The sequence below is a fragment of the Litoreibacter ponti genome (assembly GCF_003054285.1).
Lineage (GTDB): Bacteria > Pseudomonadota > Alphaproteobacteria > Rhodobacterales > Rhodobacteraceae > Litoreibacter > Litoreibacter ponti.
Genome location: NZ_QBKS01000001.1, coordinates 612430 through 724896, shown reverse-complemented (window position 1 = coordinate 724896; position 112467 = coordinate 612430). Strand labels below are relative to the sequence as shown.

110 protein-coding genes, 2 tRNA genes and 2 riboswitches (2 of these 114 cut by a window edge) are annotated in these 112467 nt (G+C 62.7%); of the genes, 70 read left to right on the top strand and 42 right to left on the bottom strand.

Annotated features, from left to right (window positions below):
* Positions 1-853, top strand: partial view of an ABC transporter ATP-binding protein gene (locus C8N43_RS03710; RefSeq protein ID WP_107844315.1) — the 3' portion only. 245 nt of this gene lie to the left of the window's left edge; the window shows 853 of its 1098 coding nt (coding positions 246-1098); its start codon lies beyond the left edge, outside the window; the stop codon is at positions 851-853.
* Between the two features lie 4 nt (positions 854-857).
* Here the strand turns inward: C8N43_RS03710 and C8N43_RS03705 are convergent, their stop codons facing one another.
* Both C8N43_RS03705 and C8N43_RS03700 read right to left on the bottom strand, forming a co-directional pair.
* Positions 858-1661 carry a M90 family metallopeptidase gene (locus C8N43_RS03705; protein WP_107844314.1) on the bottom strand — a complete coding sequence of 268 codons (804 nt, stop codon included), beginning with the start codon at positions 1659-1661 and terminating at the stop codon, positions 858-860.
* A 93-nt stretch (positions 1662-1754) separates the two neighbouring features.
* Complete coding sequence (locus C8N43_RS03700) at positions 1755-3059, bottom strand: multicopper oxidase family protein (protein ID WP_245912896.1); 1305 nt, start codon at positions 3057-3059, stop codon at positions 1755-1757.
* Between the two features lie 172 nt (positions 3060-3231).
* Here C8N43_RS03700 and edd point away from each other — a divergent pair, with 172 nt between their 5' ends.
* Both edd and C8N43_RS03690 read left to right on the top strand, forming a co-directional pair.
* On the top strand, positions 3232-5037 hold the full coding sequence (edd, locus tag C8N43_RS03695; RefSeq protein ID WP_107846226.1) for a phosphogluconate dehydratase: 1806 nt from the start codon (positions 3232-3234) through the stop codon (positions 5035-5037).
* A gap of 77 nt (positions 5038-5114) precedes the next feature.
* On the top strand, positions 5115-5756 hold the full coding sequence (locus C8N43_RS03690) for a bifunctional 4-hydroxy-2-oxoglutarate aldolase/2-dehydro-3-deoxy-phosphogluconate aldolase (protein ID WP_107844313.1): 642 nt from the start codon (positions 5115-5117) through the stop codon (positions 5754-5756).
* 37 nt (positions 5757-5793) lie between these two features.
* Here the strand turns inward: C8N43_RS03690 and C8N43_RS03685 are convergent, their stop codons facing one another.
* The 3 genes from C8N43_RS03685 to C8N43_RS03675 form a co-directional block, all read right to left on the bottom strand.
* A complete protein-coding gene (locus tag C8N43_RS03685) occupies positions 5794-7356 on the bottom strand; it encodes a trimethylamine methyltransferase family protein (RefSeq protein WP_107844312.1) in 1563 nt (520 codons plus the stop codon).
* Positions 7357-7782: 426 nt separating this feature from the next.
* On the bottom strand, positions 7783-8973 hold the full coding sequence (locus tag C8N43_RS03680; protein ID WP_158269900.1) for a TPM domain-containing protein: 1191 nt from the start codon (positions 8971-8973) through the stop codon (positions 7783-7785).
* A gap of 95 nt (positions 8974-9068) precedes the next feature.
* Positions 9069-10241 (bottom strand): pyridoxal phosphate-dependent aminotransferase, encoded by a 1173-nt coding sequence (locus C8N43_RS03675; RefSeq protein WP_107844310.1) that lies wholly within the window; start codon positions 10239-10241, stop codon positions 9069-9071.
* Positions 10242-10436: 195 nt separating this feature from the next.
* Here C8N43_RS03675 and cysS point away from each other — a divergent pair, with 195 nt between their 5' ends.
* The 3 genes from cysS (at position 10437) to C8N43_RS03660 (ending at position 14215) form a co-directional block, all read left to right on the top strand.
* Positions 10437-11783, top strand: coding sequence for a cysteine--tRNA ligase (cysS, locus tag C8N43_RS03670; RefSeq protein WP_107844309.1), 1347 nt, complete (start codon positions 10437-10439; stop codon positions 11781-11783).
* Between the two features lie 106 nt (positions 11784-11889).
* Positions 11890-13503, top strand: coding sequence for a citramalate synthase (gene cimA, locus C8N43_RS03665; RefSeq protein ID WP_107844308.1), 1614 nt, complete (start codon positions 11890-11892; stop codon positions 13501-13503).
* Positions 13493-14215, top strand: coding sequence for a squalene/phytoene synthase family protein (locus tag C8N43_RS03660; RefSeq protein ID WP_107844307.1), 723 nt, complete (start codon positions 13493-13495; stop codon positions 14213-14215). Before cimA ends, C8N43_RS03660 begins: the two co-directional genes overlap by 11 nt.
* On the opposite strand, the gene C8N43_RS03655 is transcribed toward C8N43_RS03660, so the two are convergent.
* The 3 genes from C8N43_RS03655 to cobA are packed head-to-tail and all read right to left on the bottom strand — an operon-like array spanning position 14212 to position 17603.
* Positions 14212-15444, bottom strand: coding sequence for an MFS transporter (locus tag C8N43_RS03655; protein ID WP_107844306.1), 1233 nt, complete (start codon positions 15442-15444; stop codon positions 14212-14214). The two genes, C8N43_RS03660 and C8N43_RS03655, sit on opposite strands and share 4 nt — an antisense overlap.
* A 9-nt stretch (positions 15445-15453) precedes the next feature.
* Positions 15454-16755, bottom strand: a complete 1302-nt coding sequence (locus C8N43_RS03650; RefSeq protein WP_107844305.1) for a cobyrinic acid a,c-diamide synthase CobB — start codon at positions 16753-16755, stop codon at positions 15454-15456.
* On the bottom strand, positions 16752-17603 hold the full coding sequence (gene cobA / locus C8N43_RS03645) for a uroporphyrinogen-III C-methyltransferase (RefSeq protein WP_107844304.1): 852 nt from the start codon (positions 17601-17603) through the stop codon (positions 16752-16754). The genes C8N43_RS03650 and cobA overlap by 4 nt, the downstream gene beginning before the upstream one ends.
* 97 nt (positions 17604-17700) lie before the next feature.
* Between cobA and C8N43_RS03640 the strand changes: the two genes are divergently transcribed.
* The 5 genes from C8N43_RS03640 to C8N43_RS03620 all read left to right on the top strand — a co-directional run bounded on the left by C8N43_RS03640 (position 17701) and on the right by C8N43_RS03620 (position 21517).
* Entirely contained in the window at positions 17701-18744 is a 1044-nt protein-coding gene (locus C8N43_RS03640) for a cobalt-precorrin-5B (C(1))-methyltransferase (RefSeq protein ID WP_107846225.1), read from the top strand.
* Positions 18741-19478 carry a cobalt-precorrin-6A reductase gene (locus tag C8N43_RS03635; protein WP_107844303.1) on the top strand — a complete coding sequence of 246 codons (738 nt, stop codon included), beginning with the start codon at positions 18741-18743 and terminating at the stop codon, positions 19476-19478. The genes C8N43_RS03640 and C8N43_RS03635 overlap by 4 nt, the downstream gene beginning before the upstream one ends.
* Positions 19459-20082: a DNA-3-methyladenine glycosylase family protein gene (locus C8N43_RS03630; RefSeq protein WP_107844302.1), complete on the top strand. Its 624-nt coding sequence runs from the start codon at positions 19459-19461 to the stop codon at positions 20080-20082. The genes C8N43_RS03635 and C8N43_RS03630 overlap by 20 nt, the downstream gene beginning before the upstream one ends.
* Positions 20079-20750, top strand: coding sequence for an alpha/beta hydrolase (locus C8N43_RS03625; RefSeq protein ID WP_107844301.1), 672 nt, complete (start codon positions 20079-20081; stop codon positions 20748-20750). The genes C8N43_RS03630 and C8N43_RS03625 overlap by 4 nt, the downstream gene beginning before the upstream one ends.
* A 182-nt stretch (positions 20751-20932) precedes the next feature.
* Complete coding sequence (locus C8N43_RS03620; RefSeq protein ID WP_107844300.1) at positions 20933-21517, top strand: HNH endonuclease; 585 nt, start codon at positions 20933-20935, stop codon at positions 21515-21517.
* Positions 21518-21690: 173 nt separating this feature from the next.
* Here C8N43_RS03620 and C8N43_RS03615 read toward each other — a convergent pair whose 3' ends face one another.
* Positions 21691-22641 (bottom strand): radical SAM protein, encoded by a 951-nt coding sequence (locus tag C8N43_RS03615; RefSeq protein ID WP_107844299.1) that lies wholly within the window; start codon positions 22639-22641, stop codon positions 21691-21693.
* A gap of 206 nt (positions 22642-22847) precedes the next feature.
* On the opposite strand from C8N43_RS03615, the gene zwf reads away from it, so the two are divergent.
* The 3 genes from zwf to pgi are packed head-to-tail and all read left to right on the top strand — an operon-like array spanning position 22848 to position 26551.
* Positions 22848-24302, top strand: a complete 1455-nt coding sequence (gene zwf, locus C8N43_RS03610; protein WP_107844298.1) for a glucose-6-phosphate dehydrogenase — start codon at positions 22848-22850, stop codon at positions 24300-24302.
* Positions 24299-24946: a 6-phosphogluconolactonase gene (gene pgl, locus C8N43_RS03605; protein WP_107844297.1), complete on the top strand. Its 648-nt coding sequence runs from the start codon at positions 24299-24301 to the stop codon at positions 24944-24946. The genes zwf and pgl overlap by 4 nt, the downstream gene beginning before the upstream one ends.
* A 15-nt stretch (positions 24947-24961) precedes the next feature.
* Positions 24962-26551: a glucose-6-phosphate isomerase gene (gene pgi / locus C8N43_RS03600; protein ID WP_107844296.1), complete on the top strand. Its 1590-nt coding sequence runs from the start codon at positions 24962-24964 to the stop codon at positions 26549-26551.
* Positions 26552-26756: 205 nt separating this feature from the next.
* On the opposite strand, the gene C8N43_RS03595 is transcribed toward pgi, so the two are convergent.
* The 3 genes from C8N43_RS03595 to C8N43_RS03585 all read right to left on the bottom strand — a co-directional run bounded on the left by C8N43_RS03595 (position 26757) and on the right by C8N43_RS03585 (position 29385).
* Positions 26757-27230, bottom strand: coding sequence for an acyl-CoA thioesterase (locus tag C8N43_RS03595; RefSeq protein ID WP_107844295.1), 474 nt, complete (start codon positions 27228-27230; stop codon positions 26757-26759).
* A gap of 6 nt (positions 27231-27236) precedes the next feature.
* Positions 27237-27310 (bottom strand) — tRNA-Gly (locus C8N43_RS03590).
* A 50-nt stretch (positions 27311-27360) separates the two neighbouring features.
* A complete protein-coding gene (locus tag C8N43_RS03585) occupies positions 27361-29385 on the bottom strand; it encodes an ASKHA domain-containing protein (protein ID WP_107844294.1) in 2025 nt (674 codons plus the stop codon).
* Positions 29386-29608: 223 nt separating this feature from the next.
* Here C8N43_RS03585 and C8N43_RS03580 point away from each other — a divergent pair, with 223 nt between their 5' ends.
* Complete coding sequence (locus C8N43_RS03580; protein WP_146174152.1) at positions 29609-30055, top strand: hypothetical protein; 447 nt, start codon at positions 29609-29611, stop codon at positions 30053-30055.
* 6 nt (positions 30056-30061) lie between these two features.
* On the opposite strand, the gene C8N43_RS03575 is transcribed toward C8N43_RS03580, so the two are convergent.
* Positions 30062-30820 carry a helix-turn-helix domain-containing protein gene (locus C8N43_RS03575; protein ID WP_158269899.1) on the bottom strand — a complete coding sequence of 253 codons (759 nt, stop codon included), beginning with the start codon at positions 30818-30820 and terminating at the stop codon, positions 30062-30064.
* 109 nt (positions 30821-30929) lie between these two features.
* Between C8N43_RS03575 and C8N43_RS19415 the strand changes: the two genes are divergently transcribed.
* On the top strand, positions 30930-31349 hold the full coding sequence (locus C8N43_RS19415) for a hypothetical protein (RefSeq protein WP_146174151.1): 420 nt from the start codon (positions 30930-30932) through the stop codon (positions 31347-31349).
* Here C8N43_RS19415 and C8N43_RS03565 read toward each other — a convergent pair.
* From C8N43_RS03565 to C8N43_RS03555, 3 genes are read right to left on the bottom strand one after another with little or no spacing between them, the layout of a single operon-like run.
* Complete coding sequence (locus tag C8N43_RS03565; RefSeq protein WP_107844290.1) at positions 31346-32416, bottom strand: methyltetrahydrofolate cobalamin methyltransferase; 1071 nt, start codon at positions 32414-32416, stop codon at positions 31346-31348. The genes C8N43_RS19415 and C8N43_RS03565 overlap by 4 nt on opposite strands.
* Positions 32417-32431: 15 nt before the next feature.
* Positions 32432-33355 carry a methylenetetrahydrofolate reductase gene (locus C8N43_RS03560; protein ID WP_107846224.1) on the bottom strand — a complete coding sequence of 308 codons (924 nt, stop codon included), beginning with the start codon at positions 33353-33355 and terminating at the stop codon, positions 32432-32434.
* A 29-nt stretch (positions 33356-33384) separates the two neighbouring features.
* The gene (locus C8N43_RS03555) at positions 33385-33684 is read right to left on the bottom strand and encodes a virulence factor (protein WP_107844289.1); all 300 of its coding nucleotides are present in this window, start codon (positions 33682-33684) and stop codon (positions 33385-33387) included.
* A 206-nt stretch (positions 33685-33890) separates the two neighbouring features.
* Between C8N43_RS03555 and C8N43_RS03550 the strand changes: the two genes are divergently transcribed.
* Both C8N43_RS03550 and C8N43_RS03545 read left to right on the top strand, forming a co-directional pair.
* On the top strand, positions 33891-35033 hold the full coding sequence (locus tag C8N43_RS03550) for a Ppx/GppA phosphatase family protein (protein ID WP_107844288.1): 1143 nt from the start codon (positions 33891-33893) through the stop codon (positions 35031-35033).
* 72 nt (positions 35034-35105) lie between these two features.
* Positions 35106-35852, top strand: coding sequence for an RlmE family RNA methyltransferase (locus tag C8N43_RS03545; protein WP_107844287.1), 747 nt, complete (start codon positions 35106-35108; stop codon positions 35850-35852).
* Here C8N43_RS03545 and C8N43_RS03540 read toward each other — a convergent pair.
* Positions 35836-36297, bottom strand: coding sequence for a YaiI/YqxD family protein (locus C8N43_RS03540; protein WP_107846223.1), 462 nt, complete (start codon positions 36295-36297; stop codon positions 35836-35838). The two genes, C8N43_RS03545 and C8N43_RS03540, sit on opposite strands and share 17 nt — an antisense overlap.
* 112 nt (positions 36298-36409) lie before the next feature.
* Between C8N43_RS03540 and guaB the strand changes: the two genes are divergently transcribed.
* The 3 genes from guaB (at position 36410) to C8N43_RS03525 (ending at position 41414) form a co-directional block, all read left to right on the top strand.
* Complete coding sequence (gene guaB, locus C8N43_RS03535; protein WP_107844286.1) at positions 36410-37858, top strand: IMP dehydrogenase; 1449 nt, start codon at positions 36410-36412, stop codon at positions 37856-37858.
* Complete coding sequence (locus C8N43_RS03530; RefSeq protein WP_107844285.1) at positions 37859-39031, top strand: RsmB/NOP family class I SAM-dependent RNA methyltransferase; 1173 nt, start codon at positions 37859-37861, stop codon at positions 39029-39031.
* Between the two features lie 265 nt (positions 39032-39296).
* A complete protein-coding gene (locus tag C8N43_RS03525; RefSeq protein WP_245912894.1) occupies positions 39297-41414 on the top strand; it encodes a hybrid sensor histidine kinase/response regulator in 2118 nt (705 codons plus the stop codon).
* A 4-nt stretch (positions 41415-41418) separates the two neighbouring features.
* On the opposite strand, the gene C8N43_RS03520 is transcribed toward C8N43_RS03525, so the two are convergent.
* On the bottom strand, positions 41419-42033 hold the full coding sequence (locus C8N43_RS03520; protein WP_107844283.1) for a sulfotransferase family 2 domain-containing protein: 615 nt from the start codon (positions 42031-42033) through the stop codon (positions 41419-41421).
* 180 nt (positions 42034-42213) lie between these two features.
* On the opposite strand from C8N43_RS03520, the gene recA reads away from it, so the two are divergent.
* The 3 genes from recA to C8N43_RS03505 all read left to right on the top strand — a co-directional run bounded on the left by recA (position 42214) and on the right by C8N43_RS03505 (position 46434).
* A complete protein-coding gene (gene recA, locus C8N43_RS03515) occupies positions 42214-43314 on the top strand; it encodes a recombinase RecA (RefSeq protein ID WP_281257871.1) in 1101 nt (366 codons plus the stop codon).
* Between the two features lie 177 nt (positions 43315-43491).
* Entirely contained in the window at positions 43492-46140 is a 2649-nt protein-coding gene (gene alaS / locus C8N43_RS03510) for an alanine--tRNA ligase (RefSeq protein WP_107844281.1), read from the top strand.
* 3 nt (positions 46141-46143) lie between these two features.
* A complete protein-coding gene (locus C8N43_RS03505) occupies positions 46144-46434 on the top strand; it encodes a DUF1330 domain-containing protein (RefSeq protein WP_107844280.1) in 291 nt (96 codons plus the stop codon).
* Here C8N43_RS03505 and C8N43_RS03500 read toward each other — a convergent pair.
* Positions 46431-48839, bottom strand: a complete 2409-nt coding sequence (locus tag C8N43_RS03500) for a GcvT family protein (protein ID WP_107844279.1) — start codon at positions 48837-48839, stop codon at positions 46431-46433. The genes C8N43_RS03505 and C8N43_RS03500 overlap by 4 nt on opposite strands.
* 113 nt (positions 48840-48952) lie before the next feature.
* On the opposite strand from C8N43_RS03500, the gene C8N43_RS03495 reads away from it, so the two are divergent.
* The 3 genes from C8N43_RS03495 (at position 48953) to C8N43_RS19695 (ending at position 53020) form a co-directional block, all read left to right on the top strand.
* Positions 48953-50272, top strand: coding sequence for a DUF2254 domain-containing protein (locus C8N43_RS03495; RefSeq protein ID WP_107844278.1), 1320 nt, complete (start codon positions 48953-48955; stop codon positions 50270-50272).
* An 84-nt stretch (positions 50273-50356) separates the two neighbouring features.
* The gene (locus tag C8N43_RS03490) at positions 50357-52768 is read left to right on the top strand and encodes a GcvT family protein (protein ID WP_107844277.1); all 2412 of its coding nucleotides are present in this window, start codon (positions 50357-50359) and stop codon (positions 52766-52768) included.
* Positions 52769-52861: 93 nt separating this feature from the next.
* Entirely contained in the window at positions 52862-53020 is a 159-nt protein-coding gene (locus tag C8N43_RS19695; RefSeq protein ID WP_170114404.1) for a hypothetical protein, read from the top strand.
* 20 nt (positions 53021-53040) lie between these two features.
* Here C8N43_RS19695 and C8N43_RS03485 read toward each other — a convergent pair whose 3' ends face one another.
* The 6 genes from C8N43_RS03485 to C8N43_RS03460 all read right to left on the bottom strand — a co-directional run bounded on the left by C8N43_RS03485 (position 53041) and on the right by C8N43_RS03460 (position 58593).
* Positions 53041-54339, bottom strand: coding sequence for a branched-chain amino acid ABC transporter permease (locus C8N43_RS03485; RefSeq protein WP_107844276.1), 1299 nt, complete (start codon positions 54337-54339; stop codon positions 53041-53043).
* The gene (locus C8N43_RS03480; protein WP_107844275.1) at positions 54336-55346 is read right to left on the bottom strand and encodes a branched-chain amino acid ABC transporter permease; all 1011 of its coding nucleotides are present in this window, start codon (positions 55344-55346) and stop codon (positions 54336-54338) included. The genes C8N43_RS03485 and C8N43_RS03480 overlap by 4 nt, the downstream gene beginning before the upstream one ends.
* Positions 55346-55690: a hypothetical protein gene (locus C8N43_RS03475; protein ID WP_107844274.1), complete on the bottom strand. Its 345-nt coding sequence runs from the start codon at positions 55688-55690 to the stop codon at positions 55346-55348. Before C8N43_RS03475 ends, C8N43_RS03480 begins: the two co-directional genes overlap by 1 nt.
* A gap of 18 nt (positions 55691-55708) precedes the next feature.
* The gene (locus C8N43_RS03470; protein ID WP_107844273.1) at positions 55709-56545 is read right to left on the bottom strand and encodes an ABC transporter ATP-binding protein; all 837 of its coding nucleotides are present in this window, start codon (positions 56543-56545) and stop codon (positions 55709-55711) included.
* Positions 56542-57324, bottom strand: a complete 783-nt coding sequence (locus tag C8N43_RS03465; protein WP_107844272.1) for an ABC transporter ATP-binding protein — start codon at positions 57322-57324, stop codon at positions 56542-56544. The genes C8N43_RS03470 and C8N43_RS03465 overlap by 4 nt, the downstream gene beginning before the upstream one ends.
* A gap of 72 nt (positions 57325-57396) precedes the next feature.
* Positions 57397-58593 carry an ABC transporter substrate-binding protein gene (locus tag C8N43_RS03460; protein WP_107844271.1) on the bottom strand — a complete coding sequence of 399 codons (1197 nt, stop codon included), beginning with the start codon at positions 58591-58593 and terminating at the stop codon, positions 57397-57399.
* A gap of 188 nt (positions 58594-58781) precedes the next feature.
* Here C8N43_RS03460 and C8N43_RS03455 point away from each other — a divergent pair, with 188 nt between their 5' ends.
* A complete protein-coding gene (locus C8N43_RS03455) occupies positions 58782-59873 on the top strand; it encodes a PQQ-dependent sugar dehydrogenase (protein ID WP_245912893.1) in 1092 nt (363 codons plus the stop codon).
* Between the two features lie 92 nt (positions 59874-59965).
* Here C8N43_RS03455 and C8N43_RS03450 read toward each other — a convergent pair whose 3' ends face one another.
* The 3 genes from C8N43_RS03450 to C8N43_RS03440 are packed head-to-tail and all read right to left on the bottom strand — an operon-like array spanning position 59966 to position 63061.
* On the bottom strand, positions 59966-61363 hold the full coding sequence (locus tag C8N43_RS03450) for a TRAP transporter large permease (RefSeq protein WP_107844269.1): 1398 nt from the start codon (positions 61361-61363) through the stop codon (positions 59966-59968).
* Entirely contained in the window at positions 61363-61992 is a 630-nt protein-coding gene (locus tag C8N43_RS03445) for a TRAP transporter small permease subunit (protein ID WP_107844268.1), read from the bottom strand. Before C8N43_RS03445 ends, C8N43_RS03450 begins: the two co-directional genes overlap by 1 nt.
* A gap of 55 nt (positions 61993-62047) precedes the next feature.
* The gene (locus tag C8N43_RS03440; protein WP_107844267.1) at positions 62048-63061 is read right to left on the bottom strand and encodes a C4-dicarboxylate TRAP transporter substrate-binding protein; all 1014 of its coding nucleotides are present in this window, start codon (positions 63059-63061) and stop codon (positions 62048-62050) included.
* Positions 63062-63328: 267 nt separating this feature from the next.
* Between C8N43_RS03440 and C8N43_RS03435 the strand changes: the two genes are divergently transcribed.
* The 4 genes from C8N43_RS03435 (at position 63329) to C8N43_RS03420 (ending at position 68057) form a co-directional block, all read left to right on the top strand.
* Complete coding sequence (locus tag C8N43_RS03435) at positions 63329-64090, top strand: HpcH/HpaI aldolase family protein (RefSeq protein ID WP_107846222.1); 762 nt, start codon at positions 63329-63331, stop codon at positions 64088-64090.
* Between the two features lie 77 nt (positions 64091-64167).
* Positions 64168-64255: riboswitch (glycine riboswitch) on the top strand.
* Positions 64256-64363: riboswitch (glycine riboswitch) on the top strand.
* A gap of 33 nt (positions 64364-64396) precedes the next feature.
* Positions 64397-65680 carry a D-amino acid dehydrogenase gene (locus C8N43_RS03430; RefSeq protein ID WP_107844266.1) on the top strand — a complete coding sequence of 428 codons (1284 nt, stop codon included), beginning with the start codon at positions 64397-64399 and terminating at the stop codon, positions 65678-65680.
* A gap of 65 nt (positions 65681-65745) precedes the next feature.
* On the top strand, positions 65746-66501 hold the full coding sequence (gene gloB / locus C8N43_RS03425) for a hydroxyacylglutathione hydrolase (protein WP_107844265.1): 756 nt from the start codon (positions 65746-65748) through the stop codon (positions 66499-66501).
* An 11-nt stretch (positions 66502-66512) separates the two neighbouring features.
* Positions 66513-68057 carry an acetolactate synthase large subunit gene (locus C8N43_RS03420; RefSeq protein ID WP_107844264.1) on the top strand — a complete coding sequence of 515 codons (1545 nt, stop codon included), beginning with the start codon at positions 66513-66515 and terminating at the stop codon, positions 68055-68057.
* On the opposite strand, the gene C8N43_RS03415 is transcribed toward C8N43_RS03420, so the two are convergent.
* Positions 68058-68378 (bottom strand): hypothetical protein, encoded by a 321-nt coding sequence (locus C8N43_RS03415; RefSeq protein ID WP_107844263.1) that lies wholly within the window; start codon positions 68376-68378, stop codon positions 68058-68060.
* A 145-nt stretch (positions 68379-68523) separates the two neighbouring features.
* Positions 68524-68613 (bottom strand) — tRNA-Ser (locus C8N43_RS03410).
* Between the two features lie 158 nt (positions 68614-68771).
* On the opposite strand from C8N43_RS03410, the gene C8N43_RS03405 reads away from it, so the two are divergent.
* Positions 68772-69593: a DUF2059 domain-containing protein gene (locus C8N43_RS03405; protein ID WP_107844262.1), complete on the top strand. Its 822-nt coding sequence runs from the start codon at positions 68772-68774 to the stop codon at positions 69591-69593.
* Positions 69594-69597: 4 nt separating this feature from the next.
* On the opposite strand, the gene C8N43_RS03400 is transcribed toward C8N43_RS03405, so the two are convergent.
* Positions 69598-69927, bottom strand: a complete 330-nt coding sequence (locus C8N43_RS03400; RefSeq protein WP_146174150.1) for a hypothetical protein — start codon at positions 69925-69927, stop codon at positions 69598-69600.
* Between the two features lie 203 nt (positions 69928-70130).
* Between C8N43_RS03400 and C8N43_RS03395 the strand changes: the two genes are divergently transcribed.
* The 19 genes from C8N43_RS03395 (at position 70131) to C8N43_RS03305 (ending at position 87651) form a co-directional block, all read left to right on the top strand.
* A complete protein-coding gene (locus tag C8N43_RS03395) occupies positions 70131-70835 on the top strand; it encodes a 50S ribosomal protein L21 (RefSeq protein ID WP_107844260.1) in 705 nt (234 codons plus the stop codon).
* A 12-nt stretch (positions 70836-70847) separates the two neighbouring features.
* Complete coding sequence (gene rpmA / locus C8N43_RS03390; RefSeq protein WP_107844259.1) at positions 70848-71117, top strand: 50S ribosomal protein L27; 270 nt, start codon at positions 70848-70850, stop codon at positions 71115-71117.
* Between the two features lie 122 nt (positions 71118-71239).
* Complete coding sequence (locus tag C8N43_RS03385; RefSeq protein ID WP_107844258.1) at positions 71240-71797, top strand: GNAT family N-acetyltransferase; 558 nt, start codon at positions 71240-71242, stop codon at positions 71795-71797.
* Positions 71794-72396, top strand: a complete 603-nt coding sequence (locus tag C8N43_RS03380) for a LysE family translocator (protein ID WP_107844257.1) — start codon at positions 71794-71796, stop codon at positions 72394-72396. The genes C8N43_RS03385 and C8N43_RS03380 overlap by 4 nt, the downstream gene beginning before the upstream one ends.
* The gene (locus C8N43_RS03375) at positions 72393-72929 is read left to right on the top strand and encodes a GNAT family N-acetyltransferase (protein ID WP_107844256.1); all 537 of its coding nucleotides are present in this window, start codon (positions 72393-72395) and stop codon (positions 72927-72929) included. Before C8N43_RS03380 ends, C8N43_RS03375 begins: the two co-directional genes overlap by 4 nt.
* A complete protein-coding gene (locus C8N43_RS03370; protein ID WP_107844255.1) occupies positions 72902-73930 on the top strand; it encodes a GNAT family N-acetyltransferase in 1029 nt (342 codons plus the stop codon). The genes C8N43_RS03375 and C8N43_RS03370 overlap by 28 nt, the downstream gene beginning before the upstream one ends.
* On the top strand, positions 73927-74964 hold the full coding sequence (gene obgE / locus C8N43_RS03365) for a GTPase ObgE (RefSeq protein WP_107844254.1): 1038 nt from the start codon (positions 73927-73929) through the stop codon (positions 74962-74964). Before C8N43_RS03370 ends, obgE begins: the two co-directional genes overlap by 4 nt.
* Positions 74961-76070, top strand: coding sequence for a glutamate 5-kinase (proB, locus tag C8N43_RS03360; protein WP_107844253.1), 1110 nt, complete (start codon positions 74961-74963; stop codon positions 76068-76070). Before obgE ends, proB begins: the two co-directional genes overlap by 4 nt.
* 68 nt (positions 76071-76138) lie before the next feature.
* Positions 76139-76783: a VPLPA-CTERM sorting domain-containing protein gene (locus tag C8N43_RS03355; RefSeq protein ID WP_107844252.1), complete on the top strand. Its 645-nt coding sequence runs from the start codon at positions 76139-76141 to the stop codon at positions 76781-76783.
* A 53-nt stretch (positions 76784-76836) separates the two neighbouring features.
* Positions 76837-78102, top strand: a complete 1266-nt coding sequence (locus C8N43_RS03350; RefSeq protein WP_107846221.1) for a glutamate-5-semialdehyde dehydrogenase — start codon at positions 76837-76839, stop codon at positions 78100-78102.
* A gap of 72 nt (positions 78103-78174) precedes the next feature.
* Positions 78175-79350 (top strand): trans-sulfuration enzyme family protein, encoded by a 1176-nt coding sequence (locus C8N43_RS03345; RefSeq protein ID WP_107844251.1) that lies wholly within the window; start codon positions 78175-78177, stop codon positions 79348-79350.
* Between the two features lie 82 nt (positions 79351-79432).
* On the top strand, positions 79433-80455 hold the full coding sequence (locus tag C8N43_RS03340) for an ATP-binding protein (RefSeq protein ID WP_107844250.1): 1023 nt from the start codon (positions 79433-79435) through the stop codon (positions 80453-80455).
* 144 nt (positions 80456-80599) lie between these two features.
* On the top strand, positions 80600-81583 hold the full coding sequence (locus C8N43_RS03335) for a PstS family phosphate ABC transporter substrate-binding protein (protein ID WP_107844249.1): 984 nt from the start codon (positions 80600-80602) through the stop codon (positions 81581-81583).
* A gap of 128 nt (positions 81584-81711) precedes the next feature.
* Positions 81712-83088 (top strand): phosphate ABC transporter permease subunit PstC, encoded by a 1377-nt coding sequence (pstC, locus tag C8N43_RS03330; RefSeq protein ID WP_107844248.1) that lies wholly within the window; start codon positions 81712-81714, stop codon positions 83086-83088.
* Between the two features lie 12 nt (positions 83089-83100).
* On the top strand, positions 83101-84879 hold the full coding sequence (gene pstA / locus C8N43_RS03325; RefSeq protein ID WP_211308555.1) for a phosphate ABC transporter permease PstA: 1779 nt from the start codon (positions 83101-83103) through the stop codon (positions 84877-84879).
* A 44-nt stretch (positions 84880-84923) separates the two neighbouring features.
* Complete coding sequence (gene pstB / locus C8N43_RS03320) at positions 84924-85688, top strand: phosphate ABC transporter ATP-binding protein PstB (protein ID WP_281257870.1); 765 nt, start codon at positions 84924-84926, stop codon at positions 85686-85688.
* A 12-nt stretch (positions 85689-85700) separates the two neighbouring features.
* Entirely contained in the window at positions 85701-86411 is a 711-nt protein-coding gene (phoU, locus tag C8N43_RS03315; RefSeq protein ID WP_107844247.1) for a phosphate signaling complex protein PhoU, read from the top strand.
* A gap of 7 nt (positions 86412-86418) precedes the next feature.
* Positions 86419-87105: a phosphate regulon transcriptional regulator PhoB gene (phoB, locus tag C8N43_RS03310; RefSeq protein WP_107844246.1), complete on the top strand. Its 687-nt coding sequence runs from the start codon at positions 86419-86421 to the stop codon at positions 87103-87105.
* Positions 87106-87126: 21 nt separating this feature from the next.
* Complete coding sequence (locus C8N43_RS03305) at positions 87127-87651, top strand: ester cyclase (protein WP_107844245.1); 525 nt, start codon at positions 87127-87129, stop codon at positions 87649-87651.
* Between the two features lie 178 nt (positions 87652-87829).
* Here C8N43_RS03305 and C8N43_RS03300 read toward each other — a convergent pair whose 3' ends face one another.
* The 6 genes from C8N43_RS03300 to C8N43_RS03275 form a co-directional block, all read right to left on the bottom strand.
* Positions 87830-88663 carry a class I SAM-dependent methyltransferase gene (locus C8N43_RS03300; protein ID WP_107844244.1) on the bottom strand — a complete coding sequence of 278 codons (834 nt, stop codon included), beginning with the start codon at positions 88661-88663 and terminating at the stop codon, positions 87830-87832.
* 38 nt (positions 88664-88701) lie between these two features.
* On the bottom strand, positions 88702-88974 hold the full coding sequence (locus C8N43_RS03295) for a hypothetical protein (RefSeq protein ID WP_107844243.1): 273 nt from the start codon (positions 88972-88974) through the stop codon (positions 88702-88704).
* Positions 88971-89204, bottom strand: coding sequence for a hypothetical protein (locus C8N43_RS03290; protein WP_107844242.1), 234 nt, complete (start codon positions 89202-89204; stop codon positions 88971-88973). Before C8N43_RS03290 ends, C8N43_RS03295 begins: the two co-directional genes overlap by 4 nt.
* A gap of 46 nt (positions 89205-89250) precedes the next feature.
* Positions 89251-90372 carry an alanine racemase gene (locus tag C8N43_RS03285; RefSeq protein ID WP_107844241.1) on the bottom strand — a complete coding sequence of 374 codons (1122 nt, stop codon included), beginning with the start codon at positions 90370-90372 and terminating at the stop codon, positions 89251-89253.
* On the bottom strand, positions 90369-91565 hold the full coding sequence (locus C8N43_RS03280) for an N-acetyltransferase DgcN family protein (RefSeq protein WP_211308553.1): 1197 nt from the start codon (positions 91563-91565) through the stop codon (positions 90369-90371). The genes C8N43_RS03285 and C8N43_RS03280 overlap by 4 nt, the downstream gene beginning before the upstream one ends.
* An 85-nt stretch (positions 91566-91650) precedes the next feature.
* Positions 91651-92475 carry a hypothetical protein gene (locus C8N43_RS03275; protein ID WP_107844240.1) on the bottom strand — a complete coding sequence of 275 codons (825 nt, stop codon included), beginning with the start codon at positions 92473-92475 and terminating at the stop codon, positions 91651-91653.
* A 36-nt stretch (positions 92476-92511) separates the two neighbouring features.
* Between C8N43_RS03275 and C8N43_RS19875 the strand changes: the two genes are divergently transcribed.
* From C8N43_RS19875 to C8N43_RS03265, 3 genes are all read left to right on the top strand, one after another.
* The gene (locus C8N43_RS19875; RefSeq protein WP_281257869.1) at positions 92512-92646 is read left to right on the top strand and encodes a hypothetical protein; all 135 of its coding nucleotides are present in this window, start codon (positions 92512-92514) and stop codon (positions 92644-92646) included.
* Between the two features lie 268 nt (positions 92647-92914).
* Complete coding sequence (gene aroQ / locus C8N43_RS03270; protein WP_107844239.1) at positions 92915-93358, top strand: type II 3-dehydroquinate dehydratase; 444 nt, start codon at positions 92915-92917, stop codon at positions 93356-93358.
* Positions 93355-94110 carry a LuxR family transcriptional regulator gene (locus C8N43_RS03265; RefSeq protein WP_107844238.1) on the top strand — a complete coding sequence of 252 codons (756 nt, stop codon included), beginning with the start codon at positions 93355-93357 and terminating at the stop codon, positions 94108-94110. The genes aroQ and C8N43_RS03265 overlap by 4 nt, the downstream gene beginning before the upstream one ends.
* Here C8N43_RS03265 and C8N43_RS03260 read toward each other — a convergent pair.
* Complete coding sequence (locus C8N43_RS03260) at positions 94107-95003, bottom strand: LysR family transcriptional regulator (protein WP_107844237.1); 897 nt, start codon at positions 95001-95003, stop codon at positions 94107-94109. The genes C8N43_RS03265 and C8N43_RS03260 overlap by 4 nt on opposite strands.
* A 107-nt stretch (positions 95004-95110) precedes the next feature.
* On the opposite strand from C8N43_RS03260, the gene C8N43_RS03255 reads away from it, so the two are divergent.
* Entirely contained in the window at positions 95111-95878 is a 768-nt protein-coding gene (locus C8N43_RS03255) for an SDR family oxidoreductase (protein ID WP_107844236.1), read from the top strand.
* Positions 95879-96187: 309 nt separating this feature from the next.
* On the opposite strand, the gene tsf is transcribed toward C8N43_RS03255, so the two are convergent.
* Both tsf and rpsB read right to left on the bottom strand, forming a co-directional pair.
* Positions 96188-97063, bottom strand: a complete 876-nt coding sequence (tsf, locus tag C8N43_RS03250) for a translation elongation factor Ts (protein WP_107844235.1) — start codon at positions 97061-97063, stop codon at positions 96188-96190.
* Between the two features lie 79 nt (positions 97064-97142).
* The gene (gene rpsB / locus C8N43_RS03245; RefSeq protein WP_107844234.1) at positions 97143-97934 is read right to left on the bottom strand and encodes a 30S ribosomal protein S2; all 792 of its coding nucleotides are present in this window, start codon (positions 97932-97934) and stop codon (positions 97143-97145) included.
* Between the two features lie 284 nt (positions 97935-98218).
* Here rpsB and C8N43_RS03240 point away from each other — a divergent pair, with 284 nt between their 5' ends.
* The 5 genes from C8N43_RS03240 (at position 98219) to C8N43_RS03220 (ending at position 101986) form a co-directional block, all read left to right on the top strand.
* Positions 98219-98665, top strand: a complete 447-nt coding sequence (locus tag C8N43_RS03240; RefSeq protein WP_146174149.1) for a hypothetical protein — start codon at positions 98219-98221, stop codon at positions 98663-98665.
* 116 nt (positions 98666-98781) lie between these two features.
* A complete protein-coding gene (locus C8N43_RS03235) occupies positions 98782-99375 on the top strand; it encodes a hypothetical protein (RefSeq protein WP_107844232.1) in 594 nt (197 codons plus the stop codon).
* 39 nt (positions 99376-99414) lie between these two features.
* Positions 99415-100293, top strand: a complete 879-nt coding sequence (locus C8N43_RS03230) for a PfkB family carbohydrate kinase (RefSeq protein WP_107844231.1) — start codon at positions 99415-99417, stop codon at positions 100291-100293.
* Complete coding sequence (locus tag C8N43_RS03225) at positions 100290-101195, top strand: pseudouridine-5'-phosphate glycosidase (protein WP_107844230.1); 906 nt, start codon at positions 100290-100292, stop codon at positions 101193-101195. The genes C8N43_RS03230 and C8N43_RS03225 overlap by 4 nt, the downstream gene beginning before the upstream one ends.
* An 86-nt stretch (positions 101196-101281) precedes the next feature.
* Positions 101282-101986, top strand: coding sequence for a DUF502 domain-containing protein (locus C8N43_RS03220; RefSeq protein WP_425437028.1), 705 nt, complete (start codon positions 101282-101284; stop codon positions 101984-101986).
* Between the two features lie 33 nt (positions 101987-102019).
* Here C8N43_RS03220 and C8N43_RS03215 read toward each other — a convergent pair whose 3' ends face one another.
* Entirely contained in the window at positions 102020-103834 is a 1815-nt protein-coding gene (locus C8N43_RS03215; protein ID WP_107844229.1) for an extracellular solute-binding protein, read from the bottom strand.
* A 312-nt stretch (positions 103835-104146) separates the two neighbouring features.
* On the opposite strand from C8N43_RS03215, the gene C8N43_RS03210 reads away from it, so the two are divergent.
* From C8N43_RS03210 to C8N43_RS03190, 5 genes are all read left to right on the top strand, one after another.
* The gene (locus tag C8N43_RS03210) at positions 104147-105418 is read left to right on the top strand and encodes a GGDEF domain-containing protein (protein ID WP_107844228.1); all 1272 of its coding nucleotides are present in this window, start codon (positions 104147-104149) and stop codon (positions 105416-105418) included.
* Between the two features lie 182 nt (positions 105419-105600).
* Positions 105601-106383, top strand: coding sequence for a 3-hydroxybutyrate dehydrogenase (locus C8N43_RS03205; protein WP_107844227.1), 783 nt, complete (start codon positions 105601-105603; stop codon positions 106381-106383).
* Positions 106384-106420: 37 nt separating this feature from the next.
* On the top strand, positions 106421-107455 hold the full coding sequence (locus tag C8N43_RS03200; RefSeq protein ID WP_107844226.1) for a patatin-like phospholipase family protein: 1035 nt from the start codon (positions 106421-106423) through the stop codon (positions 107453-107455).
* A gap of 65 nt (positions 107456-107520) precedes the next feature.
* Positions 107521-107865 (top strand): CsbD family protein, encoded by a 345-nt coding sequence (locus C8N43_RS03195; RefSeq protein ID WP_107844225.1) that lies wholly within the window; start codon positions 107521-107523, stop codon positions 107863-107865.
* Positions 107866-108007: 142 nt separating this feature from the next.
* Positions 108008-108658, top strand: coding sequence for an aquaporin (locus tag C8N43_RS03190; RefSeq protein ID WP_107844224.1), 651 nt, complete (start codon positions 108008-108010; stop codon positions 108656-108658).
* Here C8N43_RS03190 and C8N43_RS03185 read toward each other — a convergent pair.
* Positions 108655-109278 carry a helix-turn-helix domain-containing protein gene (locus C8N43_RS03185; protein WP_107844223.1) on the bottom strand — a complete coding sequence of 208 codons (624 nt, stop codon included), beginning with the start codon at positions 109276-109278 and terminating at the stop codon, positions 108655-108657. The two genes, C8N43_RS03190 and C8N43_RS03185, sit on opposite strands and share 4 nt — an antisense overlap.
* Positions 109279-109333: 55 nt before the next feature.
* Here C8N43_RS03185 and C8N43_RS03180 point away from each other — a divergent pair, with 55 nt between their 5' ends.
* The 4 genes in view from C8N43_RS03180 to C8N43_RS03165 are tightly spaced (at most 10 nt apart) and all read left to right on the top strand, a layout consistent with a single transcriptional unit that may run on beyond the window.
* Positions 109334-110806: a class I adenylate-forming enzyme family protein gene (locus C8N43_RS03180; protein ID WP_107844222.1), complete on the top strand. Its 1473-nt coding sequence runs from the start codon at positions 109334-109336 to the stop codon at positions 110804-110806.
* A complete protein-coding gene (locus C8N43_RS03175; RefSeq protein WP_107844221.1) occupies positions 110803-111447 on the top strand; it encodes a DsbA family oxidoreductase in 645 nt (214 codons plus the stop codon). Before C8N43_RS03180 ends, C8N43_RS03175 begins: the two co-directional genes overlap by 4 nt.
* 10 nt (positions 111448-111457) lie before the next feature.
* Positions 111458-111940 carry a metal-dependent hydrolase gene (locus C8N43_RS03170; RefSeq protein WP_107844220.1) on the top strand — a complete coding sequence of 161 codons (483 nt, stop codon included), beginning with the start codon at positions 111458-111460 and terminating at the stop codon, positions 111938-111940.
* A protein-coding gene (locus C8N43_RS03165; RefSeq protein WP_107844219.1) for a multidrug effflux MFS transporter crosses the window boundary here: on the top strand, positions 111937-112467 show its beginning. Its footprint extends 657 nt past the window's final position; only the first 531 of its 1188 coding nucleotides appear in the window; it begins with the start codon at positions 111937-111939; the stop codon falls past the right edge of the window. The genes C8N43_RS03170 and C8N43_RS03165 overlap by 4 nt, the downstream gene beginning before the upstream one ends.

The following is a 112467-nucleotide window of genomic DNA, read 5'->3' as shown; positions in this document are numbered from 1 at the left end:
CCAAAGCTACGCGCTCTACCCGCATATGACCGTGCGGGACAACATGGCCTTCGCGCTGAAGCTCGCCAAGAAGAGCCAGTCCGAGATCGATGAGGCCGTCGCCCGCGCCGCCAAGGTCCTGCAGCTCGATCAATATCTCGACCGCCTGCCCAAGGCGCTGTCGGGCGGTCAGCGCCAGCGGGTGGCCATCGGCCGCTCGATTGTGCGCGACCCGAAGGTGTATCTTTTCGACGAGCCGCTCTCGAACCTTGACGCGTCCCTGCGGGTCGCCACCCGGATCGAAATCGCGCAGCTCAAGGAGAGCATGCCGAACTCCACGATGATCTACGTGACCCACGATCAGGTCGAGGCGATGACGCTCGCCTCGCGCATCGTGGTGCTCGCCAACAAGGGCATCGCGCAGGTCGGCTCCCCGCTGGAGCTGTACGAGAAGCCGGAAAACGAGTTCGTGGCCCAGTTCATCGGCTCCCCAGCCATGAACTTGCTTGCGGGCGAGGTGACGGGCACGGGTCCTGTCACCTCCGTCGCGCTGCCGGAGGGCAAAGGCACGATCACCGCCAACATCCCCACGACTGACGCGGATGTGGGCCTGAAGGTCAATGTCGGCATCCGCCCCGAGGACATGGTCGCCACCGATGGCGAGAACTATGCCTATGCGGGCACGGTCGAGATCCTCGAGGCGCTTGGCGAGGTCACCCAGCTTTACTTCAAGAAGAGCGCCCCGGAAAACGATCCCGTCATCGCCAAACTCGCCGGTATCCACACCGACGTGCGCGGCAAGACGATGCATATGACCGCCGATCCGGCCAAGGTGCATCTCTTCGCCGACGGCAAGTCGCTGCTCTATCGCTAAAGGCTCACCAGCCGGCCGGATCAAGGTTCAAAAGCTGGGAGACCTGCCCGTACACTTCGGGCAGTTCTTCTTTCAGCCGCGCGGGTTTTTCGAAGAACACTTCGATCGTCACGGCGAAGAATTCGGCGTAATTCTCTGCGCCGTAAGGGTCCAGAACGGATCCGCGGTCCAGCATAACCCCTTGGCGGTGTTCCTCATAGGCGCGGGAGAACACGGACGCCCATTTTAGCATCTGCCGCGAGCTGCCCAGCACCGGAATACCGTTTGCCTTGCCTGACAGGGCATCAAGCTGATGGGCAAATTCGTGCAGCACCACGTTGTGCCCATCCACATCATCGATCGCGCCTTGCTCCGCGTGTGACCAGGACAAAACCACCGGGCCACTGGCCCAGCTTTCGCCCAGCCGAACCTGCTCCTCATGCACGACCAGGCCATCCTCGCTCTCGTCGCGCGCCTTGAACGCCGAGGGATAAATAAGGATCGTGCGCAGGCTGCTATACCAAGCCTCTGTGTTGACGATCAGCAAACAGGCCTGCGCCGCGATGGATAGGCGCATATCATCGGTCACTTCCAGCCCGTCGCAACCAATCATACGCGTCTGATGCAAAAACAGCCGCATCTTGCCCTCAAGCGGACCGTTGAGCGCCGCAGGCAGGCGCGCAATGATCGGCACAAGTTCTGCCACCCGCGCGCGCTCCGCAGGGGACAGGCGGCTTTCCAGCAAAGCCTTGCGACGCCTCCGACGCCGCCATTCCCAGCCAAAGGCCACCGCTGCGATCAGCGCCAACAGGCTTAGAAAGGGGATCATGGGGCAGGGGCTCCTGGTTCACATTGCGTGAGTGCGCCTATCGGAGACGAGGCCGCGAAAAGCGAGCTTCGCGCTCGATCCTTTGCACGCGTTCTACACAACCTCGACCCAGGTCTTCATGCCGGCCGCCTGATGGCCCAGCATGTGGCAATGCAGCAGCCATTTGCCGGGATTGTCGAAGACGCAGACGATGTCGCGGCGCTGTTCGCGCATGACCAGGCTTGTGTCGCGCAGCGGGCCGAGGCTGCCGTCGTCCAGCACCTCGTGGAAATGATGCCCGTGCAGGTGGATGCCGTGCGGGAAGGCGGTCTCGTTCACAAGGCTCAGCCGCACGGTTTCGCCGCGTTTGAAGCTGCGCCATGGGGCGTCCGGAAGATTGGAGATGCCGTTGAGCGCCCAGATGTCATCGCCCGCGTGGCGCCCACCCATGGCACCCCCTTGCAGGGTCAGGGTGGCGGTCTGGTTTGGCTCGGCGGCGGGGCGCGGCACATCTGCGGCGGGCAGGGCGGGGATTGGCTCGGTGATCGGCGTCGGGTTGTCGCCGTCGGCCTTGATCTCGCCCATCGGGTAGGGCTCGCCGCGGGTCGGGAAGGTGAAGGCAATCGTGTCGGTCACATGCGCAAGGATATCCACCCGCTGCGCCGGGGCGATCATCAGCCGCCCGATCTGTGCAGGCGTGGCCAACCCCATACCGTCCAGCGCGACGATCTTGCCCTCGATCCCCGACAGCTCCAGCGGGAAAATGCGCGCGGTGGCCGTGTTTATCAGCCGCAGACGCACCCGGTCCCCGCGCCGCACCTGATCGACCGAGGCGATGATGCGCGCGAAGCTGCCAAGCCGGCCTGCGTGGGAGAAATCATGGCGGGAGCCGAAATCCTCGATCATCTCTCCCGTCCGCTCAATCCGCCAATCGTCCACGATCACCGTGATGTCGTGATCGACCGCGGGCGGGTTGGCTTCTTCGATGATCAGCGGGCCGTAAAGCCCCCGCGCGACCTGCTCCCACGAGCGGTTGTGGGAATGGTACCAGTAGGTGCCGGCATCGGGAAGGCTGAAGCGATAGTCGAAGCTCTCGCCGTCCTCCACCATCGTCTGCGTCAGATATGGCACCCCGTCCATGGCGTTGTCGATACGGATACCGTGCCAATGCACCGCCGAGCCGTCGCCGATGGCGTTCTCAAAGCGCAGGTCCAGCGTGTCGCCTTGCCGATACCGCAGCTCTGGCCCCGGGGTCGAGCCATTGTAGCCCAGCATCTCGGTCACGCCGTCGCCCTCTGGCAGGATCTGTGCTGTGACTGGCGCGGCCCTCAGGATCGCGGGGCTCGCGGCAAGACCGGCGCGCGGCAGCCACAGCGCGGCGGCGGAACTTGCAAGGAAGGATCGGCGGCTCAGAGACATGGGATGCGGGCTCCTGTATTTACCCGCCTAAGGTAGATCGTGCGCGCGCGTGTTTCCAAGGTTCAAATCACCGCAGGATGCGTCGGCCGCGCGCTGCGACACTTTCTACCGCTTTTCGGCTGGATTGTTAGCGCTAACGAAGATATGTCGTGCCACAAGAATGGAGGACCTCATGCCGCTCAACCCAAAGATCGAAGACGTCACCCAACGCATCATTTCCCGCTCCGCTGACGCCCGCGGAACCTACCTGTCCCGCATGCGCCAGGCCGCCGAGGAAGGCCCGCGTCGCGCGCATCTGAGCTGCGGCAATCAGGCCCATGCCTATGCCGCGATGGCGGACGACAAGGGCGCGCTTATTGCCGAGAAAGCTCCGAATATCGGCATCGTCACCGCCTATAACGACATGCTGTCGGCCCACCAGCCCTTCGCCACCTACCCGGACCTGATCAAGCAGGTCGCGCGCAAAAACGGCGGCACGGCGCAGGTTGCAGGGGGCGTGCCCGCCATGTGCGACGGGGTCACCCAGGGCCAGGTCGGGATGGAGCTGTCGCTATTCTCACGCGATGTGATCGCGCTCTCCGCAGGCGTCGCGCTGAGCCACAACACATTCGACAGCGCGGTCTACCTCGGCGTCTGCGACAAGATTGTGCCCGGCCTGATCATCGCCGCCGCGACCTTCGGCTATATCCCCGGCATCTTCCTGCCCGCAGGCCCGATGCAATCCGGCCTGCCCAATGACGAGAAAGCCAAGGTCCGCCAGCAATTCGCCGCGGGCGAGGTCGGCCGCGATAAGCTGATGGAGGCCGAGATGGCCTCTTACCACTCCGCGGGCACCTGCACTTTCTACGGCACGGCGAATTCCAACCAGATGCTGATGGAGTTCATGGGGCTGCACCTGCCCGGTGCCAGCTTCGTCAATCCCGGCACCGAGATGCGCGATGCGCTGACCGCCTATGGCACGAAGCGCGCGCTCGAAATTACCGCGCTTGGCAATGACTACACGCCGGTTTCGGACATTCTGGACGAGAAAACCTTTGTGAACGGTCTGGTCGGTCTGATGGCCACCGGCGGTTCGACCAATCTGGTCATTCATATCATCGCCATGGCCCGGGCTGCGGGGGTGATCCTCGATCTGCAGGACCTTGCCGATATCTCCGACGCGACGCCGCTGATGGCGCGAGTCTATCCCAACGGTCTGGCGGACGTGAACCATTTCCACGCGGCGGGCGGACTGACTTATATGATCGGCGAGCTGCTCGACGCGGGGCTTTTGCATCCCGATACGCGCACAGTGATGGGCGACGGCCTCGGCCTTTATGCCAAGGACCCCAAGCTGAAAGGCGGCGAGGTCACGTGGGAAGACGCCCCGCGCGAGACCCAAAACGACCGCATCCTGCGCCCCGCCTCCGATCCGTTCGCCAAGGAGGGTGGCCTGAAGCAGCTGCAGGGCAATCTGGGGCGCGGCGTGATCAAGGTGTCCGCCGTGGCGCCCGAGCGCCACGTGATCGAGGCCCCGGCGCGAGTGTTCGAAAATCAGGATCAGGTCAAGGCGGCCTGCAAATCCGGTGAAATCACGTCCGATACGATCATCGTGGTGCGGTTTCAGGGACCCAAGGCCAACGGGATGCCGGAGCTTCACGGCCTGACCCCGCCGCTCGCCAATCTGCAGGACAAGGGTCTCAAGGTCGCGCTGGTCACCGATGGCCGCATGTCCGGCGCATCGGGCAAGGTGCCCGCCGCGATCCATGTCAGCCCCGAAGCGGTCGATGGCGGCCTGATAGGCAAGCTGCGCGACGGCGATCTGGTGCGGCTCGACGCGGTGCAGGGCACGCTCGAGGTGCTGACACCCGATGTCTCTGCCCGCGCCCCAGCCACGCCTGACCTAAGCGACAATGGCCACGGGATCGGGCGCGAGCTGTTCTCGATCTTCCGTCAGACCGCAGGCACCGCCGATACCGGGGCGGGAGTAGTGGTCTAGCTTGCCCCGCAGGCTTCATTGCTTCAAAAATATTCCCGCCGGAGGCAGTTCCGGCCAGACAGGAAGGACGACCCAACATGACCCCGCACGCCTCTAGCCAGAAGGCCATTGAGATTTGCCAATTGGCGCCCATCGTGCCCGTACTGGTCGTCGATGATGTGGCCGATGCCCAGCCCTTGGCCGAAGCTCTGGTCGCAGGCGGCTTGCCGGCGTTGGAGGTTACACTGCGCACGCCCGCCGCATTGGAGGTCATCGCCGAGATGGCAAAAGTCGAGGGCGGCGTCGTGGGGGCGGGGACGCTTTTGACGCCGCAGGACGTGCACAATGCGGTCGATGCAGGCGCGGTGTTCGGCGTTTCGCCCGGCGCGACCGACAAGCTGCTCGATGCCTGTCTCGAGGCAGGTCTGCCGCTGCTGCCCGGCGCCGCGACCGCGTCCGAGGCGATGGCGCTGCTGGAGCGCGGCTATTCCATGCTGAAATTCTTCCCGGCCGAGGCCTCCGGCGGTGCGGCGGCGCTGAAAGCCATCGGCGCGCCGATCCCGCAGGTGAAATTCTGCCCCACGGGCGGTGTCAGCGCGTCCAATGCGATGGATTATCTGAGCCTGCCGAACGTGGTCTGCGCGGGCGGATCGTGGGTCGCACCGAAGGCGAAGATGCAGGCGGGCGACTGGGAGGGCATCACCGCCTTGGCCCGGGACGCAGCCGCGCTCGGCGCCTAAGCGCGCCGCGCGCGGGGAAGGCCCTTCGGCGCTCCGCTCAGACCGACAGATGGATGTTGAACCGCGCGCGTAGCGCCTGGTCGAGTTCCGGGTTGAACGCTGCAGGTGACGGCTCCGCCAGGATGGCCTCTTTACGCGCAGTCGCCTGCGCGATCAGGTCAGGCTTTTCCTTCTCGACCCACTCCTTGGGCGACATGCGGCAGCCGAAGGCGGGGTAGACATAGTCGCTTTCCATCCGGCTGAGCGTCTGGTCCGCGCCGAGGTAATGACCGACGCCGCCCGTGCCATCCGCGCCCAGACAGGTCTCGCGCATCACGTCGAGCGCGAGTGTTTCATCACTTACCTCGATCCCGCGCACGCAGCGCAGGGCCTGGCCGATCAGATCATCGCCGAGGATCAGGCTTTCATGGCAAAAGCCCAGCAGCGAGGCGTGCATGCCCGCGGCCTCATAAACCATGTTCAGCCCCGACAGCCCGGTCATCACATTGGAGCACATCTGCTCCCATCCCGCCTGCATGTCCGGCAGCTTCGCATCAGACGCCCCTCCGGCCGCCCCGCCCGGAATGCCGTAGAACTGGTGCATCTGGGCGCAGCCCGCCGAGAGCAGCGCCTGTTCCCCCGATCCCACGGACATGGCCCCGGTGCGCAGATCCAGGCCGAAGGGCCAGGTGCCGAAGACCGCCGGGTGGCCCGGCGCCATCGCATTGACATAGACGATCCCCGCAAGGCATTCCGCCACCGCCTGCAAGATGGCGCCTGCCAGCGGCTGCGGCGCGGTCGCACCCGCCATGCCTGCCGAAAGAAGCAGTACAGGCATACCGCCCTTGATGCATTCCTCCATGACGCGGCAGGCCTCTGTGGCGAATTTCATTGGCGGGACCACGAAGCAGTTCGAGTTCGACAAGAACGGCCTTGCGCGCCAAGCCTCCTCGCTGCCCGCGATCATGTGCAGCATCTCCAACGCGCCCGCAACGTAGTCGGGGTCGGTGAACGAGACGCCCACATGCTTGGTCGTGCCTGCGCAGCAGGCGTAGACCGTGTTCAGGTCCATCTCGTAATTGTCCGCGATATCGCGGCACACCATCGGGCGCTGCAGGAAATGGATGTTGTCGAGCCGGTCGGCGATGCGGGCCGCGTCATGCAGATCCTGCACGGTGCTGTCACGGTATTCGCGCCCGGCCACGTCAACCAGATGCACGGCGGCACCGGCGGTGCCGTAATGCACCCGGGTGCCGCCAAGCTCCAGATCATGCAGCCCGTCGCGGCTGGCCAGCGAGAACCCTTTATTGGCCACCGCCAGCATGTCCTCGACCAGCGCGCGCGGGAAGCGCAGTCGGCCATCGTCGCCAAGGATTGCCCCCGCGCCGGTCAGCAGGGCGACGCCGGTCTCGGGCGCGTCTGCGAGGCCGATGGTTTCCAGCGCCGTCAGGGCGGCCTCGTGGATGCGGGCGATGTCGGCATCGCTGAGCGGCTTGAATGTGCCGCCGGACAGGCCGGGCCCAATGGCGCGTTTGTCGGCGGCAAGCGGGGCTGCGCGCTGCGCGCGTCGCGCCACACGTCCGCCGGAGCGGCGGCTCGGAGAAGGGGTTTGATCGTTCATGGCATGTGGCTTTCGCTGAAGAAGGGCAGGCGTGGATCAGATCAGCCTGTTCGGTCTTCCGCGGGCCGCACGTCCGCGGCGCGCCCCGATGGTGCGCCCGATCAACGTGGTTTTCCAGTTGCAGCTTTGCATGGCTGCCCTCCCTGCGCCCATGTTCGGGGGCGGCGCGGGCACGGGTCTGTCTCGTTTGCGCCATCGAGGTCTGTTTGCGTCACGCAGCTGTGACGCGGTGCAGCATGGACCCGCGCAGTATAGGTGCGGATTTCGGCGTGATGCAGCGCAGATGCGGCGTTGCGGCGAACACGGCTGTTCGAGGCAGGTCGCGCTGGCTTAGCCTATGGATGCGGCGTCTCGCGTCTCCTGTCTTCCTCCCTCAAAGACATCCCCGTACCCTGGCGGTGCGGGGCGCCGCACCCAGAGCCCGCTCTACCAAGAGCCGGACGCGCCGCCCCCAGACGAGCTGCCGCCCCCAAATCCCCCCGATGACGAGGACGAAAATCCTGACCTGTCGCCGGAGCTGCCACTGGATTCCGCGAGCTTCGGGATTACGACGAATTCCGAATAGGTGTGATCGCAATTCTGGCAAAGATGATCGAGCTTCGCCTGACCGAAGGCGACCGTCGAGGCAGGCATGGTGACCGTGCGCGAAGTCTCCAGCGTGTGGTAGTTGCAGCTGGGGCAGGCCTTGCGGCGGCTGAAGAGCGACGGGTAGCCGATGACCGTGACATGCTCGTCATTGGTGCAGAACCACACCCCGTAATTCTTTGATTTCAGGCGTTCTTCCACAAGTTGCCCGTGGTCGAGATACTGATCTTCCTGTGCCTCGCCAAGCCGCAGCATGACACGCCCGCATTCCGGGCACTTGCGCGGGCGGTAATGCTGCACACCGCGGATGCCGAAGAAGCCGCCGACAGCCGTCAGCGCAACGATCAGCAATGCCGCGATCGGGTTGCCCTCCGCCTGCTTCAGCATGTCGGACACCCAGCGACCGATCTGGGCGACGGCACCGGGATCGCGGGGCTCTGGCGGCTGTTCGATCACGGCGGGGCGCAGGGGCTCGGGCGGTCGGACCTCTCCGGTCGGGGCAGGTGTGACGGCCTGTGGCGGTGGCGGCGGTGTCCCATCTATGGCCAGACGCGACAGCGCCGCGCGGGTGCCTGCGAGCACGCCATCGGCGACGCGCCCTTGCCGGAAGGCGGGCAGGATGTCGGTCTGGATGATGCGCGCGGCGATCCCGTCCTGTCGGGCATCGTAGCCCGCGCCAAGGGCCAGCCGCACCTGGCGGTCCTCGATGGCCACCAGCAACAGGATGCCGTCATTGCGCTCCTTGTTGCCGATGCCCCAGCCGTTGAACAGGTCCTTAGCGAAGCTCGCGATATCCGCGCTCGGCAGGTAGTCTTCGCGCGAGCGGATCGTGACCACAGCCATCTCCAGCCCGCGCGTCTCGCGCGCGGCGATGAGCTCTGCATTGATCTGCGCCTCTGCTTCCTCACTCAGGATGTCGGCGAAGTCGTTGGTCAGAACGGAGTAGTATTGCGGGTAGGGCAGCTTCTCGGCCTGCGCCTGAGCGAGGCCCGGCAACGCCATCATCACCAAAACGCACAGCACGCGCATCATCGCCGGATCCCCCAAAGGTTGGCACATTCGCTAGTGTTCAGAATGCCCCCAGACACATGATCTTGTCCAGATGTGCGGCGTGAAAAACGCGGGGCTCAGGCGCTCTTTGTGCCGGCAAAGGCCACTATGCGGCGAAGCGCGTCCTCAAATCGGGCGTCCTCCACCGTCATGGCGACGCGCACATGGCCCGCGGCGGCCTCCCCGAAGCTCTCGCCGGGCATGACGGCGATACGCTCTTGATGGAGAAGCGCGAGCGCAAACGCCTCGCCGCTCAGGCCCGTGTCCCGCACGTCGAGCATCAAATACATTGCGCCCGCGTTCGGCACGAGCCGCACGGCGTTCTGCCCTGCCAAAATCTCATGCGCCAAGTCCCGCCGCTTCGCGAAGGGCGCGCCGACCCTGTCTTCCAGCTCCGGGCCCGCGGTCAGGGCGAAGAGCGCGGCGTCCTGGATATAGCCCGGCACGCCGTAGGTGATGTGGGTCGCGAGGTTGATCGCATGGGCGATGACCTCCTGAGGCCCTACAATCCAGCCCACGCGGCTGCCGGTCATCGCGTGGCTTTTCGACATCGAGCCTACGACCAGCGTACGCTCGGCCATGCCGGGCAAGGCGCGCGGGCTCAGATGGGTGCCGGACCAGACCTGCGTGTCGTAGACCTCGTCCGAAATGCACCACATGTCGTATTCGATGCAGGCCCGCGCGATCCCCTCGACCGTCTGCTCGTCATAGACGACGCCGGTGGGGTTGTTGGGCGTGTTGACCAAGATCGACACGGCATAATCGCGCTTGGCGGCGATATCGGCGAAGCGCGGCTGAAAGGCGGCCTCCGGCCTGCAGGGCACCGCGCGCGGCTGTGCGCCGACGCCGCGGATCGTTCCGGGGTAGGTGGTATAGAACGGGTCGCAATAGAGCGCGATGTCGCCCTCGTCACAGACCGCATGGTGGGCCGTGAACAGCGCCGACTGCCCGCCGGGCGTAATCAGGACATTGTCGCGGGTTGTCTTGACCCCGGTGCGCGCCTCGACCCGGGCCGCGATGGCATCGCGCAGGGCAGGGGTGCCAGGCACACTCGCATAGCCGGTGTGCCCCGCGCGTGCGGACCGATCCATGGCGTCCAGAATAGACGGGTCTGTGCGGATGTCGTGCTCGCCTATGGTCAACTCGGTCACATCGACCCCATCCGCCATCATGGCGCGCGCCTTGTAGAAGACGTCCCAGCCGTCCGAGCCGCCGCCGGTCAATCCCGCGATCCGGTTTGAGACTTTCATCGGGCGGCTCTCCTTGGTGCCATGACATCACGCTCGACCAATGCCACAGCTTTTGCTAGAGCTAAACCCATGACGACCCGACCCATCATTTGCTGCTGCATTATTTCCATCTGATTAACTCAGGCGGGTCGTTTTAGGTTTTCCATCCATAGCCAGTTTCGATACACCCGCCGCGACCCCCGCGTGTGAGGCCCCATGACGATCAAGCTCTACAATACCGCGACCCGCGCCAAGCAGGTGTTCACGCCGCTCGAAGAGGGCAAGGCCAGCATGTATGTCTGTGGGCCGACCGTCTACGAGCGCGCGCATCTGGGAAACGCGCGCCCGGTGCTGGTGTTTGATCTGTTGTTTCGCCTGTTGCGCCATGAATACGGCGCGGAAAATGTCAGGTATGTGCGCAACTTCACGGACGTAGATGACAAGATCAACGCCCGCGCGGCGGAGACGGGGCGTGAGATTTCCCAGATCACCGACGAGACCATCGGCTGGTTTCTGGAGGATATGGGCGCGCTCGGCGCGCTTGAGCCGACCGATGCCCCCCGCGCCACGGCCTATATCGGCGCGATGATCGCGATGATCGAGCAGCTGATCGCCAAAGGCCATGCCTATGAGGCCTCCGGACACGTGCTCTTCAAGGTCCGCTCCTACGCCGAATACGGCCAGCTGTCTGGACGCTCGGTCGACGACATGATCGCCGGCGCCCGGGTCGAGGTGGCGCCGTACAAAGAGGACCCGATGGATTTCGTGCTGTGGAAGCCGTCCTCCGACGATCTGCCCGGCTGGGACAGCCCGTGGGGGCGCGGTCGGCCGGGCTGGCATATCGAATGCTCCGCCATGGCGCACGACATTCTGGGCGAGGCGTTCGATATCCACGGCGGCGGCAACGACCTGACCTTCCCGCACCATGAAAACGAGATCGCCCAGTCGAAATGCGCAGGCCACGGCTTCGCGCAGATCTGGATGCACAACGAGATGTTGCAGGTCGAGGGCAAGAAGATGTCCAAGTCTTTGGGCAACTTCTTCACCGTGCGCGATCTGCTGGACCAGGGCGTGCCGGGCGAGGTGATCCGTTTCGTGATGCTGTCGACCCATTACCGCAAACCGATGGACTGGACCGAGGCAAAGCGGGGCGAGGCAGAGAAGACGCTGCGCAAGTGGGCGGAGGTCTGCGTGGACGTCGAGCCCGCTGCCTCGGTTGATGCCGCGTTCATGGACACCTTGCGGGACGACTTGAACATGCCCGGTGCGCTGGCGCGTCTGCGGGAATTGGCGGGCAGCGATTCGTCGGCCCTGAAAGCGACACTCGACTTCCTGGGATTCACACTTGCTTTGCCCGACCAAGAGGCGATCGACCTTTCGACCTATGCCGCGGCCTTGGCCGATCTTCGGACGCAGGCGATGGTGTCGAAAAATTTCGAACACGTCGACGCGATGAAAACCGCTTTGCTCGCCGCCGGCGTCGAGGTTCGCATGTCCAAGGACGGGGTTGAGCTGAGCGCGGGCTCCGGCTTCGATCCCGCGAAGCTGGCGGGCGTGTTATGACAGTGAAAACCTCGTCTCAAGTGACTGAACAAGCGCCGCGCGTCTTGTGCAAGTTGGGGGATTGGCATCGAAATACTAAGCCAACTTGTGAAACAACGGTGCAGTCATGACCGAACGATTGACCCTTTTCGACACCACCTTGCGCGACGGGCAGCAGACCCAAGGGGTGCAATTCTCGACGCCCGAAAAGCTTGAGATTGCGGCTCTTCTTGATGCGCTTGGGATCGACTACATCGAAGGCGGTTGGCCCGGGGCAAACCCGACCGACAGCGAATTTTTCGCCACGCCCCCCGAGACGCAAGCGATCCTGACAGCCTTTGGCATGACCAAACGCGCGGGCCGCTCGGCGGCCAATGACGACGTGCTGGCGGGGGTCGTGAACGCCAACACGCCCGCCGTGTGCCTCGTCGGCAAGACCCATGATTTCCATGTCGAAACCGCGCTCGGCATCAGTCTCGACGAGAACGTCAGCAACATCCGCGACAGCTTCGCCCATCTGGTAAGCCTTGGAAGAGAGACGTTTTTTGACGCAGAGCATTTCTTCGATGGCTACAAGTCCAACCCCGCCTATGCGCTGGAATGCCTGCATGCCGCGTATGGCGAAGGCGCGACCGTGGTGCTTTGCGATACCAATGGCGGCACGCTGCCCGCCGAGATTTCCGCCACCGTCGCAGCCGTTATCGACAGCGGCATCGACGGCGCGCGGCTGGGCATACACACCCACAATGACACCGGCACCGCGGTGGCCGGAACGCTGGCGGCCGTAGACGCAGGCGCGCGGCATATCCAAGGCACTTTGAACGGTTTGGGCGAGCGATGTGGCAATGCGAACCTGACCTCGATCATCCCGACACTGCTTTTGAAAGAGCCGTACCGGTCCCGCTATACCACTGGGGTGAATGAAGAAAACCTGCCGCAGCTTATTGTCGCCTCGCGCAAGCTCGACGACATTCTGAACCGCGTCCCCAACAAGCACGCACCCTATATCGGGGCCTCTGCCTTTGCACATAAGGCAGGGCTTCATGCGAGTGCGATCCTGAAGGACCCGACGACTTACGAGCATATCGATCCCGGGAGTGTCGGAAACTCGCGCATCATCCCGATGAGCAATCAGGCCGGCCAGTCGAACCTGCGCAAACGTCTTTCTGAGATGGGATTGAAAGACTTTGATACCAGTGCTTTGCCGCGCATTCTTGAAGTGATCAAGCAGCGCGAGGACGAGGGCTATTCCTACGACACCGCGCAGGCCTCCTTCGAGCTTCTCGCGCGGCGGGAACTGGGTCTGCTGCCGAACTTCTTCGAGGTGAAGCGCTACAAGGTCACCGTGGAGCGCCGCAAAAATAAGTATGACAAGATGATCAGCCTCTCTGAGGCCGTCGTGGTCGTGAAAGTCGGCAAAGACAAGATGTTGTCCGTGTCCGAGAGCCTCGATGAGACCGGCTCCGACCGCGGTCCGGTGAACGCGCTGGCGAAGGCGCTGGCCAAGGACCTTGGCCCTTATTCCGCGATGATCGAGGACATGCGGCTGGTCGACTTCAAGGTGCGCATCACCCAAGGCGGCACGGAGGCCGTGACCCGCGTCATCATCGACAGCGCCGACAGCCGCGGCAACCGATGGTCCACCGTCGGGGTGTCGCCCAACATCGTGGATGCCAGCTTCGAAGCGCTGCTGGACGCAATCAATTGGAAGCTGATCCGCGAAGGTGCCCATGTCGCTTGAGGCCTGCGTCGCCTTGGTGCGGCGCGCTGATCCGGACCGTGCGGCGGCCGCCGAGCTTGCTTCGGTCGACGTGCAAAAGGTGCTTTGGCCGCTTTATGCGATGAATGTCGAGGTCTCGCGCGCGCCTTGGGTGACGCAGGAGCCGATGATTGCCGAGATGCGGCTGCAATGGTGGCGCGACGCGCTTGAAGAAATTGCAGAAGGCCGCGCAGTCCGCAGTCACGAAGTGACGACGCCGTTGGCGGAGGCGATTGGCCCGGAAGAGGCGCGTCTGCTCGACAAGCTTGTTGCGGCGCGGCGGTGGGACATCTACTCGGATGCGTTTGAAGACGAGGCGGCGCTGCTGCGCTATCTCGACGATACTGCTGCGGGACTGATGGTGGTTGCGGCAAGCGCAATCGACGCGCCGAACCCGGATGCGCTGAAAGCCTATGGGCGCGCGGTCGGGCTGGCCCGCTTTCTGCAGGCCGCGCCGGAGCTTGATGCACGGGGACGAAAGCCGCTGCTCGACGGCACACCGGCGGGCATCAAGACGCTGTGTGAGAAAGTCCTGTCAGATATGCCTGCAAAGCCCGAACCGCGGGACGTCACCCGGGAAGGCTGGCAGGCGCGGGCGCTACTGCGTCTGGCAATCGCTCAACCCACACGGGTCGCGGACGGCACACTGGTGTTGAGCGAGTTCTCGAAACGCTGGCGCTTGCTGCTGTTCTAGACCGCGGCTGTTTTCGGCCGCAACGCCAGCCAGATCAGCGCGCCACCTGCGAGCGTCAGGAACGGCACCATGGCGAGGTTCACGGCGGTCCAGCCTTCGACCGGCGAGCCGCCGGAGCAATTCATCAACCCGCCCGAGGCGAGCGAGGCCATGGTCACGCAGCCAAACACGATCGAATCGTTGAGACCCTGGACCACGCCGCGTTCCGCGGTCGTGTGGCTGGAGGCCAGCATCGTCGTGGCACCGATGAAGCCGAAATTCCATCCCAGCCCAAGCAGGATCAGGGCGATAAAGAAATTCTCCAATGTCACGCCTGTGAGCGCCACGACACCGGCCAGCCCTAGGATCACCAGACCCGCGGCGACGATCTTCTCGACCCCGAAGCGGTTGATCAGATGCCCGGTGAAGAAGGACGGGATGAACATCGCAAGCACATGGGCCGACACGATATCGTTGGCATTGTCGGCGCTGAACCCGCAGCCCATCACGGCAAGCGGCGTCGAGGTCATGACGAGGTTCATCAGCGCGTAAGACACCATCCCGCAGATCACGGCGACGCCGATGCGCGGGGTCTTGAGCAGCTCCATCTTGCTGCGCACGGCCTCGCCCGTCCGCGCCGCGGCCATCGCGGCCGCGTTGGGAAGGTCCAGCAGGAAGAACAGGAACAACCCGCACAGGTTCAGCACAACGATGGCGACATAGCTGCCGAGGAACGGGATCACGCTGAAATCGAACATGATCTTGTTCAGCTGTGGGCCAATGATGGCCGACAGCAACCCGCCCGCCATGACATAGGAAATCGCCTTGGCCCGGAACCGATCCGATGCGCCATCGGCGGCGGCGAAGCGGTAGAAGCCTTGGGCGGACATGTAGATCCCGCTGATATAGCTGCCCAGTAGCAGGAGCAGGAAAGAGCCAATATAGAGCCCAAATCCCGCCACAGCCGCGCCAAGCGCCCCGCCAAGGGCCCCGATGATAAAGCCCGTGCGCCGCCCGCGTTTTTGCATGAGCGGGCTGATCCAGGGCGCGGTGGTCATGGAGCCGAACACGATCATCGAGATCGGCAAGGTTGCGAGGCACGGGTTTGGCGTAAGCGAATTGCCGACCAGCCCGCCTACAACAAACAGCATGGGCATCTGGGCACCGAGGATCGCCTGGCAGGCGACCAGCACCGCGACATTGCGGCGCGTGCGCGGGTCGGATCGGGCGGGGGCGGCGGACATGGTCATGGCTTCTCGCTAATTGCTCTGCGCGGACGTGTCCACCGCCTCGATGATATGGGCGAAGGAGCCGCAAACCTTGCCACGCACAAGCCCCATATCGGGTAGGCGCGTGTTTTCGCTGTCAGATGCGGTGAAAAGCGACGGGCCGTCGGCGCGAATTGTCGTGGCGTAATGGAACTCGTGGGCCTTGAAGCTGCCTCGCACAGGCGCGATTTCGCTGTGCAGAGTGCGGTAGCCCAGATGCAGTTTGCGCTCCGCGAAACTTGTCTCCAAAGGCAAAAGCCCGGCCATTTTGTGCGCTGTGCCGTCTGCGTCCGTCAGGCGGTCCCCAAGGACCATGTAGCCGCCGCATTCACCATATATTTCAGTTGTTTCCGCCGTCTTCCTCAGGCTGTCCATAAAATTCGAATTATTCGCGAGCGTGGCTGCGTGTAGCTCAGGGTATCCGCCCGGCAGAAACACACGGTCGCATTTCGGAACGGGCTCGTTGCGCAAAGGGGAGAAGGGCACGATGTGCCAGCCAGAAGCCTCAAGATCGTTCAATTGATGTCGATATGCGAAGTCGAATGCCGCGTCTTGCGCGACCGCCAGGGTCTTGTTGGCGTCCGGGGGCGTTGATGGGTCCGCCGTGACACCTGGCAGTGTGCCGCCCAATGCGAGGAGAGCGTCGATATCCACGCTTCGCGCGATCAGGTCGCCAGCCTCGTCGAGAAAATTCTCCAAATCCTGGCGCTCTTGCGCCTGCACCAGCCCCAAATGCCGCGAGGGGGTCGAAACCCCGGGTGTGCGCGGCACGCTGCCCAGAACGGGCATTCCGATCTGCGAGAGCGCACGGCGCAACATCACCTCGTGTCGCGGCGAGCCGACCTTATTGAGAATGACGCCGACCACCGGGACCTTTGGATCAAAGCCTGCAAACCCCGCAACGAGCGGCGCGACCGAGCCCGCCATGCGCGACGCGTCCACGACAAGTACCACCGGCAGTCCAAGTGTCTTGGCCAGATGGGCGACCGAGCCTTTGCCATCCGGCGGCGCACCGTCGAACAGGCCCATCGCGCCTTCCACGATCAACTCTCCCGGGCCTGCGACAAGTCTGCGCAGTCGCGCGGGTGTCATGGCCCAAGCGTCGAGATTGACGCAAGCGGCTCGGCAAGCGGCTTCCAGAAAGCGCGTGTCGATGTAATCGGGCCCGGATTTTGCGCCGCGCACGGAGGTGCCCCTGAGGTGAAGCGCGCGCAAAAGACCCAGTGTCACAGTGGTTTTGCCGGAACCGGATGAGGGCGCCGCGATGATCAGCCCGCGGCCGGTCGGTGTCATGCGCTCTCGGCCGGGCGACCTCGGCCCAGGGGATCTAGATCGCGCGGGGCCTCCCCGGCAGCTTGCGCTTGCCAATCGAGAACCTGGCGCATCGAGACTGCGCGTCCGACGCAGATAATCGCGGGCGGCTCGAGCCCCTCGGCCTCGATATCGGCCACGCAGCTGCCAAGCGTCGTCTCCAGCACGCGTTGCTGATCCGTGGTGGCGGTGGTGACGATCGCGACAGGTTCTGACGCGGCGCGACCCGCGCGCATCAACTCGCCGCTGATATGCGCGATGTGCTTCATGCCCATGTAGATCACGATGACCTGACTGCCGCGCGCGATGGCGGGCCAATCGAGCGAGCCGGTGGCGTTGCCGCTTTGGTCATGCCCGGTGACGAAGGTCACGGATTGGTTCACGTCGCGATGCGTGACAGGGATGCCGGCATAGGCGAGGCCACCGATGCCTGCGGAAATGCCGGGGATAATGCGGATCGGAACGCCGTGCTGAACGAGGGTCTGCGCCTCTTCGCCGCCGCGTCCGAAGACGAAAGGATCGCCGCCCTTCAGCCGCAAAACGCGCTTTCCGGCGCGCGCCAGCTCCACAAGCCGCAAGGAAATATCGCGCTGCTTGGCCGATGGCTTGCCGCCGCGCTTGCCTGCATAGATGTGCTCTGCCTGGGGTGCCCAGTCGAGGATCGCCTCCTGCACCAGCGCATCGTAGATCACCACATCGGCCTGCCGCAGCGCGTTCAACGCGTGCAAGGTCAGCAGCCCCGGGTCGCCGGGGCCAGCGCCGCACAGCCAGACCCAACCGGGTTGCAGGCTGGGCCAATCAGCACAGGGAAGGGGCATCGAGTCGCGCATTCCCTCTTATGGCCCGTAACCCCCGCGCAAGAAAAGCAAAAGAGCGACGTCGGATCGGCCATTGGCGGCGGAAATTCCGCGCGGTAAGGTCGCGGCCATGAGTGACGAGACCTCTCCGAAACTGCGCCGCGGCTGGACCACGGGGGCTTGCGCCACGGCGGCCGTAAAGGCGGGGTTGCAGATGTTGTGGGGCGGGATGCGGCCGGACGATGTGTCGATCACGCTGCCCAAGGGAGAGACACCGGTCTTCGCGATCGCCCACATGGCGCAAGGCGCGGACTGGGTGGAGGTCGGCATCGAGAAGGACGCGGGCGACGACCCGGACGTCACCCATGGTGCGCTGATCTGCGCCCGGGTCGCGGCCTCGTCGGGGGGCGTCGTGTTCAAGGCAGGCGAGGGTGTCGGGCACGTCACCAAACCCGGCCTGCCCATCGCCGTGGGGGAGCCCGCGATCAACCCCGTGCCGCGCGCGATGATGGACGAGGTCGTGGCCGAGATGGCGTCCGAGTTCGGCAAAGCGCCCGATGTCGAGATCACGATCTCGGTGCCCGGCGGCACGGAGTTGGCGAAAAAGACCTGGAATCCGCGGCTTGGGATTGAGGGCGGGTTGTCGATTCTCGGGACGACGGGCGTTGTGCGCCCGTTTTCCTGCGCGGCCTGGATCGCGTCGATCCACCGCGGCATCGACGTGGCACGCGCCGATGGGCTGACACATGTCGCCGGCTGCACCGGGGCCACGTCGGAACGGGTGGTGCAGGAGCTGCTGGGCCTGCCGGACCACGCGATGCTCGACATGGGTGATTTTGCCGGAGGATTGCTCAAATATCTTGCGCGGCATCCGGTGCCGTCGATCACCATTGGCGGCGGGATCGGCAAGATCACCAAGCTCGCACAAGGCGCGCGGGATTTACACTCGAAGCGCTCGCAGGTGGATTTCGAGGCGCTGCAGGACTGGACATCAACGCCAGTTTCCGACGCCAACACGATGCTGGAGGCGGTCACCCGCGCGCCCGAGTTGGCTCAACGGGTCGCGGACGAAGCTTTGTTGAAAATCAGGGATATACTCGGTGAAGCTGATGTTGTTCCAAGCGTCGTCGTGATCGACCGCGCGGGCACGATTCTCGCAAAGGCCGGGCTATGAAAATCCTGTTGTTGGCTGGAACGGGTGAGGCGCGGGATGTTGCGCGCGGGCTCGTGGCGCGCGGTCATCAAGTTATCGCATCGCTTGCAGGCGCGACCCGTGCGCCGAAGGATCTGGGCTGTGAGACCCGGTTCGGGGGCTTTGGCGGGGATGCGGGGTTCGAGGCATGGCTGGATCGCAATCCGGTCGATCTGGTTATCGACGCGACCCATCCCTTTGCCCACCGGATCACCGATCGCACGGCGCGCATTTGTGCTGCGCGCGGGCTGGGATACGCGCAGTTGCTGCGTCCGGCCTGGGAGCAGAGGGATGGGGACCGCTGGACCTTCATCGACCATGCGAGTGAGGCAAGCGACCACATTTCCCCGGGCGCGCGCGTTTTTCTGGCTACGGGGCGCCAAACGCTGGAGCAGTTCGCAGGCCTGTCCCAGAGCTACCTGATTTGTCGCCAGATCGACCCGCCTGACGGCCCGTTTCCGTTCCCGAACGGGGAGTTCTTGATCGGACGGCCACCATTTTCGGTCGTCGATGAAGTGGCTTTGTTCCAAAGGCTGAAGATCGATTGGCTTGTGGTGAAGAACGCGGGCGGGGAGATGTCGCGCTCGAAGCTGGACGCGGCGCGCGAGATCGGGCTGCGTGTGCTGATGCTGAACCGCCCGGCCATGCCCGACGCACCGAAGGTCGACACGGTCGACGCCCTGCTGGAGTGGGTCGATGCGTATCATCCGGGGTGACGCCTGCGTGGCAGAGGGTGCGGCGTGGCTGGCCGCCAGAGAGCCGCGTTTTGCCGATGTATTGCCCCGGTTGGAGCCGCTTCCGTTGCGATTGCGCCCGGACGGGTTTTTTCAGCTTCTGCAGGCAATCATGGGCCAGCAGGTCTCGACCGCCTCGGCAAAGGCAATCAACGGGCGGCTGCAGGAAGCCGGTCTGACCAGTCCGGATGCGGTTCGGCGGGCGTCGGAGCAAACTTTGCGGGCGTGCGGCCTGTCGCGCCAGAAGATCCGCTACGCCTATGCGCTTGCCGAGGCCGACATCCCCTACGATGCGCTGCGCGACATGGCCTCCATAGAGGTGATCGCGACATTGACGAAGGTGCCGGGCATCGGGCCGTGGACCGCCGAGGTCTACGCGATGTTCTCGCTTGGGCATGCGGACGTGTTCGCGCCGGGGGATTTGGCCTTGCAGGAAGCGGCCCGGGTTCTGTTCGACTTGTCGGAGCGGCCGAAACCAGCACAGATGCGACAGATGGCGCAGGATTGGTCGCCGTGGCAAAGCGTTGCGGCCCGGATACTCTGGGCCTATTACCGAGACATCAAGGATCGAGAGGGGATCACATGACCCGAGTTTTGGATGCGAAGCGCAAGGGCTCTAAATCGGGCGAGGATTCCAGCCTCGTGATCTTCCTGCATGGCTATGGCGCGGACGGGCCGGATTTGCTGGGGCTGGCCGATCCGTTGTCGGACCATCTGCCCGACACGGTCTTCGTGGCCCCCAACGCGCCGGAGCGATGCATCGGAAATCCGATGGGATATCAATGGTTTCCCATCCCCTGGATCGATGGCTCGTCCGAGGAAGAGGCCGAGCGCGGCCTGTTGCAGGCGGCGGATGATTTGAACGCCTTTCTGGACACGAGCATGGAAGAGGAAGGCGTCTCGGAAGCTGAGACGATCCTCGTGGGCTTTAGCCAAGGCACGATGATGGCGCTGCATGTCGCGCCGCGCCGCCCGGACGCATTTGCGGGTATTGTCGCCTTTTCTGGACGCTTGCTGCGCCCGGAGCTGCTGGCGGACGAGGTCGTCTCCAAACCGCCCATCATGTTGATCCACGGCGATCAAGACGACGTGGTGCCGCCGATCTCGATGCCGGAGGCCGGGGACGCGCTGCAGGAGGCAGGGTTCGAGGTGTACGGCCATGTCATGAAGGGCACCGGGCACGGAATCGCGCCGGATGGGCTTGGGGTCGCGTTGAGCTTCATCGGGCAGAAATGGGGTCTCGACCTCGGCTAGAGGTCGCGCCCCGAAGTCGAACCCAACGCGCGCCGTTGAAGCCATGAAAGCTCTCTTCATAAACGCCATATAGCGGGGGTTGCCAGAGTTCGAGAACGATATATAGTTTTTCCTGAGGACTGGGGCGGGGCTCCCCGCTCTGGTGGTGCGCAGCGCATGACAGAGCAGGAGAGCTATTCCCAATGGACGGCGAATTCAGGCACGAGTTTGTGCGTGACCCCAGCAATCTCAAGCACAATCCGGCCCTTGTGTTGAACGCGGATTATCGCCCGCTTTCCTACTACCCGTTGAGCCTGTGGACCTGGCAGGAAGCTGTGAAGGCGGCCTATCTGGATCGGGTGACGATCTTGTCGGAATATGAGGATGTGGTGCGGTCGCCGACGACGGAGATCAAGATCCCGTCGGTCGTGGTGCTCAAGGACTATGTGAAGCCGCAAAAGCGGGTCGCGTTCACGCGGTTCAACCTGTTTCTGCGCGATGAGTTTTGCTGTCAGTATTGCGGCACGCGCGGGGATTTGACGTTCGATCACGTGGTGCCGCGGGCGCGGGGCGGGATCACGTCGTGGGAGAATGTCGTCGCGGCGTGTTCGCGGTGCAATCTGCGTAAAGGCTCGCAATTGCTCAAGAATTCCGGCTTGTCCCTGCGCAAGCCCCCGATCCAGCCGACGGCGCCGGAGCTGATGAACATGGGACGGAAATTCCCGCCGAACCACCTGCATGAAAGCTGGATGGACTTTCTCTATTGGGATGCCGAGTTGGAAGCATAGGTTAACGGTTGGGACGCAGGTTGCGACTTGCGCAACGGCTGTACCGCATGGACGCGCAAATTAACTATTCGTTTCAAGCCGATGGCGCTGTCGGAGACCTGTCGGCTTTGCGTCGGACTTCTGTCGGGCTTTGATCTGGCTTTGACCGCTCGCAGCGCAAAAAGGTTAACATCTCAGGCGGAACAGCTCGCGCCGCCCAAGACACAGAACTTCGCGCAATGGGGGTGGTTGAGCTGCACGTCGCGCTCGGCCTGCTCGAGGGTCTCGCCCATCTCGAACTCTGGCGAATAGGGCAGCAGGGTGCAGGCGAGTACCGCGGGGGACTGCGCGCCGCGGCGTTTGACGACCATGCGGGAGGACGCGCACATCACGGCGTTGGGCGATTTGTCGAGAATGCCCCAGCAGGCGGTCGTGATCTCGGGGACTTCGATTGTCTCGTCCATCTCGGGGAAAAGAACTGTCATCGCAGGGTCTTGCGCGTCGATCTTGAAGTCATGCCCAGTAAAGAGCGCTGCAAAGCCTGCGCGCGCGGACGCATCGCTTTCCGCCCAGATCGAGCGCCCGGCGACGGCCATGTGCGCACCTTGGTCGCGTAGCCAGATCATGCCTTCGATGGTCTTGGCGAATGCATCCTTGCCGCGCTCGGCATCGTGGATTTCGGGGGACCAGTGGTCGAGCGAGACGCGGAAGGTCAGCTTGTCGCCGAAGTCTGCGATCAGCGTTTTCAGGCCCGCTTGCACCGATTTGCGCATCATCGGGCGCATGGCGTTGGTCAGGATCAGGACCTCGTAGCCGCGGTCGAGCGCCGCGCGGGCCATGTCGCACATGTCAGGGTTCATGAAGGGCTCGCCGCCGGTAAACGCGATCTCGCGCACGCCCCATTTGCGCTGCTCGAGCTGGTCGAGATAGGCCTCGACCTCGGCGGTGGTGATGTAGACCAGCGCGTCATTGGTGGGCGAGGACAGGATGTAGCAATTCTCGCACTCGATATTGCACAGGGTGCCGGTGTTGAACCAAAGCGTTTGCGGATTGCTGAGCGCGACGGAGGCGCGGGGCTCTCCCTTGGCCGTCAGGTACGGATCGAGGAATTTGCCGTCATTGGCAGTCGTAATCTGGTCTTTCATGCGCAAGCGGCTCCGTCGCAGTTTCGCCGTTGCTACCGCGCGGGACGCGGAAGGGAAAGTGGGGCAAAGACGTTTTGACGGGCTTGTGACTGCGGCGCAGGATGATAGGTTCCGCGCGACGGTGACGCAGGGCCAACTTTCCTGTAGAACTGTCGCCCCGTTAGCGCTAACAAGCGCCGCGAGAGCAGCTGAAGAAAGGCCCGCCCATGGTATCGCGCATCATTCCCGTGGACCCGTTCGATCTGGTGATTTTCGGAGGCACGGGCGATCTGGCCCGCCGCAAAATCCTGCCGGGGCTCTATCACCGCTTCTGCGCAGGCCAGATGCCTGAAGATGCCCGCATCATCGGCGCCGCGCGCTCAGAGATGGACGACAAAGGCTACCGCAAGATGATCGGCGAGGCGCTGGACGAATTCATCCCTCACACCAAGCGCGAGGCGGAGCGGGTGAAGCTGTTCCTCGAGCGGCTGCATTACACACCGATCGACGCTAAGGGCGACGGCGGCTGGAAGACGCTCAAAAAGCTGGTGCGCGCGGATGTGGTGCAGGCCTTTTACTTCTCGGTCGGGCCCGCCTTGTTCGGGGATCTGGCTACCCGGTTGCACGAGCACGAGATCGCGACGCCAGAAAGCCGCATCGTAGTCGAAAAGCCCTTCGGGCGCGATCTGGAGAGCGCGCGGGCGCTCAACAAAGTGCTGGCCGACAGCTTTGACGAGCATCAGATTTATCGGATCGACCATTATCTGGGCAAAGAGACGGTGCAGAACCTGATGGCTGTGCGCTTTGCCAACGTGCTGTTCGAGCCGCTTTGGAATGCGCAATACATCGACCACGTGCAGATCACGGTGTCGGAGACAGTGGGTGTCGAGGGGCGCGGGGCCTATTACGACAAGTCGGGCGCGATGCGGGACATGGTGCAAAACCACCTGATGCAGCTGTTGTGTTTGACCGCGATGGAGCCGCCCTCGAAATTCGACCCCGATGCGGTGCGCGACGAGAAGCTCAAGGTGATCCGGGCGCTTGACGAGGTGCCGACGGAAAACATCGTGCGCGGGCAATATGCCGCCGACGATGAACAGGAAAGCTACATCGCCCATTCCGAGAACCCCGCCTCGCGCACCGAAAGCTTCATCGCGATGAAGGTGGATATCTCGAACTGGCGTTGGAAAGGCACGCCGTTCTATCTGCGCACCGGCAAGCGGCTGCGCGCCCGCATGTCAGAGATCGTGATCCAGTTCAAAGAGACCCCGCATTCGATCTTCGGCGAAGATGCGGGCAGCCACGCCAATGTGCTGGTGATCCGCCTGCAGCCCGACGAAGGGATCGACCTGCGGGTGACCATCAAGGAGCCGGGACCGGGGGGCATGCGCCTGATCGACGTGCCGCTGGACATGACCTTCGCCGACGCCCTGGGGCCGGAGGGCGAGGACGTGCCGGACGCCTACGAGCGGCTTATCATGGACGTGATCCGCGGCAACCAGACCCTGTTCATGCGCGGCGACGAGGTGGAAGCGGCCTGGCGCTGGACCGACCCGATCATCGACGGCTGGCAGTCGCGCGGCGACCGCCCGACGCAATACGAGCCGGGCTCAAGCGGGCCGGAAGACGCGCTGATGCTGCTGCACCGCGACGGGCGGCGCTGGAGGGAGATCAAGGCATGAAATTTATCGAATACCCCGACGCCGATATGATGATGATCGACCTCGCCAACCAGCTGGTGGGCGAGCTGGGCGAATGCCTGATGGTCCATGAGCATGCGAGCTTTGCGGTGCCCGGCGGCTCGACCCCGGGGCCGGTGTTTGATGCTTTATGCGCCGCGCGTCTGGACTGGCCGCGGGTGCATGTGCTGCTGAATGACGAGCGGCAGGTGCCTGCGGACCATGAGCGCTCCAACGAGCGGCTGATCCGCGAGCGGCTGCTGCAATCCCACGCGGCGGAGGCGACCTATGTGTCGATCCGCCCGGAGGGGGACGCCTTGCCGGACATCTCTGCCGAGCTGCCGATCTCGGTGCTGCTGCTGGGGATGGGGGCGGATATGCACACGGCCTCGCTGTTTCCGGGATCTCAGGATCTGGACGCAGCCCTTGCCCCCGAAGCGCCAGACCTGATGGCCGTCGCAGCCTCCGATGGGCTGGAGCCGCGGATCACCATGAGCGCCCGCGTGCTGGCGGGCGCGATGAGCACCCATGTGCTGATCACCGGGGCCGAGAAACGCGCGGCCATCGAGCGCGCGATGGAGCTTGACCCCCATGAGGCGCCGATCAAGACGGTGCTGGGCACCGCGACCGTGCACTGGGCACCGTAGCAAGGAGGACACCGGATGGACTGGAGCAAGCTGAAAGAGGCGGCCGCATCCCGCCCGAGCATCATGGAATTGTTCGACACACCGGGCCGCGCGCAGGACTTTTCGGTTCGCGTCGGCGAGATGCTGTTTGACTATTCCAAGACGCACATTTCGCCCGAGAGCCGCGCCCTCCTGCTGGAGATGGCCGAGCAGGCCGGGGTCGCGGCCAAGCGTGACGCGATGTTTTCCGGCGCCGAGATCAACGAGACCGAAGGCCGCGCGGTGCTGCACACGCTGCTGCGGGCCGAAAGCTGCCCCGACGGCGTGGACCAGGCCGCCTTTGACGGCGTCCGCGTTGTTCTGGAGGATATGGAGCGGTTTGCGCGCGATGTGCGAAGCGGCGCGTATCAGGGGCAGGGGGGCGCAATCACCGATGTGATCAACATTGGCATCGGCGGCTCCGATCTCGGACCGAAAATGGCGACCATTGCGCTGGCGCCCTTCCATGACGGGCCGCGCGTGCATTTCGTCTCCAATGTGGATGGCGCTGATATCGCCGACACGCTGGCGCCGCTGGACCCGAGCACGACGCTGGTGATCGTGGCCTCCAAGACCTTCACGACCATCGAGACGATGACCAACGCGCGCACCGCCTTTGACTGGATGAAGGGGTCCGTGTCGGACCCGGCCGCGCAGTTTGCAGCTGTCTCGACTGCCGAGGACAAGACCGGTGATTTCGGCATCGCGCCCGAGCGGGTCTTTGGATTTGAGGACTGGGTCGGCGGGCGGTATTCCGTCTGGGGGCCGATCGGCCTGCCATTGATGCTGGCCGTTGGGCCTGAGAGGTTCCGCGACTTCCTTGCGGGCGGGGCTGCGATGGACCGGCACTTCCGCGAGGCCGATCTGGCGGAGAATATGCCGGTCCTGCTGGCTCTGGTAGGCCTGTGGCACAATCAGGGCTGCGGCCACGCGACCCGCGCGGTGCTGCCCTATGACAATCGCCTGTCGCGCCTGCCGGCCTATCTTCAACAGCTTGAGATGGAGAGCAACGGCAAGTCCGTGGCGATGGATGGCTCCGCGCTTGAGGTCAACTCCGGGCCCGTGGTCTGGGGCGAGCCCGGGACCAATGGTCAGCATGCGTTCTACCAGCTGATCCACCAGGGTACGCGGGTGATCCCGTGTGAATTTCTGGTCGCCGCCCGTGGCCATGAAAGCGACTTGAGCCATCACCATGAGCTGCTGGTTGCCAATTGTCTGGCGCAGTCCGAGGCGCTGATGGTCGGGCGGTCGATCGACGAGGCGCGGAGGTTGATGGACGGCAAGTTCAAAGGCGACGAGCTGGAGCGCCAGGCGCGCCACCGGGTGTTTGCAGGCGACCGGCCATCCACCACGCTGATCTATCCGACGCTTGGGGCCCGTGAGCTGGGCATGATCATCGCGCTCTACGAGCATCGGGTCTTTGTCGAAGGCGTCATGCTGGGGATCAACTCGTTCGACCAATGGGGCGTCGAGCTTGGCAAGGAGTTGGCCAACGCGCTGACGCCGCTGGTGCGTGGGGAAGGGGATGTGTCGGGCAAGGACGGATCGACCCGCGGCTTACTGGACTACGTGCTGCAATCAAAATGAGCGGGCTTGCGCCCGCGCTTCATTCCTTGTTTGGCGGCGGTTGAGAGGTCTGTGCGCCGTGTCCCTGGAGCGGCGCAGAGCATTCTGGCCCGGCGGCGCGTCTGTGAGGGTCAGTGCCTCCGGCACCGGGTATGGCGGGCGGGATCGCTTGCGCAGGCGGCCTCGCGGCGTGATTTTCGGGCTGAGAGAGGCCTGAAAGCGGAGCTCAGAGCTCTTCGGCGCCGTCGCGCGTGATCATTGCGTGGCGCAGGTCTTCGGGGATCGGGCGTTTGCTGCCATCATTTTTGAGGAACACCAGCACGGCAGAGCCCGTGGCGCGCAGCGTCTGTGACCAGATCGCATAGTTCATCACGCAGCTTGAGCGGCGGACCGAGGCGGTGCGACCGGTGGTTATGTAATCCTCGCTGAGTTTCATTTCCTGTAGGTAGTCGACCTCGACCCGGCGCAACACCATCCGCGGGCTGTCGGCGGTGGCGTAGCTGGTCATGCCGTAATCGCGCAGGTAGTGGACCCGAAACGCTTCGAACCAGCGCAGATAGGCGACGTTGGAGACATGGGCGAGCGCGTCGAGCTCGCCGAAGCGGGTACGGTCGGCCACGCCGTAGCCCCATGGCTCCGGGATGCCGAGACCGCGCAGGGTGGGGGTGTCGAGGGGCGTATGATAGGGGAGCGCTGTCATATGTTCTGGAGCGGGTAACGGGAATCGAACCCGTAACTAAAGCTTGGGAAGCTGCCGTGATACCTTTTCACCATACCCGCCTGACGCTTGGGATACGACCGGGGGGCGCGTGCGTCAAGCGGGGTTTGCGCTAACCGCGCCTGCGGCGTCTGCGCCCGCCCGCCGTGTCGCCCCCGCCGCCGCCGGTGTTGAATGTCACATCCGGCAGGGAGACCACGGTGTTGAGGATCGGGAACGGCTCCACAGCGTTGGGGATGTTGGAGGCGTTGACGAAATGCTCCTGAAAGCGCGGCTCGATCGCGGTCTCGATCTTGTGGATGTTGTGCACCGTCTGCTCGATCTCGCGGCGGGCCTTGGTGTTGAGCAGCGCAATGCGCGCGCCCGTTCCGGCCGCATTGCCTGCGCTCGTGACCATGTCGAGTGGCGCGTCGGGGATCATGCCCAGCACCATTGCGTGTTTGGGCGAGATATGCGCGCCAAACGCGCCTGCGAGCACCACCCGGTCGACACTGTCCACGCCGAACTTGTCCATAAGAAGCCGCGCGCCGGAATAGAGCGCGGCCTTGGCCATCTGTATCTCGCGGATGTCGCGATTGGTCACAGTGATCGGGCGCTCGGGGTCGTCCCAGACCATGTAGCTGTAGGTGCGGCCGTCGAGGAAGCAGCGGGTCGTGCCGGTCTGCTCGGAAGAGCCGATCAGGCCGGGGCCGTCGAGCAGGCCTGCGAGGCGCATCTCGGCGACCATCTCGATGATACCGGAGCCGCAGATGCCGGTGACGCCGGTGTCGGCGATGGCGTCTGCAAAGCCGTCCTCGTCGGACCAGATGTCGGAGCCGATGACACGGAAGCGGGGCTCTTTGGTCATCGGGTCGATCTCGACCCGCTCGATGGCCCCGGGGGCGGCCCGCTGGCCGGAGCTGATCTGCGCGCCCTCGAACGCGGGGCCGGTGGGCGACGAACAGGCGAGCACTTTTTCGCGATTGCCCAGCAGGATCTCGGCGTTGGTGCCGACATCGACAACGAGGACAAGGTCTTCGGACTTACCCGGCGCCTCTGACAGGGCGACGGCGGCGGCGTCGGCCCCCACGTGGCCCGCGATGCAGGGCAGCAGATAGACGCGGGCGGCGGGGTGCAGCGCTAGTCCAAGCTCGGCTGCGCGCAGGTTCAGCGCCTCTGACGTGGCGAGCGCGAAGGGGGCCTGACCCAGCTCGAACGGGTCGATGCCGAGGAACAGATGGTGCATCACCGGGTTGCAGACGAAGACCGCGTCCATGATCAGGTCTTGGGTGATCCCGGCCTCTTCGGCGATCTGGGCGAACAGCTCGTTCATCCCGTCGCGCACGGCGGCGGTCATCTCGTCCGCGCCGCCGGGGTTCATCATTGAATAGCTGACCCGGCTCATCAGGTCCTCGCCGAAGCGGATTTGCGGGTTCATGATGCCGGACGAGGCGACGACCTCTCCCGTAGCGAGGTCGCATAGGTGGCCTGCGATGGTGGTCGAGCCCAGATCGACGGCAAGGCCGAAGATCGAGCCCTCGTAGAAACCCGGCCAAATCTGCATGATGCGCCTGTCTTCGAGATGCACCGCGCAGGTGACCTTCCATTCGCCCTTGCGCAGGATCGGCTGGAGTGTTTTCAGAAGGTCCAGATCGGCGAAAAGCTCTGGCAGGTCCCATTCGGTGCGCAAGGCGCGGACCAGCCGTTCCAGATCGCCGGAGGGTTCGTGCATGTCGGGCTGCTCGACCTCGACATAGAAGAGCTTGGTCGAAGGATTGAGCGTGATATCGCGCGCCTCGACCCGTTTGCGAACCACCTGTTTATGGACCTGGCTGGTCTCTGGCACATCGATGACGATGTCGCCCTGCACCTGCGCCTGACAGCCCAAACGCCGTCCCGTCTTGAGCCCGCGTTTGTCGTCATAGCGCTGCTCGACGCTGTTCCAGTCTGAAAGGGCATCTTTCGCGACCGTCACGCCGTGCTTGGGGAATTCGCCATAGGACGGCGTGATCTGGCATTTCGAACAGATGCCGCGCCCGCCACAGACGCTGTCGAGATCGACGCCCAACTGGCGCGCCGCCGTCAGCACAGGCGTTCCAACAGGGAAATGGCCCCGTTTGCCTGAGGGTGTGAAGATCACAAGAGGGTCGTTCGACATCGGCGTTTCCGTCCAAAATTCACCTGCAAGGTAGGCGAACGGACAGGGGGCGCAATGGCTGTCTGCGACCTGATCTTGCAGGAATGCGCATGTAATTTATGAGCGAAGCCGAATTTGGGCGCGCAGGCTGGAGTTTCGAGGTCCATATGGGTAGCGTCGGCCCATGGTGCTCAAACCAATATGCTTGGCTGCGATGGGCGTGCTTGTCGCGTCAGGTGCGGCCATGGCCGATGGTGAGGCTCGATTTGGGGGCTACAGGGAGGAGCCGAGTTGCGGCGACACGGGGCCGGTGACCGAGGCGGAGAAACGCGCGTTCCTGTGGACTGGCGGCGACTATCTTGGCTTCTTTCTGCGCGAGGGCGAACCGGCGGTGCTGCGCTTTTCCATCGCATTTCCGGGGGCGTTCCTGGGGGATAAATTTCCCGAGGACCTGTGTGGCGGGACGGTCGTTTTGCAGGTCGCCGACGGGCCGCCGATCCGCGGGTTGCTGGAATATGTTCCTCCGGACAATAGCGCAGAACACCGGCCTTACCCGTATCGCGTTTATCTCGAAACCCAGCCTGCGCAGATGCTTTTGTTCAGCCGGGCCTTTGACACGGTCTGGGGAACGGTGGAGTTGCCGGACGGTGTGACTTTCTTCACCGGCGCAAGCGATTATCGTTGGGAATAGAGCGGCCTAGAGCGCGCGCAGCAGCGTCTCGGCGTCCGGGTCGGCGGGGAACATCAGCTCGATCTTCAAATCGCTGATCGCCAGATCCTCTGCCCCGCCGAATTGCACGAAAGTCGAAAACAGCGGCAGGCGCAATGGGCCGGAGCGATAGATCGTCGTGATGATCGGGGGGAGGATCGCGGGCGGCTGGTAGGCCGCGATGTCGGGGTCACGGACCAGCGCCTCCGCCGCCTGATCGAGTGCCAGAATACCGCCAGCGGCGCGGCTTTCGGTGCGCAGGCGCTGCAGCATGTGGTGGCCGACCTCGCCCCAGTTTTCGATCATCTGGGCCGCTGTTCCGGGAGTCTTTGCCGCGTCCAGAAGGCTGGCGCCCGGGCCGAGACCCGCCATGGCGAAAAGCTTTGACGCGCTCTGGTTCATTTGCACAAGCGTCCAAAGCGGGTCGAGCACCACGGCAGGGAACGGGTCGTGGCGCGACAGAAGCGCGGACATCGCGCCCGAGACCATCTGCATATGATCGTCGCTCAGCGCCGAGCGTTGGTGTTGCGGAGCAAAGCCTGCCGCATCGAACAGCTCGTTGCGGCGGGCGTTCGGCACATCGAGAATGTCGCTGAGGTGCCGTATCATCGCGCGGCTGGGCTGTGCGCGACCGGTCTCAAGAAATGAGATATGCCGTGACGAAACATCGGCCTCGAGCGCGAGCTGCAACTGGCTGAGACGGCGTGCCTTGCGCCAGAATTGCAGGTGGGGTCCGAACTTGGTCATGGGCGTAGGATAGCGCCCGCGGGAAGGCAGCGCACCTACCTGTGAGGTAATTGTTTCAGGGCGGCGTGGCGGGTCAAGACGGGTGCAATCTGACCCGAAAGGACATCCCATGACACTCGAAACACAGTCTCGAAACATCCGCATCGTCGCGGGCATCACGATCTTTTTTGGCCTGCTGACGGCGCTGTCCGCCTATCCGGCCTTCAACGCCATCTATGTCATCTTCGCCGATCTGGTGATTTGGCCTGCCGATGATTTCCACCGCCCCTTATCGGCGGAGACGCGACTGACGCAGGCGATCATGGGCGGCATCTTCACAGGGTTCGGGGTGATGTGGTGGGTCGCGTCCGGTGCGCTGTTGCGCGCGGCCCCGGAGGCCACGCGCAAGATGCTTTTTGCGGGCGCGGTCACGTGGTTCGTGACCGACAGCGCGGGATCCGTCCTGGTGGGTGCGGCGGCGAATGTGCCGCCGAACATCGCGTTTTTCCTGCTGTTTCTCTGGGCGCTGCGCGCACCGAAAGAGGCTTAAGCCCGGCGGCGCCTACGGCCACCAGCGCGGCCACCTTGCGGGGCCGCGTCAGGGTCCTTGTTGAAGTTGATCCACGCCGCGCCGCCTTCATCCTGGTTCATCAGGAAGTTGGCGGCCCGGATCGCCTCCATCTCTTTGCCCGCGCGGGGCTTGGTGGAGCCGAGGCCGGTGAGTTTGGCCAGCAGCTCCGGGTCGATGTCGTCGGGCACGATAATGCCCGCCGCGGCCAGTGCTTCGCGCTTCTCATCCAGCTTCTTGGGCCCGACGGGCAAGGCCACAGGGTTCATGATCGCGGACGTCATGCCCGCGCCATAGGCCATGGGCAGGAAGGCGTTGTTGATCCCGTGGCGGTTGGGCAGCCCGAAGGAGATGTTTGATGCGCCGCAGGTGGTGTTCACGCCCAGCTCTTCGCGCAGGCGGCGCACGAGGGTGAAGACCTGCAGGCCCGCGGTGCCCATGGCGCCCACCGGCATGACCAGCGGGTCGACCACAATGTCATGGGCGGGGATGCCGAAATCTGCGGCGCGCTCGACGATCTTCTTGGCGACGGCGAAGCGGACTTCCGGGTCTTCCGAGATGCCGGTGTCGTCGTTGGAGATCGCCACGACCGGCACATTGTATTTCTTGACCAGCGGCAGGACGAGTTCCAGACGCTCTTCCTCGCCGGTGACAGAGTTCAGCAGCGGGCGGCCTTCGGCGGCGGCAAGGCCGTTTTCGAGCGCGCCAGGGACCGAGCTGTCGATGCAGAGCGGCACGTCGACCTTGGCTTGCACGACCTCGACCAGTTGGCGCATCAGTGTCGGCTCGACGAAGTTGTTGTCGGCGTAACGGGGGTCTTCGGCCATCTTGCCGGAAAAGACCGCGCCGGAGTTGATGTCGAGCACGGTTGCACCAGCCTCGACCTGCGCCACCGCATCGCTTTCGACGCGGGAAAAATCGCCGCGCTCCAGCTCTTCGTTCAGGACCTTGCGACCCGTCGGGTTGATCCGCTCGCCGATGACGCAGAACGGCTCATCAAAGCCGATCACGACTGTTTTTGTCTTCGATTCCAGGACAGTGCGGGTCATTCTTTATGTGTCTTTCTACTGCTGCGCGGCAGGAACGGCGGAGGAGCCACCGTTCTCGATCGCCCAATTGGCGTTGGTTTTGATCCCGCCGAGCGGGAAGAAATGCACGGCCTCGATGTTGAAATCGGGGTTGGCGGCCTTGTGGGCGGCAAGCTGGCTCAGCACCTCTGTCGGCTCGTAGGGCAGCAGCAGCTTGGTGACGTCCATGGCGCGCTTTTGCAGCACTTTCAGGGACGGACCGACACCGCAAGCGATGGCGAATTTGATCAGCGTTTGCAGCTTGGCAGGACCCGCGATGCCGATATGGACGGGCAGATCAATGCCCGCGGCCTTGATTGAGTTGGCCCATTCGATGATCGGACCCGCCTCGAACGCGAACTGCGTGGCCAGCGCCATCTTGGCATCGGTCGTCTCGGAGAATTCCTGTTTCCAGGCAAGAGCTTCAGAGACGTTTATCATCCCGCCATCGGGGTCGATGTCGCGGTTGCCTTCGGGGTGACCCGCGACGTGCAGACGCTCGAAATCGCCGAAAAGCCCGGTCTCGAGAAGCTGCATGGAGCTGTCAAACTCGCCATGGGGCTCGGCAACGCCACCGGCAAGCAGCAGCGCTTGCTTCACATCCGCCTCGCCCTGATAGCGCGCGATCCAATCGGCCAGCGTCGCGCGGTCGCGGATGATGCGGGCCGGGAAATGCGGCATCACCTTGTAGCCATCGCGGGCAAGACGCGCGGCGGTGGCGACCATGTCCTCGATCGGGGTGCCTTCGATATGGGCCACGTAGACGCGTGTGCCTTCGGGCAGCAGGGCGCGAAAATCTTCGACCTTCTCGGCGGTGCGCGGCATCACCTCGATGGAAAAATCTTTCAGGAACGCCTCCATCTCTGGGCTGGGGGTCGTCGTCTCCGGCGCGGCGGTCCGTTTGAAGTTCAACAAGGCCATCAGCCCCTCCTTGATGTCGCGAAGCCCGCTCAAGCGGCGTGGCCGTCATTGGCGATCAGTGCTTTGATCTTGTCCCCGTCGTATTCGGCCTCCAGCCGGGCCGCTTCGGCTTTTGCGACCTCTTGAGCGTCGCCTTCGACCTCGTAGGGCTCCGCCTTACGCCAGTCGGCGAGGTAGGCGTCCGCGTCCTTTGCACCGACCTTCATGGCGGCGCGGTCGATGGCCTGCTCGAACCGCTCTTCAAGCTGCACCTTATGGCCGCGACGGCCCTTGCCGACGATGACTTGAGCGGGGATGTCGCGCCAATAGACGATGGTGACGGCGGGCATGATCGATTCCTTGTCTTGTGGTGCAGTGACCATAGGGCCGGGGGGCACGATATGGTGTGCGTTTTCGACATTAGAAGGGTGCTGCGCGACCCTCCAGCCCCGGATGGCTCATGGTTTTTATGAAAGAGCCGAGATCACAACGCTTGCGTTGAAGGGGCGGGCGCGCCTAGGCTGTGGACAACCTTGTATTCTGGAGGCCCTGCGCCATGGCGAAGCAACCGCCACACCGCGCGGGCCCGTTCGTCAAGCCGGCGCTCGTGCCGGCCACGCGGCCCGCGACCCCGCCCTCCGTGGCGGCCAAACCCGATCCAGCTGACCTGTATGCGGCGCTCGATCTTGGCACGAACTCGTGCCGGATGCTGATTGCGCAGCCAAAAGGCAGCCAGTTCCACGTCGTCGACAGTTTCTCGAAATCCGTGCAGCTTGGCGCAGGGCTGGAGAGCACGGGCAAGCTGTCGCGCTCGTCCATGGCGCGCACGGTGGGCGCGCTGAAAATCTGCCAGAAGAAGCTGCGCCACCACGAAGTGAAGCGCATGCGGCTTGTGGCGACCGAGGCCTGCCGCCGTGCAAGCAATGCAGGCGAGTTCATCAAGTTGGTGACCCGCGAGACGGGGCTGGAGCTGGAGATCATCGAGCCAGAGGAAGAGGCGCGCCTTGCCGTCATCTCCTGCGCGCCGCTCGTGTCGGTCAAGACCGAGCAGTTGCTGGTCGTGGATATCGGCGGCGGCTCGACCGAGCTTGTCTGGATTGATCTCGAACGGGTGCCCGCCGTGGACCGGCCACGCGCGATCATGCGCCTGCATTCGGGCTTTGATGCGAAAGACAGCGGTTTTCCTGCGGCCAAGGTCGTGGATTGGATTTCCGTGCCTTTGGGCGTCGCAACCCTGCGCGACCAGTTCAACGATGTCGATGATGACGGCGCGCGGTTCGCGTTGATGTCCTGGTTCTTCGAGGAGAATCTGGCGGAGTTCACGCCCTATATCGACGCCGATCAGGTGCGCGCGGGCTTCCAGATCGTCGGCACCTCCGGCACCGTGACCACCGTTGCCGCGTCCCATCTGGGCCTGAAGCGCTATGATCGCAACAAGGTGGACGGGTTGCGGATGACCTCGGATCAGATCGACCATGTCATTCAGGGCTACCTGCATATGGGGCCGGAGGGGCGCAGGACCGATCCGCGTATCGGCAAGGATCGCCACGCGCTGATCATGTCGGGGGCCGCGATCCTGCAGGCGCTGTTGCGGGTCTGGCCCACGGACCGCCTGTCCGTGGCGGACCGCGGCCTGCGCGAAGGGCTGCTTTACGCACAGATGTCGAGCGACGGCGTGCTCGAAGAGGGACCCTACTGAGGCTGGCCTTCCGCATGGGGCTGGCGTAGGAGCCTTCGGCGAGAGTATTTTTGCCAAAACGAAGACGAGAGTATGGCCAGATCACCGACAGGACCCAAAGGCGGCAAGGGCAAGGGGGGCAACACCTCCGGGCGCGGTCAGCGCGACCTGAAGGTGAAGGTCAAATCCGCGCGTGGCCGCAAGATGTCGTCGACGCTTTGGTTGCAGCGGCAATTGAACGATCCGTATGTGAAACGCGCGCAGGCCGAGGGCATGCGCGGGCGTGCGGCCTACAAGATATCCGAGATCGACGATAAGTACCGCTTTCTGCTGCCCGGCGCGCGGGTGGTCGACCTAGGCTGTGCGCCCGGTGGCTGGTGCCAGGTGGCCGCGAAACGCGTCAACGCCTTGGGCGAGCGCACGGGAAAGGCGCAAGGCTCCGTGCTGGGTATTGATCTGCAAGAGGTCGAGCCGATCCCCGGCGTCGAGCTGCATGTGCTGGACTTCCTGGAAGATGACGCGGATGAGCGCGTGAAGGAATGGCTGGGCGGCACCGCGGACGTGGTCATGAGCGACATGGCTGCGGCAAGCTCTGGTCACAAGCAAACCGACCATTTGCGCATCATCGCGCTGTGCGAGGCGGCGGCGTATTTCGCGTTTGATGTGCTGGATGAAGGGGGTGTGTTTGTCGCCAAAGTGCTGGCCGGCGGTGCGGAGGGCGATCTTCAGAAACTGCTCAAGCAACGCTTCAAGAAGGTATTCAACTTCAAGCCGGGGGCCAGCCGGTCCGACAGCTCGGAGAAGTTTGTGGTGGCGACTGGCTTCAAGGGGCGGGAGTAGCGCGGATCAGCCGCTGCAGCTCGCGGTCGAGCGCGTTCAGGAACTGCGAGCGGTCCTTGTTTGAAAATGGCGGCGGACCGGAGGTCTGCTCGAGCCCCGCGCGCAGGTCGGCCATGATCGCCCGCGTCGCGATGGCCCCGCCGATGTTGGACGTGTTAAACGGCTTGCCCGTGGGCGCCAAGACCGTCGCGCCCGCCTCGATACAGCGACCTGCCAGCAAGATGTCAGCGGTGATGACGAGCGAAGCCGCATCCGCTTGCTCCGCAATCCAGTCATCGGCCGCGTCGAACCCGTCTGACACCATCTGCATCGAGATCAGCGGATGCTTCGGCGTGCGCAGGTAGCTGTTTGCGACCAGAGACACGGGCACCTTCAGGCGGTAGGCAACCTTGTAGATCTCTTCCTTCACCGGGCAGGCATCGGCGTCGACCAGGATTCTGGGCATATCTTGTGCTCCATCTTGCTGCGGGGCGGTTTGGCACAAAATCTGCCCTTTCGCACGGGCGAAATCCGTGAAATAGGAAACTGCCAAACGAGCCCTCCCAAGGAGACACCCCATGGAGATTCGCGAGGCCCTCACCTTTGATGATGTGTTGCTGGTGCCCGGCGCGTCCAGCGTGCTGCCGTCCACGGCGGACACCCGGACCCAGGTCACCAAATCGGTGGCGATGAACATCCCGCTCTTGAGCTCGGCGATGGATACTGTGACCGAGGCGCGCATGGCGATTGCGATGGCGCAGGCGGGCGGCATCGGCGTGGTCCACCGCAACCTGTCAGTCGACGAGCAATCCAAGGAAGTGCGCCGCGTGAAGCGCTTCGAGAGCGGGATCGTCTACAACCCGATCACCCTGACGCCGGAGCAGACTCTGGCCGACGCGAAGGCTTTGCAGGAGCGCTACAAGATCTCCGGCTTCCCGGTGATCGACCCGGACGGCAAGGTTCTGGGCATCGTAACCAACCGCGACATGCGCTTTGCCAGCGATGATGCGACGCCCGTCAAGGCGATGATGACGAACGAAAACCTCGCCATGCTGCGCGAGCCGGCTGATCTGGCCGAAGCCAAGTCGTTGATGCATGCCCGCCGGATCGAAAAGCTGCTGGTCGTTGATGGCAAGGGCAAGCTGACCGGGCTTCTGACGATCAAGGATATCGAGCAGGCCGTGCTGAACCCGCAGGCCTGCAAGGACGAGCTGGGCCGTCTGCGCTGCGCTGCTGCGACCACCGTCGGCGACGCCGGGTTTGAGCGGTCCGAGGCGCTGATTGATGCCGGCGTCGACCTGATTGTGATCGATACGGCCCATGGTCATTCCGAGGGTGTGGGCCTTGCCGTGGAGCGCGTGAAGAAGCTGTCCAACAAGGTGCAAGTCATCGCGGGAAATGTAGCGACCGCAGATGCGACCCGCGCGCTGATCGGTTCTGGTGCGGATGCGGTGAAAGTCGGGATCGGGCCGGGCTCGATCTGCACGACGCGCATGGTTGCGGGCGTGGGTGTGCCGCAGCTGACGGCCATCATGGATTGCGCCAGCGGCGCCGGGGATATCCCGGTGATTGCCGATGGCGGCATCAAGTTCTCGGGCGATTTCGCCAAGGCCATTGCCGCTGGCGCGTCCTGCGCGATGGTCGGCTCGATGATTGCGGGCACGGATGAAAGCCCCGGAGAAGTCATTTTGTATCAAGGCCGTAGCTTCAAAAGTTACCGTGGTATGGGCTCGCTTGGCGCAATGGCGCGCGGCTCGGCGGACCGGTATTTCCAGAAAGACGCGGCCTCCGACAAGCTGGTGCCCGAGGGGATTGAGGGCCAGGTGCCCTACAAAGGGTCCGCCAGCGCGGTCGTGCACCAGCTGGTCGGCGGCCTGCGCGCGGCGATGGGCTACACGGGATCTGCCACAATCAAGGACATGCATGAGCGGGCGAATTTCGTGCGCATCACCGGCGCGGGGCTGAAGGAAAGCCATGTGCATGACGTGCAGATCACCCGCGAAAGCCCGAACTACCGGGTTGGCTAGGTGACCCCCGGCGCGCGGGCGGCGGCGGCGATCGAGATCCTCGATCTGCATCTGGGCGGCCAACCTTTGGAAAAGGCGCTGACCAACTGGGCAAGGCGCTCGCGTTTTGCGGGCTCCAAGGATCGTGCCGCCATCCGCGACATCGTGTTTGACCGTATCCGCAGTCGCGCATCGTGTGCGCTGAGGGGCGGCGGACTTACAGGGCGGGGATTGGTGCTTGGTGGCTTCGATCTGGAGATGGCCCAACAGATGTTTACGGGCGAAGGCCACGCCCCCAGCCCACTGAGTGCCGAAGAGACCGCTCGGATTGATGCACCATCGAGTCTTCCGCCGGAGGTCACGGCGAATTTACCCCCTTGGCTTCTTGCGCATTTCGAGGCGGCATTTGGTGATGACATGATGCCCGTTTGCGCCGCCTTGACAGAGCGTGCGAAGGTTTTTGTGCGGGTGAATCTCAGGAAAGGCGATGTAGAGCATGCGCAGTCTGCTCTGGCAGAGGACGGCATCCGCGCAGTGGCGCATCCGCTCTGTGACAGCGCTTTGGAACTCACTGAGAACCCTCGCAAACTTGCTGGCAGCCGCGCATATCTCGATGGGCTGGTCGAGCTGCAGGATGTGGCCTCTCAAGCTGTTTGCGCGGGGCTTCCTGACGCGCAGACCATGCTTGATTATTGCGCAGGCGGCGGCGGCAAGGTTCTGGCCTACGGCGCGCGGCACGACGCACGGCTCTTTGCGCATGACGGCAATCCGAGACGGCTGAAGGATCTACCCGAGCGCGCGGCAAGGGCAGGGGTCGCGGTCGAGCGTCTTGATGACGTGCAATGTACGCGAAAAGCGCCTTTCGATCTGGTGCTGTGCGACGTGCCTTGCAGTGGAAGTGGTGCTTGGCGCAGGCAGCCCGAGGGAAAGTGGCGTCTCACGCCTGAGGCACTGGAACAACTTTTGGCGCTGCAGCGCGAGATTCTCGACCGCGCGGTCTCCCTTGTCAGGCCCGAGGGGACGTTGGCTTATGCCACCTGTTCGGTCCTTCGTAGCGAGAACGAGGACCAGATCGCGCAATTTCTCGACCATAATCCCGAATGGGCCCAGTCGTGTTCCCGGCGATATTCGCCGCTTGAGGGCGGGGACGGCTTCTATGTCGCGCACTTGACGCGGCGCGGCTCGGCCTCTTAGCGTTAACTCTGTTATGTTAATTGCCAGTTAACGCTTTTGCGTCACAACGGTCGCGAGCGATTCCGTATTCGAGGTGAGGGACGTGACCTATGTCGCGCAGGAAGATGCAATCTGATCTGGCCCTCATACCAACTGGGGCCCTGCTGCCGCCGAAGTGGTTGCGCTTTGCGGTATGGCTTTCGGGCGTGCCGCGAACACTTGCTCTGACCTGGTCAAAACAGCGCGTGGTGGGCTTGTTTTGATCGGTAAATTCATCTCGAGACTGATGCGCCGTGGCGCGAACTCGACGCTTGATGCGGCGAGCGAGAACCTGTTTGCCTTCGATCCGCGCGCGATGCTGATCGTCGACACGGCAGGGGCCGTCAAAAGCAGCAACGTGGCTGCGCGCAAACTGCTTGACGGAAATATCGGCGACCCGCTGGACAAGATGCTGGGCAAGCTGATGTCGAATGCCAGCGCGATTGTTTTTCGCCTGCAAGCCAAGGCGTCGCGCACCGATATGGCCCATGAGGACGTCATCACCCGGCTGGGGCGCTTCAGATTGACGGCCCACCGGGTCGCAGGCGGTGAAGATCTGGTCTGGTCGATCGAGGATTTATCCGACCACGGAACGGCGCGCCACAGCGCCGAACGCCTGTCGCTGCCGATGTTCACCATCGGCGGGTCGGGTGCCGTTTTGTTCATGAACGAAGCGATGCGCAAACTGGTGGGCGGGCGTGCCAAGAACCTCGGTGCCTTGTTCGCAGAACCGCCGAGGAAGTCCGGCGAGCGGGCAACGCTGTCGGGCGAAAAGGGCCCAATGGAGGTGATGGCCGTGATCGTTCCGGGCAAATTGGGCCGGACCGAGTACTTTCTGGCGCCAGTGACCGAGGATGAAAGCTCCGTCCAACCGATTGGAAGCCTTGAAGATTTTCCCGTGGCATTGATCGAGCTTGATCCCGAAGGCCGCATCATCGAAGCCAATCGCCTGGCCGGGTCCCTGTTGGAGCTTGGCGATGACAACACGCAACTCCTGTCCGACGTGGTCGAGGGGCTGGGTCGTCCGCTGGCCGATTGGCTGTCGGACGCGTCTGAAGGCAAGGGCCTGCACCGCCCCGAAGTCCTAAAATCCCGAAGCGGTCCGGACGAGATGTATGTGCAAGTGACCCTTGGCCGGATCATCAACGACGGAGACGTGTCTCTTATCGCCTTGATCAATGACGCGACCGAGTTGAAATCCCTCGAGGCGCAATTTGTCCAAAGCCAGAAAATGCAGGCAATCGGCCAACTTGCGGGCGGCGTGGCCCATGATTTCAACAACTTGCTCACGGCAATCTCGGGTCACTGCGACCTGCTGATGCTGCGCCACGATCCGGGCGATCCGGATTTTGCCGATCTCGAACAGATCAACCAGAATGCCAACCGGGCGGCGTCCCTCGTGGGTCAGCTCCTGGCGTTCTCGCGCAAGCAGAACCTGCAGCTCGAAGTTCTCGACATGAGAGACACGCTGTCGGACCTGACACACCTGCTGAACCGATTGGTGGGCGCGCAGATCAATCTGCGCCTGACCCATGACCCGAATCTGATGTCGGTGCGGGCCGATCGACGTCAGCTTGAGCAAGTGTTGATGAACCTCGTCGTCAACGCGCGCGACGCACTGGGCGGAAGTGGTGAAATTGCTATTGAGACGCGCAACCTCAAGCTGACTAGTGAATTGAAACGAGACCGCGCCGCGGTGCCCGCGGGCGATTATGTCGTGGTGAAGGTGACCGATGACGGCTGTGGTATTTCGTCCGAGAAATTGCCGAAAATCTTCGAGCCATTCTATACGACGAAAAAGACCGGGGATGGCACCGGATTGGGGTTGTCGACCGCGTACGGCATCATCAAACAGTCCGGCGGGTTCATTTTTGCAGACAGCGAGCTTGGCAAGGGAACCGTCTTCACGATTTATTTTCCGACCTTCGACAAGCCGGTCGAGCCTCCGAAAGAGGCGAAGGCGCCCGTCACGCAGCTCGACACACGTCCGGCCGCTGGAATGGTTCTGCTGGTCGAAGATGAAGCGCCGGTCCGTGCCTTCGCCAGCCGCGCTTTGAAATATCGCGGCTTCCAGGTGATGGAGGCGGACTGCGCAGAAGCGGCCCTCGCATTGTTGGAGGACAAGGACCTTGATTTCGATATTGTGCTGACCGATGTCATCATGCCTGGAATGGACGGCCCGACATGGGTGAAACAAGCCAGAGAAGACAGGCCTGATATGCGCGTGGTATTCATGTCGGGCTACGCGGATGGAAGCACCTTGGAGGAACAGATAAGTGTTCCCAATTCCGTGTTCCTCGCCAAACCGTTCTCGCTCGATGAGCTGACCTCGACAGTTCGGCGGCATCTGATGGCGGCCGCGTGACCGACTAGGTCACGGAAAGGGGGCCGTCCTTCAAAGCCTCGTAAATCTCAAAATCCTGAGCACAGGTTTTCTCCAGCCGGGATCGCAAGCCCTTCGATAATGAAAGAGGCGCCCGTGGCGACGTGTTGACCTTGTCGAACTCGATGGGGCGGTTGAGGCGCGTGGCCAGAAACGCCCGTATCGTCTCGAAATCCGTGTAGGCGAAGACGTGATTTATCAGCAATGCGCCGGATTGATCCGTCAAGAATCGCGCCTGGGAGCCGATATCGGCGAATGCGGGCCGGGTGTCTTGCAGGTAAGCCTCGACGAATTCATCGAAGCTCACGTCGCGTGTGCTGTTCGGATGACCATCCAGCGCCGGACGCCTACGGTAGCGATACCAGCTTCCCAACCAATCCAGCGGCTCGCGCATGACAGCCATTGTTTCGAGCGGTGAAAGGGTCTTTCGCTCAAAGAGTCCGCGAAATTTTCGTTCAAAACCAAGTGCATTGGTGTGCTTCATTCCCGGTGGGTCGCGAAACACGGCGGATGCGTGACGCCCCAACGCGCGCTCGATCGCCGAGGTCCCCGTCTTGGGAACCGCGAGGTAGACCAAACGCTCTTTGAAGAAAATCATCATGTCTCAATCGCTGGGACATTTTCTTGGTTCTGTAAACCAGCTTTTAACATCTGACCGTGAGACTGCCGATACGATTTTACTTGTAATGTTCTCTTTTTGATCTCATACGTATGAGAACAAGAGGCGAACAGAAGCAGTCATTGCCGCGCAAATGGCGGTGTGAAATAAGGGATGGAATCCATGGCAACAGCAGAACTCCTTAAAATGAACTCCAAAGACGACGCGAACAAAAAGAAGGCGCTGGAATCGGCGCTCGCGCAGATCGAACGTCAGTTCGGCAAGGGCTCGATCATGAAGATGGGTGGCGAGAACGCGATCCAGGAAATCGAGTCGACGTCGACCGGGTCTTTGGGGCTGGATATTGCCTTGGGCATTGGTGGTTTGCCGAAGGGCCGGATTGTCGAAATCTACGGCCCTGAATCGTCCGGCAAGACCACTCTGACGCTGCATTGCGTGGCGGAAGAGCAGAAGAAAGGCGGCGTTTGCGCCTTCGTGGATGCCGAGCACGCGCTTGATCCGCAATATGCGCGCAAGCTGGGCGTTGATCTGGACGAATTGCTGATTTCGCAGCCCGATACCGGCGAGCAGGCCTTGGAGATTGTGGACACGCTTGTCCGTTCGGGCGCGGTAAACATGGTGGTCGTCGACTCGGTCGCTGCCTTGACGCCAAAATCCGAATTGGAAGGCGACATGGGTGACAGCTCTGTGGGCGTGCATGCGCGTCTGATGAGCCAGGCGATGCGTAAGCTGACCAGCTCGATCTCGCGGTCGAACTGCATGGTTATATTCATCAACCAGATTCGGATGAAAATCGGCGTTATGTTCGGCAGCCCCGAGACGACAACTGGAGGCAATGCGCTGAAATTCTACTCGTCGGTCCGCCTCGACATTCGCCGGATCGGCGCGCTGAAAGACCGCGACGAGGTGGTTGGCAACGCAACCCGCGTCAAGGTCGTCAAGAACAAGGTGGCTCCGCCGTTCAAGCAGGTCGAGTTCGACATCATGTATGGCGAAGGCATCTCGAAGATGGGCGAGCTTTTGGACCTTGGTGTCAAGGCCGGCGTCGTGGACAAGTCCGGCGCGTGGTTCAGCTATGGTGACGAGCGGATCGGGCAGGGGCGTGAGAACGCGAAACTTTTCCTGAAGGAAAACAGCCGCATCGCGCTTGATATCGAAGACAAGATCCGTGCGGCACACGGGTTGGAGTTTGATCTGCCCCCAGAAGAGGTCGCAGCGGTCAAGGCTGAAGATGACAAGTTGATCGAAGGCGATCTGGACTAGAAGGTCGGAGACGCGCACTTAAGAAAGCGCCCTTGGCTTAAACGCCTTGAGAATACTCGGGACAGGGCGGCCTTCGGGTCGTCCTTTCTCGTTTTGAACGCTGCCGTGCGCGGGGGCGCTTTACCTGCACGGCGTGGCGAGATATCTGCAAGGCTCTAGCAGCAAAGAAATGAGACCATGCCCAGCCTGAATGATATTCGCTCGACGTTCCTGCGTTTTTTCGAACAGCAGGGCCATTCGGTTCAGCCGTCCAGCCCGCTGGTGCCGCGGAATGATCCGACCCTGATGTTCGTCAACTCCGGCATGGTTCAGTTCAAGAACCTGTTCACCGGGCTGGAGCACCGCGACTACACCCGCGCGACCACGGCGCAGAAATGCGTGCGCGCCGGTGGCAAACACAACGATCTCGACAATGTCGGCTACACCGCACGCCATCACACGTTTTTCGAGATGTTGGGCAACTTCAGCTTTGGGGACTATTTCAAGAAAGAGGCGATCCCTTTCGCGTGGGAGCTGATCACCAAGGATTTCGGGATCGACAAAAATCGTTTGCTGACAACGGTCTATCACACCGATGACGAAGCATTCGAGATTTGGAAAAGCCTTGGCGTGCCCGAGGATCGGATCATCCGCATCGCGACCTCTGACAATTTCTGGCAAATGGGTCCGACCGGCCCGTGCGGTCCGTGCACAGAGATTTTCTATGACCATGGCGAACACATCTGGGGAGGCCCGCCCGGCAGTCCCGAGGAAGATGGCGATCGTTTCATTGAGATCTGGAACATCGTTTTCATGCAAAACGAGCAATTCGAAGACGGCTCGATGCGCGAGTTGGAGATGCAGAGCATCGATACCGGCATGGGGCTGGAGCGTATCGCGGCGCTCCTGCAGGGCAGCCATGACAACTACGACACCGATCTGTTCAAGGCTCTGATCGAGGCATCGGCCCATGCCACCTCGACCGATCCGTTTGGGGATCAGAACGTGCACCACCGCGTGATCGCGGACCATTTGCGTTCGACCTCGTTCTTGATTGCCGACGGGGTGATGCCCTCGAACGATGGCCGTGGCTATGTGCTGCGCCGCATCATGCGCCGCGCCATGCGCCACGCGCATCTGCTTGGCGCCAAGGACCCGGTGATGCACCAATTGGTGCCGTCGCTGGTGGGCCAGATGGGCGCGGCCTATCCGGAACTGGGACAAGCACAGGCCCTGATCGAAGAAACCCTGCGGGCGGAGGAGACGCGCTTCAAGCAAACGCTCGATCGCGGTTTAAAATTGCTCGACGACGAGTTGGCAGGCCTTGGCGAGGGCGAAACGCTGCCGGGCGAAGCGGCGTTCAAGCTCTACGATACCTACGGCTTCCCGCTGGATTTGACCCAAGACGCCCTGCGCGAGAAAGGCCGTGAGGTCGACACCGACGGGTTTGACGCCGCAATGGCAGAACAGAAGGCCAAGGCGCGCGCATCCTGGGCGGGCTCGGGCGAGGCGGCTGACAGCACCGTCTGGTTCGACATCGCGGACACGCACGGCGCAACAGATTTTCTTGGCTACGACACCGAGAAGGCTGAAGGCCAGATCCTCGCCATCGTATCGGACGGAAAACAGGTCGATACGGTCGACAAGGGCGAGAGCGTTCAGATCGTGTGCAACCAAACCCCGTTCTATGCCGAGAGCGGCGGCCAGGTCGGCGACACCGGCACCATCAAGACGGATGGCGGTGCAGGCCGTGTGACCGACACGCGCAAGACCGCGGGCGTGTTTATCCATTTCGTCGAAGTGACCGAAGGCGAGTTGCGTACCGGCGCGGGGGCGGAGCTTTCGGTGGATCACGCGCGGCGCACCGCGATCCGCGCCAATCATTCGGCCACGCACTTGCTGCACGAAGCTCTGCGCGAGGCGCTTGGCGAGCACGTCGCTCAGCGCGGCTCGCTTAATGCAGACGACCGCCTGCGGTTCGACTTTAGCCACGGCAAAGCGCTCAGCCTTGAGGAATTGGCGCAAGTTGAGCGAGACGTTAATCGGTTGATCCGGCAGAACAGCTCTGTCGAGACGCGGATCATGACACCCGATGATGCGCGCGGGATCGGCGCGCAGGCGCTCTTTGGCGAGAAATATGGCGACGAGGTTCGGGTCGTCTCGATGGGGCGCGCCGACACGGGCAAGGGCTCGGACGGACAGACCTACTCGATCGAGCTTTGTGGCGGGACCCACGTGAAACAGACCGGTGATATCGGCATGTTCGTGACGCTGGGCGACAGCGCGTCGAGCGCTGGCGTGCGCCGGATAGAGGCGCTCACGGGCCAAGCGGCGTTCGACTACCTTAGCGGGCAGGACCACCGCTTGGCCGAGACCGCGCTGGCGCTGAAATCCTCGGCGGAAGATGTGCCTGCCCGCGTCAAGGCATTGCTGGAGGAACGCAAGGCGCTCAGCAACGAGGTGGCGCAGCTGCGCCGCGAGCTGGCGATGAGCGGCGGCGCGGCGCAGGTGTCCGATGAGGATGTCGGCGGCAAAGCGTTCTTCGGGCAAGTTATCAGCGGCGTCTCAGGCAAGGAACTGCCCGCGCTGATCGACGAGCACAAGGATCGCATGGGCTCCGGCATCGTGCTGCTGATCGCGGATGCGGGCGGCAAGGCCGCCGTGGCTGCCGGTGTCACGGATGACCTGACGGAGGAGATTTCTGCCGTCGACATTTTGCGCGCCGCCGTGGCCGAACTGGGCGGAAAGGGCGGCGGGGGCCGTCCCGCCATGGCGCAAGGCGGAGGTGCCAGTGTCGAAAATTCCCAAGCCGCGATTGATGCGGCGAAAGCCGTGATCGGAGGATAGAATATGCCCGCAGCTCTATGGATTGCCCACGTCAAGGTCACCGACCCCGAGCGTTACGCTAAATACGCCGCCGCCGCGACGAAAGCGATTGCGGATCATGAGGGCGTGTTCCTCGCGCGCAACGGGGCCTATGAGCAACTCGAAGGCAATGATCGCGCGCGCAACGTCGTGGCCCGTTTCCCGTCGCTGCAAAAGGCCCATGACTGTTATTATTCAGAGGCTTATCAGGCGGCGTTGGAGTTTGCGCGCGATGCGTCCGAGCGCGATCTGATGATCCTTGAAGAGCTGGACTAGCCGCGCATTCGGGCACCGTCTGCGTCAAAGGGCGGCGTGGTAATCAGCGTGGCGCGGCGCATCTGGCCCAATATTTCGATCTCGACCGTCAGACCTTTGACTGCGCGGGTGCGCGGGATCAGGGCCATCGCGATGGATTTTCCGGAATGGTGGGCGTAGCCGCCGGAGGTGCAGAATCCCTCGACTTTCCCGTCGATGAAGACCGGCTCATAGGCGACGACATCGGCATCGGTCGCGTCGACCTCGAAATTGCAGAGTTGTCGCGCGGGCGGCGCGGCGCGCTCAGCCTCCGCCGCGGCGCGGCCGATGAAATCCGTCGCCTTTTTCCACGCGATGAACCGATCCATGCCAGTCTCGGCAGGCGTGTAGTCGGGCGAGAACTCGCGGCCCCAGGATCCAAAAAACTTATCAAGTCGCAGCGACATCATCGCACGCATCCCGAACGGTGTCAGCCCGCGCGGCTCACCGGCGTGCCAGAGGGTCGCCCAGAGCTGGCGTTGATCCATCGGGCTGCAATAGATCTCGAAGCCCAGATCGCCGGTGTAGCTGACGCGCTGCACGCAGCACGCGACTTGGCCCACGGTGATTTCGCGCACATCCATGAATCGCATGTCGGAAATATCGTTGCGGGTGCAGGCCTGTAAAATGTCGCGCGACAGGGGCCCTGCGATCTGGAAGCCGGTGCGCGTGTCAGAGACATTCTCGACCCGCACGCCGTTGGTCGCGTGACGCTCGAACCAGCGCATGTGATAGGCTTGCGCGCCGTAGGATGCGGTGAGGTAGAAATCACCTTCCGCCAGACAGGTCACCGTGAAATCCCCGATCAAGCGACCGGCCTTAGATAGCATCGGGGTTAACGACAGGCGACCGGGGGACGGGATGCGGCCGGCCATGATCCGGTCGAGCCAGTCGCGGGCGCCGGGGCCGGTCACATGGTATTTGCCGAAGTTCTGCACCTCGTTGATCCCCGCCGCGGCGCGCACGGCGGCCACCTCCCGAGCGGTCGCGTCAAAGGCATCGGAGCGACGGAAGGACGGTGTCTCAAAGCGCGGCTCGTCGCCTTGGGCGAAATAGTTGACGACCTCCAGCCCGTATTGCTGACCCCAGACCGCGCCCATGTCGCTGAAGATGTCATACATCGGCGTGGTGCGATGGGGGCGGGCCGCGGGTAGCTCTTCGTTCGGGTAGCTTACCGAGAAGCGGCGCTGGTAGTTCTCGACCACCTTTGGCAGCGTGTAGCCGGGCGTGATCCAGTCGCCGAAGCGCGCCACATCCATCGCGATGGTGTCGCGCTCGGTCTCGCCGTGGATCATCCATTGCGCGAGCATCAGTCCGACGCCGCCGCCCTGACTGAAGCCCGCCATCACGCCGCAGGCCGACCAATAATTGCGCAACCCCGGAACAGGGCCCACTAGCGGATTGCCGTCAGGCGCGAAGGTGAACGGGCCGTGGATCACGGACTTGATCCCGGCCCGCTCGAGCACCGGGAAGCGGTTGAAGGCGAAGGTGATGCTGTCTTCGATCTTGTCGAAATCGTCAGCCAGCAGCTCATGTCCGAAATCCCATGGCGTGCCTTCGACTGCCCAAGGCCGGCAATTCTGCTCGTAAAAGCCGATGCACAGCCCGCGACCTTCTTGGCGCAGGTAGCTCTCGCCCGCGGGGTCCATCACATGCGGATGCTCGGTGTCACGCTCGTAGATTTCCGGAGTTTCTTCGGTGACGAGGTATTGATGCTCCATCGGGTGCAGCGGCAGATAGACACCCGCCATTGCGCCCACCTCGCGGGCCCAAAGACCGGCGGCGTTGACGACGTGCTCGGCATGGATCGTGCCTTTGTCGGTCACCACGTCCCATGTGCCGTCGTGACGTGGGTTGGTCTCCAACACCTTAACATGGGTCTCGATGCTGGCCCCGCCCATGCGGGCCGCCTTGGCATAGGCGTGGGTCGTGCCGGAGGGATCGAGATGGCCGTCCAGCGGGTCGTAAAGCCCGCCGACGATGCCGTCGAGATTGGTGATCGGCGCGATCTTGGCGATATCTTCGGGGCCGACAATCTCTGTCTCAAGGCCCATGTAGCGGTGCTTGGCGCGCTCGGCCACGAGCATGTCGAAGCGGTCCTGGTTGTCCGCAAGGGTTACGCCACCGACATGGTGCAGGCCGCAGGACATACCCGTCAGCTCTTCCAACTCGCGGTAGAGCTTGATCGTATAGCCTTGCAACGCGGCCATATTCGTGTCCCCATTGAGCGTATGAAAGCCGCCCGCTGCATGCCACGTGGAACCCGATGTCAGCTCGGAGCGTTCGAGAAGCAAGACGTCCGACCACCCCAGTTTTGTCAGGTGATACAGGACGGAGCAGCCGACGACGCCGCCCCCGATGACGCAGACCCGCGTGGTTGTTTTCATTGGGGTGGGCTCCTCGGCTCGAAATTCGCAAGCCCACCCTACGGGCTGGCCCAAGCGGCGATAGCCGGAAAGCGACGCGCGATGTCGAATAGGTGCCTTGGCCGAGGCCGCGCATGAGCGATTTACTCAAACGCTTTGCCGCTTGGCCCATCACCTTGTTCCGTTTGGCAAAACAGCTATGGCGTGAGCTTTGGGTGCGGGTCGCGGTGATGGGCGCGTTTGCGCTGTTCGCCCTGATGCTTGCGCAAATCCTCGGCAGCGTTCTTCCAGATGAGGTTTCCGGCTACGTGTCCGCCAAGGCTGCGGACCGGCTGCTTTCGATCATCGCCAATGCAATGCTGGCGGTCACCACCTTTTCGCTCACCGTGATGGTCACCGTCTACCGCTCATCATCATCGCAATTTACCCCGCGCCTGCATCGCCTGATTATGCAGGACCCCACGACCCAGAATACGCTTGCGACGTTCATCGGGGCCTATGTCTACGCGCTGGTCGGCATCGTGCTTCGTGAGCTTGATATCTTTGCAGACGAAAAGGCCTTCGTGCTGTTTGCCACCACGGTGCTGGTGCTGGCCTTGGTGGTCTATTCGATGATCCGATGGGTTCTGCACCTGCAGCTCTTCGGCAGCCTGACCGATACCACGCGGCAGGTCGAAGACATCGTGCGTCGCGAGTTTGATGTGCGGCTGTCGACACCATGCCTCGGGGCGCATCCGTTTGACGCGGACAAAGTGCCAAGCGATGCCGTAGCGGTTACCAGCGACACGACGGGCTACGTCCAGGAGGTCTTCCACGAATCCCTGCAGGAGCGGGCAGAAGAGATGGATTGCAAAATCCACTTGTGTGCGGAGGTGGGCCATTTCGTGGTCTGCGGCGAGCCGCTGGCCTATGTGCAAGGCAGCGGTCCCGACGACGAGGACGAAGACCTCGACGATGTCATTCGCGCCCATATCCATCGCGGCGACATGCGGACCTATGATCAGGACCCGCGTTTTGGGCTGATGGTGATGGGCGAGATTGCGTCCAAAGCGCTGTCGCCCGGAATCAACGACCCCGGAACCGCGATTGACGTGATCACCCGCCTGACCCGCATTCTCGCCGAGTACCGCGACGAGACAGAGGCCAGCGATGCGCTGCCCCATGACCGGCTCTGGATCAAGCCGCTCGACCCCGATGACCTTTTTGAGGACGCGTTCGGCGCGCTTGCCCGCGACGGGGTCGCTCTGGTCGAGGTTCAGCAGCGTCTGCAGTCCTCTCTTAGCCGATTGATGAACCACGAGAGCGAAAAACTGGCCGCCGCGGCCAAACGTGCGGCGGGCCAAACCTATGCCCGGGCCATGGCCAAACTCGACTTCGAGGCGGATCGCGAGAAATTGCGCGCAAGCACACATCCCGACATCGTCAAAGAGGCGGACGCCGATTTGTCGCGGTGAGACAAGTTTTGTCGCCTGACGGGCAAGAGATGTGCGGCGGGTGCCCGCAGGCTGGTCCCAAAGCTGCCGAAGGACCCGCTTGCCATGAAAACCCACGCACAGGCTGTCGTCATCGGGGGCGGCGTCATCGGCTGCTCCATCCTCTACCACCTCACCAAGCTCGGCTGGACCGATGTGGTGCTGCTGGAGCGCGACGAGCTGACCTCCGGCTCGACATGGCACGCGGCGGCGAACATCCACGGGTTGCATGACGTCTCCAACATCACGCGCATCCAGAACTACACTATGGATTTGTACAACGCGCTTGAAGCCGAGACGGGGCAGAGCTGCGGCGTGTTCCAGCCGGGCTCGCTCTACTTGGCGCAGACCGAAGCGCGCGAACACCAACTTCGCCTGCAGGCGGCGAAGGCCAAATATTACGCGCTGAATTTCTACGAGGTTGACCGCGCCGAGGCAGAGCGCCTGCATCCGCTGGTCGATTATGACGGCATCCGCTGCATCATGTTCGAACCCTCGGGCGGCAATGTCGACCCTTCGGGCGTGACCAACGCTTACGCCACGGGCGCGCGGCAGAACGGAGCGGAAATTTTCCGCTTCACGCCCGTGACCGCGACCGACCAGCAAAGCGACGGCACATGGGTCGTGAAGACGCCGAAGGGTGATATCGTCACGCCCGTGGTAGTGAACGCAGCCGGGCTTTGGGGCCGCGAAGTCGCGGCCATGGCCGGGATCGAGCTGCCGTTGCAGCCGACCGAGCATCAGTATTTCGTGACCGAGACAATCGCCGAGATCGCCGCGATGGACCGCCGCTTGCCTTCGGTCGCGGACCGCGACGGGGAGTATTACTTGCGCCAGGAAGGCAAGGGGCTGCTCGTCGGGGCCTATGAGAAGGACCTGCGGTTCTGGGCAGAAGACGGCACGCCCCAGGGCTTCGGGCATGAGCTGTTCGCCGACGATCTGGAACGGATCGAGCCTAACATGATGCGCGCCATCGACCGGGTGCCGGCGGTCGGCATGGCCGGGATCAAGCGCGTGATCAACGGCCCGATGATCTGGTCGCCTGACAGCAACGCGCTGTTCGGCCCGGTGCCGGAGCTGAAAGGCTATTTCTGTTGCAACGGGATCATTCCCGGCTTCTCGCAATCGGGCGGCTTGGGCTCGTTGACCGCTGAGTGGATCGTCACCGGCGAGCCGCATCTTGATATGTTTCCGTGGGACATGGCGCGCTTCGGCGCGTGGGCGGACAAGGACTTCACCAAGGCGCGGGTCGGTGATCAATATGCCAACCGGTTCGCGATCCATTTCCCGAACGAAGAACGCAGCGCGGGGCGTCCGGCGCGCACGCGGCCGGTCTACGAGGCGCAGGCTGCCATGGGCGCGGTGTTTGGGCTGAACTATGGCTGGGAGCATCCGCTGTGGTTTGCAGACAGCCCGGGCGTGACCGACATCAATGGCTTCACCCGTCAGAACTGGTTTGAGCCGGTGGGCGCCGAGGCGCGAATGCTGCGCGAGCGCGCAGGCATCATCGACATCTCCAACTTCGCGAAATACCGCGTGACGGGGGCAGGAGCGTCTGATTGGCTGGACGCGGTTTTCGCCAACACCATGCCCAAATCCGTTGGGCGGTCCTGCCTGACGCCCTTGATCGGCGTGCGCGGCGGAATTGCGGGGGATTTCACCGTCACCAAGCTGGCCGATGAGGAATTCCTGATCATCGGCTCCGGCATGGCGGAGCGCTATCACCAACGGTTCTTTTCGATGGTGCCGCGGCCTGAGAGCGTCCGGTTCGAAAGCCGGACAGAGGCCATGTGCGGCTTCAACGTGGCGGGCCCCCAAAGCCGTGCTTTGCTAGAACGCCTGACCAACGCATCACTCGCGACGCAAGACTTCCCCTTCATGCGCTCGCAGCAGATTACGCTGGCGGGCGTCGAGCTGATCGCGCTGCGCGTGTCCTTCACGGGCGATCTGGGGTGGGAGTTGCATTGCGACGTGGACGATCAGCTGCGGCTCTACACGGCGCTGATCGACGCGGGCAAGGAGATCGGTGCAGGACCTGTCGGCTCCCGCGCCTTGATGTCACTTCGGATCGAGAAGGGCTATGGCTCCTGGTCGCGGGAATACAGCCCTGAATACTGGCCGCAAGAGGTCGGGCTGGACCGCCTCATCAAGATGGACAAGGAATTCCTGCACAAGGACGCCTATGTCGCGCTGAAAGACCGTGCGCCGCGCGAGCAGCTGAGCATCATCGAGGTGTTGGAGATCGATCAGGCCGATGCAACCGGCGGCGAGCCGATCTTCCTGCCTGACGGCACGCCGGTAGGCCGGGTCAGCTCTGGCACCTATGGCTACACGGTCGAGAAATCGCTTGCGCTCGGTTTTCTGAAAGACGTGGCCCCCGGCGCGGAGGTGGATGTGATGATCCTGGGCCGCCCGCATCGCGGTGTCGTGCTGGATGCCCCGCCCTTCGATCCCGAAGGCGTGCGCTTGCGGGCCTGACAGGGCCCCACGCGCGTTGACAAAGATCAAGAGCGGCGGGCGGGCCTTCGCTAGGATGGGCGAGACGTTCTGCCCAGCTAAAGGTTCAAGCCCATGAAATACCCACTTACCATCGCCTGCATGATCGCGCTGACCGCTCTTTCGGCCTGCGTCACAGAGGACAGATACCCCGTCTCAGGGGAGGAATGCGGGCCAAACGACCCGGTCAAGGATCTTGATGCCGCCGACTGCTTGCCGCCGATCGGCACCTGATCGCTAGGGGTCGTAGCCGCCTAACGCTCGGGGATCAGCCCACGCGGGCTGAACCGCAGCACCAGCAGCAGCACAAGCCCCATGGTCAGCAGCCGCATATGGGCGGCGCTGTCGAGCAGGTGGTCCTTCAGCCAATAGCCATCGGCCATGCCAGCGGTCACGCCTTGCATCACTAGCAGGCCGATCGGCTCGACCTGCACCCAGAGGAACCAGATCAGGAAGCCGCCCAGTACCGCGCCCAGATTGTTGCCGGAGCCGCCCACGATCACCATCACCCAGATCAGGAACGTGTAGCGCAGCGGCTGGTAGGTCCCAGGCGTCAGCTGGCCATCGAGCGTGGTCATCATCGCCCCGGCGATGCCGCAGATGGCCGAGCCGAGGATGAAAACCTGCAGGTGGCGCGCGGTGACGTCCTTGCCCATCGCCTCTGCCGCGACTTCATTGTCGCGGATCGCGCGCATCATGCGGCCCCAAGGCGAGTTCAACGCCTTTTGCGCCAACCACAGCAGGATGATCAGGACGATGGCGAACAGGATCGAGTAGCCGAGCTTTACATAAAGCGTGGAGGCGGTCGTTGGATCAAGGCCAAGCCCCGCGGCGCGCTCGACGAAGCTTTCGGAGTTCTGCAGATCAATCTCGTAGGGAACGGGGCGGGGAAGCCCCACGACGTTCTTGACGCCGCGCGACAGCCAATCCTCGTTCTTCAGGATCGCGATGATGATCTCCGCGATGCCCAGCGTAGCGATGGCCAGATAGTCCGACCGCAGCCCCAGCGCGGTCTTGCCGATAATCCAGGCCGCCCCCGCGGCAAGCAACCCGCCCACGGGCCACGCGACGAGCACCGGTAGGCCAAGCCCGCCAAGATAGCCGGTCGCAGCGGGATTGACGCTTTCGATGGCATCGACGCCGGGATCAAAGACCGCGCGGAACAGGAAGAAGCCGCCGATCAGCACCACCAATGTCGCCAGATTGCGCGCCCGGTCGGCGGCCATGCGCTGGCGCAGCATGATCGTGGCGATGATCGTGCCTGCGCCCAGCAGCAGACCGAAGATTACGCGCACGCCGCCTACGCTCCACTCCTCTGCATTGGCGGGCATGGAGGTCACGACTGCCGCCAAGCCGCCCAAAGCGACGAAGCCCATGACACCCACATTGAACAGCCCCGCAAGGCCCCATTGCAAATTGACCCCCAACGCCATGATGGCCGAGATCAGACCCATGTTCAGGATCAGCAGCGCCGAGTTCCACGATTGCACAAAGCCCGTCCCGATGATGAGACAGCCTACGAAAACAAAGAGAAGCGCGTCGCGGGCGGTCATACTGATTGTCCTTTGAAGAGCCCCGTGGGCTTGAAGAGCAGCACGATGATCAGGATCGCGAAGGAGACGGCGAACTTGTAATCTGTGCTCAGAAGCTGCGCGAGCCCGTCCGGGGCCAAGGCGTCCGGCAGCACATAATTGCCGACCTTCTTGAAGGCGTAGGTGATCGTAACCTCCGAGAAGGCGATGACGAAGCCGCCCGCGATGGCCCCCAGCGGGTTGCCCAGACCGCCGACGATGGCCGCCGCGAAGATCGGCAGTAGAAGCTGGAAGTAGGTGAAGGGCTTGAAACTTTTGTCGAGCCCGTAGAGCGTTCCCGCCACGGTCGCCAGCGCCGCAACGATCAGCCAAGTGTAAAGCACGACGCGCTCGGGGTTGATGCCCGACAGCAGTGCCAGATCCTCGTTATCGGAGAAGGCGCGCATCGATTTTCCCGTGCGGGTCTTGTTAAGAAACCAGAACAGCACGGCCACGACGATGATCGCGGTAATCAGTGTGATTCCTTGGGTGGACTTGATGGCGAGGCCCTCGTCGAGACCTGTCATCGTCTTGAAATCCCGCGCAGAAATGATGAAGCGCTCACCATCTGCGAAGCGCTGATCGTTGGGCCCGATGATGAAGCGGGTCAGCCCGTTCATGATGAACATCACGCCCAATGAGACCATGACCAGAACCACCGGCTTTACTTTCCGCTGTCGGTAGAATTGGTAGACGACCTTGTCTGTGCCGATCAGGAACAGGCCGGTCAGCGCGATCCCGAAGGGCAGGGCGAGCAGGGCGGTCGGCAGCGGGCCGAAGCTGATGCCCGCGCTCTGAAAGCCCCAGGTGATGAGGATCACGAACATCGTCCCAAACGCCATCGTGTCGCCATGGGCGAAGTTCGAGAAGCGCAGGATGCCGTAGATCAACGTGACGCCAAGCGCCCCGAGCGCCAGCTGCGCGCCGTAAGCCGTGCCGGGGACCAGCACGAAGTTTGCGAAGGCGACGAGCGCGTTGAGATAGTCCATCACGAAGGCTCCTCGCAGGTGCCCAGATAGCTCACCACCATCGGTCCCTGATACATGTGGGTCGTGTAGCGAGCGTTGCCATCGGCATTGCGGCTGAGCAGATGAAAGGCGCTATCGGTGACGCCGACATAGACCCGCGCGCTGTCAGAGCCGCCGCGACTGACGGGAATTGTTTCCGCCACGCTCACCAGCTTCGTTGCCTCACCGTCTTGCTCAATGGCGATCTCGTATGAAGTTTCCGCACACGCCTCCGACTCGAAGCATTCCGTCGTGAAGGTGCAATTGACTGCATATGCAGGCGTGGCGAGACACGCGGCCACCACGGCCGCTTTGAAGATTTTCAAGACTGGAGCTCTCATCTCTTATCCTCCCAGGAAGGATTTGCGGACTTCGGGATCGGCCAGCAAAGCCTGCCCCGTGTCGGTGAAGCGATTGCGCCCCTGCACCAAGACATAGCCTTTATCCGCAATCTCAAGGGCTTGGCGGGCGTTCTGTTCGACCATCAGGATGGAAATACCGGTCTTGGCCACCTCGATGATCCGGTCGAACAGCTCGTCCATCACGATGGGCGAGACGCCCGCGGTGGGCTCGTCAAGCATCAGCACCTTGGGTTGTGTCATCAGCGCGCGCCCCACAGCGACCTGCTGGCGCTGGCCACCCGATAGCTCACCCGCCGCCTGCAGCCGCTTTGAGCGCAGGATGGGGAACAGCTCGTAGACCTGATCAATGGTTTTTTGGATGTCATCGCGGCGCAGGAACGCGCCCATCTCGAGGTTCTCTTCCACCGTCATGGACGTGAAAATGTTGGAGGTCTGGGGCACAAAGGCCATGCCCTTGGCGACCCGCGCCTGCGGGGTCAGCGCGGTGATATCCTCGCCATTCAGCCGCACCGCGCCCTTGCGCACGTCGAGCATCCCGAAGACGGCCTTCATCGCGGTCGACTTGCCCGCGCCATTGGGGCCGACGATCACGGCGATCTCGCCCTCGTTCACCGCAATTGTGCAGTCATGAAGGATATCGGGACCGGAGCCGTAGCCCCCCGACATCGCATCCCCGATCAGGTAGGGCTCGCCCGGTGCACCTTTCGTCGGTGCGTTTTTTGTCTTTTGCGTCTCGATGCTGCCGCCCACGGGCGTCTTGGGGTTCTTGCCAAGCGAGACATCCTTGTTGCCGCGGCCGCTATATGCGTCGTCGCTCATGCCCCTACCTTTGCTTTGTTCTTCAGGCCCGTGCCCAGATAGGCCTCGATCACTTGCTCATTGGCCTTGATCTCGTCCAGAGTGCCCTCGGCCAGAACCTTGCCCTCGGCCATACAGATCACCGGGTCGCAAAGCCTGCCGATGAAGTCCATGTCATGCTCGATCACGACGAAGGTATATCCGCGTTCCTGGTTCAGACGGATGATTGCGTCGCCGATGGTGTTGAGCAACGTGCGGTTCACGCCGGCGCCGACCTCGTCGAGGAAGACGATCTTGGCGTCCACCATCATTGTGCGCCCCAGCTCCAGCAGCTTCTTCTGCCCGCCAGAGATATTGCCCGCGCGCTCGTCCGAGATGTGGTCGATGGTCAGAAACTCCAGCACTTCGTCAGCCTTGGCCGCCAGCGCGCGTTCCTCGTCGGCGATCCGCTTGCGCCCGAACCACGTGTTCCACAGAGTCTCCCCCGACTGGCCACCGGGGACCATCATCAGGTTCTCGCGCAGGGTCATGGAGGAGAATTCGTGCGCGATCTGGAACGTGCGCAACAGCCCTTTCGAGAATAGCGTGTGCGGCGGCAGGCCGGTAATGTCCTCGCCCGCCATGGTCACACGACCAGAGGTCGGTTGAAGAACGCCCGCGATCACATTGAAAAGGGTTGTTTTTCCCGCACCATTCGGGCCGATCAAGCCGGTGATCGTGCCTTGCTGGATCTCCAGGCTGGCCCCGTCGACCGCGTGGAAGCCGCCGAAATGTTTGTGAAGGTCTTCAACGACGATCATGGTTTGCGTCTCCCCAGGTCGCAAAACAGCCCGGATTTCTCCGGGCTGCCTCGTGTCGTCAATAGTTCAGGCTTACTTGCGGCCCGCGGTGACCTCTTCGCCACCCTCGAAGCCCACAACGCGGTAGTTGCCTGCGGCTTCGCCGGGCCCGATCAATTCCACATCGGTCGCGCCGACATAGTCGATGTCGCCGCCATCCTTGAGGATCTGCAGGCCCTTGGCCAGCTCACCGGCAGAGATCTTCTCGCCGGGGGCGTTGGCGACTTCCATTACCTTGTCCTTGTAGTCGCCCGGCTCCATGGAGCCTGCGGCCTGCATAGCCAGCATGATCAGCGCCGCGGCGTCATAGCTTTCTGGCGCGAAGGGCGACGTCGGCTGCTCGACGCTGTCAGCGGCAATCTCGGTGAAGAGCTTGGACAGCTCATCGGACGGCGAGGGGTGTTGGCCCGAAGAGCCGTCGATCTCTGCGCCGAAATTCTCGACCAGCTTGGCCGAGATCATGCCGTCGGGGAAGTGGAACGTGTCGAACGCACCGGAATCCAGCGCTGCGCGCACGATGCCGGAGCCACCCTGATCCACGTAGCCCGCCACGACAAGACGATCGCCACCGGCCGAGGCCAGTGCGCCGACTTCAGCGGAGTAGTCGGCCTTGCCGTCCTCATGCGCGGCAGAGATGGTGACCGTGCCACCGGCTGCCTCGTACGCAGCCTGGAAGCTGTCGGCCAGACCCTTGCCGTAGTCGTTGTTGGTATAGGTCAGCGCGACTTCTTTGATGTCGGCTTCCATCAGCACTTCGGTCATGACGACGCCTTGGCGCGCGTCGGACGGTGCGGTGCGGAAGAACAGGCCGTCATCTTCGGCGGTCGACAGGGCGGGGGAGGTCGCGGACGGCGATACCATCACCACACCGTTGGCCACGGCGACGTTCGACAGGATCGCGCCGGTCACGCCGGAGCAGTCGGCGCCCACGATACCCTTGACGCCGTCGCCGGTGATCTGGCGCTCGGCCACGGCGGTCGCGGCGCCTGCGTCCACGCAGGTGCTGTCACCGCGCACGGACGTCACTTTTGCACCGTCCAGCAGCAGGCCGCTGTCGGTCACTTCTTTCATGGCCAGTTCGGCGGCGTTGCCCATGTGCGGGGTCAGCGATTCAATCGGGCCGGTGAAGCCCAGAATGACGCCGATCTTGACTTCCTTGGCGTGGCCATCGGCCAGCGCGGCCCCCGACATCATCGCCACGGCAGAGGTTGCGAGTAGCAGCTTGTTCATTTTGAGTGATCTCCCTGATCAATATTTTTGTGCCGGGAAGGTTACGCAGCGATTCCCGAAAAGGGAAGGGGTGCGAGACGCTTACCTTGCTCCCCTGATGTGCGGTTTTCCTATCACGATCCGGTCAGCGCTCATGGAACCCGGCATCGATCGGGTTATCTTCCCGTACAGACCAAATGGAGGCCCCCATGTCCCTGAAATCCGTTCTGTTTTCCGCCCTTTTTGCCGCAGCCGCGTTGCCGGTGCACGCGCTCGACAGCAGCGCGGGAAAGTTGACCGTCACCAGGGTCGCTGACGGGTTCGACCAGCCTTGGGGCGTAGAGGCCGTACCGGACGGTGGCATCCTCGTGACCGAGCGCGGCGGTGAGCTGATCCACCTGCACGCCGATGGCCGCCGAACGTTCGTGCGCGGCGTGCCAAAGGTTGTTGCGCGCGGGCAGGGCGGGCTGCTTGACGTGATGATCCCGCGCGACTTTGCCACCACGCGCCTGGTCTATCTCAGCTACTCCAATCGCGACGGAAATTCCTACGGCACGGCGCTTGGCGTTGGGCGTTTGTCTGCAGATGGCACGCAGCTTGAAGGCTTCAAGCGCATCTTTCAGGCCGCACGCGGGTTCTCCGGCGGACGCCATTTCGGCTCGCGCATCGTCGAGGCGCGCGATGGCACGATCTTCCTGACGCTTGGCGACCGGGGCGATCGCCCGTCTGCTCAGGACCGCCGCAACCACAACGGTGCGGTGATCCGGGTGCGCAAGACCGGGATCACGCCGCCCAACAATCCGTTTGTGGGTCAGCCCGGCACGGAGCCGGAGATCTACTCCTACGGCCACCGCAACCCTCAAGGCGCGGCGCTTGATCTGCAAGGCAATCTGTGGGTTGCGGAGCATGGCGCGCAAGGCGGAGACGAAGTGAACAAGATCACGCCGGGCGCGAATTACGGCTGGCCGGTGATCAGCTACGGGCGGCATTATTCCGGGGCGAAGATCGGCGAGGGCACCTCGAAGCGCGGGATGGAGCAGCCCGAGCACTATTGGGACCCGTCTATCGCTCCGTCAGGCATGATGATCTATTCCGGCAAGCTGTGGCCGGAATGGAAAGGGGATATCTTCGTGGGGTCGTTGAAGTTCGACATGATCTCCCGGCTAGACGGGCGCAGCATGGCGGAAGAGCGGCTGAGTTCGCGCGAAACGGGCCGCGTTCGGGACGTGATCGAAGCCCCCAGCGGTGCGATCTGGTTCCTTTCCGTCGCCGACGGTGCGCTCTACGAAATCACGCCTTAAGTCCGCATTAAGGTTAACGCGCTCATGCGGGGTCGAAAGAGCCCTCGCCCTATCTCCATTTGGATAAAATACTCAAACGGGTGCGCCGCCGCTCACGCGAGCGACGGCAGCCACAGCACGATGGCCGGAAACGCCACAAGCAGCGCGATGGTCAGACCGTCCGCGATGAAGAACGGGGTCACGCCCTTGAAGACATCCTGCACGCTCAGGTCATCGCGCACGCCTGCGACCACGAAGCAGTTCAGCCCGATGGGCGGGGTGATCAAACAGAATTCCGCCATCTTCACCACAAGGATGCCGAACCAGATCGCGCACATCGGGCCGGACATCCCGAATGTGCTGTCTGCGGCCGACACGGCCTCGCCACCGTTCAGCGCCATCACCGCCGGGTAGACCACAGGCAGCGTCAGCAAGAGCATCCCAATCGCATCCATGAACATGCCAAGCACGGCGTAGGCCAACAGGATGCACACGAGGATCAGCATCGGTGAGACGGTCAAGGAGGTGATCCAGTCGGAAAACGCCCCCGGCAAATCCGCAAAGCCCAGGAACCGCACATAGATCAGCACGCCCCAGATGATGGTGAAGATCATGACTGTCAGTTTCGCGGTCTCGATCAATGCTTCCTTGAGCTGTTTCCAGCGCATGCCGCGGTAAAGCGCCATCAGGAACACGATGAACGCGCCCACGGCACCGCCCTCTGTGGGGGTGCCCCATGCGTCGCCGAAAGGGTTGTAGACGAAGAAGATGATGATCACGACCACCGCCACGATGGGCAGGGCAGGCGGCAGGGCGGCGAACCGCTCGCGCCAAGTGAAGCCGGAGACTGGCGGGCCCACGTTCTTAAAGATCAGCGCGATGGAGATGATCAGCCCGGCATAGATCAGTGCCGAGAACGCGCCGGGGATGAAGCCCGCCAGCAGCAGCTTGCCCACGTCCTGCTCCACGATGATGGCGTAGATCACCAAGATGGCCGATGGCGGGATCAGGGAGGCCAGTGTGCCCCCCGCGGCCACGACGCCCGCGGCAAACTGCTTGTTATAGCCGATCTTGAGCATCTCCGGGATCGCGATGCGCGCAAAGACCGCCGCCGTCGCGACAGAGGCGCCCGAGACGGCCGCAAAGCCCGCGGTCGCAAACACGGTCGACACCGCCAACCCGCCCGGGACCCATGCAATCCAGCGTTTCGCAGCCTCGAACAGCGCCGAGGTCAGCTTGGCGTAATAGGCGAGGTAGCCGATCAGGATGAAGGTCGGGATCAGGGACAGCGCCTGCGCCGAGACCTTGGAATGGGGCACCTGTCCCGCCACTTTAACGCTGATCTCAAGCGCCTTGTAGAAGCGGTCGGGCGCGTAGTCGAAGCCGTTCCAGCGCAGCCAGACCAGCCCCACGAACCCCGCCATAGCGGCGGCGAAGGCCACGCGCATGCCCAGCACGACCATTGCCAGCATGCCGCCGGTGACCCATAGGCCGATGGTGATCTCATCCATCACTCCGACCCTTCCAGCTGTTCGGCCTCGATCCGGGCCTGCTCGGCCACGGAGAGGATCAGCGGCACGGCAACGGGGTTTTCCAGCCCTTTGAGAAACGCGCGCCCGTACCCCCAGGCCTGCAGCATCAGCCGCAAGGCCAGCACCGAGAAGGCGACGGGGACCAGCAATTTCGACGGCCAGATTGGCAAGCCAATGTCGATCGAGCTGTCACGGCTCCAAAGCGGCTTGCTCATATCGAAGGAGCGGTCGAAATGCGCCCAGCTGCCCCAGATCAGCGCGAGGATCAGCACAAGGATAAGCAGCACCGAGATCAGCTCGAAGAGCCACAGCGCGCGGCCCTTGAGAGAGGCGATCAGGATATCCATGCGGATGTGGCCACCTTCCCGCTGCACGTAGGAGACGCCCATGAATGCGATTAGCGGCATCGCGGCTTCGATGTAATCGACATAGCCCGACAATGGCGCGTTGAAGAACTTGCGCCCCGAGACCGAGTAGGCGGCGAGAAACATCAGCGAGAAGACCGCAAGCCCTGATACGAGCGCAAACAGCCGCTCAAGCGGGATGAGCGTGCGGTCGAGCCTGCTGAGCAGGCTGGAATCCTCCAGCACGGCGGCGGAACCGGCCATGGTGTTATCCTCTCAAAAGAAAAGCGGCGCCCGGGGAGGGGCGCCGCATCAGGGCTTAGCTGCCCTTGGCTTCGGCCAGCGTCTTGACCACCAGGTCATAAAGCTCCTGGCCGGGCAGACCTTGGGCTTCCATGTCCGCGATCCAGGCCTCACGCGCAGGGTCAGCTGCCTTGGCGCGGAACTCGTCGATCACGGCCGGATCGATCTCGACCTTCTGGACGCCTTTCTCTTCCAGCACGGAATCCCACTTTTTCAGCAGCTCGCCGTAGTTGGCGAGGTAGTGATCGAGGGCTTCCGGGATGGAGCTGTCGAGCGCCTCGCGCTCGGCATCGCTGAGGCTTTCATAGGCATCGATGTTGACGACCACGGGGCAGTTCACGGTGCCGGGGTTCAGGTTGGCGGTCCACCAGTCGGCTTGGTTGATCGTGCCAAAGGAGAGGTGCGCGTGCTGTGCGAAGGCCACGGTGTCCACAACGCCCGACTCCATTGCCTGATAGGCCTCGGTCGCGGTCACGGAGGTGGGCACAGCGCCAACGGCCTCGAATGCCTTGCCAAGCCCGCCGGTGGCGCGCACGCGCATGCCTTCCATCTTGGCAAGCGTGTCGCGCGGGTCGCCGGTGCCTACGAGATTGTATTGCGGCATGGGCGAGGTCATCAGGAGTTTGGCGTTCCACTGCGCCATCTCCTCGGTGGCGGCGGGATGGTTGTAGACAGCGGTCGAGACCGCGACTTCCTGCTCAAGATTCTCGACGCCCAGGAACGGCAGCTCCAGCACGGTAACCACACGGTTCTTGTCGCGGTGGTAGCCTGCGCAGAACTGCGCCATCTCGAACGCGCCGATGGAAATGCCATCGAGGTTCTCGCGGTTGTTCGACAGGCCGCCATAGCTGATGTTCATGGTGAACTCGCCGCCGGTCTTCTCGGACACCAGCTCGGCCAGCTTTTCGATGTGCTCGGTGAAGGCGCGGCGCTTGCCCCAGACAGAGACGTTCCATTCGGTGGCCGCGGCCTCGCCCACGAAGGCGAAGGTCAGCGCCGCGACGGCGGTGGTTTTCAGCAGTTTATTCATGTCATTCCTCCCAGAGTGGCCGGTGTGCCGGCGTTATGGATTGCCATGTTAGGGGCCGCGGGAGGGGGTGCAAGCAGCTTGCGGGCAACATCCCGTAATGCGTTGATTTATCGTAATAAGCATCGCTTTCCTTATGCGCCTTGGGGCTTGGTTCGTGCGGGTTTTCGCACAGTTCCGCGCCAGGGGCCGCGAATCCTTGCCGCTGGACATGCTCACGAGGCTGCCCCCATAAGCCAAAAGACCATGAGCGAGCGCGGAGCCTTTGAAATGACGAGACCTGATCTGAAAACGGCCCTGCAGCGCGGCGAGACACGGAAAGGCTGTTGGCTGGGCCTCGGCTCTGTCGCGGCGGCAGAGATCGCGGCGACCGCCGGGTTCGACTGGTGTCTGATCGACGGCGAACACGGACCTTTCGATATCGCCGCCATTGCAGCGCAGGCCCGGGTTCTTGGCCCGGATGTCTGCGTGCGCATCCCGAAAGACCGTGACTGGATGATCAAGCAGGTGCTTGATCTGGGCCTTCAAACGGTCGTCGTGCCGATGATCGACACGGCGGAGCAGGCGCGCGCGATGGCAAATGCGATGTGCTACCCGTCAAAGGCGTTTCCGACCGGTACCCGCGGGATCGGGGCCTCTATCGTGCGCGCGTCGGGCTACAATGCGGAGCCAGACTATTTGCAGACGGCCAATGACCGTGTGTGCTTGATGGTGCAGGCCGAAAGCGCGACCGCGCTGAAGAACCTCGAAGCGATCTGCGCAGTGGACGGGGTCGATGGGGTGTTCATTGGTCCGGCGGACCTGGCGGCCTCCATGGGGTATCTGCACGACCTTGACCACCCGGAGGTGCAGGCTGCCATCGACACTGCGCTGCAGACCATTTCCGCGTCGGGCAAGATCGCAGGCGCGCTGACCTTCGACCCCGACCGCGCGCGCCACTACGAGGCGATGGGCGCGCGGATGATCGCGGTTGCTTCCGATGTGGCGGTGTTCAGCGGGGCGTTGCGCGGGGTCATATCGCAACACGAATAAACACTATCACGAAATATGATGGTGCCGTGCGCGGGATTGATTAGGCGCGACTCGCGGTCGCGGCTATAGAAAACTTATCTCCTGTAGCGGGAGAGACCGGGTTCGCCCGGCGCCGAAGGAGCAACCGCCCCGGAAACTCTCAGGCCAAAGGACCGCTGCAGGCAACCAAGTCCGGAGAGTGGCACGCATCCGTGCCCGCCGACGGAGAAAGCCCGCCCCGCGACGATCGTGGTGCCGGGTGAAGCTCTCAGGCTCCCTAACGGACGGGGCATGTGGACCGCGAGGGCTCTCGCGGAGGAGGATCACATGCCACACAAGACCCCGCATATCGCCGTGCTCGGCGCAGGTATCACCGGCACCACCATGGCTTACAAGCTGCTCGACCGCGGCTTCGACGTCACCATCATCGACCGCCAGCCCTATGCCGCGATGGAAACCAGCTATGCCAATGGCGGCCAGCTTTCCGCGTCGAATGCCGAAGTATGGAACAGCTGGGGAACCGTGCTGAAAGGCATGAAGTGGCTGCTGAAGAAGGACGCGCCGCTGTCGATGAACCTGTCGCCCAGCTGGCACAAGTATTCCTGGCTGGCCGAGTTCGTCGCCGCCATCCCGCAGCACCGCCAAAACACGCTCGACACGGTGCGCATGGCGCGCATCGCGCGCGGCCATCTGCTGGATATGGCAGAGCGCGCGGGGATTGATTTTGACCTCGAGCGGCGCGGTATTCTGCATGTCTACAAGGACGCGCGCGAGTTCGACGCGGGCCGCCGCGCGACCAAATTGCTGGCCGAAGGCGGGCTGGAGCGGCGCGAAGTGACCCCGGACGAGATCGCGCAGATCGAGCCCGCGCTGCCCCGCGGCCTGATCGGCGGTTTCTTCACCGACAGCGACTTCACGGGCGATATCCACAAGTTTTCCAATGGCTTGGCGCGCGACTTCAAAGCGCGCGGTGGCCGAGTTCTGATGAACACGGTGATCGAGCACGCGGTCTCCGACGGCAAGACCGCCTTGCTTGATCTCTATCAGGACGGTGTGCGCGATCGCGTCCGCTACGATGGCGTCGTTGTCTCGGCCGGGATCGGCTCCCGCGCGCTCGGCGCGCAGTTCGGCGACCGGGTGAATGTCTATCCGGTGAAGGGCTATTCGATCACGGTGAACCTCGACGATACAGCCAGCCAGCAGGCCGCACCTTGGGTCAGCCTGCTCGACGAAAAGGCGAAGATCGTGACCTCGCGCTTGGGCAAATCGCGCTTCCGGATCGCGGGCACCGCCGAATTCAACGGGGCGAACTATGACATCCGCGCCGACCGGGTGAAGCCGCTCGTAGAGTGGTGCCGCAGCAACTTCCCCGATGTCTGCACCGAGAATACCGTGCCTTGGGCCGGGCTGCGCCCGATGATGCCCAACATGGTGCCGCATCTGGGGCAGGGCCGCCTGCCGAACGTGTTCTACAATACCGGCCACGGCCATCTGGGCTGGACCCTGAGCGCTGCAACGGCGGAGACGGTTTCGGCCGCGATGGAAGCGCGCTATTTCGGCACCGCGCGCCCGACGCAGATCACCGGTGGACTGACGCACGCCGCGGCCTGAGCGGTTGCGCGGACCGGGTCAGGCAGGTAGCGATGAAGGACCTGTCCTGACCCGGAGCCGCCGTCATGCTAGAAATCCATCAATTTCCTCATCCGCCCCTGCAGAACTACGGCGTGCTGGTGCACGATCCACAAAGCGGGGAGACGGCTGCGATCGATGCGGGCCACGGGACGTCCTACCTTGATGCGATCAAGCAGACCGGCTGGCGCGTCACGCAGATCTGGGTGACGCACCATCACCACGACCATGTCGCGGGGCTGGGCGAGCTTAAGCAGGCCACCGAGGCCACGGTCCATGGACCTGACGGTATCGATGGCGTGGATATCGTGCTGTCAGGCGGGGACGCGTTCAATCTGGGGCAATACCGCGTGGATGTGATCCACACGCCCGGCCACACGATGGACATGCTGAACTTCCACATCGCCTCGGAAGGTATTGTATTTGTTGGGGATACCTTGTTCGTGATGGGCTGCGGCCGGCTGACAGAGGGCAGCCCCGCGGACATGTGGCCGAGCCTGCAAAAGCTGATGGCGCTGCCGCCCGAGACCCAGATCTATTGCAGCCACGAATATACGCTGACCAATGCACGTTTCGCCATCACGGTGGACCCGGACAATATCGCGCTGAAAACCCGGCTTCTCGACGTCGAGCAATTGGCCGAGCAAGGCGATCCCGCCGTCCCATCAACCCTGAAAGCGGAGCTGGAGACGAACCCGTTCCTGCGCGCCGCCGATCCCGGCATCCGGGCGCAACTTGGCATGACGGAGGCGAGCGATCTCGATGTCTTCGCCGAACTGCGCCGCCGGAAGGATGCGTTTTAGGAGGTCCGCTGATGAATGGCGCGGAATCGCTGGTCAAAACCTTCCTCGCCAACGGCGTGGACACGGTGTTTGCCAATCCGGGGACGTCCGAGATGCATTTCGTGGCGGCGCTCGATGCCCACCCAGAGATGCGCTGCATTCTGTGTCTGTTCGAAGGCGGGGCATCGGGGGCCGCGGACGCGTATTTCCGTATGAGCGGCAAGGTTGCGGGCACACTGCTGCACCTCGCCCCGGGCTTCGGGAACGCCTATGCCAACCTGCACAATGCGCGCAAGGCGCCATCGGGGATTGTCAATGTCGTGGGCGATCACGCCACGCACCATCTACGCTATGAAAGCCCGTTGAAGGGCGATGTCGTCGGGGTCAGTCAGGCCGTCAGCCACTGGACCCGCGTCTCGCCTGACGCGGAAAGCGTGGCGCGCGACGGGGCGGACGCCATACGCGTCGCGCGGTCCGGCAACGGGCAGATTGCGACCTTGATCCTGCCTGCCAACACCGCCTGGGAGGCGGCGTCACACGTCGCACAAAGCGCGGCCCCGCATACGCTCGACCGCCCATCAGAGGCAGAGATCGCCGCGGCGGCAAAGGCGCTCAGGTCGCCGGGGGCTGCTTTGATGATCGGCGGCGCGGCGCTCCACGGCGACCTGCGGCAGTTGGCCGGTCGGATCGCGGCCAAGACCGGGGCGCGGCTGATGGGCGACACGCTGGTCGCGCGGCAATCCCGCGGGGCAGGGGTGGCGATGCTGGATCAACTGCCCTATCCAGTCGCCCCCAAGATCGAGAGCCTGAAAGGCACGCAGACCCTCATTCTCGTCGGCACCCATCGGCCCGTGGCCTTCTTCGCCTATCCCGGCAAGCCCAGCAGACCAGAGCCTGCCGGTTGCAGGATCGACCCATTATGCGCACCGGAGATGGATATCGCCTACACGCTGCAGGCACTGGCGGACGCCTGCGGCGTGGACGCGCATGTACAGCCCAAGGTCTATCCGCTGGACCTCCCGGACCTGCCAACCGGCGATCTGACGCTCGAGAAAGTCGGACAGGCAATCGCGGCGCTGCTGCCGGAGAATGCGATCATCTGCAACGAAAGCATCACCTCCGGCTTCACGGTGATGCCGCCCAGCCTGACGGCGCGCCCGCACGATGTGATCGGCGGGACCGGCGGCTCCATCGGGCTGTGCCTGCCCGCCGCGACCGGGGCCGCGGCTGCTTGTCCTGACCGCAAGGTTCTGGCGCTCACCGGCGACGGATCGGCGATGTACACGTTGCAATCGCTCTGGACCATGGCGCGGGAGCAACAGGACGTGACGGTCGTGGTCTTTGCAAACAGGGGCTACCAAATCCTGCGCGATGAGCTCGCGAATGTCGGCGTGAACAGCTACGGCCAGAACGCCCGGGCGATGTTCGATGTGCATAGCCCGGAGCTGGACTGGGTCGCGCTGGCCAAAGGGAATGGCGTCCCGGGCCAGCGGGTCACGCAGGCAGAGGCTTTTGTGGATGCGCTTCGGGACGGCTTCGCCACAAGCGGGCCGTCCCTGATCGAAGTGGCGTGCTGACTAGCGCCGTGGCGTTGTGGCGATCAACCGAGAGGCCTCGCGGCGCATCGCCTCGGGGTTGTTGACCAAGGCCTGGTCGCGACACACCCGATCGCCAAGAGCTTGCGCCCGCTCCGGCGAGAAGCCCGCGCGGGTCAGGCTGTCGTAGAATTCCGGCTTCGCGCGGTCCCAATAGACCTGCTCCCAAGGCCCGCGGTAGCAGGCGACCGTGATGCTGATGGTTTTCGTTTTTACGTGGCTGTGATTGTGCAGCTCATGCGCCGAAGCGACCCCCACGGTCGATCCAAGGGCAAGGACGGCAAGGGTTGTAATGACTTTCATAGGTGACTCCCCCACAGAGTACTTGGGCAATAAAATCTCTGCTCACCCCATGCCTCGAGTCCGCGTCCGTTTCTGCGACGGAGCCTGAAATTGGCGACATTCCCCGAGTCTGACCCGGATTGTTGCTGCAAATCAAGGAAATATATGGCGGAGAGACAGGGATTCGAACCCTGGGAACCCGTGAAGGCTCAACGGTTTTCGAGACCGCCCCGTTCGACCACTCCGGCACCTCTCCGCGCGAGCTGATGTGTGATCAGGTGGGCGGGGTTTAGCGGGCCTTTTGCGGCTCCGCAAGCCTGTCTGTGCGCAGGTGCTGAAAATACCGCGACCGCCATTGCGACACGGCGGCGCGCGGCTTAACTTAAGCGCACACCCAAGCCCGGAGCAGCCCCGATGCGTCTTCTGACCGCGACCCTCACCGCCCTTGTCCTTACGGCTCACAGCGTCTCGGCGCAGAGCGGATCGCTGATCGACCGCTACTTCGCGGCCTTCGATATGGATCAGGTTCTGGAGCTGCTGAAGGAAGAGGGGATCAAGGCAGGCGAGGGGTTGACCGAGGATGACGGCGTGATCCTGTCGCCCGCATGGACCGCGCGGCTGAGGCGCATCTATGACGAGGACAAGGCCGCCGAGCTGTTCCGCGACGCTATGGAGGATATTGCCAATATCGAGGCCTCCGAGCCTGCGATTGCTTTCTTTGAAAGCGATCTGGGTCAGCGCATCGTGCAGATCGAGCTTGATGCGCGACGTGCGCTCAATGCGGAAGGCGGGGAAGAGCTCGCGGCGGCAAAAGTGCGCGATGTCCGCGACAATGATCCGGCGCTCTATTTGATGTACCAGAAGTTCATCGAGGTGAACGACCTGATCGAGAGCAACGTGATGGGCGCGCTGAATTCTAACCTTGCCTTCTATCAGGGCATGGCCACGAACGAGCAATACGAAGAGGGCCTGACCGACAGCTTCATGCTGTCGACCGTGTGGGAACAGGAGCCGGAAATTCGCGAGGAGATGGAGGAGTGGACGATCAACTTTTCCGTGATGGCCTATGGTGCGCTCAGCAAGTCCGAGATCCAGGCCTATATCGACATCTCCGACACCGATGCGGGCAAGAAGCTCAACACGGCGCTGTTTGCCGGGTTTGACGCGATGTTCGAGGCGCAAAGCTATGAGCTGGGCCGCGCCACTGCCGAATTCATGCTAGGCGAAGATACCTGACCCCTCAGGGGCCGTGGACCATCAGGCTAACGGTTAGAGCTTCCGCATCGACGCGGAGGTTAGGATCTTGCGCGAGAGTCTTGGCGAGCTGTGCACGGTCAGAGGATTTGATCCGGGCCAGATCATAGGCCTGTGTCAGCAGTGGCCCGCCACCCGCGATGATCTCGGCATCAAGTGTTGCGAAGTGCTCTGTAACATGGGATTTTACAGCGGTCCGACGCGCGGAGTAAGCCGTGTTTTCCAAGGCGCTGCCGATGGCTTGGGCCGGCAAAAGCAAGGGGATCGGCAGGTGCGACGGGGCGGATGAGCTGCACGCGGTGATAAGCAGGGCCAAGGCGACAAAAACCCCACGATTTTTGGCCCATGCCCTGTTGACAGAGTGCACCTTATCCAACATAAGCCCGCATCTGCGCATGGTGCGCGGAAATTTGCAATGACGCCCCGATCCGGGGGCGCGCTGTTCGAGGCGGGCCAACAGGCCCACAAACACCGCTACGCGCGGGGCCACAGGACGCGGATGACAAGAAGGTATGCGATATGTTCGCGGTTCTGAAAACCGGCGGCAAGCAGTACAAAGTCGCCTCTGGCGATATCCTGCGGGTCGAGAAGCTGGACGCTCAAGCTGGTGATAAAGTCCAATTCAACGAGATTTTGATGGTTGGCGACGTGATCGGCGCCCCCATGGTGGAAGATGCAGGCGTGCAAGCCGAAGTCATCGACCAGATCAAAGGCCCCAAGGTCATCAACTTCGTCAAACGCCGCAGGAAGCACTCTTCCAAGCGCACGAAGGGCCACCGCCAGCAACTGACCCTGCTGCGCGTGACCGACATCCTTGAGAAGGGTGCAGCCAAGTCGGGCGTGAAAGCCGCCATCGGTGGTGCAGGCGTGTCCGTGGCCGCTGTTGAAGCTGCAGCCCCGGCCAAGAAGAAAGCCGCGCCGAAGAAGGCAGAGGCGAAAGCCGAGGCTCCGGCAAAGGCTGAAAAGCCTGCAGCAAAGCCCAAAGCAGAGAAGAAAGCCGCACCCAAGAAGGCCGCGGCCAAGTCCGAGGGCGGCGACGATCTCAAGCAGCTGTCCGGCGTGGGCCCCGCTCTGGAGAAGAAGCTGCACGAAAACGGTGTCACCACGTTTGCGCAAATCGCAGCATGGACCGAAGCCGACGTAGCTGATATGGACGAGAAACTGTCCTTCAAAGGCCGGATCGAGCGCGAAGGCTGGATCGAACAGGCCAAGAAGCTGGCATAAGGAGACAACGAGATGGCACATAAAAAAGCAGGTGGTTCATCCCGCAACGGCCGCGATAGCGCGGGCCGCCGCCTTGGCGTGAAGAAGTTCGGTGGCGAAGTCGTCATCCCCGGCAACATCATCGTGCGTCAGCGCGGCACCAAGAAGTGGCCGGGCGAGGGCGTTGGCATGGGCAAGGATCACACGATCTTTGCGACCGTCGAGGGCAACGTCAAATTCCACAAGGGCCTGAAGGGCCGTACCTTCGTATCCGTCCTTCCAGCGGCGGAGGCCGCCGAGTAAGCCGACACCCGCAAGGTTTTGAAAAATTTGAGGGATCGGTGGAAACGCCGGTCCCTTTTTAGTTCGTAGGCGCGCGCAGAATGCGCAAGCCGCGCCAAGTCATTTAAGAGAGGACATGCAGCATGCAGGTCCAAAGCAAACCAGTCCTGAAAGGTGCCCGCGTAACATTGCGCGCACCCCAGCCGGATGACGTGGCCGGGCGGCTTGCCTTGGGCAATTCACCCGAGCTGCACCGTTTGTTCGGGGGCGACCCGTCTCAGACACGCGCGCTGACCGAAGACGCGGCGCAGGCCTGGGTGGACCGCTTGATCGGAATGGACCACGGCTGGGTGATCGAGATGGACGGGCGGCTCATCGGCTCGATCTCGCTTCATTCGCTCAATCTCGCCGACATGCGGGCGCAGATGGCCATCGGTATCCTTGATGAAAGCTGTCTGGGGCAGGGCCTCGGGTCCGAGGCGATGCGCGTCCTCGCCGCCCACGCCTTTGGCACGATGAAGCTGCATCGCCTCAGCCTGCGCGTGCTGGGCTTCAATGCGCGCGCGATCGCGGCCTACCGCAAGGTCGGCTTCCGGGAGGAGGGGCGCGAGCGCGAAAGCGCGCTGATTGCCGGGGTGTGGCACGACGATATCCTGATGGGTCTGCTGTCCCACGAGCTGCTAGACGAGACGCGGCAATGAGCGTCGCGGTGACCTCGTTTGCGATCTTTGCGGCCAGCCAGGTCGGCACGCCGGGGCCTGCCAATATGGCGCTGCTTGCGACCGGCGCGCGCTATGGCCTGCGCGCCGCGCTGCCATTCGTGGTGGGCGTCGCGCTCGGCAAGCAATTGGTGATCTGGCCCGTGGGCTTCGGGTTGATGCAGCTGTCCGACAGCGCGCCGTGGATCTTCGAGGCGCTCAAGTGGATTTCCGCCTCCTATATCGTCTGGTTGGCCTGGCGCGTGGCAAATTTGCGCCTCAATGCCCAAGTAGAAGCCAAGGCGCCCGGTTTTTTGGCGGGGTTGGTCGTGCATCCGCTCAACCCGAAAGCCTGGGCAATGATCACCGCCGGGTTCACGGCCTTCACGGCCCCCGGCACACCAAGTCTTGAGGCCACGTTAACAATTGCGCTGGTACTCTTGGGCACCCAGATCGTGCTGCACCCGATCTGGACCTATGGCGGCGAGCGCATCGCGCGCGTCGTCGCCGGCACCGCGGCGGAGCGGTATTTGATGTGGACCTTGGCGGCGCTTACCGTCGCCTCGGTTCTCTTCGTGTTGTTTGGAGGAGCGACAAAATGAGTGTAACGGAACCCATTTCCCAGGCTGTCATCGAGACCGAGCGCCTTGTGCTGCGCCCGATCACCCGCGCGGATGCGGGCCAGCTGAAGCTCTATGGCTCTGACAAACGTGTGGCAGAGGCCACGGCGACGATCCCACACCCGCTGCCGGATGGCGTGGTGGAGGCGTTCATCGAACGCGCGCTCAACCCCGAACGCAGCTCGGACATCTGGGTCATTGATCCCTCTGACGACGGCTCGCAGATGCTTGGTGCCATCGCGATGGAGCGGATGGACCGCGACCAGTCCGAGATCAGCTATTGGGTCGTGCCCGCCGCGTGGAATAATGGCTTCGCGTCCGAGGCCGTCACTGCCATGGTCGAAGCCAACCCGCAGGCCTGCCGCACGATTTTTGGGTCCGTGTTTCAGGACAACCCGGCCTCGGCCCGGGTGCTGACGAATGCGGGATTTGAATATATCGGCGATGCGGAAAGTTATTCCGTCGCCCGCGACGCCACGGTGCCCACATGGACATATATAAAAAGGCTGGACTGACCGGCCGGGATGCTTTCTCGACCGAGCGGCTCGACATTCGCCCGCTGGGCGCGGACGATGCGTCCGCATTAGCTGATGGTATGGCCGACCCGCAGGTGCGCCGCTTCATGCCCGCATTGCCTGATCCCTATGGGCTGAGCGACGCCGAAGCCTTCATTGCGCGGGTGCAAACCGGTGGATCGCGCGATTGGGCCGTCTGGCGCGACGGCGCCCTGATCGGCGGGCTCAGCTTCAACACAGAGCTGGGCTTCTGGCTGCGCCGAGAACATTGGGGGCAGGGCCTTGCATTCGAGATGAGCCATGCGCTGCTCACCAGGTGGTTCGCCCAGCCGCAGGCTTGGCCCGTCTATTCGTCCTATCTGCGCGGCAATCCGGCCTCCGGTGCTGTGCAATCCAAGTTGGGCTTCGCCCCGCACGCACAAGACGAGACCCGCATCCGAACCGTCCTTGCGCCCGAACAGTGGCACCTCGCCAACCCATGGGTGATCGAGACGGACCGTTTGCGCATTGCACCGCTCGAGGCGCGCCACGCGGCGGAATTCGCGACACTTACAGGCGTCGAAGAAATCGCCAAGATGACCGGATCGATGAAGATCGGCTGGGGCGGGGACGAGGTCGCCGCATGGATCAATACCCGCCGCTGGCGCGGCGTGGTCGGCTTTGTCCATGGCATCTGGCTGAAAGAGACCGATACACTGATCGGGCAAGTCGGAATGGGCGGCACGCCCAGCGACATTGGCTATGTCATATCCCCTGAACATTGGGGCCAAGGCTACGCCTCCGAGGCCGCGCGCGCCATGCTCGACGCCGCGATCCCGCGCTTCGAGCTGTCTGAGGTCGTCGCTTCTGCTTTCCAGGACAATCCCGCTTCGCAAGCGGTGCTGACCAAGCTTGGCTTCAAGGTCATCGCCGAAAAAGAGGTCACCGTGCCCGCGCGGCTTGAGCCTACGATGATTTACAAGTATCGCCTGAGCCTGAGCACGGAAGGCAGCAATCCATGAAGTTCCTCGATCTGACCAAAGTCTATATCCGCTCCGGCTGCGGCGGGGGCGGGGCCGTGAGCTTTCGGCGCGAGAAGTACATCGAATACGGTGGTCCCGATGGCGGTGATGGTGGCAAGGGCGGTGATGTCATCGCCGAAGCGGTCGAGGGGCTCAATACCCTCATCGACTTTCGCTACCAGCAGCACTTCTTCGCCAAGAACGGGCAGGGCGGCATGGGTCGCCAGCGCACGGGCAAGGGCGGGGATGACATCGTGCTGCGCGTGCCCGTGGGGACCGAAATCCTCGACGAGGATGAAGAAACGGTCCTCGCCGACCTGACCGAGGTCGGCCAACGCGTAGTCCTCGCGCAGGGCGGCAATGGGGGCTGGGGCAACCTGCACTTCAAAAGTGCCACCAACCAGGCCCCGCGCCGCGCCAATCCGGGACAGCCCGGCGTGGAACGCACGCTCTGGCTGCGCCTGAAGCTGATCGCGGATGCCGGGCTCTTGGGTCTGCCCAATGCAGGCAAGTCGACCTTCCTCGCCGCAAGCTCCAACGCACGACCCAAGATTGCGGATTACCCGTTCACGACCCTGCACCCGAACCTTGGTGTGGTCGGCGTGGACAACGCTGAGTTCGTCATGGCCGACATCCCCGGCCTGATCGCCGGCGCGTCGGAGGGCAAGGGGATCGGCGACCGCTTTCTGGGCCATGTCGAACGCTGCTCGGTCCTGCTGCATCTGGTCGATGGCGCATCCGAGACGATTGCCGAGGATTACCAGACCATCATCGACGAGCTCGAAGCCTATGGCGGCGAGCTTGCCCATAAGCCGCGCGTGACCGCGCTCAACAAGATCGACGCGCTTGATGATGAAGAGCGCGAAGAAGCCCGCTCGACGCTGGAAGAAGCTTGCGGCGGACAAGTCTTGATGCTGTCTGGCGTCTCGCGCGAAGGTTTGACGGATGTGCTGCGTGCCGTGCGTGCCGAAATCACCGAAGACAAGCTGCGCCTGCGCGCCGAAGACGTCGAAGAAGAGCCTTGGCGCCCATGACCCAAAGCCTGCCCGAAAGCCGCAGGGTCGTCGTCAAGATCGGCTCGGCCCTGCTCGTGGATCGCGAGACCGGCGCGTTGCGCGGCGAATGGCTGGGCAGCCTCGCCAAGGACGTGTTGCGCTTGAAGCGTCGTGCGCAGGATGTCGTGTTGGTCTCGTCGGGCTCTATCGCCTTGGGCCGCACCGTGCTGGACCTGCCGCCCGGACCGCTGCCGCTGGAGCAGTCCCAGGCTTCCGCCGCCGTGGGCCAGATCAGGCTCGCCCGCGCCTATGAGGAGGCGCTCGCACCGCACAAGATCACCACGGCGCAGGTTCTGGTGACGCTGGAAGACAGCCGCGACCGTCGGCGCTATCTGAACTCCCGCGCGACGCTCGAGGCACTGCTCAGCATGGGTGTCGTGCCAATCGTCAATGAAAACGACACCATCGCGACGGATGAAATCCGCTATGGTGACAATGACCGTCTCGCCGCTCAAGTGGCGGTCACGGTCGGGGCCGACCTGGTGGTCTTGCTGTCCGATGTGGACGGGCTTTATACCGCGAACCCGAATGACGATCCGACGGCCGAGCGCCTGTCCGAGGTCACTACGATCACGCCTGAAATCGAAGCGATGGCGGGGGACGCCGGGTCCGGTTTGTCCAAAGGCGGGATGAAGACCAAGATCATGGCCGCGAAGACGGCAATGGCAGGCGGGGCAGGGCTGGTGATCACCGAAGGCTCGCGGCTTTCGCCGCTACAGGCCCTCGAAGACGGGGCCAACGCAACATGGTTCCGCCCGCAGACCGACCCGCATGTCGCGCGCAAACGCTGGATCGCGGCGATGAAGCCGCAAGGCGTTCTGACCCTCGATGAAGGTGCCGCACGTGCCATGTCGCAAGGCAAGTCGCTGCTTCCCGCTGGGGTGAGCGCTGTCTCAGGCAGGTTCGAGCGCGGTGATCCCGTCACGCTGGCGCGCCCGGATGGCACGGCCCTGGGCGTTGGCCTTGCGCGCTACACAGCGCAAGAGGCGGAGCTTTTGAAGGGGCATCAATCTTCTGAAATCGCTGAAATCCTAGGCTACCCGGGCCGAGCGGCGCTTGTGCACCGCGATGATATGGTGCTGTAGCCTTCGCACTTGCCAAGGCTGGCGAAAGCCGCATTAATTGGCAGATATTTGAAGGAAGGCCATTTGCCATGAAAACGATTTTTGCCGCAGCTCTGGTGGCTGCAACATGCAGCGCAGCGTCGGCTGCAACCTTTACCTACACATTCACTGCCGTATCCGGACCCGGAACCAACGATAGCTCGTTCGACAGCACTGTTGATGTCGCCAGGGCGCTGACGGAGATTTCGGGCACACTTGTACTGGATGATACACTGCTCAGGGCGCCCACCGCGAATATCGCCTTCTACGCCGCGCCGGTCGTCACGATCGACGGCTTTGATATGACGCTCTTCGATACGCTTCCATTCGAGCTTGGCTTAGGAAATGACGTCGGCAATCCCATTGTGGACGGGCTCGGTGCTTCGACGGTTGCGTTCAACGGGATCGGAATTTCGAACCAGTTGACCTTTGGGCTGATCGACTCGACTGCGACTGCGTTTAGCTCCAACGCCTTCCCAACGGTCATCGATCTCGGCGCATTTGATATCGCCGAGATATCGCTGTTCTCCCTGAGCCGGGATGCGAACGGGCGAAACGGCGCGGAACAACAGATATTCGATATCACAGAACTTGATCTGGTTGAGCCTGTCCCTCTGCCTGCGACAGCGTTATTACTGCTAGCCGGGGTCGGTGGGCTTGGCGCTTTGCGCCGCCGCCGGAAATCCCGGGATTGAGCCTGACAAGGAGCTGAACTAAGCAGTCTCCTGACCAAATGGAGATTGTTTTGATGCTCGACACGGATCAGATCCAGCAACAGATGCAGGCTATCGGTGCGGCTGCGAAAGCTGCGGCGACCGAGCTGGCCTATGCAAGCGCCGAGCGCAAGCATGCTGCGCTTGTCTCCGCCGCGGATGCCGTCTGGGACGACCGTGCCGCGATCATCGAGGCCAATGCCAAAGACATGGAGTACGGGCGCGAGAAAGGGCTGTCTGCCGCGATGCTGGACCGCCTGATGCTCGACGAGGACCGTATCCGTGCCATGCAGGATGGCCTACGCGCCGTGGCTGAGCAGGCCGATCCAGTCGGTTCGGTGATCACAGAGTGGGACCGACCAACCGGATTGCACATCAAGCGGGTGCGCACGCCTTTGGGCGTGATCGGGGTGATCTATGAGAGCCGCCCGAACGTGACGGCCGATGCCGGCGCGCTATGCCTGAAGGCGGGAAATGCGGTGATCCTGCGCGGCGGCTCAGAGGGCTTCAATTCCTCCAAGGCCATTCACGTATGTCTGGTGAAGGGGTTGAAAGATGCGGGCCTGCCCGAGACCGCGATCCAGCTTGTGCCCACCCGAGACCGCGCGGCGGTCAGCGAGATGCTGACGATGACCGACCATATCGACGTGATCGTCCCCCGTGGTGGCAAGGGGCTGGTTGGGCTGGTGCAGCGCGAGGCCCGCGTGCCGGTCTTCGCCCATTTGGAAGGCATCGTTCATATCTACATCGACAAGGCAGCCGACCCGATCAAGACGCTCGACGTTGTGCTTAACGCCAAGACGCGGCGCACGGGCATCTGCGGGGCGGCGGAATGCCTGCTGATCCACAAGGATGTGGTCGAGACGATAGGGCAGGGCGTCATCAAGGCGCTGCTGGAGAAGGGTGTGACCGTGGATGCCGACATGAAGCTGTCGGGGATCGACGGTGTCTCACCCGCCTCGGAAGAGCACTGGGGCCGGGAGTTTCTGGACATGGAGATTGCCGCCAAAACCGTTGCATCTGTCGAAGAGGCGATGGCGCATATCCGGCAATACGGCTCGAACCATACCGATTGCATCATGACCGAAGATCAGGCGACGGCGGATTTGTTCCTCTCGCGCCTCGACAGCGCGATCCTGATGCACAACGCCTCGACTCAGTTCGCCGATGGCGGCGAGTTTGGCATGGGGGCCGAGATCGGCATCGCGACCGGCAAGATGCATGCTCGTGGTCCGGTAGGCGCGGAGCAGCTGACAAGTTTCAAATATATCGTGACCGGCGACGGCACTGTGCGCGCGTAGCCAAAGTCTTTTGAAGACTTTGGCGCAGAGTTTTCAGAAAACTCTGCGCGCCTCAGGGAAAGGACAGCAATTATGACCAAAGACGTCTCCGAGCTTGCGCGCAGGCCGGCGTTTCCCGAAAGCGTGAGCCGGGCGGTGACCACACCGCTGCAGCCATCCGTCGTGTACGCCTCGCCGGACCCCGATACGCTGGACGCACAGTATGAAGGTCGCGCTTTCGGCTATACCTATTCGCGCGAGGGCCATCCGAACGCGTCTGTGCTGGCCTCGAAGATCGATGCGATGGAAGGCGTGTCCGGCGGCTGGTGCACGGCCTCCGGCATGGCGGCGGTGACGGCGACAATGCTCGGGCTTTTGCGCCAGGGCGACCACATCATCGGTGGCGACCAGCTGTACGGCCGCTCGCTGCGCATGTTGACGCAGGATTTGCCGCGGTACGGGATTACGGCGACGCTGGCCGATCCGACCGATGCGGCGGCGATTGAGGCGGCCATCACGCCAGCAACGAAGCTGATCCTTGTCGAGGTCGTCTCGAACCCGACGCTGAGAGTGGCCGACATGGAAGGGATCGCGGCGATTGCGAAAAAGCACGGGCTGATCCTGGTGGTGGATAATACTTTCACCACCCCACGCGCCTTCAAGGCATTCGATCACGGCGCCGACGTTGTGATCCACTCGGTGACCAAGCTCATGGCCGGGCATTCCGACGCGATGCTGGGCTATGTCGCGGCGAAGGATCGAGATCATGCGGAGGCGATCTCGACCACGATCATCACACTGGGTCTGACACCCAGCCCCTATGATTGCTGGATGGCGGAGCGGGGCCTCATGTCGTTCAACCTGCGCTATGATCGGGCCGAGGAAAACGCGGCCGCCCTGGCGGAGCATATCGCAGGGCTGCCGGGGCTCGATGCGGTGCTCTATCCCGGGCGGGCCGACCATCCCGATCATAATCGGGCGGGTGACCTTCTGCGCGGTCGGTTCGGGAATATGGTGAGCTTTCGCTTGAAGGGCGGTCGGGATCAGGCGAACGCCTTGACCCGAGCGATGCCGGAGATGAACTTCGCCCCGACACTTGGCGATATCGGCACGACCGTCAGCCACGCGGCATCTTCGTCCCATCGCGGGCTGACGCCTGAAGGCCGGGCCGCGTTGGGGATCACAGAAGGTTTCTTCCGGGTTTCGGTCGGGGTCGAGGAGATTGAGCTGCTCAAGGCCGAGTTTGAACGCGGATTCGCGGTGCTCTGATTGCTCGAAAGATTCAAGTATAAGAGAATTAAAACCAACGGTTGTCAGACTGTATTAAAGTTTCGCAGAGGAGGCCCGGAGCATGGATGAGAGCGCGATCCTGGCGGGTATTCCGTTGCCTGTGCTGCTTGTCGCTCCGGATTACGCGGTGACCCGGACGAACCCCGCCTCCCTTGAGATGTTCGGCCATGATCCGGTTGGTCAGAATGCGGTGTCGCTTCTACGTCAGGCACCGGTTCTGGCGGCGCTCGACGGCGCGATGCGGGACCGCCAACCGGGGCATGCGCGGTTTCTCCTTTCTGGTCTCTCGGGCGAGGTCAGCTATGAGATGCGCGCGCATCCCATGGACGGGGGCGGCGCTGTCGTGAGTTTTGAGGACCGCTCGCACCGCGAAGAAAGCGAACTCATGCGCCGCGACTTCATTGCCAATATCAGCCACGAGCTGCGCACGCCGCTCACGGGTCTGATCGGCTTCATCGAGACCCTGCGCGGGCCGGCAAAGGATGACGCGGCGGCCCAAGAGCGGTTTCTTGCGATCATGGCCGATGAGGCGCAGCGGATGAGCCGCATGGTGTCGGATTTGCTGTCGCTCAGCCGGGTCGAGGTCGATGAGCGGGTGCGTCCGCGGGCCGAGGTTGGGGTGGAGGCGGTTCTGCGCTCGGTCCTGGCAACGCTTGAAGGAAAGTTGCAGGAGGCAAACGTTGGTGTTGAGACGGAAGGCCTGACCCTGGCCGCGCCGATCCGTGGTGACAGCGACCAGCTTATCCAGCTGTTCATCAACCTGATCGAGAACGCGATCAAATACGGCGGGCCTGAAAAGACCATTCATGTGAGCCTGTCGCTGATCGAGCGCGACCCGACCCTGCGGCAGCCAGCAGTGCGCGTCGATATCCGAGACGAGGGCCCGGGAATCGATCCGATTCATATTCCCCGACTGACCGAGCGATTCTACCGCATCGATGACGACCGCAGCCGCGCGAAGGGCGGAACGGGGCTCGGGCTGGCGATTGTGAAACATATCGTCAACCGCCATCGCGGAAGGCTGAAAATAACATCTGATCAAGGGGTTGGAAGCGTGTTCTCAGTGATTTTTCCGCAGGGCTGATGAACCGCTTGGCACAATATCTAGCGGTGTCATAAAACCGTTACCAAACCTTCACAAAAGGTCGACACCGGGTTCCTAGAACCTGTCTCAGATACCGCTGCCGCGAGGGCTGTGGTGTTCGAGATGACAAACAGGAGTGACCTAATGTCGTTCACAAAATCCGTGGCCTCTGCCGCCATCCTTGCTGCCGCCGCTGCCACCGCTGCAGATGCCCGCGACCAGATCCGCGTAGTCGGTTCTTCAACCGTGTTCCCGTTCTCGACCGCTGTGGCCGAGCAGTTCGGGCGCTCCACCGATTTCCAAACCCCTGTTGTCGAGAGCACGGGCTCCGGCGGCGGCCTGAAACTCTTTTGTGCCGGTGTCGGCACACAGCACCCAGACATCACCAATTCGTCGCGTCGCATGAAGGAAAAAGAGTTCCAGCAATGCAATGAGAACGGTGTGACCGACGTGACCGAAGCCATCGTGGGATTTGACGGCATCGTCATGGCCAACGCCAAGGGCGGCCCCGTGTTTGCCGTAACCCGCGAGCAGATCGTCACAGCGCTGGCCGCCGAGGGCCCGCTGCCCGAGAGGTGGTCCGACGTGGACCCGTCGCTGCCTGCCATCAAGATCGAAGTGCTCGGGCCTCCGCCCAGCTCCGGCACCCGTGACGCGTTCAATGAGCTGGTCATGGAAGAGGGCTGCGAGGGCGCAGGCATCGAATGTGAGGGCATCACCATCCGCGAAGATGGCGCCTATGTGGAAGCGGGCGAGAACGACAACCTGATCGTCTCCAAGCTGGAAGCCAACCCCAACGCCTTGGGCATCTTTGGCTTCTCCTTTCTGGACCAGAACTCCGACGTTCTGCAGGGCTCGACCGTGGACGGCGTTGAGCCGACCTTTGACAACATCGCCGAGGGCGACTACCCGGTCTCCCGCTCGCTGTATTTCTACATCAAGAACGCCCATGTCGGCGTGATCCCCGGCCTTCAGGAATTCGCCAACGAGTTCATGTCTGAGGACGCCGCGGGTGAAGAGGGCTACCTGGTCGACAAGGGCCTGATCCCACTGCCCGAAGAGCAGTTCGAGACGATTTCGGGCAACGTGGCATCGCTGACCAAGATGACAGGTGACGAGTGGAAGTAGCCGCTTTGCCGATGTGACAAAAGGGCCGGGGGGTGCAGTATTGCGCCCCCCGATCCATCTGATACGACGCGCCAATTGGGCCCGGTGCGGCCCGCAGAGACACCGCTGCTAATCCTCGTGGGGGACGGATGCTGACACTGACCTTCTTCGCCATTCTGGCACTGGCGCTGGCCTTCTTCGTGCTGGGCCGGGCGCGGGCCATCTCGGTGGTCTCTGGCGAGACGCGGCTGCTGCACTCCCGCCCGAATTACCACGGCACGCTGGCGCTGCTGCTGAGCGGCCTGTGCGGTCTGGCGGTGCTGATCGTGGTCGGGCTGGTCTGGGGCGCGTGGGTGGAGAACAGCCTGATGGGCGCGATCATGGCCGCGGAGCCGGGCCTGTCGCCGATCGAGGCGCAGCTGGTCCTGTCGGATGCGCGCGCAATCGCAGCGGGCGGCATCCCTTCGAAGACGGATGCGCTGCGCGAGGAAATCGCCGCATTGGTGACCTCGCGCGACGCGCTGCATGACTGGGGCACGGTGATCCTGTCGGCCATTGCGGCGTTGCTGGGGGGGCTGTGGGCTTATGGCAAGATCGCCGCCGATTGGCGCGCGCGCAACCGGTCCGAGACGATCATCCGCCGCATCCTGTTGCTGACGGCGGCCATCGCGGTGGCGACGACGGTTGGCATCGTGATGTCGCTGATCTTCGAGACGATCAACTTCTTCAACAACATCGAGTGGCAGGTCCACAAGTTCCTGTTCGGCACCACCTGGTCGCCTTTATCGGGCGTGCAGGCGGGCAAACTGGACCCGGACAAGGTGGGCGCGATTCCGCTGTTTGCAGGCACGCTGCTGATCACTGTCATTGCCATGCTAGTGGCCGTGCCCATCGGCTTGCTTGCTGCGATCTACCTCAGCGATTTCGCCTCCAACCGCACGCGGGCCTGGGCCAAGCCGATGCTGGAGTTGCTGGCCGGTATCCCGACGGTCGTCTACGGCTTCTTCGCCGCGATCACGCTGGCGCCGTTCATCCGCAATTCGGGCGAGAGCATCGGGCTGACCATCGCCTCTGAAAGCGCACTGGCCGCGGGCATCGTCATGGGGATCATGATCATCCCCTTTATCTCGTCGCTGAGCGACGACGTGATCAACTCGGTTCCGCAATCCTTGCGCGACGGCTCTTACGGGCTGGGCGCGACCAAGGCCGAAACGATCCGCCAGGTTGTGCTGCCCGCTGCGCTGCCGGGCATCGTGTCGGCCGTGTTGCTGGGCGTCAGCCGCGCCGTGGGCGAGACGATGATCGTGGTGATGGCCGCAGGGCAGGGGGCCAACCTGACCGCCAACCCGCTGGAGGCCGTGACGACCGTGACCGTGCAGATCGTGATGCTGATCACCGGCGACACGGAAGCCTCGACCGCGGCGGGTCCTGCCTTCACGCTGGGCTTCACCCTGTTCTGCGTCACGCTGCTGATGAACATTGTCGCGCAGCGCATCGTGCGCAAATACCGCGAACTCTACGACTAGGGGCCTGATCCGATGGTTGATATGACAGCATTGACGGACATGCATTCGGGCGAGGCCTCTCGCAAGCGCATCGCGCGCCGTCGCGCGGCGGAAACCCGACTGAAGGCCTACGGCATCCTCGCGCTGTTCCTCGCGGGCGCGGCGCTTGTGGCGCTGCTCGGCTCCGTCTTTACCAAGGCCGGTGGCGCGCTGACGGAGACCTACCTGACCATGCCCGTGACGCTGGATGCGTCCGAGATCGACCCGGAGGGCACCGGTGATGCAAGCATCATCCGCCGTGGCGATTTTACCGGGCTGGTCAAGGACATGTTGAAGGAGCAGTTCCCGAACGCCAAAGGCCGCACCACGCGGCGCGAGCTTTATGATCTGACATCCGCGGGCGCGCCGTTCGAGCTGGCCGATCACGTCGCCGCCAACCCGAGCCTTGTGGGCGAGACGATTACCTTTCCGCTCTTGGCCTCGGACGTGACGGATCTGTACCTCAAGGGCGCCTACGGCAATTTCGTCGCGAAAGAGGTCGAAGGCCAGCTGACCCTGTCCGAGGATGGCGATGCTTACCGCGTCTCCTCCACTGCGCCTGATTTCGAAGTGGCATTGGAGCGGGTCAAGGAAGGTCTGATTACAGAGGCGCGCAAGGTCCGTGGCCAGGCGCGGTTGCAGGAAAACGGCGTGGTCGAATTTACCCGCCGGGCAGAGGCGGCGGAGACGGTCGAAGAGCGTGAGAAGAATGAAAAACTGGCCGAAGCCCGCGCCGCGGCGCGTGATCAATTCCTCGCCCAGGCCGTCGATCTGGAAGCCCGCGCCGCGGCCCCCGGCGGCGACGAAGAGTTGAGCGAAGACAATCGGTCCGTGCTGATCAACGTCGCGGGCAGCTGGCTGAAGATGACCCGGATCACGCCCGCAGGCGGCATCGCGGAGCCATTGATCCCGCTCGACGGGGACGTATCGGTCTCTGACGATTGGCAGCTCTACACGACCGACCTGCCAGAGGCGTCGCGCAAGGTATCCGACAACCAGATCGTCTGGATCGAGCAGTTGCGCGATCAGGGCAGGGTCGATGTGGTCTTCAACACCCGCTTCTTTACGGCGGGCGACAGCCGCGAGCCCGAGCTGGCGGGCATCTGGGGGGCCGTTGTGGGATCGTTCTGGACCATGCTCGTGACCTTCGCGCTGGCCTTCCCCATCGGGGTGCTGGCTGCGATCTACCTTGAAGAATTCGCACCCAAGAACAAGCTGACCGACTTCATCGAGGTCAACATCAACAACCTGGCTGCGGTGCCGTCGATCGTGTTCGGCCTGCTCGGCCTGTCGGTGTTCCTTGGCGTTTTCGGCGTGCCGCGCTCGGCTCCTATTGCGGGTGGTATCGTGCTGGCCCTGATGACCCTGCCCACGATCATCATCGCGTCCCGCGCAGCGATCCGGGCCGTGCCGCCGTCGATCCGTGATGCGGCCGTGGGTCTGGGGGCGTCGCCCTTGCAAGCGACCTTCCACCACGTCCTGCCGCTGGCGATGCCCGGCATCCTGACTGGAACGATCATTGGAATGGCCCAGGCGCTTGGCGAGACCGCGCCGCTGATCATGATCGGCATGGTGGCCTTTATCGTGGATATCCCGCAAGGCATCACCGACAGCGCCAGCGTGCTGCCGGTTCAGGTCTTCCGCTGGTCCGACTTCCCCGAGCGCGCGTTCGAGGCACGCACGGCAGCCGCGATCTGCGTGTTGCTCCTTTTCCTCGTCGTGATGAACGCCATCGCGGTGTTCCTGCGCAAACGCTTTGAAAGACGGTGGTGATGGCTATGCTCGACACAAGTAATACCCGGAATATGGAGCGGACGATGTCCAAAGAGATCAAGATTGAGGCGAAGGGTATCGACGTCTTCTACGGCGACAACCACGCCATCAAGGACGTCTCCGTCGAGATCGAGAACAAGGCGGTCACAGCCTTTATCGGCCCGTCGGGCTGCGGCAAGTCCACCTTCTTGCGCTGCATCAACCGGATGAACGACACGATTGATATCTGCCGGGTGACCGGCGATTTGCGGTTGGAAGGCGAAGATATCTACGCAAGCTCCGTCGATCCGGTGCAGCTGCGCGCCCGGGTGGGCATGGTGTTCCAGAAGCCCAACCCGTTCCCGAAGTCGATCTATGATAATGTGGCTTATGGGCCGTCCATTCACGGGCTCGCCAAGAACAAGGCCGAGCTGGACGAGATCGTCGAGCAGTCCCTGCGGCGCGCGGCAATCTGGGACGAGGTCAAAGACCGGCTTGACCAGCCGGGCACCAGCCTGTCGGGCGGCCAGCAGCAGCGCCTGTGCATCGGGCGTGCCATCGCGACGGCGCCTGAGGTGTTGCTCATGGACGAGCCGTGCTCGGCGCTGGACCCGATCGCCACCGCGCAGGTGGAAGAGCTGATCGATGAGCTGCGCCAGACCTACACGGTGGTCATCGTGACCCACTCGATGCAGCAGGCCGCGCGCGTCAGCCAGAAGACCGCCTTCTTCCATCTGGGCAACCTCGTGGAATACGGTGAGACCGACAAGATTTTCACAAACCCCGAAGACAGCCGGACTGAAAGCTACATCACCGGCCGGATCGGGTAGGGGACACTAGACATGGAAACTGGACATATTGCGTCCGCCTTTGATCGTGATCTCGAAGGCATTCAAGCGCAGATTATGAAAATGGGCGGCATGGTTGAGACCGCCATGGCCGACGCCGCGCGCGCGCTGGAGATGCGCGATACCGAGCTGGCCCAGCAGGTGCGCCGCAACGACAAGCTGATCGATGCGCTGGAGGAACAAGTCGCCTCCGACGTGGCCCGGGTCATCGCCATGCGTGCTCCTACGGCGGGCGATCTGCGCACGGTGCTGTCGGTGCTCAAGATCAGCGGCAATCTTGAGCGTATGGGCGACTACGCCAAGAACCTTGGCAAGCGCACGTCGGTGCTTTCCGAGATGCCCGCAATCAATGGCACTGGCGGGGCGATCCGGCGCATGTCCCAGTCGGTGAACCTGATGCTGAAGGACGCGCTCGACGCCTATATCCAGCGCGATGTGGCGCTGGCCGAGGACGTGCGTCAGCGCGACAGCGAGATCGACCAGATGTACAACGCGCTGTTTCGCGAGTTCCTGACGCACATGATGGAAGATCCGCGCAATATCACCGCGTGCATGCACCTGCATTTTATCGCGAAGAACATCGAACGGATGGGCGACCACGTGACGTCGATCTGCGAACAGGTCATCTACCTTGTCACCGGCGAGCTGCCGGACGAGGATCGCGAAAAGGAAGACAAGACCCCCTACGCGACCGGCGCGGAGTGACATTAGCATGGTCGCGCAACCTCTTGTTCTTGTGGTGGAAGATGATCCCGCCCAGCGGGAGGTTCTGGCCTATAATGTCCGGGCCGAGGGTTATCTTGTCCAAACCGCCGAAAGCGGCGATGAGGCGCTCTTGAAGGTTCGCGAAGAGACGCCGGATCTGGTGGTTTTGGACTGGATGCTGCCGAATGTCTCTGGCATCGAGATTTGCCGGCAGTTGAAAGTCAGCCCCGAGACGATGCGCATTCCGGTGATTATGCTGTCGGCCCGGTCCGAAGAAAATGATCGCGTGCGCGGGTTGGAAACGGGCGCTGACGATTATGTTGTGAAACCTTATTCGGTGGCCGAGCTTCTGGCGCGCATTCGTACGCAGCTGCGCCGCACGCGGCCCGCGACCGTGGGTCAGCGTCTCGAATTTCAAGACGTGGTGATGGATCTGGAGGAGCATCGCGTTTTTCGTGCTGATGAACCGCTGAAGCTTGGGCCTACCGAATTTCGACTGCTTGCAACCTTCATGGAACGTCCCGGGCGCGTCTGGTCACGCGAACAGCTGCTCGACCGGGTTTGGGGCCGCGATATCTATGTCGACACGCGCACCGTCGACGTCCATGTTGGTCGTTTGCGCAAAGTGCTGTGTTCCAAGGGCGGCGAAGACATCTTGCGCACCGTGCGTGGGGCAGGGTACGCCTTGGGCTAAAGCCCTGACTAGGAGGCGAAAATGCCCGGAGAGCGCCCCGAACAAGCCGTCCTGACCCGCGACACGGATCTGAGCAAAACGCACGAGACACGCCAAGTGATCGAAGCCATGGTCGATGGCCTGAACGACCACAAAATCGTCGGCATCGATGAGTTCTTCTCCGAAGGGTTCCGCTGGATGGGAAACACTGGCTGCGGCACCAAGCACGGCGTGCGCGAGTTCCAGGAGAATTGGCAAAAGCCGTTCCAGGCCGCGTTCCACAACAAGGTCTGCATCGACGAGGCGCGGCTTTACATGGGCGAATGGGCCGCAGCGTTCGGGCGACAGGAGGCCACCCATGGCGGCACGTTCATGGGCGTCGCGCCGACGGGCAAGCGGATCGAAATCCGCTACATGGATTTCTGGAAGGTCGTCGACGGAAAGATCGTGGACAATTACGTTATGGTCGATTTCCCGCACGTGCTGGCGCAGCTGGGCGTTGATGTTTTCAATGGTGAGGGCTGGGAAGCATTTGATCGCGGCGAACGGGTGCCGTCGAAGCCTTGATATTAGGTGTGTTGTGTAACAATCTGATATTGCTTCAATATAAATACGTTACATAATACTGATTATAAGCAATATAGACTGCAGCTGTGCGAAAATTGAAACTGACCGCAACGCATCCCCCACTTAACCTACCGGTCTACAAGACGAAAACAGTCGCGCCTTGTTCGAGATTCCCCAGTCAGCCTTCTTTAACCGCGAGCATCTCTACGGGAGCAATCCGATCCGCGGCCAAGTTTGCCACCATGTTCGCGATCTTTTCCGGCGCCGATTGCTGCATGAGAACATGCAAGCCCAACGGCGGAGGTGCGTCTCTGCCGGCGTTTGCGGCCTTCATCTTTTTGAAGAACTCCATCGCGAACGCGTGGCGATTGTTCTCCCTTACTTCGGAAAACCCACAGCTTTCTAGCGCCGTGCGGTACGCGTCAGGGCGTGCCAACCAGCTGGTCTCGGACGTCGTCGCCCAAGGGACAGGATACGCCAGATCGTCATCGTTTGTTTGCATGATATCGTAGATGCCGAATTTCGCCCCGGGCTTGAGTACGCGCGAAATCTCGGCAAACAATGACCGCTTATCGTCGATGTTCATGCCGACATGCATCATGTAGGCTCCATCAAAATGTCCCGCCTCAAATGGCACAGACAGCGCACTCCCGTGTACAAGTTCGATACGCTCTGACAGTCCAACCCAATCGCAAAGCACCTGCCCCGTCTCAATGTATTCGGCTGTCAGGTCGAGCCCTACGACCCTTGCGCCATAGGTTTTCGCGACAAACCGCGCCGCGCCGCCCAAGCCGCACCCGATGTCCAGGATCACGTCAGACCGCTTGATCGCGAGTTGGCCCAGAAGATGTGCCGTCGCGGTTCGCCCACCGATGTGAAATTCATCGACCGGCGCAAGATCCTCGACACTGGCGTTTTCCGGCGCGATGCCCTGCGCCTCAAGCCCCGCCCGAATGGCGGTCAAAAGGCCGCCGTGAGCGTAATGAGCAGATAGTTTTTCGGCATGATCCATCAGGTTTAACTTTCCAGCTATAGTCAGATTTTAGCGCCCTAGATGTCATCAATCTCCGGAACACGTCCCAGTCTGACAAGAAAGCTTGGCGCGCCGACCTCGCCGCTGTCGTGGTCTTCGCTGATCATGTAGGCGTCGGCGCCCACGCAGCTCTCTGATTGCAATTCCCGCTCGGCCCGGTCTTCCGCTTCCGCCGCGGTCTTGTATTTCAGCTGCTTGCCGATCTTCAGGCCAGCGCGCCCGGGCGATTGCTCGACATAGCTTTGGCAAATGTAATGGATGCTCACGGAGCCGTTTTCTGGGTCTGTCATCGCTTTGGCGCGGCTCTTGTCTTGCGCGCCTTGCGCTCGGCCCGTGCCTCCTCAATGGATGTATTGGCGTCGCGTTCCTGCCGGGCGATGCGAAGCCGGTCGCTCTTGGCCTTCCTCTGCTCGGCCTCTTCATCAAGCATCTTCATGGCGATACGCGTGGTCTTCTCCATGGCCGTTTCCGGCTTGGTCAGTAGAACCTCGATCACCTTGGGTTTTTGTCGTTGCGTCATCGGGTGTCTCCTTGGCTGTCATAGATCGGCATCTTCGGTTTTCGTGTCAGACCATTGCCAGATGTCTGGGTGCGCTTGGGTCGCGCGTATTATCTGACGGGGGGCGCCGGATATGCGCCACGATGTCGCCATCTGGGGCGGCGGCTGCGCGCATGAGTGCGCTGTAATTCATGTGAAACTTAAGCTCCGATCCGACCCGAGGCGCCGCGCGCGCGGTGCTGATCACAAGGTGGTCACTCGTCGCGCCGACCAGCGTGTATCCGGCGGGCATGGACAGCCGGTGGATGTCCGTGTCCTGCAGCCCCATCGCCAAGATTACACGGGTTTCCGGCGCAATGTTCGAGACGAGCCGCGGCTTGGCGTAACCCGTTTCAATGAGACAGGGTTGCGATCGTGTAGGCTTTTCATCCGTCTCGATCACTTCGGCGAAAAGGGCGAAGGCATCCCGGTACAAGCCGCCGATCTGGTCTCCAGAGACCGGATCTACCCCCAACAAGATCGCCTCCCCTACCCTAAGATCATTGATCCGGCCCCGTGCGGTTTTGCCAAACGCCCATGGCAGGCTTGCCGAATTGCCGCCCGAAACCGTTTGAAGAAACGGCCCGCACAGGGCTTCCGTGTCGTTGGCCAGCGCGGACAGCGCGCGCATTTGGCTCGCATTCGGGGCCACGCCACTCAGACAGGCGAAGTTCGCACCGATCCCTTTCAGCGCGACGCCGGGCATGTCCATCACCCGCTGTGCAAGTGCGCTCAGGTCTTCGGGCATGACGCCTTCGCGCAGATCGCCCATTTCGACCATCAAGATGATATCGTGCACACGATCCTCGCCCAACGCCGCGGCGGCCAAGGCGGCGATGATGACACTTTCTGTGTTGTAGCTTGCATCACAAAGCCGGACGACCTCGGCAGCCTGGCTAAGCAGCGGGGTCCGGATCAGCGTGATCGCGCAGGTCAGACCCGCGGCCCGCAAGCGCCGGACATTGCTCAGGCGCGCCTCGGCCAAGCCCGCCGCGCCGCCGTCGATCATGGCCTGAGCTATCATTGGGTCGCCGCAGACGGCCTTGCTCACCGCCGTGACAGTCATGCCTTGTACGTTGAGGCGTCGGGCGAGCGTCCGGGTGTTTTTCCGCACCTTCTCCAGATCGACCTCGATGCGCGGGCTGCTCATGCGGCTGCCACCGGTGGCTCATGCAGCAAGCCGGGATAGGCGGAGACGACCATGGCGCACAGATGGGCGTCCGGGCGGCTGAGCGCATCGGTCACGGGGAGCCCCAGCTCTTGCGCATAGGTCGTGATGGCGGCGGTGACTTCGGCCTCGGACATAGCTTCATGGTTGAGCGTCACGCCGATCACCTTGGTCTCGGAAAATGCCTCGATCAGAGCAATCTCGCTTTGCGGCGTCGGCATCGGCATGGTCGGAAAATCGCAGCGATGGGACCGCTTGGGCGCGTGCTGCAAGATCACGGCGTCAGGCTGGCTGCCGCGCAGGATGAAGGCGGAGGTGCAAAAGGCCGGGTGGCTGAGCGCCCCCTGCCCTTCGATCAGAATGACGTCCGGGTTTTCCGCGTCTGAGGCCGCGACGATTGCGCCTTCAAGCTCACCACAGCAAAATTGAGGTGGGATCGCGTCCATTGCCACGCCGTATTTCGCGCCCTGCATCAGGCCTGTCTGACCGGTGCCGACAAGCACGGTCTTGATGCCCTTTTCATTCAGGGCGCGCGCCAGCACGGTGGCGGTTGTGCGCTTGCCGATGGCGCAATCCGTTCCCAGGACCGCGATGCGCAGGGCTCGGACATCCGCGACGCTTCCGTCGAACAGACGCATGTTCTTGCTGGATTTAGGCTTGCGAATATCGCGGATCTTGATCCCGCGCTTGTCGGCGAAGGCGGAAATCTCCGGATCATCGCTGAGGTATTCGTGCAAGCCGCTTACGATATTCATGCCGAAGGCAATCGCGTCCAGAACGACGCCGCGATCCTCGCGCGATAGCCTGCCCGTGGACGGGGCCATTCCGTAGATCAGCGTATCAGGGATCGCTGCTTCATGAACGACGGCCTCATCAAGGCAGCTAAAGACCGGAATATCATTCACCGCGCCGTCGAGAACCAGGCCGCTATCTGCGCCACCATGGGTGCTGTCGATGACCGACAGGATCCGGTAGGCTTGAGAATGACGCACCAGACCGTTTGCGGTCTTGCCGTCGATCTTGGCGAAATTGCCTTCGCAATAGACAATCGCGTTGGGCGGCGGCGCATTCTGAGTGTCTTTTGTATTGGACCGGTCCTTCCGCATCCGCGGTGGCGCCTGCGCGCCGCTGACGGGACGCCGAATGGTGTTTGTGGCCTTGAATTCGGTTTTCATGGTCTCTTCTCCAATTTCACTGATCCGCGGGGCGGTTCTGCTGCGGTCTTTGCGGGCCGCCCGGCGCGGCGGGTGGGACATGCGGCTAGTTTCTCAGAACGCACGCGCCCCTCGATTTCTGGAAGTTCTTGTCGCACTCCCAACGATTTCCGGACCTGTCGAGATGGGCATTGGCCGGGATTTCGATGGCATTGCAGCCTTTGCTCGTAGCCGCGAAACCTCTCTCGCAGCGCCAGCCCTTGCTGTAGCTCCGATCATCGAAATAGGCGTTCGCTGGGATCGCGACGGCTTCGCATAGATCGCCGGCCTGAAAGAACCCACGCTCGCAGGTCCAGGGCTGTCCGTAGCCCGAGGCATTCAGGTACGCGTTTTCCGGGACAACGATCGCAATGCAGAGCCCTTTTTTCGCCTCGTATCCGCGATTGCAGGACCAGTTGGACCCGTAAGAGCTTTCGGACAGATACGCGTTTTCCGGTATGACGACTTTCTCGCATGTCTCCCCGACTTTCACGAAGCCACGCAAGCAGCGCCAGCTGACACCGGACGCATCAAGATAGCCGCCATCGGGGACTGCCACCTGCTCGCACGCGGCTTCGTCACGCAACCTGAATCCGTGCGCGCATTCCCAGCCGCGACCGTATCTGTGCGCTGTGCCATAGGCGTTGTCCGGGACGGTGACGGTCTCGCACGTGGTCCCGGAGGGTCGGAAGCCGATATCGCATTCCCAGCCGTCACCGTAGCTTTTGGCGCTGGCATTCTCGGGGATGGATTGTGCCGGAGCAGGCATCGCGAGGCACAGCATTGATATGAGGGCAGCCAGCCCAAGGAGGACGGTCCAATCAAGCGCCTTGGGCGCAGTCTTCGGATCAAGCGTCACAGAGCTTATCGATCCGGGTAGCAGTGCAGGCATGGTCCATCGTCCTTTGTCAGGGAAAATCGCATCGGTATGGCACTGTCTTTTGCGGGCGGGATTGAGCACCAGACACCGAACGAGGGTCACGCCACACTTGCAATGGACGTGCTCGAGAGTATCGGCAACCTTCCCAATCATCGGGTCCGCAACACGGGGCGCGACAGTTGAATTTTCGTGATACGCAATTTCATCTTCTACGGTCACAGCGACAGGCTGCGACTGCAGGAAGGCATTACATGTACTAGGTATGTAGCCGCAAAGCGCTCAACTTACAACATTTGCGCATACACTCGGGTTCTCCGGCAACGTGATGCCTTTGGTGCGAAAGCTGCGGCAGCGCAAATGATAGGAAATGCAAGCCTGACAATAATCGATCGCCCCTCTCGACAGGCTGTTTCGCAAGGCTTAAACATTTGCACGTTGGAAGGATCTGTCGATGTCCTCTGTGCTTGTCCTGAATGGACCAAATCTCAATCTCCTTGGGACCCGCCAGCCCGAGGTCTATGGCTCGGTGACCCTCGCGGACATCGAGGGCTTGTGCCGTAGCCATGCGGCCCAAATCGGGCTGACGGTCGAGACGATGCAAAGCAACCACGAAGGCGCGCTCATTGATGCGATCCACGCTGCGCGCGGCACCCATGCGGGGCTTGTGATCAATGCGGGCGCATACACGCACACCTCGATCGCGATCATGGATGCCGTCGCCTCGGTCGAGCTTCCCACTGTGGAAGTGCATCTTTCCAACATCCATGCGCGCGAGCCGTTTCGTCACCGTTCCTACCTGGCCTCGGTCGCCATCGGACAAATCGCCGGATTTGGCGCGACCAGCTACACGCTGGCGCTTGACGCGCTGGCGGCGCATCTGGGTGTGGGGGCATGATCGACGCGCACCTCGCTCAAGTGGTCGCGACCACGTCGCTTGAGGAAGTCTGGAACCTCCACACGGCCAAGATGGCCGAATACGGCTTCGACCGGCTGATCTACGGCTACACCCGCTTTCGCACGGGCACATCGCTTGGGGACCTGCAGGACGCGCTGATCCTGACCAACCACGACCCGGCCTATGTCGAGCATTTCGTGGGCGACGGGGCCTATTTCACGGGGCCTATGGTGGCCTGGGCGGCTGAGAATGTCGGCGCCTGCAGCTGGCGCTACATCGCCGAGCTGGCCATGACCGGAAAGCTGACCCCCGACGAGATGAAGGTGATCGCGCTCAACCAGAGCCTTGATGTGACGGCGGGCTACACGGTCAGCTTCCACGATGTCTCCCTGCGCGCCAAGGCTGCGATCGGCATGACCGCCCGCCGCGGCCTCACCCAGGACGAGGTCGATGCAACCTGGGCCGAGCACGGGCGCGACATCGAGCTTGCGAATTCGGTGATGCACCTGAAAGTGGCCCAGCTGCCGCACACGACCGGGCAGCGCCGTCCCCTTACCACCCGACAGCGTGAAGTGTTGGAATGGGTCGCCGATGGCAAGACCATCCAGGACACCGCGACGATCATGGGACTGAACCCTGCGACGGTGGAAAAACACTTGCGGCTGGCGCGTGAAACCCTGGACGTGGACACCACGGCGCAAGCGATCCTGAAGGCCTCGAGCCAGAACCAGTTCTTCCTGATTGAGCGCTAGTTCCCAAGTCTTTCCGCTAGAAAATCAAGCAATACCCGTGCCTTGCGCGGCATAAGTGATCTTGATGGGTAGAGCGCCCACACACCCGTCTCAAAGGTCGTCGCGCTCACATCATACGCATCGAGCAGGGCAACGAGTTGCCCGATCTTCATTTGGTCCTTCACCAGCCAATCGGCGAGCAAAGCCGGACCCAGCCCCCGCTGCGCGGCGGATCGCAGCGCAAGCGGGCTCGAAAGGGTAAGAGCGCCTTGCACTGGAACGTCATGGACCTTCCCTGACCGATCCCGAAAGCGCCATTGGCTGCGGTAGTCCGGCAGGCTTTGCAGCAGGCAGCTTGTTCCTGCCAGCTCGTTGGGATGACCTGGGGCCTTGTTGTGCTCCAGCCAGGACGGTGACACGCAGACATGGTAGCGCGTTCGCGAAAGTTTGCGGCTGATCAGATCACCCTTGGGCGCAGGTGCCAGACGCAAGGCCAGATCGAAACGGCCTTGAATCAGGTCGCGAGGGGTGTCTGACAGATCCATCTCCAGCGAGATGTCCGGATAGCGCGCGCGAAAATCGTCCAGAAGCGGGACAAGACATTCGACCCCGTATGCGACCGAGCAGGTGAGGCGGACGTGGCCCTGTGGCGTACCCGCCGCCGTGCGGGCTTCTTCGGTTGCGTCCTCAAGCGCTTCGATCAACGGTGTGATCCGGGCAAGGTAGCGCGCGCCCTCTTCCGTCAGGCTCAGACGACGCGTCGAGCGGTGAAAGATCCGTATCCCGACCCGTGCTTCGACGTCAGCCACCGCGCGCGACACCGCACTTGGATCACGGTCGAGAAGCCGCGCGGCCTCCGCAAAGCTGCCTTGGCGCGCGACGTCGTTGAGCAATGACAGGGCAGCTGTATCCATTCATGCAAAAATCGCACGAATATGATGTCTAATCCAGCGTTTTTCTCAGTGCAGCGGAGCAATACCGTTCGGGTCATTCACGCACAACGATAAGGGATTAAATCCAAATGACTGAAGTAGCTGGAAAAACTGTTATCATCACGGGTGCGAGCCAAGGGATCGGTGCGGCCACTGCGCGCCACCTCGCAGGGCTCGGGGCCAATGTCGCGCTTGCGGCGCGCAATGCCGACAAGCTTGCGAATGTCGCAGCCGAGATCGCGCGTGATGGGGGCAAGGCGCTCGCCCTGCCCTGCGATGTCGCCGATTTTGATCAGGTCAAAGAGCTTGTAACGCGCGCCAATACGCAGTTCGGCAGCGTCGACATCTTGGTGAATAATGCAGGGCTGATCGACCCGATCGCGCGGATCGCCGAGAGCGATCCGGACGCCTGGGGCCACGTGATGGACGTGAACATCAAGGGCGTCTATCACGGGATTCGCGCGGCCCTGCCCGTGATGCTGGCTCAGGGGCACGGAACGATCATCAACATCTCTTCCGGGGCTGCGACCTCTGCACTCGAAGGGTGGTCACATTACTGCGCCTCAAAGGCGGCCGTGTTGTTGCTGACCCGCGTGACCGACCGCGAGTATCGGGACCATGGTATCACCTGCGTCGGTCTGAGCCCGGGGACCGTGGCCACCGAGATGCAGGTGCAAATCAAGGCCAGCGGCATCAACCCCGTAAGCCAGTTGGAGCCGTCGGATCACATTCCGCCCGACTGGGTGGCACGCGCGATTGCGTGGCTGGCCGAAGGCGGGGCGCTGGACCATAGGGGCACGGATTTCTCTTTGAAAACGGACGCCGGACGGGCCGCGGTAGGGCTGCAAGTCGCGTAGGACGGACGGCAGGTACGGATTGCCTTACTTTGCTTTTCCGCGCTGCGGCGGCAGTCTCGAAGTGTTCCTAGAGTGACGGTTTCGGCCGTGGAACATTGCCAGGGTGCACCTTGCAATTTCAAGGAATGCGTCTGGTCGGGTTTATCCCGATTGGTTACGCGCTTTATCGGAGGTTTCGACAGCTTCGATAGGTGCCGTTTTCCTCCCTGAGACAGGGGCCCATCATCCCCAGCGTGGGGCCCTGATCAAAGAAACGGCGCGCAGGGTCCCCCCGGCGCGCCGTTTTTTCGTATCACTATCGCGAATCGGTTAGCGGTTCAGCTGGGCTGCCACTTCTTCCGCGAAGTTCTCTTCTTTCTTCTCGATCCCCTCGCCCACTTCAAGACGCTTGAAGCCGGTGATCTCGACGCCGGCTTCCTTGGCAGCGGCCTCGACGGTCAGGTCGGGGTTCACGACGAATTGCTGGTTCAGTAGGGTCGACTCGGCGACGAACTTCTTCATCCGGCCCACGATCATCTTCTCGATGACGGCTTCGGGCTTGCCGCTTTCGCGGGCGATGTCCATCTGCACGGTCTTCTCTTTCTCGACCACGGCCGGGTCCATGTCGGCTTCCGACAGGGCTGCGGGGTTCACTGCAGCGACATGCATCGCGACCTGCTTGCCGAAGGCTTCGTTGTCGCCGGACAGTGCGACCAGCACGCCGATCTTGCCCATGCCGTCCGCGGCTGCGTTGTGCACGTAGGAGACGACCGAGGTGCCTTCCAGACGGGCCATGCGGCGCAGGGACATGTTCTCGCCGATGGTGGCGACCTTGTCGGTGATCACGTCTCCGACGGTCTTGCCACCCAGATCAGCCGCGGCCAGCTCTTCGGTCGAGCCCACGCCGGTGGCGACATTTGCGATGTCGGCCACCATCGACTGGAAATCGGCGTTTTTGCCGACGAAGTCGGTCTCGGAGTTCACTTCCACGGCGACACCCACGCCACCGTCGACCTTGACGGCCACGAGGCCCTCCGCGGCGGTGCGGCCGGATTTCTTGGCGGCCTTCGCCAGGCCTTTGGTGCGCAGCCAGTCCACGGCGGCTTCCATGTCGCCATCGGTCTCGGTCAGCGCTTTCTTTGCGTCCATCATGCCTGCGCCGGTCGAGTCGCGCAGTTCTTTCACCATTGCAGCGGTAATCGCCATCTTGGTTTCTCCTATGGGTAGAAGGTTAATCCCGAAGGCCGGTAAGGCCCTCGGGTATCAGGTAAGGTGACGGGGGCGTTTAGCCCTCTGCCGGTGCCTCGGCTGCCGGAGCAGCCTCTTCGGCCACGGCCTCCTCGACGGGGGCCTCGTCCATGGCGCCGATGTCAACGCCAGCCGCGCCCATCTGGGCGGACATGCCGTCAAGCGCCGCACGGGCCACCAGATCGCAGTAGAGCGAGATGGCGCGCGATGCGTCGTCATTGCCCGGGATCAGGTAGTCGATGCCTTCGGGCGAGCAGTTGGTGTCGACCACGGCCACAACCGGGATGCCCAGCTTCTTGGCCTCGGCGATAGCGAGGTCTTCCTTGTTGACGTCGATGACGAACAGCAGGTCGGGCGTGCCGCCCATCTCGCGGATACCGCCCAAGGATGCTTGCAGCTTGCCCTGATCACGCTCCATGCCCAGACGCTCTTTCTTGGTCAGGCCGGAGAAGCCGGTCTCCATCGCCTCGTCAATCGACTTCAGGCGGTTGATCGAGTTCGACACGGTCTTCCAGTTGGTCAGCGTGCCGCCCAGCCAGCGGTGGTTCATGTAGTACTGCGCGCATTTTTCGGCAGCCTCGGCAATCGGGCGCTGTGCCTGACGCTTGGTGCCGACGAACAGGATGCGGCCGCCCTTGGCGGTGGTGTCGCGCACGACCTGCAGCGCTTGGTCCAGCATGGGGACGGTCTGCGTCAGGTCCATGATGTGGATGCCGTTCTTGGCGCCGTAGATATACGACTCCATACGGGGGTTCCAACGCTGGGTCTGGTGACCAAAGTGTACGCCAGCTTCAAGCAGCTGACGGAGCGAAAATTCTGGCAAAGCCATGTCCGTTTTCCTTTCCGGTTTAAGCCTCGGCGGGGAGTGAGTGACGATTGCCACAACCGGTGGACCCTTCGGGATGTCTCCCCGTCGTGCCCGACCCCGCCTGCGAAGTGCGCGCTGAGTAACCCGTCTCCCCCTGCCCCGCAAGCAAAATATGCCCCAATCGTGCGCAAGGCGTGAGTTGGGTGTGAGCGGGCCGTGCAAAACGCGGCCGCGGTCTGGTCGCAGCCAAGGCCCTGCCCTAGCGTTCGGGACATTAACCATTTCCAAATTCGAGGTATTTTATGATGACCCTTCGCACACTCACCACCGCATTCACCATGGCCCTTGCCGCGTCCGCCCCCCAGGCATCCGCGATGGAGGCCATGCGCTGCAACGTGCAAACCGCACCCGGCCTGTTCCAGCCCGTGCTGCGTCTTGTTGAGCCCGGAAAGATCGAAGACATCCGCATGGGCGAGCAAGGCCTGACGCGCACCATGTTCTTCCGCGACCGCGAGATCATGGCGTATCTCAATGCCAAACTGGACCTTCCGCCGATGCAGATGCCCAAAAGCATCTCCAAGGGCTGCGGCGTCGGCAAATCCGACACCACTTTTCAAGGCGGCGAAGGCGATGGCGGTGCTGTCACCGTGTCTACCCCAGCAATCAGCGAACCGAGCATTCCCTCGGCCTCTGAGGATCCTTCGCCTATCAGCGATCTGGGCGACGGCGACTTCGGCTCGATCTTCGAGTAGAGCGAACAGCCGCTGAAGCGGCCTTGAGACCCGTGTCAGGGAAGGCGCGGATTAGGTGGGGGCGGCGTGATATGATACGCTGTCCCCGCCGTCTCAGATGATATGGGAGGACCACCATGCAGCTCACAGCCCACGGACGTGTCTTGCCGCTGCGCTCGCATCCCAGCATGGAGCGCCGCGGCCTTAGTATTACCCGCGCTCAGCGGCTGCGTCTCGAAAACACCCTGTGCAGCCTGCCCGCTCACCATGTCTCGGGACTGTCCTATGTCGAGCTGCGTCAGCGCGCGGGCTCCGGCGGCAGCACCAACGCGTTGCCCGGTCGCACCAGCGGGCCGGGCTACTCGATTGTGCTGGACTACGACAGCTTCTCGCGGCGCATCAACCAGACCACGCTGGATTTGAATTACACGCTGCTGCACGAAATGGGCCATGTCGTGGACTGGACCAATCACGCTTTCAGCTGGATGCAACTCAATGACCGGCCGGGCTACGATGCCATTTGCGCCCGCGTACACCGTCACGCTCCGGGCGGCACCAACAACGATCAGGAGAAATTCGCCGACGCTTACGCGGATTTCCACTTCGCCACCGCCCGCGGGCGGCGCACCTGGCCCGACAGTATCGCGGCGATAGAGCGTTGTCGCCCAATCTGGCGTGTGCCCGAAAGTCGCCCGCCCGCAGGTGGTTGGGGGGCAAGCGCCTACGCCTAGGGTCTTGAAACTTCTGGCTTCGGGCGCCCATAAGGCGCCATGGGAAAGACACCTGACATTTTGTGCATCGGTGCGGTGCTGTGGGACATCATCGGCCGCTTTGATAAAGAGATGTGCGTCGGGCACGACAGACCCGGCCGCATCACCCGCATCCCCGGCGGCGTCGCGATGAATATCGCCATGGCGCTGAAAGCTTACGGTATGACGCCCGCGCTGCTGACCGCCATCGGTCAGGATGCCGAAGGGGACGAGCTGATGGGCGAATGCACCCGGCTTGGCATGCTGTGCGACCATATCCATCGCTCCTATGACAACCCCACCGACCGCTACATGGCCATCGAGGGCCGCAACGGGCTGATCGCGGCCATCGCCGATGCGCAGTCGCTGGAAGACGCGGGCGACGCGATCCTTGCGCCGCTGCGCATCGGCGCGTTGAAGGGGTGGGACGGGCTTATCGCGCTGGACGGCAACCTGACCGAAGAGCTGCTATCTGCTATTGCCATCGATCCGGCCTTTCGTGCCTGCGACCTGCGCTTGGCCCCGGCCTCGCCCGGCAAGGCCGAGCGTCTGCGCCCGTTCCTCAGCCATCCATCCGCGACGCTCTACGTCAATCTGGAGGAAGCGGGCCTGCTGATTGATGCGGATTTCGCCGACAGCGCCACGGCGGCGCAGGCGCTGCTCGGGGACGGGCTAGCGCGCGCGGTGGTGACCCATGGCGGCTTGCCCGCAACCCTTGCCACGCACTCGGAACGCGTGACCCAGACCCCGCCGGAGGTCGAGGTCAAGCGCATCACCGGTGCAGGCGACACGTTCATGGCGGCCCATATCGCGGCAGAGGCGCGCGGGATGGACCCCGCCGCCGCCTTGACACAAGGCCTGGCCGATTGCGCCACCTATATCTCCGGAGACAGCTATTGATCCCGCTCCATTTCTCCCCCGAACTCGCCAGCGCGCGCGATGCCGGCAGGGCCGTCGTGGCCCTTGAAAGCACCATTATCACCCACGGGATGCCCTACCCGCAGAATGTCGAGACCGCCCGGCAGGTCGAGCAAGCCATCCGCGACGCAGGCGCCGTCCCAGCAACCATCGCGGTGCTGGAGGGCGCGTTGCATATCGGGCTGACCCCCGACCAACTCGACACGCTGGGCCGCGCGAAAGGCGTGGCAAAACTGTCTCGCGCGGACATGGCCGCCTGCATCGCCATGGGCGGCACAGGGGCCACGACCGTGGCCGCCACGATGATCGCGGCCTCTTTCTCGGGCATTGCGGTTTTTGCCACGGGCGGCATTGGCGGCGTGCACAAGGACGCTGAGCAGAGCTTTGATATCTCCGCCGATCTGCAGGAACTGGCGCAAACCCCGGTTACGGTGGTTGCTGCGGGGGCCAAGGCTATCCTGGACCTGCCCAAGACCTTTGAGGTGCTGGAGACGCTGGGCGTTCCGGTTATCGCCTATGGCCAGGACGCCCTGCCCGCCTTCTGGTCGCGCGACAGCGGCCTGACCGCCCCGCTGCGTATGGATAGTGCGTCGGACATTGCCCATGCGCACAAGACACGGGCCGCCTTGGGCCTGCCCGGTGGGCAACTGGTGGCCAACCCGATCCCGCGCGAGGCCGAGATCCCAAAAGAGGCGCTCGCGCCGCTTATTGAACAGGCGCTGCGCGAGGCAGACACCCAAGGCATCGATGGCAAGGCCGTCACCCCATTTCTGCTGCAGCGCCTTTTCGAGCTGACCGAAGGCCGTTCGCTGGAGGCAAATATCGCCCTTGTTCTCAACAATGCCCGTCTGGCCGCCGCAATATCCCGCGAGCTGATTAAATAGCGCTCAATTGCGTGATCAGGGCCTCGTCTCACTTGTGATGCCCGGCGCAAGCCCATAAATCTAGGCGGAGCTTAGCGAGAGATTTAGTGGTGCCGAACCTGTTGCCTGACGAAGAAGAGCCAAAACGCCCCTATCGCCCGGGGCTGTTTGCGCGCGCGCGCGGCAACTTCCTGGCCGGGCTCGTGGTGATTGCGCCCATCGGCCTGACCTTGTGGTTGATCTGGACCGTTGTGGGCTGGATCGATGGATGGGTTTTGCCCTTCGTGCCGTATTCCTATCGGCCGGAGCAGTATATCGGCATCAACTTGCGTGGCGTGGGCGTGGTATTTTTCCTTCTGTTCACCATGGTGGTGGGCTGGATGGCCAAGGGATTTCTGGGCAGATCTTTCCTGCGGTGGGGCGAGGGTCTTGTCGACCGCATGCCGGTCGTGCGTTCGATCTACAATGGCCTCAAGCAAATCGCAGAGACCGTGTTCTCGCAGCGTGAAACGTCGTTCGAGAAGGCCTGCCTCGTTGAATATCCCCGCCGGGGCATCTGGGCGATTGCCTTCATCTCGACAAAAGCAAAGGGCGAGATCGACCGGGGCATCGGCGTCGACGAAGATATCATGTCGATTTTTCTGCCGACGACGCCCAACCCGACCTCCGGTTTCCTGCTGTTTGTGCCCAAATCCGATGTCATCGAGCTTGATATGAGCGTCGAGGATGCGGCCAAGCTCGTGATCTCCGCCGGGCTGGTCTATCCCAACAAGGAAGATCCGTCGAAGCCCGCAGCGCTCGCCGCCCAGTAAGATGAACAGCGCCCCGCAGGGCGCTGATAAAGATCATTTTTCCGACCACCAGACATCCGGATGGAAGCCAATCCAGTCCCCGTAGACCGGCAGGTTTTCGGAGTATTTCAGATCGGCATCATGGGCCAGCATCGACACGTTGGAATACCATAACGGGATCACGTAGCGCCCCGCTGTAAGGATACGGTCAAGCGCGCGGACCGCGGCGCGGTAGTCTTCCTGGCTCTCGGAGTTCAGCATTTGGGAGATCATCGCCTCCGCCGCCGGAGATGACATGCCCATCAGGTTGCGGGAGCCCGGCTGATCGACGCCCTGCCCGCCCCAGTAAACCAACTGCTCGTTGCCCGGTGACAGTGATACGCCACGAATGAAGTAGGTCATATCGAAATCATACTGATCGACCCGTTCGCGGTATTGCGCACTGTCGACGATAGAGATCGTGGCGAAGATGCCGAGCCGTTCGAGGTGTTCCTTGTAAATATTGATGATCGACTGGTTCTCCGCGCTGCCCTGTTTGAGCAGGATTTCGAAGACAAAGGGCTTGCCATCCTGCCCGGTCAGAACGCCGTCCTTGACGCTCCACCCCGCTTCTTCCAGCAGCGCGGTCGCGGCGCGGATATTGCGGCGATTGCGCTCGCTGCCATCACTTTCGGGTAGCGTGTACCCTTCGAGGGTGCCCGGCAGCAGCTCGTCCTTGTAGGGCTCCAACAGCTCCGCGACCCGACCTTCGGCGGGCCCCGGCTTCATCGCCAAGATGGAATTGTCGAAATAGGACGATATGCGCGGCAAACCCTCACCGCCGTTGATTTTTTCGTTGATGAACTCAAAGTTGAAAGCGTGCAGGAAGGCCTCGCGAACGCGCCAGTCCTTAAACGTGTCCCGGCGGGTATTCATCACGAACCCGATCATGCCGGTCGGTCGTTCGTGGGGAATTTCCGACAAGACGACCTCGCCGGATCTCACCCGGGGGAAGTCATATTGCTGCGCCCATTTTGCGGCGTTCGTCTCGCGCATCGTGTTCAACTCGCCGGCCTTGAAGGCTTCGAACATCGCGGTGCTGTCGCCGAAGAATTCCATGCGGATCTCGTCGATATTATGTGTGCCACGCCGAAACGGGATATCACGCCCCCAGTAATTCGGGTCCCGCTTGAGCGAGACGAAGCGCCCTGCCTCGAAATCGTCGATGATGTAGGGGGCGGTGGTGATCGGGATTTCATCCAGCCCGCTTTCGGCGAAGTCCTTCCCCTCCCATTGCGCCTTCTTCAGGATCGGGCGCATGCCCATGATCAACGCCAGCTCGCGGTCGGGCTCTGTGAACTCAAAGCGCACCTTTCCCGGCGCGGGCGACGTGGCGGAGGCCACCTTGGTCCACGTGCCGTTGTAGCGGGGATGGCCGATTGTGCCCAATGTCTCGTAGGACCAAAGCACATCTTCCGCCGTGACCGCACTACCGTCAGAGAATCGGGCCTCCGGACGCAAAGTGAACTCGACCCATTTATGCATCGGATCGGTCTCAATCGATTCGGCGATGAGGCCGTAGAGCGTAAATGCCTCGTCATAGGATCGCCCCATCAGGCTCTCGTAGCCGAGGAAGCGCAGTTGCCACGGGACGCGCCCTTTTCGGATATGCGGGTTAAGCGAATCGAAACTTCCGACTTCCCCAACGGCAACCTTTCCACCGGCCGGCGCGTCGGGATTAACGTAGGGGAGCGACACATAATCTGGTGGAAGCGCGGGCTCGCCATACATAGCTATGCCATGCTTTGGCTCGGCCAGCACACCGGACGCTGCAAGCATGGCGACACTCGCCACGCCCGTGCGAAGGCATTGGAAAAAGTTCGGGTTCATTTGGGCAACAATCCTCTTTGGGCCTGCTCTTATTGACGATGAGGCTACAGAGGGTTCTCAACCTTTTCAAACTTTTAGCTTGGCCTCGGGCGGTGTCATGCTTATAAAGGTGTCACTGCTCGATAGGTTTCTTGCCTGTATGAAACCTGCCTCAATAACTTAACGCCAGCTTCGTGCTGGCGTTTTTTTTTGGCCTGAGCGGGGAGTGATCGGTCCAATTCTCAATAAATATTTGCTGCTCGGTCAGGCTGTGCTGGGGAAGTCTTAACCCGCCCTGGGTTACGTCCGCGTCAAAGTGGTGTGGAGACTCTGATGGGCAGGGTTCGACTCAATTGGCCAGAGGCAGCAGTGGCCTTGCTGCTCGTGACGCTGTGCGCGTCCGTTTTCGTGCTGCATACCCAGATCTCGCGGGCGCGGGATGTGGTCTTGCACCGTGCGGAAGAAAGCGCCGACATCCTGCTCGACTTCGCTCACGCCGTTCACGAGCAATACAGCCTCAGCGTTGCGGAATACCTCGATGCCAACGGGCATGTTCTCACCCAGGACGACCAAGGCACCGCTCACAGTCTACAATTTCCCGCAAGTTTCATTCGCACCCTGACCGAGCGGTATTCCGACGCCAATATCGAAGACAGCAGCTTCCATATCTACAGCGACGACCCCTTCCCGTCCGCGCGGAGCCGTACGCTTGATGCGTTCGCGCGCCAGGCCATCGCGGTCTTGTCCGAAGGTGAGCTGCCCCGATTCAAGCGCATTGAATGGTTCGAAGACGGCGGTGCCCGCATTCGGGTCGCGACGCCGATCAAGATGGAAGAAAGCTGTGAGGCCTGTCACAACGAGCCGAAATGGGGTCTCAAACGCAATGACTGGCGCGCGGGCGACGTGCGCGGCGTGCGCGAGGTCTCCATCGTGGTGCCGAGCCACGAGCTGGAAATTCCGACGGTCTTCTGGTCCTTCTTCGCGCTGGTGATGGTGGCGTGCCTGCTCGGCGCCGGGGTCCTGTACCCCGCCGTGCGGCGCGCGATGCGTCAGCGCGAGCATTTCGCGGGCATCAGCGAGCTTTTGGGCAAGAAAGCGCTGCGGCTGGCCCGCCAGGCCAACACTGATCCGCTCACAGGGCTGGCGAACCGCCGTTCCTTCGACAATATGCTCCATGTCTATGTCGAGGAATACGCCGACAGCCCCTTCCATCTTGGCCTGATCCTGTTCGACCTCGACCACTTCAAGGCGGTCAATGACACCTACGGGCATCCTCAGGGCGATGCCGTTCTGATCCAGGTGGCGCATCTGACCGATGCAAGTGTCCGGCGCGAAGATCGCTCTGCCCGCGTGGGCGGTGAAGAATTTGCGGTGCTCTGCCCTGGGGGGGATCGCGACAGCCTGATGGAGCTTGCCGACCGCCTGCGCCGCACGATCGCGGGCATGCAATTCGAGACCGACGAAACCAGCGCGCGGTTCGGGGTGACGATCAGTGTCGGGGTGGCCGAGCTTCAGCCGGGCGACGAGCCCGCTAGCCTTATGAAGCGCGCGGACCGAAACCTCTACAAGGCCAAGGCCCGCGGGCGAAATCAGATTTTTGGGTGATCGCGCGCGCAAGACCCAAACGGACGCGACGCACAGCGCTTTTCTAGACTGAATCCATCTGACCTTCACTCCAAAAGCACGTCGTGGAACCAAAGGCGGACGATCGGCGCTTTCCTTCGCAGCCGCAACATTTATGCTGCACTGCAACAGAACACCGTTTCCAAACGAAAAGGATCGCGCCCATGTCTGATCAACCGCTCTCCGGCAAAACCGCCATAATCACCGGCTCGAATTCCGGCATCGGGCTGGGCATCGCCCAAGAGCTGGCGAAGGCTGGCGCGAATGTGGTTCTCAATTCCTTCACCGCGAACAAGGAGGACCACGCGCTCGCCGACGAGATCACCCGCGTTACGGGCAATGAGGCGCGCTACATTCAGGCCGATCTGTCCAACGGCGAAGATGCGCGGCGCTTGGTCGAAACCGCCGGCAAATGCGACATTCTGGTCAACAATGCAGGTATTCAGCATGTCGCCCCGATCGACGAATTTCCGGTCGAGAAGTGGGATGCGATCATCGCGATCATGCTGAGTTCGGTCTTTCACACGACAGCCGCCGCCCTGCCGATGATGCGCGAAGCAGGCTGGGGCCGCGTGATCAACATCTCCTCGGCCCACGGCCTGACGGCGTCGCCCTACAAATCGGCCTATGTCGCGGCCAAGCATGGCGTTGTCGGCATGACCAAGGTGGTCGCGCTGGAAACCGCGCAGGAGCCGATCACGGCGAACGCAATTTGCCCGGGCTACGTGATGACTCCGCTGGTCGAAAGCCAGATCCCCGATACGATGAAGAAATACGACATGGACCGGGAGACCGTGATCAAGGAGGTCATGCTGGAGCGCCAGCCCTCCAAGGAATTCGCCACGACGGAACAGCTGGGCGGTGTTGCGACCTTCCTGTGCTCCGAGTCGGCCAAGCAGATCACTGGGACGACGATTTCCGTGGATGGCGGATGGACGGCGTTGTGAGGGTTGAACGCGCCCAACGCCTAAAGGCGGGCCGGTCATGAGCAAGAAGAAGCGGATCAATCTTGCGTTGCAGGGTGGCGGAGCCCATGGCGCATTTACATGGGGCGTGCTCGACCGCCTGCTCGAGGAAGAAGACCTGGACATCGCGGCGCTGACCGGCACATCGGCTGGCGCGCTGAATGGGGCCGCGTTCAAGGCGGGCATGCTCAAGGATGGGCGTCAGGGGGCGAAGGACAATCTGGATTGGCTGTGGCGGGAGATCGGGGCGACCGATATGGGCCCGCTGGAAGGTTGGATGCTGGGGATCAGCCCTGCGGCGGTCAGTCAGGCGGTTGAAATGTCGCCCTTTTACCAAGGGCTCGACATGCTGCAGCGCATGACCTCGCCCTACGCGCTTGGGCCGTTCTACAACCATCCGCTGGCGCGCATCGTCGAGCAGTTCAACTATGACAAGGTGTGCGCCCAAAGCGGTCCCGATCTGTTCATCTGCGCGACCAATGTGCGGTCCGGAAAAATCCGCATCTTCGCCCATGACGAGATTTCAACCGACAGCATTCTGGCCTCTGGCTGCCTGCCCACGCTGTTTCAGGCGGTCGAGATCTACGATCCCAAGACCGAGCGCGAAGAAGCCTACTGGGACGGAGGCTACATGGGCAATCCGGCGCTGTTCCCGCTGTTCGAGCCGCACCTGCCGCAGGACGTGGTGATCGTGAATATCAACCCGCTGCACCGCGAAGAGCTGCCGCGTAAGGCCACTGAAATACAGAACCGCATCAACGAAATCAGCTTCAACGGCTCGCTCTTCCGCGAGCTGCGCGCGATACAGTTCGTGCGCGATTTGATTGCCGATGGCAAAGTGGCCGAAGGATCGATGAAGGACGTGCTGGTGCACATGATCGCCGATGACGAGCTGATGACCCAGCTTTCGGTCGCCACCAAGACCCTGCCACAACCCTATGTTCTGGCAGAGCTCAAATCCGCCGGGCGGATCGCGGCCGCACGCTTTCTGGATACGCATTTCGACAAGATCGGCTCGGAAAGCTCGGTGAATTTGCGCGACATGTTCGACTAGGCCGGGCTGGAACAAAGCACTCTATCGGCGGGTTCTCCAGACGACCTGGAAATTGGAGAGCTTGAATGACCTGGAACGACATTGCGCAAAACTGGACCGCCTTCTCGCCCGCCCTTCTGCAGCGCTGGCCGGAGATCGAAGAAGAACGGCTGATGACGATCGACGGGCGGCGCGACCTTTTGGTGGCTGAGATCGCCAAGCAAAGTGACGCCGACACGGCGGAGGCAGAGCGGCAATTGGCCCAGTGGCTCGACGGCGAGGTGCCTGCGGATGTAATCACGTCGGAGCATCACGATAACGCGTCTATAACAGCGTCGGCCAATGAGCTGCCCCCCGGTGAGACGCCGTTGGACGATGACCGGCAATTCGGCGACGACGACCTCGCCGCGCGCCCCATGGGACGCAGCTAAGCCGCCTAGCCCTTTGTCATATGCCTGTTAAAAAGCCCCCGTATCACTCTGCTGGTAAGGGGGCTTTTTCGATGGATTACGTGTTTCGCTGGGCTGTCTTGATGCCGCGCGGCGCCGCCGGTGCAAGGACCCGACGCCTGCCATGACCGCGCGTGCCTACCTCGCCGAAGCGCTCGGCACCGCGCTCTTGCTGATCTCCGTCGTGGGATCGGGGATCATGGCCGACGCCCTGACGGACGACACCGCCCTCGCGCTATTGGCCAATGCAATCGCGACCGGCTGCATGCTCTATGCGATCATCACGACGCTCGGCCCGCTCTCTGGTGCGCATTTCAATCCGGCCGTGACCCTCGCCTTTGCCCTGCGCGGTGAAATTGGCCCCGGATCTGCGATGTCATACGTGGCCTGTCAGGTCATCGGCGGCGTGATCGGCGTGTGGATCGCCCATATCATGTTTGATCTGCCGATTTTTCAGCTGTCCTCGACGTCGCGCACGGGCGTTGCGCAATGGTCAGCGGAGATGGTCGCCATGTTCGGGCTGCTTTTCGTCATCTTCGGCGGGTTGAGATCAAGGCCGGAGACCGTTCCGACCCTCGTCGCGCTCTACATCACCGGGGCCTATTGGTTTACCGCATCGACCAGCTTCGCCAACCCGGCGGTGACCGTCGCGCGCAGCTTTACCGATACCTTTGCAGGCATCCTGCCCGCCCACGCCCCCGGTTATATCGTGGCTCAGATCGCGGCGACACTGATTGCGGTGCCAATATTGAGCTGGCTGTTCGCCCACGACTAATCGAGCGACGTAACCCACAGGATCAGCGCGTCCTCAACGCTGGTGCTGACAAGGTTATGGCCCATCGACGCGTCGTAGTAGGCGCTGTCGCCGCGCTTCATCTCCACCGGCTCGTAGAATTCGGTATAAAGCCGCACCGCACCGGTCAGGACGTACAGGAATTCTTCGCCGTCATGGCGCACCCAGCCGTCGAACTCGTCGAAACTGCGCGCGCGGATGCGGGCGCGGTAAGGCAGCATCGCCTTCTTCGTCAGACCCGCGCCCAGCAACTCGTGCTCGTAGGTCGCCGTGACGTGCGGACTGCCCTGCTCGGAGCGCGTGACATCCATCCGACCGTTAACCTGAGCGCGGGACGGCGGCGTGAAAAGCTGCGGCATACCGATGCCCAAGCCTTCGGCGAGCTTCTTCATCAACTCAAAGGTCGGCGACATCTGCTCGTTCTCGATCTTGGACAGGGTCGAGCGGGCAAGGCCTGCCTCCCGCGCGGCCTGCTCCAGCGTCCAGTCGCGCGCCTTGCGCAGCTCACGCACGCGCGCGCCGAGGTTGAGCGGCTCCACCGGGCCGGTATCTCCGTTTTCGCGCGCGAGGCGGATCAGGCTGGGTTCGTTGTCCTGTGTCATGGGCCCGTAATACCCGGCCCTTGAGCCCGCGCGCAATGCCCGCTAGCGGTGATCCATGCGATCCGTTTTCGACCAAGGCGCTCCGCCGCCCTGCCCCGCGCCGTTCAACATGGCGGCCTATGTGCTGGCGCACGCGGACCGCTTGGCCGAAAAGCCCGCTTTGGAGATCGTCGGCGCGGAGACATGGAGCTATGGCACGTTGAAAGCGCGGGTCATGGCCTGCGCCGGTGGTTTGCTGGACCTTGGTTTGAAACCGGGTGACCGGGTGCTGTTCCGGTTGGGAAATACGGCCGAGTTCCCGGTGGCCTACCTTGCATGCATCTGGGCGGGGCTCGTGCCTGTACCAGCTTCCGCGGCGTTGAGCGTGCCCGAGATCACTGAAATCGCGCGGCAGACCAATCCGGCCCTGGTTCTGCAGGCGCCGGGGATATCACGCCCGGATCATCCCGCACCATCCATCAAGGAATTACCGGACGGGCAGCCCGTGCCGCCTGAGATGGGCGATCCTGATCGGCTGGCCTACATCATCTTTACCTCCGGCACTTCTGGTCGGCCGCGCGGCGTCTGCCATGCGCACCGGGCGATCTGGGCGCGGCGGATGATGTGGGATGGCTGGTACGGCCTGCGCGAAGACGACCGCGTGATGCATGCGGGCGCGTTCAACTGGACCTACACCCTTGGCACCGGGCTGATGGACCCATGGTCCATCGGGGCAACGTCCGTGATCCCGAATGCGGCGAGCACGGAGTTGGCACAGCTGCTTTCCGACAGTCGATCCAGTATATTTGCTGCGGCTCCGGGCATTTACCGCCAGCTCTTGAAGTCACCTTTGCCGGCGCTGCCCGACCTGCGTCACGGGCTTTCCGCAGGCGAGCGTCTTTCGACGACCATAAGGGCGGCGTGGCAGGACCGGACCGGCACAGAAATTTTCGAGGCGCTCGGCATGTCCGAATGCTCGACCTTCATCTCAGCCTGCCCCGCTGCCCCCGCGCTGGAGGGGAGCTCTGGCAGGCCGCAACGTGGGCGCCGGATCGCCGTGATCCAAGATGGCGTACCTGTGGCGCGCGGCGAGCCGGGGCAGCTTGCGATCCACCGCGATGATCCCGGCCTGATGCTGGGCTACCTCAACGAGCCGCCGCCCGAGGGCGAATGGTTCATCACCGGCGACACGGTCACCCTTGCTGAGGATGGTAGCATCACCTATCTCGGCCGAGCCGATGACATGATGAACGCGGGCGGCTACCGCGTCTCTCCGCTAGAGGTCGAGGCGGCTTTCGCCACCGTGCCCGGCCTGCAGGAATGCGCGGCTTGCGTCGTGGAGATCAAGCGCGATGCGCATGTCATCGCGCTCTTCTACGTCAGCGACGCGCCGCTGCCAGAGACACAGCTGCAGACCCATGCAGAGCGCCTTCTCGCTCGATTCAAGCAGCCGCGGCTTTACATTCACCGCACGAGCCTTCCAAAAGGGGGAAACGGCAAGCTCAACCGCCGCCTGCTGCGCGATACATTCGAAGGTCCAACCCAATGATCAAGCTCGATATCATTTCCGATCCGATCTGCCCGTGGTGCTACATCGGCAAGGCCCATCTGGACCGCGCGTTGGAAGCGGCTCCGGATCACCCGTTCACCATTGAATGGCATCCGTTCCAGCTGAACCCGACCATGCCTGAGGACGGAATGGATCGCCGCGCGTATCTCGAACACAAGTTCGGCGGCAAGGAAGGCGCGGTGCGGGTCTATTCCCAGATCGCGCAGGCCGCAGAGGCCGCCGGGCTGGACATCGATTTCGGGGCGATCCAGCGCACGCCAAACACGATCAATGCGCATCGGCTGATCCACTGGGCGGGCCTGGAAGGACGGCAGACGGCTGTTGTCTCGTCGCTGTTCCGCGCCTATTTCAAGGAAGGTCGCAATATCGGAGATACGAATGTTCTGCTGGACATCGCCGCGGCTTGCGAGATGGACCGCGAGATGGTCGCGCGCCTTCTGGCGACCGATCAGGATATCGCGGACTTGCGTGCCCGGGACGCCAATGCGCGCGAGCGCGGCGTGACCGGTGTGCCCACATTCGTTGTTGCAGGCCAGCACGTGCTGCCCGGCGCGCAGCAGCCGGACCTTTGGGCCAAGGTGATCACAGAGATCAACGAACAACTCGCCGCCGCCGAATGAGGACGCGTCGGTGATCACGGCACATCTGCCCTTTGGCTACCTGCTCGGCCGCGCGGCGCAGCGATACACGCCACCGCACCCGTGGGTGATGCCCGCCGCGCTGATCGGCGCGGTGTTACCGGATTTCGATTTGCTTTGGTTCTATTTCGTGGACGGTCGCGCCTTTCACCATCACCTCTACTGGGTCCATATGCCGCTGTTTTGGGTCGCTGTCGGGGCGGTTACCCTGCCGCTCGTGCGCATGTTTCAGCGCCCGCTGCTGCCCGTGGCTCGAACATTCTTCGCGGCCCTTCTGACCCATTGTTTGCTGGACACGGTTGGCGGCGATATCGCCTGGTTCTGGCCGTTTTCCGATCGGCAATTCTCGCTCGTCACGGTCGAGCCGACACATTCGCATTTTATTCTATCCTACCTGAACCATTGGACCTTTTCGCTGGAGCTGTGCATCTGGGCTGGCGCGATCTTCCTCTTTTTCCGAGATAGGCCCGCATGACCCCACCCACAAAGCGCCTGTCGCAGCCCGAGTTCATCGCGCTGATCGCCATGAACTTCGCGATGGTGGCTTTCTCCATCGACAGCATGCTGCCCGCCCTGCCCGAGATCGCGGAAGCCTTGACGCCCGATGCGCCGAACCGGGCGCAGCTAGTACTCACGAGCTTCGTCTTCGGGATGGGCGTCGGCACGCTGTTCACCGGCCCGCTGTCAGACACGTTCGGGCGCAAGACGGTGATTGGCGCGGGCGCGCTGCTGTATCTGATTGGCGCCGCGCTGGCAGGACGGGCGGAGACGTTGGAAGGCATGCTCGCGGGCCGGGTCCTGCAGGGTCTTGGCGTGGCTGGCCCGCGGGTCGTCGCCATCGCCATCGTGCGCGATCTTTACGAAGGCCGACCAATGGCGCGCATCATGTCCTACGCGATGATGGTATTCACCCTCGTCCCAGCCCTTGCGCCGCTCTTGGGCAGCTTCATCATCGACGCATTCGGCTGGCGCGCGGTGTTCTACTCGTTCCTGCTGTTCTGC

Coding starts and splice junctions, on each gene's coding strand:
- pgi (WP_107844296.1), top strand. CDS start 24,962: ATGGACTGGAGCAAGCTGAAAGAGGCGGCCGCATCCCGCCCGAGCATC.
- C8N43_RS03525 (WP_245912894.1), top strand. CDS start 39,297: ATGCGCCGTGGCGCGAACTCGACGCTTGATGCGGCGAGCGAGAACCTG.
- C8N43_RS03565 (WP_107844290.1), bottom strand. CDS start 32,416: ATGACCCGCACTGTCCTGGAATCGAAGACAAAAACAGTCGTGATCGGC.
- C8N43_RS03575 (WP_158269899.1), bottom strand. CDS start 30,820: ATGACCAAGTTCGGACCCCACCTGCAATTCTGGCGCAAGGCACGCCGT.
- C8N43_RS03700 (WP_245912896.1), bottom strand. CDS start 3,059: ATGTCTCTGAGCCGCCGATCCTTCCTTGCAAGTTCCGCCGCCGCGCTG.
- C8N43_RS03265 (WP_107844238.1), top strand. CDS start 93,355: ATGATCGACGCGCACCTCGCTCAAGTGGTCGCGACCACGTCGCTTGAG.
- cysS (WP_107844309.1), top strand. CDS start 10,437: ATGACGATCAAGCTCTACAATACCGCGACCCGCGCCAAGCAGGTGTTC.
- pgl (WP_107844297.1), top strand. CDS start 24,299: ATGAAATTTATCGAATACCCCGACGCCGATATGATGATGATCGACCTC.
- C8N43_RS03520 (WP_107844283.1), bottom strand. CDS start 42,033: ATGATGATTTTCTTCAAAGAGCGTTTGGTCTACCTCGCGGTTCCCAAG.
- C8N43_RS03420 (WP_107844264.1), top strand. CDS start 66,513: ATGAATGGCGCGGAATCGCTGGTCAAAACCTTCCTCGCCAACGGCGTG.
- C8N43_RS03280 (WP_211308553.1), bottom strand. CDS start 91,565: ATGAAAACCGAATTCAAGGCCACAAACACCATTCGGCGTCCCGTCAGC.
- C8N43_RS03335 (WP_107844249.1), top strand. CDS start 80,600: ATGTCGTTCACAAAATCCGTGGCCTCTGCCGCCATCCTTGCTGCCGCC.
- zwf (WP_107844298.1), top strand. CDS start 22,848: ATGGTATCGCGCATCATTCCCGTGGACCCGTTCGATCTGGTGATTTTC.
- guaB (WP_107844286.1), top strand. CDS start 36,410: ATGGAGATTCGCGAGGCCCTCACCTTTGATGATGTGTTGCTGGTGCCC.
- C8N43_RS03215 (WP_107844229.1), bottom strand. CDS start 103,834: ATGAACCCGAACTTTTTCCAATGCCTTCGCACGGGCGTGGCGAGTGTC.
- C8N43_RS03355 (WP_107844252.1), top strand. CDS start 76,139: ATGAAAACGATTTTTGCCGCAGCTCTGGTGGCTGCAACATGCAGCGCA.
- C8N43_RS03430 (WP_107844266.1), top strand. CDS start 64,397: ATGCCACACAAGACCCCGCATATCGCCGTGCTCGGCGCAGGTATCACC.
- gloB (WP_107844265.1), top strand. CDS start 65,746: ATGCTAGAAATCCATCAATTTCCTCATCCGCCCCTGCAGAACTACGGC.
- C8N43_RS03540 (WP_107846223.1), bottom strand. CDS start 36,297: ATGCCCAGAATCCTGGTCGACGCCGATGCCTGCCCGGTGAAGGAAGAG.
- phoU (WP_107844247.1), top strand. CDS start 85,701: ATGGAAACTGGACATATTGCGTCCGCCTTTGATCGTGATCTCGAAGGC.
- C8N43_RS03435 (WP_107846222.1), top strand. CDS start 63,329: ATGACGAGACCTGATCTGAAAACGGCCCTGCAGCGCGGCGAGACACGG.
- C8N43_RS03650 (WP_107844305.1), bottom strand. CDS start 16,755: ATGACACCGACCGGCCGCGGGCTGATCATCGCGGCGCCCTCATCCGGT.
- C8N43_RS03485 (WP_107844276.1), bottom strand. CDS start 54,339: ATGACCGCCCGCGACGCGCTTCTCTTTGTTTTCGTAGGCTGTCTCATC.
- C8N43_RS03290 (WP_107844242.1), bottom strand. CDS start 89,204: ATGACGCAACGACAAAAACCCAAGGTGATCGAGGTTCTACTGACCAAG.
- C8N43_RS03625 (WP_107844301.1), top strand. CDS start 20,079: ATGACCCGAGTTTTGGATGCGAAGCGCAAGGGCTCTAAATCGGGCGAG.
- C8N43_RS03445 (WP_107844268.1), bottom strand. CDS start 61,992: ATGGCCGGTTCCGCCGCCGTGCTGGAGGATTCCAGCCTGCTCAGCAGG.
- C8N43_RS03350 (WP_107846221.1), top strand. CDS start 76,837: ATGCTCGACACGGATCAGATCCAGCAACAGATGCAGGCTATCGGTGCG.
- C8N43_RS03505 (WP_107844280.1), top strand. CDS start 46,144: ATGCCCGCAGCTCTATGGATTGCCCACGTCAAGGTCACCGACCCCGAG.
- rpsB (WP_107844234.1), bottom strand. CDS start 97,934: ATGGCTTTGCCAGAATTTTCGCTCCGTCAGCTGCTTGAAGCTGGCGTA.
- C8N43_RS03385 (WP_107844258.1), top strand. CDS start 71,240: ATGCAGGTCCAAAGCAAACCAGTCCTGAAAGGTGCCCGCGTAACATTG.
- C8N43_RS03295 (WP_107844243.1), bottom strand. CDS start 88,974: ATGACAGACCCAGAAAACGGCTCCGTGAGCATCCATTACATTTGCCAA.
- C8N43_RS03275 (WP_107844240.1), bottom strand. CDS start 92,475: ATGCCTGCACTGCTACCCGGATCGATAAGCTCTGTGACGCTTGATCCG.
- C8N43_RS03195 (WP_107844225.1), top strand. CDS start 107,521: ATGACCTGGAACGACATTGCGCAAAACTGGACCGCCTTCTCGCCCGCC.
- C8N43_RS03690 (WP_107844313.1), top strand. CDS start 5,115: ATGACCCCGCACGCCTCTAGCCAGAAGGCCATTGAGATTTGCCAATTG.
- C8N43_RS03620 (WP_107844300.1), top strand. CDS start 20,933: ATGGACGGCGAATTCAGGCACGAGTTTGTGCGTGACCCCAGCAATCTC.
- C8N43_RS03185 (WP_107844223.1), bottom strand. CDS start 109,278: ATGACACAGGACAACGAACCCAGCCTGATCCGCCTCGCGCGCGAAAAC.
- C8N43_RS03465 (WP_107844272.1), bottom strand. CDS start 57,324: ATGATCGTCGTTGAAGACCTTCACAAACATTTCGGCGGCTTCCACGCG.
- C8N43_RS03375 (WP_107844256.1), top strand. CDS start 72,393: ATGAGTGTAACGGAACCCATTTCCCAGGCTGTCATCGAGACCGAGCGC.
- C8N43_RS03210 (WP_107844228.1), top strand. CDS start 104,147: ATGGGCAGGGTTCGACTCAATTGGCCAGAGGCAGCAGTGGCCTTGCTG.
- C8N43_RS03380 (WP_107844257.1), top strand. CDS start 71,794: ATGAGCGTCGCGGTGACCTCGTTTGCGATCTTTGCGGCCAGCCAGGTC.
- C8N43_RS03660 (WP_107844307.1), top strand. CDS start 13,493: ATGTCGCTTGAGGCCTGCGTCGCCTTGGTGCGGCGCGCTGATCCGGAC.
- C8N43_RS03405 (WP_107844262.1), top strand. CDS start 68,772: ATGCGTCTTCTGACCGCGACCCTCACCGCCCTTGTCCTTACGGCTCAC.
- C8N43_RS03190 (WP_107844224.1), top strand. CDS start 108,008: ATGACCGCGCGTGCCTACCTCGCCGAAGCGCTCGGCACCGCGCTCTTG.
- C8N43_RS03395 (WP_107844260.1), top strand. CDS start 70,131: ATGTTCGCGGTTCTGAAAACCGGCGGCAAGCAGTACAAAGTCGCCTCT.
- edd (WP_107846226.1), top strand. CDS start 3,232: ATGCCGCTCAACCCAAAGATCGAAGACGTCACCCAACGCATCATTTCC.
- C8N43_RS03205 (WP_107844227.1), top strand. CDS start 105,601: ATGTCTGATCAACCGCTCTCCGGCAAAACCGCCATAATCACCGGCTCG.
- C8N43_RS03460 (WP_107844271.1), bottom strand. CDS start 58,593: ATGAACAAGCTGCTACTCGCAACCTCTGCCGTGGCGATGATGTCGGGG.
- C8N43_RS03500 (WP_107844279.1), bottom strand. CDS start 48,839: ATGAAAACAACCACGCGGGTCTGCGTCATCGGGGGCGGCGTCGTCGGC.
- C8N43_RS03655 (WP_107844306.1), bottom strand. CDS start 15,444: ATGACCATGTCCGCCGCCCCCGCCCGATCCGACCCGCGCACGCGCCGC.
- cobA (WP_107844304.1), bottom strand. CDS start 17,603: ATGCGCGACTCGATGCCCCTTCCCTGTGCTGATTGGCCCAGCCTGCAA.
- C8N43_RS03490 (WP_107844277.1), top strand. CDS start 50,357: ATGAAAACCCACGCACAGGCTGTCGTCATCGGGGGCGGCGTCATCGGC.
- phoB (WP_107844246.1), top strand. CDS start 86,419: ATGGTCGCGCAACCTCTTGTTCTTGTGGTGGAAGATGATCCCGCCCAG.
- C8N43_RS03545 (WP_107844287.1), top strand. CDS start 35,106: ATGGCCAGATCACCGACAGGACCCAAAGGCGGCAAGGGCAAGGGGGGC.
- C8N43_RS03305 (WP_107844245.1), top strand. CDS start 87,127: ATGCCCGGAGAGCGCCCCGAACAAGCCGTCCTGACCCGCGACACGGAT.
- C8N43_RS03615 (WP_107844299.1), bottom strand. CDS start 22,641: ATGAAAGACCAGATTACGACTGCCAATGACGGCAAATTCCTCGATCCG.
- C8N43_RS03370 (WP_107844255.1), top strand. CDS start 72,902: ATGGACATATATAAAAAGGCTGGACTGACCGGCCGGGATGCTTTCTCG.
- C8N43_RS03235 (WP_107844232.1), top strand. CDS start 98,782: ATGCAGCTCACAGCCCACGGACGTGTCTTGCCGCTGCGCTCGCATCCC.
- C8N43_RS03630 (WP_107844302.1), top strand. CDS start 19,459: ATGCGTATCATCCGGGGTGACGCCTGCGTGGCAGAGGGTGCGGCGTGG.
- C8N43_RS03260 (WP_107844237.1), bottom strand. CDS start 95,003: ATGGATACAGCTGCCCTGTCATTGCTCAACGACGTCGCGCGCCAAGGC.
- rpmA (WP_107844259.1), top strand. CDS start 70,848: ATGGCACATAAAAAAGCAGGTGGTTCATCCCGCAACGGCCGCGATAGC.
- C8N43_RS03495 (WP_107844278.1), top strand. CDS start 48,953: ATGAGCGATTTACTCAAACGCTTTGCCGCTTGGCCCATCACCTTGTTC.
- C8N43_RS03555 (WP_107844289.1), bottom strand. CDS start 33,684: ATGCCCGCCGTCACCATCGTCTATTGGCGCGACATCCCCGCTCAAGTC.
- alaS (WP_107844281.1), top strand. CDS start 43,492: ATGCCCAGCCTGAATGATATTCGCTCGACGTTCCTGCGTTTTTTCGAA.
- C8N43_RS03560 (WP_107846224.1), bottom strand. CDS start 33,355: ATGGCCTTGTTGAACTTCAAACGGACCGCCGCGCCGGAGACGACGACC.
- C8N43_RS03285 (WP_107844241.1), bottom strand. CDS start 90,372: ATGAGCAGCCCGCGCATCGAGGTCGATCTGGAGAAGGTGCGGAAAAAC.
- obgE (WP_107844254.1), top strand. CDS start 73,927: ATGAAGTTCCTCGATCTGACCAAAGTCTATATCCGCTCCGGCTGCGGC.
- C8N43_RS03255 (WP_107844236.1), top strand. CDS start 95,111: ATGACTGAAGTAGCTGGAAAAACTGTTATCATCACGGGTGCGAGCCAA.
- C8N43_RS03480 (WP_107844275.1), bottom strand. CDS start 55,346: ATGGACTATCTCAACGCGCTCGTCGCCTTCGCAAACTTCGTGCTGGTC.
- C8N43_RS03180 (WP_107844222.1), top strand. CDS start 109,334: ATGCGATCCGTTTTCGACCAAGGCGCTCCGCCGCCCTGCCCCGCGCCG.
- pstA (WP_211308555.1), top strand. CDS start 83,101: ATGGTTGATATGACAGCATTGACGGACATGCATTCGGGCGAGGCCTCT.
- C8N43_RS03680 (WP_158269900.1), bottom strand. CDS start 8,973: ATGATGCGCGTGCTGTGCGTTTTGGTGATGATGGCGTTGCCGGGCCTC.
- tsf (WP_107844235.1), bottom strand. CDS start 97,063: ATGGCGATTACCGCTGCAATGGTGAAAGAACTGCGCGACTCGACCGGC.
- C8N43_RS03175 (WP_107844221.1), top strand. CDS start 110,803: ATGATCAAGCTCGATATCATTTCCGATCCGATCTGCCCGTGGTGCTAC.
- aroQ (WP_107844239.1), top strand. CDS start 92,915: ATGTCCTCTGTGCTTGTCCTGAATGGACCAAATCTCAATCTCCTTGGG.
- C8N43_RS19875 (WP_281257869.1), top strand. CDS start 92,512: ATGGCACTGTCTTTTGCGGGCGGGATTGAGCACCAGACACCGAACGAG.
- C8N43_RS03685 (WP_107844312.1), bottom strand. CDS start 7,356: ATGAACGATCAAACCCCTTCTCCGAGCCGCCGCTCCGGCGGACGTGTG.
- C8N43_RS03415 (WP_107844263.1), bottom strand. CDS start 68,378: ATGAAAGTCATTACAACCCTTGCCGTCCTTGCCCTTGGATCGACCGTG.
- C8N43_RS03455 (WP_245912893.1), top strand. CDS start 58,782: ATGTCCCTGAAATCCGTTCTGTTTTCCGCCCTTTTTGCCGCAGCCGCG.
- C8N43_RS03675 (WP_107844310.1), bottom strand. CDS start 10,241: ATGAAAGTCTCAAACCGGATCGCGGGATTGACCGGCGGCGGCTCGGAC.
- C8N43_RS03640 (WP_107846225.1), top strand. CDS start 17,701: ATGAGTGACGAGACCTCTCCGAAACTGCGCCGCGGCTGGACCACGGGG.
- C8N43_RS03340 (WP_107844250.1), top strand. CDS start 79,433: ATGGATGAGAGCGCGATCCTGGCGGGTATTCCGTTGCCTGTGCTGCTT.
- C8N43_RS03345 (WP_107844251.1), top strand. CDS start 78,175: ATGACCAAAGACGTCTCCGAGCTTGCGCGCAGGCCGGCGTTTCCCGAA.
- pstB (WP_281257870.1), top strand. CDS start 84,924: ATGTCCAAAGAGATCAAGATTGAGGCGAAGGGTATCGACGTCTTCTAC.
- C8N43_RS03300 (WP_107844244.1), bottom strand. CDS start 88,663: ATGGATCATGCCGAAAAACTATCTGCTCATTACGCTCACGGCGGCCTT.
- recA (WP_281257871.1), top strand. CDS start 42,214: ATGGCAACAGCAGAACTCCTTAAAATGAACTCCAAAGACGACGCGAAC.
- C8N43_RS19415 (WP_146174151.1), top strand. CDS start 30,930: ATGACACTCGAAACACAGTCTCGAAACATCCGCATCGTCGCGGGCATC.
- C8N43_RS03595 (WP_107844295.1), bottom strand. CDS start 27,230: ATGACAGCGCTCCCCTATCATACGCCCCTCGACACCCCCACCCTGCGC.
- proB (WP_107844253.1), top strand. CDS start 74,961: ATGACCCAAAGCCTGCCCGAAAGCCGCAGGGTCGTCGTCAAGATCGGC.
- C8N43_RS03470 (WP_107844273.1), bottom strand. CDS start 56,545: ATGAGCGACGACGCATATAGCGGCCGCGGCAACAAGGATGTCTCGCTT.
- C8N43_RS03240 (WP_146174149.1), top strand. CDS start 98,219: ATGACCCTTCGCACACTCACCACCGCATTCACCATGGCCCTTGCCGCG.
- C8N43_RS03705 (WP_107844314.1), bottom strand. CDS start 1,661: ATGATCCCCTTTCTAAGCCTGTTGGCGCTGATCGCAGCGGTGGCCTTT.
- C8N43_RS03450 (WP_107844269.1), bottom strand. CDS start 61,363: ATGGATGAGATCACCATCGGCCTATGGGTCACCGGCGGCATGCTGGCA.
- cimA (WP_107844308.1), top strand. CDS start 11,890: ATGACCGAACGATTGACCCTTTTCGACACCACCTTGCGCGACGGGCAG.
- C8N43_RS03230 (WP_107844231.1), top strand. CDS start 99,415: ATGGGAAAGACACCTGACATTTTGTGCATCGGTGCGGTGCTGTGGGAC.
- C8N43_RS03585 (WP_107844294.1), bottom strand. CDS start 29,385: ATGTCGAACGACCCTCTTGTGATCTTCACACCCTCAGGCAAACGGGGC.
- C8N43_RS03635 (WP_107844303.1), top strand. CDS start 18,741: ATGAAAATCCTGTTGTTGGCTGGAACGGGTGAGGCGCGGGATGTTGCG.
- pstC (WP_107844248.1), top strand. CDS start 81,712: ATGCTGACACTGACCTTCTTCGCCATTCTGGCACTGGCGCTGGCCTTC.
- C8N43_RS03550 (WP_107844288.1), top strand. CDS start 33,891: ATGGCGAAGCAACCGCCACACCGCGCGGGCCCGTTCGTCAAGCCGGCG.
- C8N43_RS03200 (WP_107844226.1), top strand. CDS start 106,421: ATGAGCAAGAAGAAGCGGATCAATCTTGCGTTGCAGGGTGGCGGAGCC.
- C8N43_RS19695 (WP_170114404.1), top strand. CDS start 52,862: ATGAAATACCCACTTACCATCGCCTGCATGATCGCGCTGACCGCTCTT.
- C8N43_RS03440 (WP_107844267.1), bottom strand. CDS start 63,061: ATGAATAAACTGCTGAAAACCACCGCCGTCGCGGCGCTGACCTTCGCC.
- C8N43_RS03580 (WP_146174152.1), top strand. CDS start 29,609: ATGGCCGATGGTGAGGCTCGATTTGGGGGCTACAGGGAGGAGCCGAGT.